This window comes from Allofournierella massiliensis (assembly GCF_004345265.1).
In the GTDB taxonomy this organism is placed as follows: Bacteria; Bacillota; Clostridia; order Oscillospirales; family Ruminococcaceae; genus Allofournierella; species Allofournierella massiliensis.
In genome coordinates this window covers 1-86,992 of sequence record NZ_SLUM01000017.1, presented here as the reverse complement: position 1 = coordinate 86,992, position 86,992 = coordinate 1, and the positions used below count along the sequence as shown (strand labels likewise).

Here is an 86,992-nt window from a genome sequence, read left to right as displayed (position 1 = left end):
GCACGGGATGCGTTACACACAGTACAGAGGCTTGGCTCAGGTAACAAACTGGGTGAAGCTTAAATTTGCTGCCATGAATCTGAAAAAGCTGGCCATCTGGAAATGGAACGCCACCCATCCAGGGTCGGATGTCCGCAAACCAACAAGATGGAGAGGAAATCTTCTTCCTTTTTCTCTGTTCTTTTACTTTTCATGCAAAAAACCTGCTCTGGCTTGATTGTCACAGCAGGTTTTTCTACAAGCTGAAACTCCCCGCACGGGTTACCGTGCGGGGAGTTTTTTTGCAAATGAAAAGCAGAAAAGAGGTCAGGCTCAGGCCTTGTTTACACTGCCGAACAGCTCCATCTTTTCCTTAACGGTGGCCTTGATGGCCTCGAAGCCGGGGGCCAGCAGCTTGCGGGGGTCGAAGCCCTTGCCTTCCAGATCCTTGCCGGCCTCGATGTACTTACGGGTAGCATCGGCGAAGGACAGCTGGCACTCGGTGTTCACGTTGATCTTGGAAACACCCAGGCTGATGGCCTTCTTGATCATGTCGGCGGGGATGCCGGTGCCGCCATGCAGAACCAGAGGAATGCCGTTGGTGGCCTCGTGGATCTTCTCCAGAGCCTCGAAATCCAGGCCCTTCCAGTTGGCGGGGTACTTGCCGTGGATGTTGCCGATGCCGGCAGCCAGGAAGTCAACGCCCAGATCAGCGATCTTCTTGCACTCAGCGGGATCAGCGATCTCGCCGGCGCCGATCACGCCGTCCTCTTCGCCGCCGATGGAACCAACCTCAGCCTCGATGGACAGGCCCTTGGAGTGAGCCAGCTCAACCAGCTCGGTGGTCTTGGCAACGTTCTCGTCGATGGCGTAGTGGCTGCCGTCGAACATGATGCTGGAGAAGCCAGCCTCGATGCAGGCCTTGGCGCCCTCGTAGCTGCCGTGGTCCAGATGCAGAGCAACGGGAACGGTGATGTTCAGGGTCTCGATCATGGCCTTAACCATGGCGGCCACGGTCTTGTAACCGGTCATGTACTTGCCGGCGCCCTCAGATACACCCAGAATAACGGGGCTGTTCAGCTCCTGCGCAGTGAGCAGGATGGCCTTGGTCCACTCCAGGTTGTTGATGTTGAACTGGCCAACGGCATAGTGGCCGTCGCGGGCTTTGTTGAGCATTTCGGTTGCGCTTACCAGCATGATGATGATACCTCCATTTTCTCTCTTGAAAAACCGCGCTCAGAAGGGCGCGGGGGAATAAAAACATGATGTTAAGTTTTTATCCTGCCAACAGTATAACCCAACTTGGCGGCAAAATCAATTCCCGCTTGCTTCTTTGACCTGCATTTTTCGTGCGGATTTTTGATTTTGACCACTGGGCAGATGGTGGCGTGCGTAATCGAAGATGAACTGCTGGGCAATGCCCGCATGGCTGCGGCAGCACACCGGCACCCCCCGGGGAAACAGCTGGCACATGGCTTTTTTCATCCACACATCCATGGGCACCGCCTTCCAGAAGGAAAGGCTGTACAAAAGCACGCAGTCCGCCACCTTTGGCCCCACCCCCCTGATGGTCATCAAAACGGCCCGGGCATTTTCCATGGGCATGGCGCGCAGGGCGTTCTCGTCGATCTGGCCGCAGGCCACCCGGCGGGCGGCGTCGATCAGATATTCCGCCCGCCAGCCCGCCCGCAGAAAGGCCAGGTCCTCCGGCTCCAGCGCCGCCAGCGTCTGCGCAGAGGGAAAGCCGAACCCGCCGCCCTCCAGCGGCTGGCCCAGCCCGGTGCACAGCCGCTCCACAATGGCCCTGATGCGGGGAATGTTGTTGTTCTGGCTGATGATGAAGGTGCACAGCGTTTCAAAAAAGGGCTGGCGCAGCACCCGGATGCCCGGCTTATGGCGCACGTATTCCGCCAGCCGTTTGTTGCCGGAGGAGAATTTTGCCAGCAGGGCGGGGTAGTCCATGTCCAGCGCAAAATAGTGCACCCAGAAGTCCCGGTCGGTCTCCGACGCGCCCTCCAGAATCAGGGTGTCGCCCTCCATCCGGGCGGTGACGGACCGGTTTTCCACAATGCCCTGCCAGCCGTGCGGACCGGCCTGCCATCGGAAGGCCTGGCCGCAGTCCAGGGTGGCGGCCAGATCCATGCCGCCGCAGTTTTCCACAACGATCAAAGCGTTTCCTCCCCGTGGGTAAAAATTCTGCGGCTTTCGGCCGCATTCTGGTAAAAAAAGAGAAAAAATCCGCCTGCATCCACCGGGTTTTGTCGAAAAAGAGAAGGACAAATTTCATGTTCAACAGCCTGTTAAGAAGAAAACTTTCCACTGTGATGTTGAAAACCCGTTGGGAATTGTGAGAAAATGGCTCAAAACAGCCACTTGTCAACACTTTCAACAGGGTTTTCAACATGTGGAAATCTCTTTTCGGTTTACAACTGGTATAACCGGCTGCCGGCGGCAGGAGAAAAAATTCCTCTTGCATTTTACATCGTTTTGTGCGTTTGGAAAAGTCCCCGTCTGCCAAAACTCCAGCGGTGGGCAGCTGGTCCGGCGGCAAAAACTTGGCTTCAAACAGTGGCAAAACGCGGCGTATGGTGTTATACTTTAATTTACATGCGGGAAAAACCGCAGAATACAGCGAAAACAGCTCCCCCGAACGGGGGTTCGAAAAAAGGAGACGGCCCATGCCTCAGAAGTTTGATAAAAAGTTCAGCCCCAACGCCCAGCGCCCCGCCCGGCGGCCCGGTTCTGCCCGCCCCGAAGGCGAGCGGCGTGCTGCCCGCGGCCCGGAGACGGAGGAGCCCTCCAGCAGCCTGGTTTACGGCAAAAACCCGGTGACCGAGCTGCTGAAAAGCGGCGCGGGTGTGGATACAGTGCTGCTGGCTGACACGCTGCCCGAGGCGGTGGCCGCCTACTACACCGCCCTTGCAAAAGAGGCGGGAGCTGTGGCCAAGCGGGTGCATGCCAACAAGCTGCGCCTGACCTGCGGTACCGACAGCCACCAGGGTGTGGCCGCCTTTGCCAGCGCGGTGGAATATGCCAGCCTGGAGCAGCTGCTGGAGCTGGCGAAGGAAAAGAACGAGCCTCCCTTCCTGGTGCTGTGCGACGGTGTGGAGGATCCCCATAATCTGGGTGCGATCATCCGTTCGGCGCTGCTGTGCGGGGCCCACGGCGTGGTAATCCCCAAGCGGGGCGGCGCGGCCATTACCCCCACCGTGCTGAAGAGCAGCGCCGGTGCGGCGGCCCGGTTGCCGGTGGCTCGGGTGGCCAACATCGGCGAGAGCATTCGCCGGCTGAAGGAGCAGGGGGTTTTCGTTTACTGCGCGGATATGGACGGCGCACCCCTGCACAAAAATGACCTGTCCGGCCCGGTGGCGCTGGTGATGGGCAGCGAGGGCCGGGGCGTGAGCCCGCTGGTGAAGAAGCTGTGCGACGGTGTGGTGAGCCTTTCCATGGCTGCCCGCGGTACCGGTGTGGACAGCTTCAACGTGAGCGTGGCGGCGGGAATCATCCTGTATGAGATTGCCCGCCAGCGCGGCCAGGGCTGAACAGTGAGCCCGGCCAGCAACTAGCATACGGAGGAACAAAGAGCATGGCGGATCAGAGAAATTCCAGCTCGGTGGATGATATTCTGGAGGCACTGAAGCAGGGGCAGAACACCCCCGCTGCACCCGGCTCCGTGGATGATATTCTGGCGGATCTGGGCCTGGAGCAGGAGAAGGCGCAGCCGGCACAGCAGCCGGCCGTGCATACTCCCAGAACCACCCAGAGCTTCTGGCAGGAGCCGGAGCCGGAACCGGAACCGGCGTCCCGGAAAAAGCGCGAGACAAAGCAGCGCACTCCGGCCGCAAACCGGCCGGCCAGACAGGCGGCCGCCAAAGCAGCGCCCCCGCCCCAACAGGAGGAGCCGGTGGCTCCGCGCCTGTCCGATACGATTCAGATGGACAGTGATTTCCAGAAGTTCTTCAGCGAGAGCGTGGCGGTGATTCCGGATCTGGAGCAGGAACAGCATCCCGGCTTTTTTGCCCGTTTTGTGGGGCGCAAAAAGAACGCGCAGACCCAGGAGGACGAGGAGAGCCAGGAGGACTACGCCACCGCACTGGATGCGGAAGAGGACGAAGAGGAAGAAGAGCCGGAGCGGGAAGAAGCGAAGCCCCGCCGCCGGTTCGGTTTCTGGCATAAATGGAACTCCGACGAGGCGGACGAGGAAGAAGAGGTGCAGGAGGACGAGGAGCCGGAGCAGGAGCCGGACGAAGCGCCCGCACCTGCCCGTGGAGCGGCCCGGCTGTTCCACCGCCAGCGCCCCGTTCAGCCTCCGGAGGAAGAAGCTTCCGGCACCGTGGAGCTTCCGGCTCTGGATGCTGCTTCACACCGGAGCGCCCCCACGGTGGATCGGGCGCCTACCCGCCCGATGTCTCAGCCCGCGGTACCCGTCCGGCAGCAGCCGGTGGGTACGGTGAAGCTGGAAGTGAACGAAACCCCCGCGGCGGAGAAAAAGCCCGCGGCACCCGTCCGGCAGCAGCCGGAGGGAGCGGTGAAGCTGGAAGTGAACGAAGCCCCCGCGGTGGAGGAAGAGCCCGCGGCACCCACCCGGCAGCAGCCGGTGGGCACGGTGGAGCTGGAAGGGAACGAAGCCCCCGCGGTGGAGCTGCCGCTGAGTGAAAGCCCCACCGTGGAAAACGAGCCGGTAAAACAGGCGGTAAAACAGCCGGCAGCAGGCCCTGCGGTGGACGACGCACCCACAAAAACCGCGCCGGAGCCTGCCGGCCGAAAGGCTGCCGCCGCACCGGAGCAGCGGGACGAGGGGGCCACCCAGCGCACCGTGGTGCTGCGGCCCGAGGAGCTGGAGCTGGAGGAGCATCCCACCGGTTCGGTGCAGCTGGATGTGGACTGGGGCGACGAGCCCGGCCCGGATGCCACCCGGGTGATCGAAAAGGACGAAGCGGGCGGCGCACCCCGCCTGCTGGGAGACGAAGCTCCCGGTGCGCCCTTTGAGGAAGAACCGGCTCCGGAATATGTGGAGGATTACGAAAACCCGGCGGACGCACCGCTGGTTCAGCAGGATCTGGACCGGCTGCGCCTGACCACCGCCATCCGCACCGGCGTTTCGGCCGTGGCGGGTCTGGTGCTGCTGTATCTGGGCCTTGCGGTGGGTGACAGCCCGCTGCCCGCCATTGCGGCTGTGGACCCGGCGGTGGCGCCTCTGGCCTATCTGGCGGTAAATCTGGTTCTGCTGGTGGTTGCCTGCGCCGTGAACTGGCGGGTGTTCTGGAACGGCATTCGCGGTCTGTGGGGAGCACCCACGCCGGACAGCGTGCTGGCCTTGGCCGGTGTGGGTGCACTGGCCCAGCTGCTGGTGCTGATGATGAATGCAGAGGCATTCGAGGCCGATAAAATTACCCTGTTTGCCGCCCCGGCGGCGCTGCTGCTCTGCTTCGGCGCGCTGGGCAAGTATCTGATGAGCGGCGTGATCAGCCGGAACTTTGCGCTGGTCAGCACCGGCAGTGAGCATGTGGCTGCCTTCCGGCTGGAGGACGAGGAGCTCTGCACCCGTCTGGCCGAAGGTCTGGGCGAGCCGGAGCCCTGCCTGGTGGCAAGCCGGCCTACCACTCTGGTGGAGGGCTTTTTGCGCCGCAGCTTCTCGGTGCGTGCCAGCGACCGGACGCTCCAGCGCATGAGCTGGGTGCTGGCAGGCGCGGCACTGTTCACCGCCCTGATTGCCCTGTTCTCCAAACAGGGGCTGGCCATGGCCTTTACCGCCTTTGCGGGCACCCTGTGCCTGGGCGGCCCGGCCAGTGCCACCCTGCTGGCAGCGGTGCCCGGCATGCTGATGCAGAAGAGCGCCGCCCGGGTGGGCGCCGTGGTGCCCGGCTGGAGCTCCATCGAGGAGCTGAGCGGCGCCAACATGATCGTGGTGGGGGCGAAGGATCTGTTCCCCGCCAAGAGCGTACGGCTGCACGGCATCAAGACCTTTGAAAAGGAGCGCATCGATCTGGCCATCCTGTATGCCGCGTCGGTGCTCATCGCCGGCTGCGATACCCTGCGGGATGTGTTCATGAACATCATTCAGGGCAAGACAAACATTCTGTTCCCGGTGGAAAGCCTGGAAAATGACCCCGGCTTCGGGTTCACCGCCTGGGTGAAGGACAAGCGGGTGATCATCGGCAACCGGGCCATGATGGAAAAGCAGGGGGTGGAGATCCCCTCGCTGGACTACGAAAACCGCTATACCAAGGGAAAAAAGCAGCCCATCTATCTGGCGGTGAGCGGTCGGCTGTTCGGTATGTTCCTGGTCAGCTACAAGGCGGACGAACAGGCAGCGCATGTGCTGGAATCCCTGAACCGTCAGGGTGTGTCGGTGCTGGTGAAAAGCGACGATTTCTCGCTGACCACCAGCCTGATCAGCCAGATCTACGGTCTGGAGGAGGGCAGCGTGAAGGTGCTCAGCGGCGCCGAGCGCCACGCCCTTGCCCCGGTCACCGAATATCAGCAGTACAGCCCCGGCTGCATGGCCCACATCGGCAGCTTTGCCTCCTTCGTGGGCGGTCTGCTGGCGGCGGCGGGCGCGGCTTCGGCTGAGCGCACCTCCTCGCTGGTGCAGGCGGCGGGCATTCTGGTGAGCGTTGTGCTGGCGGTGCTGCTGGCCTTTACCGGCGGCATGGCGGCGCTGGCTCTGCCTGCGCTGGTGCTCTATCAGGCGGCGTGGGCGGTGCTTACCCTCATGATTCCCATGCTCAAGCGATACGAGTAATAGAACATGTTTTAAAACTATCCAAAAGGCGTGCCCGTTTCGGGCGCGCCTTTTGTGCGTTCTGGCGGTAAAACAGGAACCTTCTTTTCGTCAATAGGCAATCTGCACAAAGCGGTGAGTGGATTTTGTGCAGGGAAACCAGTCTTTTTCTAGAACATTATCTTTAAAAAATTCTTTGTTTGTGATAAGATTTTTGTATAGATTGCTGCCGCTGCAATTTCTCGTGGCAAAACAGGCGGCAGAAGAGAGGGTATTAACTTATGAATTACGCCAACAAAGACATCCGAAACATCCTGGTAGCCGGCCATGCCGGCTGCGGCAAGACCACCCTGATCGAAGCACTGCTGTTCAGCACCGACCCTGAAATGCAGCGTGCCGGCACCGTACAGGACGGCAACACCGTGTGCGACTTTGATCCCGAGGAGCAGAAGCGTCACGCCAGCCTGGCGGCTGCTGTGGCCCCCGTGGAGTACGACGGTGTGAAGCTGAATTTCATCGACGCCCCCGGCCTGTTTGATTTTGAGCTGGGCATGTACGAGGGCATCCATGCAGCAGAGAGTGTGCTGATCACCGTGTCGGCCCGTTCGGGTGTGACCGTTGGCGCGGAAAAGGCGTTCCATCTGGCCGAGAAAAACGGCAAGAGCAAGATCATCTTCGTGAACAAGACCGATCTGGAAAACGCCAACTACTACAAGATTCTGGAAAACCTGAAAACCAAGTTCGGCCCCAGCATCTGCCCCTGCGTTGTGCCCGTGCGGCAGGACGACGGCACCATCCTGTATGTGAACCTGTTCAGCCAGAAGGCCTTCAAGTATGAGAGCGGCAAGCAGGTGCAGGTGGAGCTGCCCGAGATGGGCCACCGTCTGGAGGGCCTGGTCGCCGCCATGAGCGAGGCCGTGGCCGAGACCGACGACGAACTGATGGAGAAGTTCTTCTCCGGCGAGCCCTTCACCACCGAGGAGATCGTGAACGGCCTGGCCAAGGGCTGCCGCAGCGGCGCCATCACCCCCGTGTTCTGCGGCAGCGCCGTGAACCAGCAGGGCCTGGACATGCTGCTGTACAACCTGAAGGTCCTGCTGCCCAGCCCGGCGGATGTACCCGCTGTTCTGGCTGAGGATGCCGCCGGTGAGCCTGTGGAGGTCACCTGTGATCCCGCCGGTCCTCTGGCTGCCTATGTATTCAAGACCGTGGCCGATCCCTTCGTGGGCAAGCTGTCCTATGTGAAGGTGGCCAGCGGCACCCTGAAGAGCGACAGTGCTCTGGTAAATGCCCGTACCGGCGAGGCCGAGCGCATGGGCAAGCTGCTCTACGTCAAGGGCAAAAAGCAGACCGACACCACCGCCATCGGCGCGGGCGACATCGGCGCAGTGACCAAGCTGCCCGCCGCCCAGACCGGCGATACCCTGTGTGAGGCCGGCCGTGTGGTCAAGCTGCCTGCTCCCGCATTCCCCACGCCCACATTGTCCATGGCCATCCGTGTGGCCAAGAAGGGCGACGAGGGCAAGATCGGCAGCGCGCTGGCCCGCCTGATGGAAGAGGATCCCACCCTGACCTACCGCATGGATACCGAGACCGGCCAGCAGATCATCAGCGGCCTGGGCGAGCAGCATCTGGATGTGGTGGTTGCCAAGCTGAAGGCGAAGTTCGGCGTGGATGTGGATCTGACCGTGCCCAGAGTGGCTTACCGGGAATCCGTTCGCAAGAAGTGCAAGGCGCAGGGCCGCCACAAGAAGCAGACCGGCGGCCACGGCCAGTTCGGTGACGTGTGGATCGAGTTCGAGCCCTGCGACAGCGAAGAGCTGGTATTCGAGGAGAAGGTATTCGGCGGCAGCGTGCCCAAGAACTACTTCCCCGCAGTGGAAAAGGGTCTGCGCCAGGCGGCCGAGCACGGTGTGCTGGCAGGCTACCCGGTGGTTGGCCTGAAGGCCACCCTGCTGGACGGCAGCTACCACCCCGTAGATTCCAGCGAAATGGCCTTCATCATGGCCGCCAAGCTGGCCTATAAGGCCGCTCTGCCCGAGGCAGGCCCCATGATTCTGGAGCCGGTGGGCACCCTGAAGGCCCATGTTCCCGCCGACAACACCGGCGACGTGATGGGCGACGTGACCAAACGGCGCGGTCGTGTTCTGGGCATGAACCCGGACGAGGACGGCCTGCAGGTTGTGGAGGCCGAGGTTCCCATGGCCGAAATGCAGGATTTCACCACCTTCATGCGCCAGCTGACCCAGGGCCGCGGCCACTTCACACTGGAGTTTGCCCGCTATGAGCCCCTGCCCTCCAACCTGGAAGGCAAGGTCATCGAGGAGGCCAAAAAGCTGCGCGGCAATACCGACGACGAGGAATAATTCCGCCGCACAGTGCATAGAATCTGAATGAATACGGGACCCGCGGACAAAGGGCAGACCCTTTTCCGCGGGCCCCGTTCCGTTTGCCAAAAAGAAGAACGTATTTTTGGTGATTCAGCCAAAAAAAGGGGGTTCGGTTGACAAATCCCCCAGAACTCGTTATACTATCAAAATTAAATGGAAGCAAACCGTGGCCCATTGTGATTTGTGACCAAGCATACCCCCCTTGTGCACCACCGGTTCCACAGGGCCGGCAGGGCATTGGCGGCCGCGGGCTTCCCACAGAATTAAGGAGTAAACAGAACCATGAGCAATGCAAAAGAAGTTGTTGTGACCGTCGCCGGCCTGAAGGCCCTGGAGGACGAGCTGGAGGAACTGAAAACCGTTCGCCGCAAGGACGTTGCCGAGAAGATCAAGGTGGCCCGCGGCTTCGGCGATCTGTCTGAGAACAGCGAGTACGACGAGGCGAAGAACGAGCAGGCTTTCATCGAGAGCCGTATCGCCCAGCTGGAAGCCATGCTGAAGAACGCCCGCGTAATCGATAACGATGAGCTGAATCTGGATACCGTTTCCGTTGGCACCCATGTGAAGATCGAGGACGAGGACGGCGAAGTGGAGGAGTACGATATCACCGGCTCCACCGAGGCGGACCCCCTGAACGGCAAAATCAGCGACGAGAGCCCCGTGGGTGCTGCTCTGCTGGGCCAGAAGGCCGGCCAGACCGTGACCGTGTCCCTGCCCAACGGCGGCACCATCGACTACAAGATCCTGGAGATCAGCCGCGCTGCCATCTGATTGGGCAGAAAACACAAAAAAGAAGATCGTTTTTCCGCAAAAAGAGGTGCCACGGCGCCTCTTTTTGTGCTATAATAAGGCAGTATGCCCGCACTGTGCGGGCCAAACTATCATATCCGCGCCAACCGGCGCGTTTTTTGGAGGGAATAGCATGGAGCTGAACGAGAATAAGAACCCCAACCCCCAGCAGGATCAGGAGCTCAGCGAAAAGGCTTACAACGAGCTGGTCGCTGTGCGCCGCGACAAGCTGAAAGCCCTGCAGGAAGCGGGCAACGACCCCTTCCAAAAAACCAAATATCCGCAGGACGCTTTCGCCGCGGACATCAAGAAGGAATACGATCATCTGGCTGCTGAGGAAGAGACCGACCGCACCGTGTGCATGGCCGGCCGCATGATGAGCAAGCGCGTGATGGGCAAGGCCAGCTTTGCCGACCTGCGTGACGCTTCCGGCAACATCCAGCTGTATGTGCGCCGTGACGTGATCGGTGAAGAGGAGTACGCCGGCTTCAAGAAGTTCGACATTGGCGACGTGATCGGCATCAAGGGTCAGGTGTTCCGCACCAAGATGGGCGAGATCAGCATCCGCTGCACCGAGGTGGTGCTGCTGGCCAAGAGCCTGCTGCCCCTGCCCGAGAAGTTCCACGGCCTGAAGGATCAGGAGCTGCGTTACCGTCAGCGCTATGTGGATCTGATCATGAATCCCGAGGTGCGCCGCACCTTCGAGATCCGCTCCCGCTTCATCCGCTTCATGCGCTCCTACCTGGATCAGCGCAACTACATGGAAGTGGAGACCCCGGTGCTGAACACCATCGCCGGCGGCGCGGCTGCCCGCCCCTTCATCACCCATCACAACACCCTGGATCTGGACATGTACATGCGCATCGCCACCGAGCTGCCCCTGAAGCGGCTGATCGTGGGCGGTATCGACCGGGTGTATGAGATCGGCCGCATCTTCCGCAACGAAGGCATGGACCCCAAGCACAACCCTGAGTTCACCACTGTGGAGCTGTATCAGGCTTATGCTGATTTCCACGACATGATGGACATTGCCGAGGGCATCCTGTCCGGCGCTGCCAGGGAGATTCTGGGCAGCTATCAGGTGAAGTGGCAGGGCGAGGACATCGACCTGACCCCCGGCTGGCGCCGCCTGACCATGGTGGAGGCCGTGAAGGAGTACACCGGCGTGGACTTCGGTGCCATCACCGATGATGCCGAGGCCGTGGCTGCTGCCAAGGCCATCGGCGTGGAGCTGGCCGACACCGCCGACAAGAGCTGGGGCAACGCCCTGTATGCCTGCTTCGACCAGAAGGTTGAGGAGCAGCTGATCCAGCCCACCTTCATCACCATGTACCCGGTGGAGGTTTCCCCGCTGACCAAGCGCAGCCCCGAAGATCCCCGCCTGACCGAGCGCTTCGAGCTGTTCATCTGCCACAGCGAGCTGGCCAACGCCTACTCCGAGCTGAACGATCCCATCGATCAGCGCGCCCGCTTTGAAAAGCAGCTGGAGCTGCGTGACCGCGGCGACGACGAGACCGAGATGATGGACGAGGACTTCCTCACCGCTCTGGAATACGGCATGCCTCCCACGGGCGGCATGGGCATGGGCATCGACCGCTGCGTCATGATGCTCACCGGCTCCGACACCATCCGTGAGGTCATCCTGTTCCCCACGATGAAGCCTTTGGACAAAAATTCCACAATATATAGCGTCTGACGAAACGGGACGGCACAAGATGTAGTAAAAAGGGCTTACAACTACAACTTTTCTACAACTTTTGCTTGAAATCAGACGGCATCAGACGGGCCAAAATGAAGGGCAAATCCGTGTTTTTTATGCGGATTTGCCCTTTTTTGCAATTTTCACATTAGCACCAAATTACCCTTGATTGCCTCTGCTTTTTCCCTCATGTTTTCTTGCGTAATATGCGTATAAATATCCATAGTTGTGGAAAAATCAGCGTGGCCCATCACCTGCTGGATAAACTTGATATCGTTCGTGCTTTCGCAGAGCCGCGTGCAGAATGTGTGTCTCATGTTATGTACGCTAAAATGCGGCAGCAGTTCCGGCTCACGATCTTCCAGTTCAGCCTGATCCATTTCTTCGGCGTTGTAGGCGATGGAGATACGCTGGATGGCCCGATTGATATTATGGGCACTGAGAAAGTAACCTTCCCGATTCCTAAAAAGGAAACCGTGATACCCATTCATCACAAGGTCTTCTGGATAGAGGGTGTCCATGACTTCAATCAATGTGCGGAGCTGTTCAGCAACCTGCGGATACAGGATAGGGATGGTGCGGGTGCCGCTGGCCGTTTTAGGGGTGGTGATATGAAAACCTGCTTTCCCATCGATCACACGATAGATCAAGTTGTGATTGACAGAGATGGTGTTGTTCTCCAGGTCCACATCATTTTTAGTTAAGCCAGTACATTCCGCAACACGCATTCCCGTACCGAGCAGCACGACCATGACAGGCAGCCAGTGGCTATACATCGGTGACTTGGAAATGAACCGAAGGAAGTTCTTCTGCTGTGTCATAGTCAGCGCGATTCTTTTCTTCGGGGGCGCCCCGGCTCCCTCTGTTTTGAGAGAGCGGTAGACGCCTTTGCTTGGATTTTTTCGGATGTAGTCATCATCGACCGCCAATTCAAGCGTGGGGTGAATCAGGTTATTGATGCTTTCCAAGGAATTGATCGCAAAGCCTTTTTTCAAAAGCTTCGTGTAAAATGTCAGGATGTCGCTCTTTCGGATGTTGGGCAGGGGAATGTTGGCAAACGGCTCATCCTTCACATAGTTGCTCCAAAGATATTCGTAATTCGCCCGTGTAGAAGCCTTTAACTGGATTTTCGTATCCATGAGGACTTTGAACATATCATTTAGGGTGATTTTCATAGCCTCCTGGGTGCGAATACCGTCTTCGCTGTCACGGTTGAGAACTTTTTCTTTGGCCCGCAGGCTGGCAAGGTCAAAATCATAAATGTACTTTTTCTTCTTACCCAGCTTATAGACAAACATATAGCTGCCGTCTGAGCGTTGTGTTTCTCCTGGCCGCAGGTTGCGGCCTTTGTTGTCTTTTCTAACTTTTGGCATAGGCTGATACCTCCCGATGTTTTGTGTGTTGCTGCGCCCGGAATGGGCAAGGTTCTGTTAGCATGAGATCTCGTACAAATATTCCTTCACTCGCTGAACGCTCCAAAGGACACGAGAATTCATGGTGATGCGGGCGTGGGCCAGGTCGCCGATCTGAACGGCCGTATGCCGCCCGCAGTCGAGCAGTTTGCAAAGCGATTCCGTATCGACCGCCAAGCACTGATCCGGTGAAAGGTCATTGGGTTTTCTTTTTTCCATAATTGCCCTCCTTTATTTGCAATTACATATATCCCCTACGATTTGTAGTGGAAGGTTTTCAACAAAAACAATGAAGTCATTCAAATTCATCGGGAAGTGTAGGGTCTCTTCCAAAGGCCATTTCCTGCGCCGGGGCTTTCCGCCGCGTATTGCCAGGGCCCGCTGTGCGGTATTTCAATCGTGGGCGGGCTCCATGTGGTCATCGCACACTGTCCGCGATCCCTGTATAACTCCAATGGAAAAGGTTATGGGGCTTGTCAAGGTATAAAAAGAGCGTGCAGACCGGCTACGGAGTCCCATGCCATGTCTGTACGCCCTATAAATAGTGAACCATCAATATTTTTCTGCACATTCAAATCATTTGGCAGATTTTTTCGTGGAATGGGTGTAGTTAAGAATAAAGCACAATATATAGTTATTGCACCTTGACTATCTCAATATATTGTGTTACACTGTTTCTGTAATTGATTTTTGTGCGTTTTCCCCTTGTGGGATACAGACTTAGTTTCTGTACCGCGGATTGAAAAATCTGCATTGCACACGCAGTCAAGATTGTACTTGTGCCAGTAGTATTACTGCGCCCCTCTGGGCCGGTATATTACTGGCTTTTTTTGTTTTTTCGGGACTTCAGTTCCGCCAGCGAGGATGACTTTGGTTCATAGGTAACTATGGACATCAGGCGTTGCGCCCTTTGTCACCCTCGCTTTTTTTCTGCCCAAATGCCGGAACGCGGCTTTGAGGATATATCTAAATTACAGAAAGGCAGGTATGCACACATGAATGTGAAACAGAAAAGTCAGGAGCGCCTGACAACTAAGAAAAAGCCGGCTGAGAACTGGCGACAGTATCAGAAACTGAATCAGACCGCGCGGAAACGCTGCCCGGTGATTCGAGCCCCTGTTATTCCCCGCAGGACCCGGAGGGGGTGTTGAGTATGCCGGCAGGCAGCTTGGCGGTCAAAGAGCGGTATCAGCCTCTGGTGCTGGTGGAAACGGCAGGCTTATCCGAAGAGGAATGGCTTGCCTACCGCCGGAAAGGTATTGGAGGCAGCGATGTTGCAGCTCTGCTGGGCATTTCACCGTGGCGGACGGCCCGGGATCTGTTTTATGACAAGCTGAACATTGCCGTGGTCGAGGACCATGAGGACAACTGGGTGGCCCTGGAGATGGGGCACCTGTTGGAACCGCTGGTGGCGAAGATCTTCCAGCACCGGACCGGCTACAAGGTCTATCAGATCAAAAAGATGTTCCAGCACCCGAAGTATCCCTGGATGCTGGCGGATGTGGACTACTTTGTAGAACTGCCGGACGGCACCACCGCTATTCTGGAGATCAAGACCACAAACTACAACGCCAAAGACAACTGGTGGCTGGATGGTGAGGAAACCATTCCGGCCTACTATGAGTCCCAGGGGCGGCATTACATGGCCGTCATGGATGTGGACCGCTGTTTCTTCTGCTGCCTGTATGGCAACAACGAGCAGGAAAGTATTATCCGTGATATGCAGAGGGATCTGGCCTATGAGGATGAGATGATTTTCCTGGAGCAGAATTTCTGGGAAAATCATGTGCTTACCAGAACGCCGCCGCCTTACACCGAAGATGGAGACCTCGTGATCGAGAGCGTGCGCCGGTACACTGGCCCCGCTGACAAGGAGGCCCCCGCTGTATCACTCGACCTGCCCCTGACGGCCAAGCTGATGCGTTTTCTCCAGCTCCAAGAGCAGAAAAAAGGCGCAGAAGCAGGCAAAAAGGAAATCGAGGAAGATATGAAGCGGCTGAAGGCTGCCATCATTGCCAAAATGGGGAAAAGCTGCAAAGCCATCTGCCAGCAGGATGGGGTGAACTATACCGTCACCTACAATCCGGTGCGGACCCCCGGTATTGACAAGGATAATCTGAACAGGCTGAAGCTGGAACATCCGGACATCTATGAGCAGTATGTGACTGTTTCCGTGCACCGCCGCTTCACGGTCAAGAGTGACGCCGAGGCGGCATAAAAGGAGGGAAAAAAGAAGTGATCCATAGAGGAACTTATGACGGGACGATCTACCACAACCCGGTGAACAAGTTCTGCATCATCAGCGTAAAGACCGCTGATAAGGAGGTGCCCCAGGAGGCCCGTTCCACCCGCCGGTACAGAGATCATCTGATCCGCTTTGTTGCGACGGGCTATGAACTGCCCCGCACGGACGCGGTAGAGCTGGAACTGGACGGCGAATGGACAAAGGGCAAATATGGTGTGCAGCTTCAGGTGGAACAGTGGCGCGAGATCGTTCCCAAGACCAAGGACGGCGTGGAAGGCTATCTGGCCTCCGGCCTCATCAAAGGTATTGGGCCGGCGACTGCCGCGCAGATCGTCTCCCGGTTTGGCGTGGAAACGCTGGATATTCTGCAAAACCATCCCGAGCGGCTGCTGGAGGTCAAGGGCATTACGGAAAGCAAGCTGGAGGATATCAAAACCTCGTATGCGGAGAGCCGGATGCTCCAAGACCTGATGACGCTGCTCTCCCCATTCAAGATCACGCCGAAAACGGCCCTGAAGATCTACCAGCACTTCGGGCCCGCCAGCGTGGACATCTTGAAAAGGAGTCCCTTTGAACTGTGCCAGGTGTCCGGTTTTGGATTTCTCCGGGTAGATGCCATCGTTCAGAAAAACGGCGGCGACCTGCATGACCCCATGCGGGTCAAAGGCGCGCTGTTCTGGGCGCTGGAGGACAGCAAGGGCGGCAAAGGACATTTGTTCCTGCCTGGTGAAACTTTGCGGAAGGAGGCTCTTCGGCTTCTCAACACAAAGATCCCCGTCCCGTCTCTCCGGCTTCATGAACAGGAGGTCGCGGATGTGCTTCAGGACATGATCCTTCATGGCGAGGTGGTATCCGTCAAAGATAACATCTACCTGCCCCGCACATTCGCACAGGAAGATGAAACGGCCCGGCGTATTGCCATGCGGCTGATAGAGCCGTCTGCGCCGGAGCGCATTGAGCAGGCGCTGGAGCAGGTCAAGCGTGAAATGGGGCTGGTGCTGTCTTCCAAACAGGAGGCAGCGGTCTACGCGGCTTACCGCCACAGCCTGTCCATTATCACTGGTTCTCCCGGCACCGGCAAGACAACGGTGCTCAAGACCATTTTGGAAGTTTATCGCCGCCTGCACCCGAAAGGTGAAATCGTTCTGATGGCGCCGACCGGCCGTGCCAGCCGTCGTATGGCGGAAAGCACTGGCTTTGACAAGGCGCGGACGCTCCACAGCGGCCTGGGCCTCGGCAGTGAAGAAGATGACGCCAACCGCAGCAGACAGCAGGAGCCGTTGTCGGCGGACCTGATCATTGTGGACGAGTTTTCTATGGTGGATATGTGGTTGGCAGACAAATTTTTCTCCCGCATCAAGGATGGGGCCCGTGTCGTTCTCGTGGGCGACCCCGACCAGCTCCCCAGTGTGGGCGCCGGGACTGTGTTCCGCGAACTGATCGACTGTGGCTTGATTCCCGTCACGGTGCTGGACCAGATCTTCCGTCAGTCCAAGGACAGCCTGATCGCTTATAACGCCAAGTTTATCAACGAGGGCAACACCAAGCTGTACTTTGGGCCGGACTTTGTATTTATGGCAAGCGATAACCAGGCGGAGGCTGCGGAGCGGATCATCGCCCGTTACTGCCGGGAAATCGCGGAAAGCGGCATCGACCGGGTGCAGATTTTGTCTCCCTTCCGTTCGGAAGGCGCTGCGTCGGCGGAACAACTCAACGAGGCCATCCGCGAGGTGGTCAACCCGTTCCGCTCTGCCGAGGAAGAAATCAAGATCGGCGTCAAAGTGTTCCGGGTCAACGACCGGATCATGCAGACCAAAAACACCGCCAAGGTGTCCAACGGCGACCTGGGATTTATCCGCTATATCAAAGACGATGAAGATGGCAAGCGCGTCGGCCTGGATTTCGGTGTGGGCCGAGAGCTGGAATACAGCGTAGAGGATATGGTCAATCTGGACCTAGCCTACGCCACCACCATCCACAAGGCAATGGGCTCTGAGTATGAAACGGTCATCATGCCGCTTTTGAAAGCGCACACCGTCATGCTCTACCGCAACCTGCTCTATACCGGCATCACCCGGGCCAAAAAGCGCGTGGTGCTGATCGGCCAAAAGCAGGTGCTGTTTATGGCGATCCACCGGAATGAAATCGTCAAGAGGAATACGCTTCTGGGCAAGCGCATCGGCATGTACTATAAGGCCTATGCCAAGCGGGCCGGAATCCCGGTCCCGGCGGCTCTGGAAGAAGAACTGAAATACGCTGGTTAAAAAAGAGGCGCAAGGTGCAGAAAATTGCCCCGCGTCTCCTATTTATTACACAGGAAGGAGTATATGACATGAACGACAGCAATGCGAAAACGATGTACGAAACTGTGCCTGCGGCCGCTGAACTGAACAAGGTGCCGGGCTTTGACCCGCTCAAGTTCCTCCGCCGCACCAAGGACACCCTGAAGCTGGACCTGCCTTACCAGAAACTCTGGTTCCGCATGGCCCATCCCAACGGCCGTATGCGTCTGACGGCGCTGCGGATCACGGAGCAGATGGCGATTTTTGAGGCCAAGGTATTCCTGGACCGCAGTGACGCGGAGCCGTTCAGTATGAGCACGGCCCAGCAGACTACCCAGGACAGCCGCGACTTCGTGAAAGCCGCCCAAAATGAGGCGCTGAGCCAGGCCCTTACGGACGCCGGTTTTGGCATCCAGCTGATCAGCGCCGGCGCCCAGGCCGATCTGATGGAGAAAAGCGCCGGAGCGTCTGTCAAAAAGGCCGCAGAACCGCCTGCCGGGCCGGCGGAATGCACGGCACCGCCGCAGGAGCCCCACAGCGCCCCTCAGAGGGCCGATGAGCCTGCCGAGGGGAAATCCCCTGCCAGCCCCGTTGAAACGCCGCAGAGGGCGTTTGAGGGCGAAAAGGCGGCAACAGCGACAACGGCCCCGTCGAAGGAAAACACTGCTTCGGAACCGGTGAAACAGCACCTGCCGGTGGAGCCGGCGAAGAAATTCGATACGCTCCCGGTTGACGCTTCGCCAAAGACGGAACAGCCGGCGGCTGAAAATGAGCAGGCGGATGAATTGCCCGTCCGCGGCAATGTAACGGAGCTGCCGGTCCAGCACACGGAGGAATCCGAACCCGCCGCCGAGCCGCTGCAGCCCGAAGATGGCGCTGCCGGAGCGGTGGATACTGCGGTGGATACCCCCTCTTATACGAAGGACACGCCTATGGAGGATATTCTGCAGGTCATGACGCTGGAACAGGCCCAGCAGGTCATCGTAGACGATGGCATCTGCAAGGGTATGACGATTGCCCAGGTGGCCGAGAAGCGGCCTGTCAATCTGCGGTACTACCTGATCCCGGGCAAAAGCAAGAACAACATGGTCCGCGCCGCCGCCCAGCTGGTTTTGGATTCACTTCAAAAGGCCGGCTGATATGGCCCCCGGCGAGGGCATGAAGGGAGGAATGACAGATGGGCTCGTACCCGGATGAATTTCCCTTCGGTATCATGGAAGTTGTGGAACTGCTGCACCTGCGGGTCAGGCGCCAGCAGGCAAACAGCGTCTATGTGGACTGCCCGTTCTGCGGTGACCGCCGCGGGCGGATGAATGTCAATTTCGTCAAAAATGTCTGGCGGTGCAATCACTGCGACGAACATGGCGGAATGCTGGCGCTATATGCAAAATTGAATCACACGACGACCTCTGACGCTTATTGGGAAATTGCAGAAGCTCTGTGTGACAATACCCACGAGGAACACGCACGCTCCGGGAATGAAGCCCAACAGCAGCCGGTCAGCACCGGGTCCCCATCTTCGGGGGCCCGGGCGGCCGCTGCAGGTTATTCTTCTTCCGAGCGAAAAACTGTGCCGCAGTCGGATAAAGCCAGCCCGGCCGAGATCCATCAGACACTATCCCTGCTTCTGGCCCAGCTTACGCTGCGGCTGGCACATCGGGAACATCTGCGCTCACCAAAGCGCGGGCTGTCTGATGAACAAATCGAGTCGCTGGGCTTTAAGAGTACCCCGCCGCCCTTCTTATGCCGCTCTATCACGGATCGGCTGATCAAACAGGGATGCAGGGTACAGGGCGTACCCGGATTTTACCGGGACGACAGCGGCCACTGGACAATGGCATTTTATAAGAAGACCTCCGGCATCCTGATCCCCGCCATCGGCTTTGACGGCCGGCTTCAGGGATTTCAGATCATGCTGGATGTACCGCTGAAACACAAGGATGACCCGCCGGAGAAACCGGGGGCCAAGTACATCTGGTTTTCCTCTTCCTCAAAGACAGACGGGACAGGCTCCGGCAGTCCGGTACACCTGATCGGTGACCCATCCGCCCGGGTGGTCTATGTGATCGAGGGGCTGCTGAAAGCAGATATTTCCCATTGCCTGACCGGGCGCACCTTTGCCGCGATTGCCGGGGCCAACAACACCAGCCCGCTGGACCCGTTGTTTGCCCTTCTGGCGCAGAACGGTACGGAGGAAATCATTGAAGCCCACGATATGGACAAGTACAACAATCAAATGACGATGGCCGGGGCGTCGAAAATTTACCTGACGGCCCGGAAGTATGGCATGAACTGCCGGAGGCTGACCTGGAATCCCAACTATAAGGGATTTGACGATTGGCAGCTGGCGCTTCGCCGGGAAAATCAACGGAGAAAGGAGATCGATAGACTTAGTTTTAAGGCGCAGTACCTCCGCGGCTTGTGTGAACTGGCGCATATTGAGGACTGCATCGAACTATGGCAGCACCTGGCTGAAAACAAGACCTGCCTGACGGAGTATCTTGGCTTGACCAGAGAGGAACATGAAACCTTCCTGCGGCAAGGCAGGGATGCCCTCGGCGCCCTGCTGGAACCCCAGCGGCGGAAACAGAGATTTGTGCTCTATCAGTTGGAACTGGACGAGCAAAAAGCGATCCCATTTGCTTTCAAGGAACTTGCGGCGCTGCAAAAGGCCGGCTATGAACAGCCGCCCGCCGCCATGTACCGCATGGCCGGGTCTGGCGAAGTCTACTGCCCGGTGGAACAGAGCGACGCAGAGATTTTGAAGCGCCTGTTTGCTGACTGCCGGGAGGAACTGCCGGAGGGCTGCCACGGGCGGCCAATGGCGCTCTCTGATGTGGTAGAACTGGACCATTCTCCACGAAGGATCTACTACTATGTCAATGGGGAGCATGAATTTCCGCAGGTCAAGTTTTCCCCCATGCTTGCCAAAAAGGACATCAAAGAAGGGACATAAAGAGGCTTCAATGGTTGTTGTGAATGAGACGAAGAGAGGGCAACTTCTGGCGCTTCTGGAGCAATGCGCCCATCTGAACGCTGATGTGCGGCCCCGCACGGATAAGGGATATTTTACGGTGACGGTCCCGCCGCCGTGGAATGGCCCGGCCCAGCGGAAAGCCCAGGAGGTGCAGGACAGGATCAAAAAGTGGTCGGAGCAGTATCCCAATGTGATATGTTACTGTTTCGACAGCTTCAGCACACTACTCTATGTGCTGTGACACAGGTAAACGATGGCATGGAACAGGTTTTATCCTGATCCATGCCATTTTTGTCAACGGAAAGGAGTTTATTATGGGATATTTTTCGGAAATGTCGCTGGATATGCAGGAAGGCCGCAAACCGTCTGCCGCCTCGCTCACCCGCGAGTGCGCTTTTGAGGACGGGGAGAACTTTGACGAGCTGCCGGTGCCGCCGGCTGACCGTCAGCCCGTACCGCCTGCCGCAGAGCCGGCGCCGCAGCCTGCTTTTGAGGACGATGAAGATTTGAGCGAGGTCCCGGAAAAGCAGGGACAGCCTGACGAGGCAGGGCCCCCCGCTGAAGAAACCGATGACGGGGACAATGCCGATGAGGGGCAGGCGGAGCCTGCCAAGGCCGATACCTCCAATGCGGACGCTGACGAGGAACAGCGACGTGCCGAGCATGAGGCCGCCGAAGCCAAACGGAAGGCTGAGTGGGAGGCGAAACAGGCGGAAAAGAAGAAGGCCCTGCAGGAGCAGATGGACCGCTTGGCCGCCATGAGTGACGATGAGGTGGTGGCTGCCTCCATGCAGCGGGTCAGCGGCGATGTGGAAAAGCTGACCCGGCGCAATATGAAGGAGTGCGTGTCGGAGTATATCCAGACCAAGTGCCTGGAAGACCCGGCATTTGCCCGTCTCACCATGCACCCGAAGAAAACGATGGTCCATTGTTTCCAATACATCAGCCGCAAGGCATGGGAGTACATCCAGGACGAATTGAAAGCAAACGGCATCCAGCCGGGCCAGGGCAGCCAGGGGTATGGCTGCGATATTCCGGATGACCTGTGCTATCAGTGGTCGGAGGACTATTTCCGCGATCCGGACGCCAAAGAGGACCAGGAGCAGGAAGAAAAATTTGTCCCCCGCCCCTACTATGGCAAGTCTTCCGTGAAGTCCTCCAAGAAAAAGAAAACCGAGAAAAAACCTGCTGAGAAGAAAAAGCCGGAGCCTAAGCCGGCGCCGGAGAAAAAGCCTTCTGCTGACGGGCAGATGTCTCTGATGGATTTTGGCATGGCAAAAGCAGGCTGAGGAGGCAGAGCATGATTGCATATAAAGGGTTTCGTCCCGGCATGATCTGCATTGATTACCAGTTTCAGATGGGCCTCAATGTGACTGATAAGGCCAACTGCCGGCAAAATGGCTTCCACTGTGCGGAGAACCCGCTGGATTGCCTGAACTATTACGGAGATATCGACCATTCGGAATATTATATCGTCAATGCCGGCGGGGACATTGACGAGGACGAGGTAGATTCCAAAATCTCCTGCACTGAGCTGACGGTCCTCAAACGGCTGACGAAAGAGGAACTGCTTCTCCATGGCCTCGCTTTTATGGCAGACCATCCCAAGCGGGAATGGAACAGCCATGTGCGCAAAGACCAGGCAGAGGCGTGTGACGGTTATGCGGCCGTCCGCGGCGCTGATCCCATAGCCAAGGGCCGCCGGAAAGGCGATGTGTTGGCGTTTGCCAAGGAAGACCCGGCCACCGGCTGCATCCAGCAGATCGTGGTGGCTACCATTGATGGAAAGACACTTCTGCCCAATGTCTGGTATGGGGTGGATCTTGAGAAAAGGATGGTGAGTTAATTTGAAGAAATCCATGCTTCAAGCGATGCCGGCGCTGACGGCATCGCAGGAGATGAAAGAAGTGGCGATGGCGGATGAGCCAAAAAAGGAGACGACTTATTATGGCCACACCTATACTACCCGCACCTATTTCGCGTTTATGAACTGTCTGGTGCAGGATGGTGTTCTGAAAGCCGCCTTTTTTCTGCCGGATCATCTGCGGCTGGATGATAATAATCCTGCTTATGAGGTATTTATCGACAAGGAAAACCGCCAGTTTTTGACCTACGATCACTTGGAGAAAAAGTGGCGGGATGCAAAACTGGACCGTTTGGAATGGCCTGGCAGGAACTACTACGCTACCTGCTGGGTCAGCGAGGAAGATGCGGCCTTGGTTCAAGACTATTTTTCCGGCGAGCGCGGTGGCGATCTCGGCATTCTCGACTTTCAAAGGAATGTGAGGGACGAACAGCTGGAACGGCGCCACAAACGGATCACTGCCCCGTGGGACAAGGATCTGGCGCAGGTGCCGAAATTGCCAAAAGATTGGAAGCGGTGGACCGACAAGGTGGCCGTGCGGGAAAATTTTATATTTTACCATTACAAGCGCGGCGGAGCCAAAACCGGTTACTGCACCTTCTGCGGGAAGGAGGTGCCCATTTTCGGGCACCCCTACCACAACAAAGAGGGACGCTGTATCCGCTGCCGCCATCCTGTGGTGTTCAAGGCTTTGGGGCGCGCAGGCTATTTTCAAACAGATAAGTATTATGCTTATCTGGTCCAGCGGTGCAGGGATGGATTTGTCGTTCGGGAATTCCGGGCGGACAGGACCTACCGAAAGGATACCCTGCCGCACAGCGAGTCCTATTGGCATGAGTTCCGGCGTTCGATTTATGACCGCACCGGCGAAATCCGTTCCTATTACTGGGGGATGTACTGCCAGCGGGAAACACGCTGGATCGCGGGAAGCCCCTGCTATTACGCTTATTATGGTGATCAATCCGGCCGGGTATATGGAAAGACTTTGCCCAGCCTGGAGAAAAAAGAACTTCGTCAAACCGGCTTGGCCGAGTGGATACGAAGCCATCCGATCACTGATCCTGAAAAATACCTGGCAGTCTGGAAAAGGCTTCCCCAGATGGAGCAGATCTGGAAGGCTGGACTGCAGCGGCTGACAAAGGAGTGTTTCCATAACTGCGACAACGTGCGGAAGCTGGTGCTGAACCCCAGTGAGCCCGGGCTGATCCGCGCTCTGGGTCTGGATGCCTCAAAATTCCGCCGCCTGCGGCAGATGGATGGAGACACAGAAACTTTGGCCTGGCTGCAGCTTGAGAAGCGGACCGGACAGCGTATCACGGACGACATGCTGCGCTGGAGCAAAAAGGAACAGATCAGCGCCAAGGATCTGGTGTTTATCGCAGACCGAATGAGCCTGGTGCAGATCAAAAATTATCTGGAGCGACAAAAAGAGTATTTTGATGGCAGCTGCCAGCAGGCGCTGACCACCTGGCAGGACTATCTTGCTATGGCGGAACGGCTGCACTATGACACCAGCGATGAGATCGTCTACCGTGTGCGCAAACTGCGCCAGCGGCACGATGAACTGGTCCTTCAGAGTGAAGCCGGGAGTCTGGAAGAGCAGGCGTCAAAAATGGCGGCGAAATATCCCCATGTTAATGCCATCTGTGCGGAACTGCAGGAAAAATATGCCTACAGCGATGACGACTACACGGTGCTTGCGCCCCAAGACATCTTTGAAATCATCAAGGAGGGGCGCATGCTTCATCACTGTGTCGGCAATGATGGCGCCGGCGAGCGGTACTATGACCGCATGGAACGCCGGGAAAGCTTCATCATGTTCCTGCGCCGGACGGAGGAACCTAACGATCCCTACTATACTCTGGAGATTGAACCAGATGGAACAGTTCGTCAGAAGCGCACTTTGTTTGACCGGCAGTATGAAGATATTGAACAGGCAACAGAATTCCTGATCAAATGGCAGAAGGTCATTGCGGCCCGCCTTACCGGCCGCGACCTGAAGCTGGCCGAACGGAGCCGTGAGCTGCGGAAAGAGGAATTTATCCAGATGCGAAAAGACCGTGTGATTATCCACACCGGGCATCTGGCTGGCCGTCTGCTGGCAGATGTGCTGCTGGCCGACTTAATGGAAAATACGGAAGTCATGCAGCCGCAGGCGTTACCTGCCGCCGCGTGAGGCAGGTTCAATGGCCGGGCGTCCTTTGGGACGTCCGGCCCACTTTTATAGAATGGAGGTCCCTGATGGGGAAAAAAGGATTTGAGTATGAGATACGCGGTTACAGATATGCGCCTGAGAGTTTCCGTGCTTTTAAAGGGCTGCCGGGACAGAAAATGGAGCAGATCCCACTGTCAGGTGAACAGCGCCGGAAAATGGGCTATCTCTGTATGACCCAAGGCGGTAAGGCTGGTGTAGCTTATGTAAAACATATCGAACGGGAGCGGGAACGCAAGTGCCGTCTGTATATGACCTATGGCTTTCTGATCAAGGGAAATCCACACAGATATGTGTACTGTGCGGAGCTGCGATGCAGGGAAAGCGACCCGCTGGCGGTGCGTCTGGATACCCTGCGTGCGTTCCGGGAATGTTTGGCCCAGCACGGAGGCCGTATTGAACAGAGTGTGGAATGCGAACTGGATGGGAATTACCGCCCCGTCAAAGTGCGAAAGAATTATGAGACTGCCGATTTGAGCCGGCCGGTAGTGGTCTGGCTTTATACGGCATGAAAGGAGAACTCCATGAAACAGCTTGGAAATCTGGCCGTGGTCTGCGCCCAGCGCCCCGATGTGCTGATGCAGATTTATGGCAGCGAGGTAAGCGTACACACAGGAGAGGGGCCGGAACGGGCCGTCCTCACAGCAAAATGGGATGATGATGAGACGATCCAGAGCATCATCCGGGAATTGAATTTTGGCCGGTATGCCCCGGACAGGGAAAGGATGGTGCGGCATGATTAAAAACCTGAACCAGCTCAAACGCGCTCTTCGGCCTGGTATGCGTCTGGAAGTCATTGGCCACTGCCGGCCGGGGTGCATTGGGCAGCTGCGGGAGGTCACTTGGGTCAATACCCAGGGCTTTTATACCAAAACGCTCAATCCGCCCGATCCGAAGCTCAATGCGGCAAACGAGGGGCGCGGCGCCATCCTCTGGTGGGGAGCCGCGCGCACCTGGGAATTTGAAGATGGGGTGTGTAAGTCGTACACCCGTAGCGAACATACGGCGGAGACGCTGATTATGGCGTTCCGTGTTTTAGAAAAGGAGGCGGTCTGATGGACCAGAATTTGTTGATGAAGCAGCGGGAGCTGAACGACCGGCTCAACCGCTACCGGAATGAGTATTACAATCTCAACAGCCCAAGCGTCAGCGATGCGGTCTATGACCGATTGTTTGAGGAACTGCAGGACCTGGAAAGTGCAACGGGCGTCCAGATGTCAAATTCGCCCACCAATACCGTAGGATACCCGGCGGTCAGCAAACTGGAAAAAACAAATCACTCGATTCCGCTGCTGTCTCTGGAAAAAGTGAAGAATGCGGAGGATTTGTGCCGCTTTATGGGAGAGCATCAGGTGATGTTCATGCTCAAGTTGGACGGCCTTACCATCAAGCTGACCTATGAAGGGGGCAAATTGGTGGAGGCAGCTACCCGGGGCGACGGTGATGTGGGCGAAATCGTGACCCACAACACCCGCGCTATTGGCGGCATCCCCGAGAATATCCAATATGAAGACCGCCTGGTGGTCACCGGCGAGGCGTTCATCCGTCCCAGCGATTTTGAACAGCTGAAGACCACTCTGGTGGACAGCGATGGGAAACCCTACAAGAACGGCCGCAATCTGGCGGCCGGCTCGGTGCGCCTGTTTGACGCCGGGACCTGTCTGGGACGGCGACTGATGTTCATGCCGTTCAATGTGCTGGAGGGCATGGAGGAATTGCCTCGCAAGTCGGAGCGCCTCAAGGCGCTGCGGCCGCTGGGCTTTCTGCCCTGCAAGTACATGGTCACCAAGCGCCCTTTGACGCAGAAGGAAACCGAGGACGGTATCCGTCAGCTCAAGGAGTATGCGGCGGACGCTGATATTCCCATTGACGGTATCGTTATTACTTACAACGACATCGCGCTGTCCAAAAGCTGCGGGCGCACGGGCCATCACTACAAGGACGGCCTTGCCTTCAAATTTGAGGATGATTTGTTCCAGACAAAGCTCCAGACGATTGAATGGACGCCCGGCCGCACCGGCGAGATTGCCCCGGTTGCCATTTTTGAGCCGGTGGAGATCGACGGATGCGAAGTGTCCAGAGCCAGCCTGCACAACCTGTCCTTCATTGAGGATCTGGAATTGGCGCCGGGCTGCCGTATCCTGGTGAGCAAGCGAAACATGATCATTCCCCATGTGGAGGAAAACCTGGATCGGGGCAATTTTTCTATGGATGCCGTAATCCCGCACCAGTGCCCCTGCTGCGGAGAGCCGACCAGAATCCACGAAACCAGTGGCCGCGGTGAAAACGGCGAGGAACGGGTCATCAAGACCTTGTTCTGCGACAACGCCGCCTGCGAGACCCGGCGCCTTAAACAGTTCGTCCATTTTGTGAGCAAAAAGGCCATGAACATTGAGGGACTGTCGGAAGGAACGCTGGAAAAGCTGATTGGCCGCGGCTGGATACACAGCTATCTGGACATTTACCGCCTGGATCAACATAGGAATGAGATCATCCGGATGGACGGTTTCGGTGAAAAGTCCTGGCAGCGTCTTTGGGACGCCATCCAGCAGAGCCGCAGCACGACATTCGAGCGGTATGTTATCGCCATGGACATCCCGATGGTCGGCAATACCGCCAGCAAGGTCCTTTGCCGGGAATTTCACGGCAGTCTGGACGAATTCCGGGATGCCGTCTATGGGGGCTATGACTTCCGACAGCTTCCGGACTTTGGAGAGACGCTGCACAACAACATTCAAGAGTGGTTTAACAAGGAAGAAAATTTCTGTATTTGGGAGGAATTGCAGATGATGATGAACATTCAGAAACCGGTGGAGGCCGACAACCAGACCATCAACAGGGACAATTCTTTTTCCGGAAAGACCATTGTGGTCACGGGAAAGGTCGAGCCTTACACCCGCGACGAAATGAACAGCCTGATCGCCTCATTGGGGGCAGTGGCCGGCAGTTCGGTGACCCGCAAGACCGATTATCTGGTCTGCGGCGAGAAAGCCGGCAGCAAGCTGTCCAAGGCGCGGGAACTGGATATCCCGGTGCTGACGCCGGAGGAATTTTTCCGCATGGCCGGTGTGGCTTAACCAGTCGGTTCATCAGAGTTTGACAATGGGGAGAGGGCGGTCTGCGCCCTCTCCCTATATTTTTATGGAGGAACACCATATGGAAAGAAAGTATTTCATCCCTGTTGTCAATCGCGTTTATACCAACCGCAATAATAAACAGTACCGCTGTACCGGCTTCGTGGAGGGCAGCTGCCCGTGGGAAACGGTAGCCTATTTCACAAGGCTGTCCGACGGCTGGAGCCTGACTGCGCATGGACCGCAAATTTACGAAGATGGGACGATTGAATGGAACTATTCTACCGGCGGGCATTGGCCGCAGTGAAAAGGAGGGAAATATTGTGACCCAAGAAATTATACCTGCATACAGCACCTTCCAGAAGGACATAGATCTTACGCTGTATCACGCCTTTGCTGAATTGGTCGTACAGACAGCCCAGGACGGTGAGGCGAGAATCCTTTACCGTCAGCTGGAAGCGAGACAAATCTGGCAGGAAGATCAGAATGTTTCCAGCTATTTTGAAGCTTACAGCCTGCGCTATCCCGGCGAAGTGCTGGAACGCTTCGAGGAAAAACTGGGGACAGACATACGCATCCTGCGCGCGCTGGCGCTGGCCCTGGGCTACACCCGCCGGTGCCAGGCCGACACAATGTTTGTGGGCAATCAGCGGAACGATTTTATTCAAAAACTCCGCAGGACCGCCGGGACGGATGTTTACCTGCAAGGTGCGCTCTATCTGCTGGAAACCGACGCTCTCCGGCGCCGCACGCGGCTGGATGAACTGGCCGCCAGGGAATACGCCAGGACGGAGGAGGCTCTGTTTGTGCTCTCCCTGTTTGATGATCCGGAGACCGGCTATCAGGCCATGCGGCCGCAGCTGACGCGGCTGTTTGGACCAGAAAGGACGATTTCTATGGCACGGGATTTTGGCGTGCTGGAATGGTTCATCCGTTTCTACGCTGAAGAGGCAAAACGCTATCGGGGAAAAAACGATCTGGTATTGCGGACGCTGATGAAGCTGCCCTACATGAACATGAAGCCGGACAGCCGGGAATTTTCGGTTTTGCATACTGCCGGGTACAGCATGGAAGAGATCACAATGGCAAATTCCCTGGCGGTGTGGGCCGACCGGATACCGGACCGGCTCTCATCCAAAGGCATTGTGGCGGAAAAGATCGCGGTGGCCTGCGTCCGAATGCTGCTGAACGGCCCGGATGGACAGCCGGAAGATATCTATGCGTACATCAGCTGGCTGTTCCAGGTTTACAAGAAATTTGAGGTCAGGTACGAGGGATATCAGGATCTCTGGGCAGCCATCCAGACGGGGCTTGCACCCACAGCACCCCAGACTATCCTCTGGATGAATCAAACAATTAAAAGACAGTTCCCTTATCGCTTCGATGTATTCGACCCGCGATACGACATTCTGGCAAACGAGCTGAGCAATGAGGAATATGCGGAACTGTTTACCGTGCAGATGCTCCGTTCCCGTGCGGCGATCCCGCTGCGGCGCTGGCTTACGCGGTATCAGGCCCTGACTGGTGTGGAGTATATTGAGTATTTTAACAAGCGCCATTGGCTTACGCTTCGCAGCTTTGTTTTGCTGGTGGAGCGAAAGGAGATCAATTTGTGGCAGTTTTTTGAGCAGCACAAGGGGGACGGGGCTCGTGCCCATCCTCTGGAGCTTTTAGAGGAATATGCGCTGAAAATCTCCAGCTGGCGGTGCTTTCGGTTCGCACAAAAGCTGTTCAGTCAGTACACCTTCTCCCAGCTACAGGAAATTTTCGGAGAAAACTTTTATTTCCACCAGAAGTTTGTCAAGAAGGAAAGCTATTATAACAAAAAAGTCCAATCGTTCTCTATGGTCCGGCCGTTCCTGACAGCGGAGCAGCACCGCCAGCTTTATGACTGGATCGATGCCTCGCTCTTTCAGACAGAGCCGGAATACTATGATTCGTTTGTTCTCTGTGCCCTGAAGGCCCCGGTGATCCAGCGCATCTATGACAAATCGCTGCTGGCGTCTGTGCTGCGGCAGCTTCTGACACTCGATGCCTGCAATGGCTACGAAGTAAATCAGTTAAAGGAGCGGTTCTATTCCAAGGAAGAAATGGAGGCCGACCGAAAAGCCACCGCCGAACAGGAAGAACAGGAAAAGGAACGCCGGTGGCAGCAGCAGGTCATGAAGTGTCAGGAGAAACTGGCAAGTTGCTATAATGGCAGCGCGGAATCCCTGATCCAGTTCATGCACGGATATCATTTTGGTGAGATCAGGAAAGCTGCGCTGGGTATGGTCTATGAAAAATTGCTGGAATGGCCGGCAGGCTGCGCTCAGACCCTTGAGGCGGCGGAAATGTGGAAATTTTTTGAGCTGTGCGGGAGTCTTGTGATGTATGAGCCTCGGCCGCGCAGAGAGATATTGACAATGGTGCAAACCATCGTAGGAGGTGAAGCAGCATGACAAACACATTGAAACATTTAGCCCTGCTCGCCCGCATGGAGAGCAGCGGCCTGAAACTGGGATTGACGGGAAAATTCCCGGAGGATGCCCTGGACCAGACCTGCGAGCGGGTGGAGTCTTTTCAATTACAGAACAGGCTCCGCACCGGAAATGACAATACGCAAATTCAGAAGGAACTTGTACGGACGCCGGAATTTGCGGCGCTCTACCATGCGTTGTGCAATGATGGGGTGGATGACCGGTCGATCACAAGTATGCTCCAGTCGGCTGTAGCCTGCGATGAGCAGTTGACGCAGTATCCCAAAGAACAGGTGCTGGCGGCAGCGGGAACGGATATCCCTTTGTCCCTGCGATTTTATTACATGAAATTCTACCTGCCGTTTATCAAGTATGAGGAAGAAGGAGAGGCCATCATTGACAACATCAATGCCTTCCCGGCCACAGAACGGGAGGAATTATCCGCATTGACGGACGCACAGAAGAACATGATGCGGCAGCCGTTTCTCGGCCCGTACCTGTTCAACTGGAACAACAATACGCGCGAGGCGCTGGAGCTGCTGGAACAGAACCAGCCCCTTCAGCGGGTCCTGACACTGCTCTACCGGCAGGGGGTGGCGCTTGATCTGAACGCGGCACGGCTCAAAGACCTTTGCTGGGTAGAGACGGCCGATGTGATGAAATTCCGCCGCCTGCTGGCCGCCTTTGAATATGATACCGAAGACCTCAATGCCTTCTTTGAGCGGTGGCTGGAAAATCACGCGGGGCAGTATGACCTTAACTGGTTTATCTCGCACACAGCGCCGCTGGACAAAGGACAGCGGCAGGAGATCCTGCGAAATGACCTGAGTTATCTCAATGCCCTGTACTCCGGGAGGCTCCATCTGGATTTCAGCTCTATCCGACACCATCAATTCCCCATCCTCACTTATGCAGTGCGGCATGGGAAGAAGCATTTTCTGGATCTGGTGAGCGAGCACAGCGAGCTGTTCCTTTCGCTGGGACGGTATGCGCTGCTGTTTGAGGATAAGTTCTGTGAACACTGCAACCTCAACAGCCTCACAGCCAGGAACCTGCAGGCGTGCGATACAGTAGAACGCGGCAGCAGCCATTTTGACCTGCTGGAAGACGGCAGGCAGTACACCTTTGAAGAGATGTGGCTGCTGTGGCAGCAGGATGAAATCTATGTCCAGCTCTACGCCATGCTGACGCCCCTTTCCGTGGACAGACGGCTGCTCACTTTGCGCCAGCTATTGAAGCATGGGCTGGTCAGCCACCACATGGAAGACCAGGAACTGGAACAGCTTGCCCGGTGTCTGCTGGAAAAGCCGTTCAGTGAGTGGTATCGAGGCGCTTTTGGACACATCCGCGGCCTGACCAGGAGGACGGCCATGTGGCTGCTGCGGAAATATGAGCAGCTGCAGGTATTTATCCCGGAGATGCAGTCCGAGGCGGACGCGATCTTTGCGCTCAACAACGGGGCGGTGATTGCCGGACAGAAAAACTGGACGCAGGTTCGTGCCGCTGTTTTGACGATGGATCGGGACTGGCTTGACCTGAAAGAAAGGTTTTCCATTACCGATGAATTTGTGGAGCAGCACAGGGAGCCGGTCACCAATTTCCTGCTGCGCGGCGGCAGTGCGATGGTGCGTGCTCTGTACGGCTACCTGCAGGGTGACGATAAGGCTATCGAGGCCCTGAGAAGGATCGTACAGGCCGAACTGATGGGCCAATTCTATGCGTTGAAATATTTTGCCGATGACCTGCGGCGGGAGATCCGTTATCCCATCAGCGAGGTGCAGGAGGCAACATGGAAACCCAATCTCACACTGAAGCGGGGAGCATTTTCCGCGGAAGAAGCGGATGATTTCTACTTTACGATGAGGCTGGGAGAATTGCCCCGCACCACATGCCTTTCCTGCTGGGACGGAAACCAGAGGGACTGCCTGCTGGCAGCCTTTGATTCCAACAAGAAGATGATCTTGATTCGGAAAGGTGAAGACATTGTGGGCCGCGCCTGCATCCGGCTGACAAAAGGGGCGTTCCAACGACCTGCGGACTTTAATTTTTCTTTTGCTGATCTGGCTCAAGTGCAGTCGGCGGATAAAAAGCGCGCTGCTGACGAAATGCTGGTTCTGTTTTTGGAGCGCATCTATACTTCCAGATTGAACGATGAAGAAGTGAAAACCGCAATGAAGCTGGCCGTTTCCCTGGTGACGCAGAAAGCGGCGGCCATCGGCGCCGTCGCTGTGCTGGCGCGGCGCTATCTGGGCTGCTATGACCGCGATCAGTATGTTGGCAGCCACTTCTATGTGTATATCTCAAAATCCAAAAACGGACAGCAGTATCTGGATTCAATGGGAGGCGCCGCGGTGACTTCCCACAAAGAGCAATATACGGGGGCTGTTTTTCTCGTAGAACAGGCGGCGATGCGCACGGCAGCGCCGCAGAAGGAGGATGAATTATATGAATGACCGCACTCTGGTAAAATTACGATGCAATAAGGAAATGTTGGATATTCGGACTGTATCCTGGACCCGGAAATCCCCCTACAGTTTTTCCATTTTGAGAAGCGAACTCCAGCAACTGGAGCAACGGCCACAAAACCGGCTGATTTCCGGTGACTGCGGTTCCTTTGCCGTCCTGCGGCTGACGCAGAGGCCAGGTGACATGAAGATGCTGGAGATCCGGTTCACCTGGCTTCAGGAGATCGGCGCCGGTAAAGTACACGGCTGGCAGGAGAATATTCGGCTACCCTATGAGCCGTTCCATGTTTTTGTGGAAAATGGAGAGGATATGGATGGCGCAGAGTGGCGCCACCTTTCCGTTCCGGAAATGCTCATGCCTCGTTATGAGTTCCACAGCCGGAAAAATCTCCATGAGGTTGCCCGGCGGCCCGTTCTCCGGCGCAAGCTGGGACGAGTCCTGGGGCGGCATTTCCAGTGGCGCGGCACAGAAAAGATCGTCATTTATGATGACGGCCAGCCTTACAGCTTCTTTTTTGAAGAATACACGCCTTATGGCAGAGGAATTTGCGGCGGCATTATCCTGAATAGCGCCGAGGACTTGGCAAAGGCCCAGTACAGCGTACATACCTAAACAGTACGCTGATTTCGTGTAACAAACGCAACGCCGCCGGGCAGAGGGATTTTCCTTCTGCCCGGCGGTATTTTTTGTTTCCAATGGAAAAGTTCATATTCCTATGATATACTCATATCAGCTTCAAATTCAAATCACGATATAAGGGGGCGAAACTCTTGGATAATAACAGCAACAAAAAGCGGGAAAAAATAATCACATTCATTTTTGGGGCGCTTCTAATCATCATCGTCCTGGCCATAATCGCCATATTCAGCGGTGCAATTATGCGTCTGCTCGGCTTTGAATATGAGAGCGTCGGCGGCTTTATCCTCTATTTTATAATCGCATCGGTTGTTTCGTATCCCATAAATTTAATAGCGGGCGCACTACCAAAAGCTTTGCTTAATCTTGACAGAATAACAAGGGAAATAGCTGTCTGTATGTATGTGTTGTTAGATACTATCGCTACATTTTACGGTTTCTATATCGTCGATTATTTCATGCCCTCTGTATCTGCAAATACTATTTCGCTGATTGTTTTGGCTCTGGTGTTTGCGCTCTTTGGGATTAGCGATATCAAGAAAAAAGAGTGCTAAGTTCACTTTTTTCACATTTTCCATTATGATACTTTGTATAGTCGCCGTATTTATCTGCACTTGCAGTTATGGCAGCTTCGTTCCGCTCCCAATACAATCCGATGATTTCATTGTCCTTCATTGCGTCCTCCTTTCCTGTTGCGTAAAGGCCTTTCACCTATATACACAACAAAATTTGTTATTCATTGCATGAAAAATGAAAAAAGGTTAAAAAATTTGGGGGACTCAAAAGTATAATTTCAACCGCGAACTCTCAGTGCAATTTAGCTTTTCAAAAAATTATACCACAGTGCTTCGGAAATCTGTACTGAACTGTGAAAAGTAGCGCCGCCTCGATTCTAACGAGGCGGCGCTGTTCTTCTATTTTGTTGTGAAGCGGTAGCCGTGGCCCCGCACTGTTTCGATGATGCCAGTCCCCAACTTGCGCCGGAGCTTATAGACCATGCTGGAGATCCCCGTCCAGCCGGCGTCAAAGGAGTCCGTGGCGACAGCTTCATAGATCTGGCGGGCAGTGAACACCTGCCCCGGCCGGCGGGCCAGCAGGAGCAGAATATCAAACTCCATCGGCGTCAGGTCTACCATTTGGCCGGACTGCCACACAAGCCTGCGCTGCGGGTCGATTTGCAGAGAGCCAAAGAGCAGCGGGGCATCTGCGGAGGCGGTCACTGTGGAGAAGTTCGCAACAGAAGCAAGAGCCGTCACAGTGTTTGCAAAGATGGCGTCCTCGTCGTCGCTGAAGGATAGAATTATAAATTTCCCAATTTTCCCCCACCTCCTAATTTTTGCTCGAATAATTTACAATCACTTATTTGACTTAGCATTATATAGACCCATTAGCCACAGATACACTTCATCCAATGCGCCGCGATTGATGCTATATATCCTCTGTTTTTCTACTTGACGACAGCAAATTAAGCCACTCCTTTGCAACAGAGAAAGATGATAAGAAATCGAGGCAGGTGTTATCTGAAAATATCCTGCAATCTCTCCGGCAGAGTGTGGTTTTTTGCTTAGCCGCGTTAGAATTTCTCGTCTGGTTGAATTTGATAACGCATGGAATTTTTTGTCCAGTGCATTTTCGCGCCCATTTCTCATAATGTATCTCCATTGTTCCCGATAACAAAATATTACCATTATGGGAATATTAAGTCAAGAGAAAACGCCCTGTGCATATAGGGCGTTTTTCTCTATTCGTCCGCTTTATGCTCCGGGGAGATAATCAATCCAACCGTTCTTAATCTGCGACCCGGCTCTGGTTTATTATCTTGAAGTGGATATAAGATTTGAGCAATATCCGATACCACTTTTTCCAGTTCCTCATCTGTCAAATAAACATGAGAAAGGCTAAGACCAGACCGATCCCTTTTTATGTCAATTCCCGGTGTGTCGCAGTATTCTTGAAAAATCTTGGCGAAGGTCAAAAAATACTGAAAGAACATCTGCATATAAATGGCACCAGAATTTTCTCCGAGAACTGATGGAGGATCAGACGGGTCAAAAGTTAATGCGTAAGTCTTTTCAACTGTTCCGCGTATTGGTGTTTCATTAACGATTTTCAATAGTCCATCATCGGTCATTCGTTTCAAATTACGATATAGTGTAGTTTGAGGAATATCTGAGCATTTTTCAGCCAAATACTTTGCGGTAACTTCCCCTCGACGCATTATTTCTATCAGCAGGCGGCTCTTGGCCGGATTTGAAATACATTCCATAATCTTTTCATTCAAATTCTTACTGCCCATGTTCAACCTCCTTTTTGAAAATATTATCATTTCGGAAATAAAAAGTCAAGGGAGGGTATTGCTTTTTTGTTTCCATAGTGGTAATATAACCTGTGCGGGAATATTAAGGCGAAAATGTCGAACCCCCGCAAATATCGATACGAATTATAACAATAGGAGGTAAATTGGTATGTCTTTGTTGCAGGAAATATTTCCGCTTCTTATTCCCATCTTTGTGATTGATGTGATCCTTGCCGTGGCCGCTGTCCGGCATATTCTCCGGCATCCGCATTATCGCTTTGGGAACAGGGCTATGTGGCTTGTAATCTCTCTGGTTATCCTTATGTTTGGCCCGATTATCTATTTTGTTTTTGGGAGAGGTGAGGAAAAATGAATGTGCTTTCTATCCGCAATCTATCTAAAAGTTTTGGACAGCAGCAAATTATAAAAGATCTGAATATGTCTGTTCCAGAGGGGAGCGTTTTTGGCTTCATTGGACAAAACGGTGCAGGAAAAACAACAACAATGAAAATGGTTTTGGGGCTTTTGCAGCCCGATCAGGGAGAAATCCTTGTGTGTAATGAACCGGTTCGCTTTGGGCAGACCAAAACAAATCAGTATATTGGATATTTGCCGGATGTGCCGGAATTTTATAACTATATGACTGCAATGCAGTATCTTACACTGTGCGGAGAAATTGTTGGCCTTCCCAAAGAAAGCATTTCTCAAAAGGGAAAAAAGCTACTTTCCCTTGTCGGTCTTGATGGCGTAGAAAAGCGTGTTGGCGGTTATTCGCGTGGTATGAAACAGCGCCTTGGAATTGCACAGGCGTTATTGGCTGATCCTAAACTGCTGATTTGTGATGAACCTACCAGCGCCCTTGACCCGGTGGGAAGAAAAGAAATCTTGGACATTCTTTATAAAATCCGTGGGACAACAACGGTTTTGTTTTCAACGCATATTTTATCCGATGTGGAGCGCATTTGCGATCATGTGGCACTCTTGAATGACGGTAATATTGCTGTTGGCGGAACGCTTTCGGAAATCAAAGCGTTGCATAGCCATGACAGCCTGTTAATTGAATTTTCAACCGAGGCCGATTTACAGCATTTCAAAGAATGTATGACAGGACAATCGCTCCTGAACGGATCAGAAGAAAAGGGGCGGGAAATTGTAATACACAGCCGGGAGATGAAAAAGGCCCAGCATACCATCTTCTCCACTTTAGCCGAAGCAGACCTTGTGCCGGTCAAGGTGGAACTTATGGAGCCGTCGCTTGAAAGCCTATTTTTGGAGGTGATAAAATGAAAGGCTATATTGCATTTGTAAAAAAAGAGTTTGTAGAAAATCTAAAAAACTACCGCTTTTTAATCCTGTTTGCAATCTTTGCGGTTTTCGGAATGTCCAGTGCTTTTCTGGCAAAATTCACGCCGGAAATTATAGCTGCATTTGGAGCCGGATTAGAAATCACCGAGGAACCTGTCGCCCTTGACGCATGGCAGCAATTCTTTAAAAACATATCCGGCATTGGATTTAGCGCATTTATCATTCTGTTTGGAAGCTGTATGTCCAGTGAGTATTCCAAAGGGACATTGCTACTGCTGGTGACAAAGGGATTGGCAAGGCCATCTGTGATTATGGCAAAGTACACCGTAGCAGCAGTATCTATGACGGTTAGCTTTTGGGTGAGCTTTGTAGGTGCCTATGGATATACATATTACCTTTGGCCAGATGCTTCACTTTCAAATGTTGTACCGTCTGCGTTTTTTATGTGGATGATTGGATTTCTCTATCTTAGCATCCTCATACTCGGTTGTGTTCTATTCAAGCAGACTTTTACAAGTATCCTGTTTACTGGCGGGATTGTAGCCCTGTTCTCTGTTTTAAGTGTTGTAAAACCGTTATCTGCCTTTAACCCGGTTGTCCTCACTTCACGAAATGTTGACCTGATTTCAGGTGAGATTTCAATGACGGAGTTTCTTATTCCATTTATTGTTTCAGTGGTTTTATCTGTGGTATTTTTAGCGGCAGCAATCCGGGCATTTAATAAAAAGCAGTTATAAAGCCCGAAATTTTACTCCCTCATTCCCCAAAATAAAGAAAGGTTGCTGTCGATTACACTATCGAGCCAAATTGTTGAACATACCGATATAACAGCAGCGCCGCCCCGGTAGAGCCGAGGCGGCGCTGTTCTGCTATTCTGGTGTGAAGCGGTAGCCGTGGCCCCGCACTGTCTCAATGATGCTGGCGCCCAGCTTGCGCCGGAGCTTATAGACCATGCTGGATATCCCCGTCCAGCTGGCGTCAAAGGAGTCCGCAGCAACAGCTTCATAGATTTGGCGGGCGGAGAACACCTGTCCCGGTCGGCGGGCCAGCAGGAGAAGAATATCAAACTCCATCGGCGTCAGGGTCACCATCTGGCCGGACTGCCACACAAGCCTGCGCTGCGGGTCGATTTGCAGAGAGCCAAAGAGCAGTGGTGCATCTGCGGAGGCGGCCACCGTGGAAAAGTCTGCGACTGAAGCAAGGGCTGTCACGGTATTTGCAAAGATGGCGTCCTCGCCATCGCTGAAGGATAAAATTATAAACTTCCCATGTGGACCACCTCCCTTGATCAACTAGCACATATCATGTTTCAATAGAACGATGGAACAGTATCCATGTGCTTACAAAATAGCCAACCAGCAGCAGCAACAGAATACTCACCGTTGTTCCAATTTGCAGCAATAAAGTGCCGATTCCAATATACGCGGAGATCTCGACGGATATGGTCTGCAAAAAATAAACAATTACGACAGTGGAAACACCAATAGCCACGACGATAGGGAGTCCAAACCATACCCCAAGTTGTTTGAGCACCAGTTTTCTAATGTTCCGCTCCTCCACTCCTAATTTACGCAGAACAGAGAACCGGTATCGGTATTGGCCTGCGTCCAGGAGCTGCTGCAGGGACAGCACAGTGAGGCAAATGACCATCAGCACCACGGCCCCGTAGAGCATGGCAGCCTGCAGGACGAAGTTTCCGGCCCGGGTGCTGTTGATCTGCAGGGTACTCAGCCGGATCGAGTAGGCCACGCCGGTATCTGCCAATTCGGGGTACTGCTCTGTAAAGACCTGTTCCAGTTCGCGGGCATTGTCATAGGAGATAGCATCGGTCGTAGTAATATAGCGGTTGCGCATTACCGGGAGCAGTTGCGCACACACGCTGTCAGGGAAGACAAAGAGAACATTCGTGTAGGAGTTATAAGCCGTCTGCCCGATAGCTTCCTCATAGTACGACTGCTCTGCAAGCGTCAGTGTGCCGGCATCGGTCTGTACCTGTGTGTGATCCCTCAAAAAGCTGTCCCGCTCGTCAGTTGTGGCGATGGTCTGCCAGTGGGTCGTAAACTCGCCGTCCGCAAGAAAGATTGGCTCATAGCCAAGCATTTCTCGAATGGTGTTGTAGTCGCTCAGGGCGATGGCCACAACAGGGAAATCGTATTTGACCCTGTTATGAAAGTCTGCCCGGTTTGGCAGATATAGACTGAAGGTACAATCGTAAGCTGTTTCAATGCTGTGATCTGTGAGGTAATCTGTTACTGTGTCATAATCGTCCTGTGGAAGATTTGCCTCCTCATACACATCGTTATATCGGGAATATATCTGCACATCGTACATAGAGCGTGCATCCAGATACCCGGAGGCCCATTCTACCAGAACCGGTGCGGCGATAAACAGGAAGATTGCCAGAACCAAGGTTACGCAGGTCAGAGACATCGTTTTGCTGGTGGTGCTCAATTTGGAGATGATCTGCCCAAAGAAGAACAGGTTTTCACCCTTGTATCGATGTTCCGGTTTCCCCTCTTTCCATGCAACGATGAAGCTGCTGACGAGATAGATCAGGACGCAGATAAGAAAAATGAGATCCACCAAGACGAAGAGCAGGTATTGATTGATCGCTCCGCCTCCCAGCGCCAGTAAATATCGACTGTTCAGCATCGGCACGCTGGCTGCGGCCAATGTGTTCAGAAAGGCACTGAACAAGAGCCCGGAGAAAAGTGCCGTGAACCCGCCTTTTTTCCGGCGGAGTGCCCAGAGGACGGGCCACAGCAGACTCATGGCTGGGAATAGGATATTCCCCCAGAACATGAACTGCACGGGTAGCGCAAAACGACTGTCCCAATAGAACAGGACCTTCTGCACCCCAGTTACGCACATCCAGACCGAAAACACTTCAAAGAGAACCATCAGCACCCAGATCCAGCGACTCTTGCGAAGTTCCGGCCCATTCTCTCGGTTTGCTGTTAGCATATCAATAATCTTCAACTTTCGGATTGCGCGGGTGTTTGAAAGCCCCACTACAAGAAAGCTGAGGACAAAGAAGGCAACCGTCAGCAGCACGGTGTCTGGAAACAGCGTCCAGGTGATCTCATACTGCTTTCCATAAGAGGTCAGCAACATCGCTGTAATGAATTGGGAGCAAAACACGCCGAAGAAAATCCCTGCGACAATAGACACCAACCCCATGAGGAAGGTCTCAGCAAAGAAAAGCCGGCCAATAGTTCGCTGCTCCATGCCCATAATGGATTGAAGTGCAAACTCACGTTGTTTCCGCCGGAGCATATAGTTGTTGACGAAGCGAATCAGAAACAAGAGAAACAGCGTAATGGCGCAGATAGCCAACTTCATACCGTCACTGAGCATTGTGAAATCATATTCTGTCCCTATATCCGGATCATAGTTACTGCTGGAGATGGAGAGGAAGGAATAAAATAGGGTGACGCAGATAGTCATGGTCAAGATGTAGACCAGATAATCCTGGATAGACCGCCTGGCGTTCCGAAAGACAAGTTTAGCATACATGGCTATCACCTCCTCCCAGTTGAGTTAGGACATGCAGGATCTTATCAAAGAAGACCCTTCTGCTGTCGCCGCCTTTGTTCAGCTCAGTGAAAATTCTACCATCTTGAAGGAAGAGAATCCGGTTGGCGTAGCTGGCCGTAAAGGCATCGTGAGTCACCATAAGGATTGTGGCACCAAGCTGCTCGTTGATGCTCTGGATGGTAGAGAGCAACATTTGCGCCGAATGGCTGTCCAGTGCGCCGGTGGGCTCATCGGCCAGTAAGAGCTTGGGGTGGTTGATGATAGCCCGGGCGCAGGCACATCGCTGTTTTTGTCCCCCGGAGACTTGGTAGGGGTATTTGTCCAGAATATCCCGGATGTTCAGCTTATCAGCCATTTCTCGGATGCGAGGCTCCACATCGTTGGCTGGCGCCCCGTTGATGGCGAGGGCCAGAGCGATGTTCTCGGAAATCGTCAATGTATCCAGCAGATTGAAGTCCTGGAAGACAAAGCCCAGGTTTTCCCGTCGAAATCGAGCAAGGGATTTGGGGCGTAGTTCCGTCACATCTGTCCCTTCCAGGTAAATATGGCCGGCGCTGACGGTATCAATGGTGGAGATACAGTTGAGCAGGGTGGTCTTGCCGGAGCCAGAGGCCCCCATGATTCCCAAAAATTCGCCCTCCGAGACGGAAAAGCTGATGTCCTGAATGGCTTTTGTAATATTGCCTTCATTGCCATAGTATTTTTGTATGTGATCTAATTTCAAGATGGATTCCATGTATCTTGCCTCCCAAGGTATTTTTCTTATCTCTATTGTACCTACTGTGCAGTCACTTTTGTATCAACTTTTCTTTCGCAGTTCTTACAAAAATGTAAGAAGTGCAGAGCTGATCAGCTCTGCACCCCTGTTATAAAGTCATTGATATGGAAAGAAAGTGTCATGGTGGTTCCTTTGCCTGACGAGGACGCAGACAGCCCAATCCCCAGTTTGTCGCACAGACGCTTGCAGAGATATAGGCCGATCCCTGTGGAGCTGTGAATGATCCGTCCATTCCGGCCAGTAAAGCCTTTCTCAAAGATCCGCGGAAGGTCGCTCTCCGGTATGCCAACTCCATTATCAGCAATAGATAAAAGTATCTGATCTCCTGACCGCTCTGTGAAGATGTGCAGAGAGGGCTTCTGCTGGACACGGTACTTAACGGCGTTGCTGATGATTTGATTGAGAATAAAACGCACCCATTTGTCATCTGCATAGACAACAGGCCCCAGTTCATCCACAGTAATTGTCATGTTGCTTTGTCGCAGAAGATACTTATTGTCAGCGATGGCACCATGCACTACATCTGATAGACTCATTTCCTGAATGGAATAGTCCTTCTCCGTATGTTCACTGCGGGCGTAGTAGAGTGCCTGTTCTGTGTAACGATTGATGTTCTCCAGCTCTGCCAGTACCTCCCGGGAAAAGGGGGAACGGTTGTTCTCACACAGTAACTTTAGCGCGGTGATGGGCGTCTTGACCTCATGAACCCACTGTTCGATATAAGCATGATATTCGCCCCGTTCCCGCTCCACCTCGCTGATTCGCTCCAGCATAGATTTCTCGGCCATCTTCAGGAGCTGATAAAATGCCTGCTCCTCCGCCCGGTTCGGCTCCGGCATGACTTCAGGGATCAGATACTTTTCCTTCAACTGCTCAGCCATATCCAGTAATTTGCTGAGCCTCTTTTTCCGGGAAAGGTAGCAGAGGCTCAGGCAAAGGATCAAGACAAGTATCCAGATAATAAGGATAAACAGGACTGTCTGAATCGCGTTTCCCGTCGCCAGCAGGAACAACGACAGGGCCAAAGCGCCCAGTAGGTTCAGTAAGATGACGGGCAAATGATTTTTGGAATACGCCCAGCCGGATTAAAAACTGAATAACCGGGTGTAGCGCAGTTGGTAGCGCGCCTGCTTTGGGAGCAGGATGCCGCAGGTTCGAATCCTGTCACTCGGACCAACTTTCTTGGAAAAACCGCCTTTTTGGGCGGTTTTTCTGCGTTAAAAGTTCGTTTTTCAGAGTGCGCTTGACCACATTTTAACTGTGGTCAGAGAGGTAAAAATGGCGGTGGAAGTCGGGACAAGGACGAGCACCGAAAAACGCAAAATCCCTAACCCATCCCTAACGGGTGTAACTCGGGTATTTCGCCACAGCCACGACGGAAACTTGAGTTTTTCCCTTTTAGCGCCTATAATGTTTATAGTAGTTTTTGTATTGTCAGGTACAGTTAATAAAAGTCACCAACCAATCACATTGTGATAGTGTTTTATCAGGAGGATTTTCATGTCTGATGTAGAGAACGCCTATAAGCAAATTGCAAGCTTCCTAAATAATGAGACAGAGAAAACGTTATTGATCTGCGGCATAGCCGATGAAGAAAAGCACCGGGCACTTCTAAAAGCACTGAATGCCCGAGGGAGGTCTAAAGGTCTAATCTTTCTTATTCATACCACAAAGGATGGGATGGAGAATTTCTTCCGTTGGGCAGGTCTTTACAAAGTAAAAGTTCCTAAAAAATATGGCCAGTCCATGCAATTGTCGAACCTTACTATCTATTTCGATAATCTATCCACCAAGAGCAGTAGCAATAAATACGACAATTATGCGTTTGACTTCATGATTGTATGGCCGATGCAAAGTGTTACGAAAAATCCAAAAGAGATTCAAATGCTGCATGAAATGGCAGAACGGCAGAAGACGAAAAAAATCATTTATCTCACAATAAAAGAACCTTGGTACAGCCCCGAACCATTAAAGCCGTACGTTGACCGAATTGTTACACTGGACTGTGAAAATGATAATCCGAAGGAATATCAGCGAATCATGGCCGCCTACGAAGAAGACCATATACATCAAGAGCAGAGAAACAGATTCTATTAATCTTGATATGCAATAATGTGAACAGCCACAGATAGAAGCTACTCTATCTGTGGCTGTTTTACATTACTTACCCAACCTTCTCAAACGGTATCACCTTGCACCGGCTTTCTTCCGGTGGGTCAGGAGGCTCTGGGGTAGGTGTTGCCGTAGCCGATTCCATGAAGCCGCCGATCTTCTCAGCCGCACCTCGCTGCATATCGTTGGTGATATGCGTGTAGGTGTCAAGAGTGAAGCCTGCGCTGTAGTGGCCCAGCATGCTGGACAGGGTCTTCACATCCACACCGCTGGAGATTGCCATCGTGGCGAATGTGTGTCTGAGGTCGTGGAAACGTACATGCTCCTCGATGCCTGCGTTTTTCAGCAGCTTCCGGTTGATCCTCGACACGGCGTCCGGACTCCAGTAGCCGCCTGTCCGGGGCGATGGGAACAGGATGGGGTTGTCCGGGTGCAGTTCGTGTTCCTGCACCAGAAGGTCTACCGCCTGCTGTGACAGCGCCACCTTGCGGACGGAATTTTTCGTTTTCGGCTCTGTTACATCCAGCTCCCCCTCCATGCGGGTGACCTGCTTGTTTACCGTCAGGATTCGCTCCTTCACATTCAAGTCCTCCCACTGGAGTGCCAGCAGTTCGCCCCGGCGCAGTCCGCTGGACAGCTCCAGGAAGAACATAGGCAGGACGCCGTACTTCTCCGCTTCCTGGAGGTATCTGCCGATCTTCTCCGGCGGGAGGATGGTCATCTCTTTCTTGTCCTTAGGCGGGATACGGCAGTTCTCGCAGGGATTGTACGGGATGAGCCGCTCTTTCACCGCCTGCTTCAGCGCCGCCTGCAGCACCGCATGGACGCGCCGCACGAAGGTGTTGGACAAGGCTTTGTCGTTATGCTTCGACCCGCGCTGCATCCGGCCGTTCTCCTTTAAGTCGTTATACATTCTCTGAATGTGAATGGACGAGAGCTGCTTGAGCTTGATCGCGCCGATGGCCGGAATGATGTGGTGTTCAATGATTCCCTCATAGCCCTTGGCGGTGTTGTAGCGGATGTTGGGCTTGCTGTAGGTTTCAAACCACAGCCTGCACCACTCTGCTACGGTGTAGTCGCCCGTGTGATTGAGGGGCACGCCCCGGTTTTCCCGAATGGCTTTCGCCAGCTTTTCTTTGCACTCCGCCTGGGTCTTGGCGGACACGCTTTTCTGGATGGCCCGGCCGGTGACCGGGTCGATGCCCTGGGTATATCTGCCCTCCCAGCGGCCACTGGGCTTTTTACGGATGCTGCCCTCGCCGTTGGCTCGTTTCTTTGCCATTATGATCCCTCCTTTGGTAACACAAACAAATACCACAGAATCTCTGAAATAGCTATCACAATATTTCAGATTTTTTCGCAGCCTGTTCGTCGATCCATTCCATGAATTTATCACGGGGAACGATGATGCGGCTGCCCAGAGTGATGGTGGGAAAATCCCTGCGGTGAGCCACCTCGTAGGCGTGGGCCAGGCCGATTCCCAGCACATGGGACACATCCTCCACGGTCAGCATCAGAGGGAGTTCGTCAAAAGAGTTGTATTTGGATTTTCTCATTCAGTTCCTTTCTACCTTCCGGGCGGAAGGATTTTTTCTTTGTTTTGCGGCGCAGTTTCTGCGCCTCTTACATGGTCAGATCGGGCCACTGCTGTTCGTGGTCATCCGGCTTGTGACCCAGGGCGATGCGCTTTTCCTGCAGCTTCTTTAGCCGCTTCCGGTCGATCTGAATACCTCCGGGGCGGGACTTAGGTACGGAGTTGTCCTGGAACACCCGGCTCATGTGATGGAGCAGTCGGGTCACTGCCAGCATCGCAGAGGGCGGACGGTTTTCCTCCAGATGGTCCAGGAGATACTGGGCATACTGGTTGTCCTGTTCGGCGGACCGGGTCAGCCAGTGGATGGCTCGTTCCTCATCGTAGGGGATTTCCTTTCCGTTGAGGTACAGCTTGCCCAGCATGTACTGGGCGTAGGGATTTCCTCTTTCTGCCGACCTGGTGAACCACTCTATGGCGTATTCAGTATCCTTTTCGATTAGTTCGCCTTTGAGACACTCCTTGGCCAGCCGATACATGGCGTAGTGGCTGCCGTTGACCGCGGCAGTGTACAGCCAATTCAATCCCAAGCGGATATCCCGTACCTCAACATCATCGGAGAGGTACAGCTTGGCCAGGGAGTACTGCGCCACCAGATGGCCTTGCTCCGCCGCCTGCTCGAACCAGTACCGGGCGTTAACCGCGTTGGGTATCAGCAGAGGCCCGTCCCGCCAGAGCTTTCCCATCAGGTATTGGGCGTACATATCGCCGCTCTCCGCCAGCTTGTCCATTTCAGAGACGGCATTGCTGCGCTCCTCCATAGTCAGGCTCTCGTCCCGGATGATATCCCGCAGCGTCCAGTAGTCGTAGGAGGAGTTTCGGTATTCTTCCGTCTCGTCCTGCTGATTGAGGCCTTTCTCCTCGTAGGTGATCTCACCTAACCGCAGGCGTTCCGCTTCCTGAATAACCGCGTTCTTGATCTGCCGGAACTCCTTTTGCTGTGAGAGCGGGATGTGCTCCTGGGGTTTGTCATGGTAGTAGCTGTCCACCTTGCCCTGGAGCATCAGCCACTGGTCATAGCACTTGCTCACAACAGGGAGCCGTTCCATCTCGTCCACGATCTCATCCACCAGATTCTTCAGCCGCTTTGGTAGATAGCCGTAGGACTTTTTGCCCTTGACTGTACCGAGCTGCACCGCCAGCTCCAGCATGAGCTGCTCGGCGTCCGGATGGTCGCACACGCCGTCCTGCATAGCACGCACCAGCTCCAGCATGGCCCGCCGTGCTTGGCGCACCAGCTCATCTCTGGACTCAGACTTCTGTTCGTAGAGGTGCAGCATCTCGTTGCGGAAGATATCATTGGTCAGCTTGGACTTGATCTGGCGGATACCTTCCCTGGAGAGATAGGCGTAGCCCGCTTTGGCGGACCAGGCCATCATGTGGATGTGCGGGTGCTCGCCCTCGTCGTGGAAAGCGGCGTACCATCGGAAGTCGCGGGGCGGGATCTTCATCGCCGCCGCGATGTCGTTGCGGTGGGCACGTATGAGGTTTCGCCATGCGGCGGCGTTGTCGAAGCCGAGCCGCTCAGCATCTTCACGCTTGAGGGAGATGATGTGCGTCCACACATTTCCGGTGTAGCTCTCTAACTCTGCCATGGCTTTCTCCAGCGAGACGGAATCACCATCACTGAACAGGCCGTGGGTGCCGATGCGCTCGGCACGAGGACGAGTCGCGATGTACTTCATGTACTGCTCCGACTCGTGAATGGAATCCCAGTTGGCTTCCAGCGCCAGCGTGATGAACGCAGAGGCGCTGACCTTAGTGGGCTTTGTCAGGTAGTCCTCGTACTCGTAGAGCGTCTTGCTGTCCGGGAAGTCCTTGACCAGCTTGGCGATGAGCTGTTCCTGCTTTCGTGTGGGCGGACGGTCATCCGGGATAAGCTCCACCCGCTCCCGCGTTGCGATGTAGCGCAGGTATCCGGAGGCTCCGCCGGTGCTTTTGATATAGGGGCTCTTGAGGATCAGTCTTGCCATTCGTCATCATCCCAGTCCTGCTCCTGACGGGAGCGTGCGTATTTCTCCAGCGAGATGAGACCGTTGGTCGCTTTCACATTCCGAACACTCTGCGCGCGTATGCGCTTCAGGGCATCCTCGTCCATCTGGAACGCCTCCGCAATAATTCCGTTCGTCATATCCTGCTCTACGCATCTGGTGAAATCTCTGCGGGCGATATAGTCCTCCAGTCTGCTCAGCCTACCGTCGATGGCAGACATGATCGCCATGGGCAAGAGCGATTTGTTGTCCTTAATTTCCAGGTGATCAATATAGAAATTCATCGCCTTCAAGATGAACTCGTTTTTGCTTTTGCAGTTGTCGGCAAGATACCATTGCTCCAGCCGTCGACTGGTTTCCTGGTCCATTCTGACTGCGATGCGATCTCTGGTTTCTGTACTCATAAATTCCTCCATTTCTCTGTAAGACATCCTTGAAAAGCCCTGTAACATGGGGCTTTTGGGGAAAGCTGACGCCATCGGTGCTTTTTCCGCCTCTCAAAGACGCCAGCTTCAAACTCCCGAAACTGCCCGCACTGCGGGCAGAAGTGGCGGCTGTGGCGGCGCTTGCGACGCCATGCCTTTATCCTGCTTTTTCTTTCGTCCTGCAAAAGTCTGCCGAAAACGGCTCAAGTCCGGCTTCAACCCCCTGGTTGGGACTGGGACTCGCTTCTTCCCGGAAAGACGCACACAGGGCGTTCTGGCGGCCCTGGGCGCTGGCCTTAGCGAGTTGTTCCTCTACCCGCTGACGGGCGATGTCCTCCTCCATCTGCTGGAACTGCCGCTCATAGAACGCTTCGAGTACACCTGGGATAGGACGGATGGTGTAGAGTAGATTTCCATTCAGCGGTTTTCCATCTTTGCTCTGCATGATGGTCGGCTCCGTGTAGATGAGGCCTTTCTCCTCCAACTGCCGCACGTACTTGGCTACCGTGTTTTCACTCATGCCAATCGCCTTGCCAATGGTTTTGTAGCTGGGATAGCACTGATAGGTTTCACGGTTCTCACACCGGAGCAGATAGGCGTAGAGGGAGATCTCCCGGTAATCCAGACCAATGCTGAATATCTCGTTGGGCACCATAAAATAGTTTTTCTCTGCGCTACGCTTGGGCCATTTATTGTAACTCAATTCATACCTCCTGTGTTGTTGTAGAGTTCGATGGCGCGCACACAGGGAGCGTGCGGAAAATTTTCATTGCTTTTCCGCCGCCTGCTTGCTATACTTTAGTCAGAAGATTTGTGCGTGCCTGTGTGTGCGCCGAGCCGCCGGACTGTTGCCGCAGTCACGGCGGTTTTTGTTTTGTGGTCGTACTGGTGTGCATCCCTCCTCTGCTTTGTAGCTGAGTCTTTTGCTTTCATCTGTGAGCTATCTTTTTCGCCTCCTCCGTGTTAGAATAAAAAGAGACCGTGCTCCCGGGAGCACGGCCAGAGATGGAATGACCTTCCGAGCGGATTGCCGTATGGCGGAGAGCGCACATGCTCTCAGGGGGTGCTCTGTCAAAGGCCATGTGGGTTCGTCAGCGCGGAAACCGTGCCGTACCGAACCGAAGGAAACTCCACCCGGGTGAAATTGTCCTTCTACTATTACTTAGAGAAAAATCGCAAAATCGGAAGGTCGGAAATTGTAAACTTTTTGTGAACGCAGAAAGGGCGGTGAGTTCATGTCCTTCAAGGATACCCAATCTTATAAAGAACTGCAGTCCGACTGGCGCTGGATACACTCTATGGACCCGGAAGCTGCCGCTGCCGCAGACCAGTGGGTGAAGGAGCATCCGGAGGAGTGGAAGGAGCTGGAGCATATGCTCTACTACAGCGAGGCCAACTTCCACAAGCGTGTTGCGCCGGACACTCTGGAAGATGTGGATATCAAACAGCCCATCTCTTACAATCCGGAGGCGTTTCTTCCGGAGGAAGTGCGCAACGCAATCTATGATGATATGCGCTGGTTCGACCGGGCGAAGTATCTGCCGGAGGGATCTGATGAAAACCCCTTCATGTATGTGCGCAAAGAGCTTGACGAGGGCCTGCGTGAGCTGACCGAATTGCAGAGGGAGATTCTGTTTCGCACCGTCATCAACGGCGAGTCCACCGAATCCGTCGCACGGGACAAGCAGTGCTCGTCCAGAAATATCCGGGATATCCGCACCCGTGCGTTGAAGCATCTGCGGAGCAAAATCACCAAACGCGAGGGTTCCGGTTCTCCTGTTGTTCTCATCTTTGTCCTGCTTTGGTTGCTTGCGTGCTATTTCGGAATCGAGATCATCGTGGAGCGACTCCTGCCGTTGTATCCCTGGCTGGAATATGTTGGTTATGCAATCGCGGCAGCGGTTGCCATCCCTGTAGTCTACCGATTCAAGGACAGAGAGATTGAAGGCCTGCTGCGCAACCACTGGGCCAGCCGGAACGGATCACAGAGAAAAGAATAGGCGTTACAAAAGAAGGAGCTGAGACTTTTGGTGGTCTCAGCTCCTTCTGATTGTATGGTGTTATCGTTGGTTTTACCGTCACTTTTCTGGTGATTTTTGTATCACTGTTTATTGCCGCCCGCTTTGGTTACATCGGATTTCACATAAAGTAGCGATAATCGTAAAGTGTTCCCTCAAATTGAGACAGCAACCATCCGATTCGTGCAATTTCATTCGAAGATTCTATCGTACAGGGCAGTTTTGAATACAGTCCAAAACTGTTCCAGTTCATTTTCGACAATCCAAGAATTTCCGTCGCAATCTGTGCCATATCCCCAGAACCATAGTGTTTAACCACTTTTAGTGGTAGCGGGACACTTTTACCGCCCTGGAAATATCTCCTGTTCGGAGAAATTACAGATGGTGCAATTCCATGGGTAAAAAGATACATGGTGTTTTTGTCAATTGGGAAGCACATCCCTCGGCGCACAGGATATCCGTCCACCTGCGTGCAACGCTCATTTAACGCAAAGCATTTCAGGTTATCCTCGTATGTTATCTCAAGAAGCTCTATATTCTTAACTCCCGCAGATGACAGGCTTTCCACCAATCCTTTGACTTCCTCTTTTCGGAAAGGTGTACGTTTGTGAATAACGACCCGCTTCGGTAGTTCAGAAAAAGATTTGTAGAACAATTCTTTGATATTGAGACCGATCCTATATGCTTCTTCTTCGGATAAATACGGATTTTTCTTTCTGTCGAACGAATAATCTTGAATTTTGGAAAGCTTGTACTTCATTCCACGACCATCAGAAGAGTATATATGGCTACAACCAACAACCACATTGCTTTCCGACGGTCCATTCATAACACTGTATCCAATTCCAGCAAAAGCCGTATCTGGCTGTATTCCGTTCACCACCCAAGGAGTCCGCCCGGACTTTACATACAGCGCCAAAGAAAGAGCCCACATAATTTGGCAATGCAGATCGCTCTCGATCGTTTTTTCTCGAACAAATTGTGTTGCTACCTGTTTTTGCGCAGCGTAAGCTTTAATGTAATCATGTAAATCATAATTTACCGTTCCATCGGTATATGATGTGAATACTTCGTACTCCTTGGGAATGTAAATCAGTATAACATCAATAGAGTTTGCGCTAAGCTGGTCAATTTTTCTAATTATTGAATCACCAAACTCAACAGCGGCTTTATGGACATCCCACTCACTTGAAGCGGTAATTTGCTTCCACTTGCTGCTGTTGGGATCCGGTAAATCAAGACCTGTCTTGAAGGCCTGATAGAAACCTGGGAAGGAAATTAGATAATCAGTATTGTGCTTCGCTTGCGACTGGCGATTCAAACCGGAAATGAACTGAGCAAACTTTTGGTTATGCTCATCTGGACAAACAACCCCTACCGAGATTGCAGAATGTAATACGCCGCTATTCATGGCATAATCTACAGGGGCATTCGAAATCAACCCGCGCATTGGATGGAAATCTTCAGCCACACCGCGCATAGATGTGCCGCAGAATCGAAGTGTTGGATCTCGATATTCTATTCCAGAAAAAATAATCCGTTTGGGCGAAATGGTATCGGGCAATTGTATAGAAGCTTGTTTTCCGAAGTTCACGCCAACCAACGCGCTGCTATTTACAACCGAAAATGTAAAGTTCGTTGTACTCCCTAAAGGATAATTGGCTGAAAACCTTTTGTTGCCGATTACTTTTCTGACCCATTTTCTAATGTGCTCATTTGCGTTTTGGTTTGGCCGACCATTATTGACTTTCGCATTGAACCAGTCCGCAAATTGCTTTTTTTCTTCCCTGGTTAGTACTGCGTCATCAGCGTACATGAAACTCGGAACAAGTGTGAGATAACTGTATTTGTTATCAAATAACAACGCAAGCCGAACTCCAGAATATGCTGTAACAGTTTTGGCTCCAACACGGTACTTCAACACTTCTTTTGTATCCCAGATTTTGTCCTTTGAATGTCCCAGACCATGGCTTGCGGCAAGAATGTGAACAAGTGTTTTGAGCAATAACTCCCGAAATGTACCATTTCCAGCGATTGTCGCTCTGCTTAACGGGCATAACTCAATATTGGTTTTTAGCTTGCCTTTGCATGCTTCCTCGATGACGGATTTCGACCCCCACGCATACACAAGATTCTTGTAGGGCACAGCCATAACATCATCTCTACCCAGCATTTTGCAAAAATCCCACTGTTTTTCGCCAGGAGCAAGCAAAACCTCAAACTGGTAGCACTGATTTGGGAATGCGATTGGGAACGCATTGGTGCTTACCACTTTGTTTATAGTTAGATTAGGTTGCAGGAACCCACTATGCTGTGGCTCAAGTGTAATAGACAGCTTCTTTTTGATATCGTCCACTTTCCCCAAAAACTCTCTATTTTCACTCATGCAGTGGCGGGCGATTGCATACATTGTACTGTCAAAGCCTTCAGTTGGAATATAGAAAGCGGCTCTGCCATTTTTGTTGGCCATCTCAACCAACGCTTTAACTTCTGATGAAACCCTCGTTCCGTAACCACACCAAAAAAGTTTGCCCGCACCTTTCGTCGAATAAACTTGCTGCAAAGCATTCATAAGTGACTGGTCTCGCCCGCTGTATCCCATAACAATTAAATCTCGGTTGGTCAGTTCATGCAGCAATGCCTTTACCAGTTCACCGTCTTGCGAATCAAGTTCTTTCTCTGTATTTTTTAGCGCCCCATATTTATAGTCACCATGTAAAGCGATGCATAGGAGCTCCTTGTCAACATCTCCACGGTATATCCTGCCCGAGGTTTCTGCGGTTATTTCTATGGGAACGAGCGGGCTGTATTGATGTGCACACTTCAGTGTCATACCATCAAAATTTGTTGTCCACACACTTTTTATTATATTTTCTAACGCGAGCAAAGAAATCAGATGATATCCCAAGCTTGGATCATGGTTTGACACCAAGTGCTGAAAGTATTTTCGGCGATCATCCGCTATTGGGTATGCCTTTTCCGCAAAATACGAGTACTCCTCTGCGCTATTCTCTGCCGGGTATATATTTTGTGAATCGATCCACCGCTGAATAACTCTGCGGACACCCTCAGACTTGGAATTGTCAAAGTTTCCAATTGCACCTGGGTTTTGCGATAAATAGATTTCACGTTTCCAATCCCAAATGCAGTCTGCTGCCGATGGGATTCCCGACTCAATAGATGCACCTGCACCGAGTAGCAAAGAATGTGGAGTATCTATATTTTGTTTTATTGACCTTAAAAACTCATCTAATTGAAGTATCTGCATATCCATACCCCCATTCTTTGCTCTAAAATTTTGCTTTATATCCTGGCTTCAACAGCAGGCAATGATGCAAGTAAAAAATACATCGTGTTATTCTTTTCTCAATGCCTTGTACAATTCCTGGGCCATTGCTTCCTGAACCTTCTGATAGAAATCCGGGTCGTTAAACAATTTTGCAAAGGAGTCGTTGTTATCAAGGAAACACTGGGTCACAATATCGCGGAACTTATCAGGGAACAGAGACCGCACGAACATTTCGGTACTGTTGTCCTTGGCATATTTTCTGAACTTCTTAACCTCGGAGTCCTTCATGAACATCTGATAGATCCCCTCGATGATGACGCGGTCGGCATCGGTGAAGTTTCCACTGAAGCGTTCGTTCACCTTGTCGATGATGCTCTGGAGGGTATCTTTCTTCTTGTTAGGTACCTTCGGTGCGGTGCTGCCACCGGGCACAAATACGGGCGGCTTCTCATCCAGGACGATTGCCCCACGGAAGGTCTCGGTGAGGGATGCGTACTCCAGCTTGATTTTGTCCTCAATATCCACAAATTCATCGCCGCCGCTTCTCGGAAGAAGTCGAACGAGATGCAGGGTATACTGATATTCGTTAAACAAATCCCTGTCATGGAGCCGCACCAACTGCGTAACAAAAGCATACGCCTTATTGAACTTTCGCACATAGTCCCGAACGGAATAGCGGTCATCTTCGCTCAGATCCATGTACCGAGCAATTACGGGACGGAACATACCTGCCAGTCTGCCAAGGGCAGCGGCATCCTGGTCTTTGCCTGCCTGGGTTGCCATGAATTTGTTGAAGGTCTCCACATCATCGAAATTGTACAGCATGAAATCCCGAATCTTATTACGGAGGTCATAGACCTGATTCAAATCAGTGCTACCTTCAAGTGTCGTGGTTTCATAGTACGGCAGGAAGGCACCTTTGATATCCTCCTCGGTGTTCTCGAAATCCAGAACAAAGGTGCTGTTCTTTCCGAAAGCAGTACGATTAAGACGCGAGAGAGTCTGAACTGCGGTAACATCACGCAGTTTCTTATCCACATACATGGTGTGGAGCAGCGGCTCATCAAAGCCCGTTTGATACTTGTTCGCAACGACCAGAATGTTGTACTGGCTGCTGTGGAACGCCTTACGGAACTTTTTGTCGGTGGTGATATACTTGCCGTTTTCATCCAGGTTCATGGTTGCCTCGGTGAAAGGCTTTTCACTCGGATAGTCATCCAGGGTAACTTCGCCAGAAAAAGCAACCATCACATCGCAGCCTACGCATTGATCGGCATGGTCGGCCAGATACTTCTTGATAGCGAGATAATAACGGACTGCGTTTGCACGGCTGTCTGCCACGACCATAGCCTTGCCCTTACCGCCAATCTGATAACGGCAGTTTTCCAGGAAATTGGTCATAATCATTTCAGTTTTCTGGGCAATGGTATAACCGTGCTGTTTGTAATACTTGAACAGCGCACGGGATGCCTGACCCTCAATGAGTTCCGGGTTATCCTCGGACACACGGATTAGCCTGAACGCCTCTTTGACTGTGGTGTAGTTCGCCAGCACATCCAGTATATAACCTTCCTCTATAGCCTGCCGCATAGAGTACACATGGAACGGAGCCTTGATGGGTTCGCCTTCCGGGGTCATTCCCACTACGGTACCAAAGGATTCCAGAGTCTGCCCCTTGGGGGTGGCAGTGAAAGCAAAGAAGGACTGATTGTCATGTCTGCCCTGGCCGATGACTGCATTGATGTACTCGTCGGTCAGATCCACTTCTTCCTCTTCGATTCCCGCTTCTTCGGCATACTCTTTGATAGCAACGCCAATATCAATTAGGCTGCGGCGGAGGGATTTTGCGCTTTCACCATTCTGCCCCTGGTGGGCCTCGTCGATGATGATGGCGAACTTACGGCCACGGAACTTCTCCATATCCTTCTTTGCAAAGAGGAACTTCTGGATGGTGCAGATGATGATACGCTTTTTATCGTTGATGGCTTCCGCAAGGCTGCGGGAGTTCTTCTTATCATCAATAGCTTCCACCAAACCAACCTGGTGTTCAAAGCTGTTGATGGTGTCCTGCAACTGGCTGTCCAGTACCACGCGGTTGGTGACCACAATAACGGAATCGAACAGGCCATTGTTCTCCACATCGTGAACGGAGGCAAGACGGTAAGCAATCCACGCAATGGAGTTGGACTTGCCTGAGCCTGCGGAGTGCTGAATCAGATAGTTGGTACCGACACCGTTTTCTCGCACATCAGCCATGATCTTACGTACCACATCGTACTGGTGGTAGCGCGGGAAGATCATCTTTTCCTTGGTGACAGTTTTTGTAACACCGTTCTTGACTACTTCCTCTTTTTCCTTCACAAAGGAAATGAAACGGTGGATGAGGTCGAGCAGGCTGTCACGCTGCAGCACTTCCTCCCAGAGGTAGCTTGTGGCATAGCCGTTGGGATTCTGGGGATTGCCTGCACCGCCAGTAACACCAGCACCATTGGAGCCTTGGTTGAAAGGCAGAAAGCGAGTACCTCCGTCTGCAAGCCGGGTAGTCATCCATGCTTCGTAAAGGTCGACGGCAAAGTAGACCAGGAAACGGTGGTTCAGGCGGAACGCGAACTCCTTGGAGCTGCGGTCATGCTTGAACTGGTTGATGGCGCAGACATAGTCCTGCCCGGTCAGTTGGTTCTTCAGTTCCAGAGCAACCACAGGAATGCCGTTCACAGACAGCACCATGTCGATGGTATTGGTATTGGCGGTGGTGTAGCGGAACTGACGGGCGCAGCCAAGGATGTTAGCCTCGTAGAGCTCAATAGCAAGCGGGTTCAGGTTGGACTCTGGCTTGAAGAAGCAGACCTTCAGCTTGCAGCCCATATCCTCGATACCGTTGCGGAGGACATATAGTAAACCTTGGTTAGAGATGGTGGTTTCCAGGCGGTGATACAGCTTGTCCGCAGCGCTGGCACCATAATACTTGGTATACTTGGCCCATTCCTTGGGCTGGGTCTTGGCGATGAATTCACAGAGCACATCCATATAGATGCACTTGGAAACATCATGTTGACGAGTATGTACCCAATTGCCCTCGGCATCCTGTCCGCAAAACTGAGTGTAACCACCTTCTGGGGAAATCAGGAAGGATTCTATATCTCGCTCAAATCGTTTCTCGCTTTTATCCACGATATAACACCCCCTTACATCTTAGTGACTTTGCCTGCAAGTTTAATGGCACTCTTACCAAGGGTTTTCAGATTGTCCTTGTTTTTTACTATCAAGACTAAGGAACCAAGCAGTCCAAGGCCACCCTTCAGAGCTTTTGCACCCTGTTCCATGCCCTTGTAATCTTCACTCTTCAGTTCCTGCTTCTTGAACCGCTTCTGCTTGTCCATTTCCCAGTACCTCCAACAATTTCTCTCCGCTGACCTCAAGGGCCACATAATCGTAATGCTTTGCCGCCTCCAGACATACATCTCGCTCTGTGGCAATATACCCGGCAGGAGCCGAATAGAACATATCCGTCAATCCCTTGTGCTGATAGCGTATGGTTTCAACTTTGCTGAAATCGATAGACCGAATAGTGGATTCACTCAATCGGAAAGTTTGTTCTGCTGTTTCCAAATTTCCGCATAGGGCATAGGAAGCTGCAAGCAGCTTGGTTGCCTGTAAATACAGGTCATAATAGTCTTGCATTTCCTGTACATCTCTGCGTTTTTCTGCCAGGTAGCCACTGTGGATGACCTCACGCATGAATCGAGCGGGGGCTGCCTTTGGCAGAGGTTCGAATTCTCCAGCACGGCGTTCAAGCGTTTTTTCGATCTGCGCCTGAGCAACAAGTAGGTTCTGTCTGCTGGAGTCTATCTGGCGGTTACGTTCCTCACCTTCCGGCATTGACATAGCCAGAATCAAACCGTTCTTACCAGCTTCCAGTAGCCCAATGCGGTCATCCATTTGCCCATGTTTGATTTGCTCAACCACACGATATGTACGCTCTACCATCTCAGTCAGACGCGCCACCTGTTGTTGCATCAACATATTGTGGTGGCTATTTGCAAGCTCCTGTACCGGATTACCTTGAACAATTGCCTGCTCCGCAATAGGGAGAGGTGTCACAACTTGATGCTTTCCATCTTCGGCAATCTTCATCAGGCTTGGCCACTTTCTGCCGGTCTTCATGTTTTCCATGATGAACATCTCGCCGGATTCATACGCCGCCTGGAACTCTGCGGGGATTTGAACCACATACTGGGTTCCGGCTTTAATCTCAGCCAGAATCTCGCTCATATTTACGCACTGCACGATTTGTCCCAGAAGTGCATGGAAGTCAACACCTTTGGTATCTTGCGTAATGTATAGGCGCTTACCCTCTGCAGGAATGGGCATAGTACCCTGCTTAACTTCTATGGGCAGGTTGTCTGCTTCGATGGGAAACAATTCTTTCATGGGATACCTCCATCAGATATTTTTTCATAGTATACCTTGTTTTTTCGCGAAAAGGTCAACCCTTAGGCGACATATGAAGGAATCCCTGAATTGCTCATGCTTAGATTCCAGTCTTTTCGATTAAAAGCTGCCGCCAGCAATCTCATCATAGAGAGGCTGGGGAATAAACGAATGGTGATATGCCTGTGCCATGATCTTTACGTTCTTATTCATGATGTATTTCAACTCACCAAGCATAATCTTTCTTCCGTCATACTCATCGGAAACTACCCCCACTATTCCTTGTCTGGAGTAAATTGCCACCGCAATCCCAGGACTTAAAGGATAGAAAATACAAGTTGCAGGATTCGCAAGACCGTTGCGGAACAGACCTGTTTCCGTTTTTCCAATTCCTTCAACAAGCACCGGATTGTCGCTTGTGAGAAATGGCATTGTATCTCGGTGCATATTGGCATACACTACCCAAACACCGTCCTGCAACACTTTGCAATAGCGGTCGAAGTTAGCTGGCTCAAAAGAATGATTAAGCACCAACTCTTTTTGGTATTGTTCGGGAAACTCCGTATTCATTATCTGCTCCCTGTGCTTTTCAACGAAAGCAGGAGGTAATGTGGAAACCAGATCTTCCTTGACCTGTGCTGAGACTTTTGGATAAAGCACAGTTTTCACATAGTCAATGCTTTCAGGAATGCGCATCAGCTGTGCAATAATCAGTTTCGACAGAACTTGCTTGTCGTGTGCAGACAGAACAATTGTATCGGGGCGAGATAATGTAACCTTCGCGATGATATTCTCCGTATCCTGTCCACACAGGGTATCAATCTCTCTTGCGAAATAATGCTCCCAATACTTTGGATTGTTCTTGTCCGTCACATCATAGTAATTCTTTATGTAGCCGACATTTACTGTTGAATCGGTGAAGAACCTCACATTGCCTTTATTGACAATGCGGGTTCCGATGATGGTTCGCTTGCCATCTTTCATCCCGAATCTATCCAGATATCGCTTGGGAACAATGTGCTGATTGGTATAGTCCTTCGCCATTACATCACTTCCCGCTTGCCGGTGACATATTCATAAATGAGGGATCGCTTATATTGTTCCAGTTTTTCGATTTTTGCCTGCTTGATGGCAATTAATTGCTCTATTTGAGCACATTTTCTGTCAAGATATTCAGCGATTTCATCTTGTTCATCTCTCGGAGGAATTGCGATGCCAAATACACCTAAGCGATCAAAATTTCGGTAATCACTTGAACGGATACGAACACCATTTGACAAGTCCATCAATATGTTTCCATAGGCCATAGCTCGCAAATAGTACATAAAATAGCGATTATTACCTACTGTGTTGCAGACATGAACAACCGGTGTTGTTTTTCCCCTACTATCTGAGCAACCTATCGCTCCCGCAAAAGCATCCATACCATGAATAACCAAGTCACCGATATCTACACCATGATAACCATGCTCAGTAAATGACACTGTAAAACCATCTTCACGGCGTTTGCTTCTCAAAGTCACTTCTCCATCTCGGAAACAAGTTATAATTTGATCAGTGGGCAAGATTTCTTTCTCTTGAGGAAAAATTGCATTCTTTATTCTACACTCGATCCAATGAGCCGGAATTTCGGACAGCCATTCTATTTTTTCAGTACTCTTCATATTGCATGGACATAATCCGCGAGTAACGGCTTCCACAACCAAGCTGGTTCGATATTCTTTTAGTTTTTCAATCTGCGTCTGAACATTCGTTATTAACTGCTCAACATGAGATAATTTAGCATTTAGAAAAGATACAATTTGCATCTGTTCTGCATACGGAGGAAATGCCATCTCACGCTTTAAGATGCCATCAGAAGAAACTCTAAGACGGATTTCCAAAATTCCATTTGCATAACGACGCAATTCTTTCTGAAACTGCTCCATCTGGAACAAATAATTAATAAACTCAAGGTTTTCACCGTCTTTGGGCTTATATACATAGTAAACAGGACTAACACAGCCAAAATAATCGCATCGTCCCACTGAGCCAATCAAAATATTCATGCTATTAGCAACAATGGTTCCCGGATAGGCTAACTTATATTGGGAATAGTCCTCTTTAGATACATTGCCCTGGGCACCTTTTTCTTCATAAGGGATAACGCCGCGTTTGTTTGTTAACGATAAAACCTGTCTGGATTTTTCCGGCTTGTTAGTTTCTTTGATTTCAGTAATATGCCACTGTAAGCGCTCTGTTTTCCAGTGTGTAGGAATCGATCCAATCCACTCAATTCCGCTATCTTTCATCTCACGCATGGCCAAACAACTCCTTCATCAGGATTGTTTCTTCTGCCTCCAGAGCCTTAATCTCCTCGAAAATGGAATCAGAGGATGCCGGTGCCTCAAACTTATAGAACAATCGGGTAAAGGGTACCTCATAGCCGATTTTATCCTTTGCCGGGTCGATGTAGGCCAGAGGGTTATACGGCAGGACGTTCTTTTTCATGTATGCTTCGCTATCTTCGGACAAGGGGATGATCTCCGTATCGGATGCACCCTTGACCGGCTGTTTCTTGCCTTTCTTCAGGATGAACTTGCCGTCCTTGTCTGCCTGGGCGGTCTCCACGGTTACCTTGGTAAAACCGAAGAAGCTGTTGTCAAACACCTTGGACTCCACAACCAGACCGTTCTCCTCATAGGTTTCATTGCTGAACTTCTCATATGCGCGGAGAATGAGGTCGATACAGGCATCATCCAGGTCGACACGCTTGGAGCCGATATTCTTGCGGCGCTTCACAAAGCACTTGCTGGCATCGATCAGTTGTACCTTGCCGCTGCGGTACATGGCCTTACCCTTGGTCAGTACCCAAATGTATGTAGAAATCCCCGTATTGTAAAAGAGATCGGTAGGCAGCTGAATGATGGCTTCCACCAGATCGCCCTCGATGACATAGCGGCGGATCTCGGATGCACCGGACCCAGCATCACCCGTGAACAAGGAAGAGCCGTTCTGAATGATCGCCATTCTGCCGGAGCCTTCCTTCAGCTTCTTCACGCCATTCAGCATGAACAGCATCTGACCATCGGAGATGGCAGGCAGGCCGGGGCCGAAACGACCGTCGAAGCCACGCTTAGCTTCGTTTTCAACCTGGGCCTTTTCGCGCTTCCAGTCAATGCCGAAGGGCGGATTGGAAATGATGTAGTCGAACTCATAACCGGAGAAGGCATCGTCACTCAGGGTGTCACCGAACTTCATGCCGGATGCGTTGCCGCCCTTAATAAGCATATCAGCCTTTGCGATGGCGTAAGTTTCCGGGTTGAACTCCTGACCGAAGCAGGTCAAGGCTGCATCCTCACTGATCTCTTGGAGGCGCTCGGTCAGACAGCCAAGCATCTGGGAAGTACCCATTGCCATGTCATAGGCGGTCTTGGTGCAACCCTCTGCCATAATTTCAGCCTTTTCGGGTGCAACGAGAAGCTCAGTCATCAGATAGATGATGTCACGGCTGGTGAAGTGAGCACCGGCCTGTTCGTCATAAGACTCGGAGAACTTCCGGATCAGTTCTTCAAAGATATAGCCCATGTCAGCGGAGGTGATTTTCTCCGGGGACATATCAGCTTTGGAGGAATTAAACTCCTGCAGGGTCACGAACAGAACGCCACCCTTTACCATCAGCTTCACGGTGTTGGTAAAGTCAAAGTTATCGATGATATCCTTGATATTGGCGGAGAAGCCCTGCAGATAGGCTTCAAAGTTGATTTCCGCATTGTCCGGGTCAGCGATCAGCTTTGCAAAATCGTAGTTGCTGGTATTATAGAAATCAAAGCCGGAGATACGGCACAGAATTCCATCCCGGGCCGCGCCCTCAACATGCTGTGCGTCGAGTTTCTTTGCCATCTCCACAACGGCTGCCTTGGTGGGCTTCAGAGCGTCATCAAAACGCTTCAGCACGGTCATAGGCAGAATCACTTTGCCGTACTCATGTGGTTTGAACAGGCCCACAAGGTGGGTGGCGATTTCCCAGATCAGATTGGCTTTCGCCTGTATATTTGCATTTGTCTGCTTTTGCAGCTCAGTCATAGACATAACAGGTGTTCCTCCTTACTTGATTTCCCATATGAATGTTGCCGTGTCACTCACGTCAATATCATCGGGGTCGATATCGATGGATTTTGCCATCAAAGGCATAGCGTCCTCGCAACAGTCATAACGGGTATGGGAGTAGATATCCAGCTCCCCCCAATTGTAATCAATGGCAATGAGGTCACCCATTGTAACGCCGGATGCTTCGCATAGAATTTCGGCTTTTTTCTTTGCATTGGCGGCGGCGGAGCGGAGCATTGCCTCATTGATCGCAGTCGCATCCTTCACGGTAAAGGCCACCGAAAGCTGCGGGTGAGACAGACAACCTGCAATAGCGGAAAGCGCCAAGGACAGTCTGCCCATATCAAAACCAAAAGCGAGTTTCAGATTGTGGGTCACTTCATATCCGCAGAATACGTTCTGATAATTACCGTTGCGGTCTTTTACACGGTCATAGTCCGTGCGGACACTAAAGTTCGTAGTCTTAACAGAGCCCTTTTCAAAGCCGATACCACACAGTGTTTCATTGAGTTGCTGGATATGGTCGGCAGCCATATCCATTGCCTTATCGTAATCCTTATGCTTGGATTCCAAAGTCATGGAAAACACCACATAATCGGGCTTTGCGGATGCTTTTCCAATGCCCTTTACCGTAATCGTTCTTGCCATTTATCGCTACCTCCGTTTTCTGGAGACTTTTACAATCTCCCATATTAGCATTTTACAGGCTTACGTGTCCCAAAAAACGGACTTAATCCTGAGTGGGCTCTTTTATATGCTCAACAATATCTCTATAAGAACTGTTACGCTTTCAACCGATAGGTTCTGTTACGGTTACTGCCTTCAGCGACAACGATTCCTTCCACAATCAATTCATTCAGATAGTCTCTTGTGCGAGACGGCTTCAGGCCGATATACTCAGCAATCGAGGAAGCTTTTGCTTCGGGGTTATCGGTAAGATACGCAATAATGGTTTCCTTCATTTTTGCGTTTATCGCCGATTTTTTATCGCCGATTTTTATCGCCGATTTTTTATCGCCGATTTTTTCGAATGTGAGCGTCAGTATTGTTCTCTCCGGCTCAAGTTGTTCTGTAACAGCAGGCATTGCCCACCCCTGCTCCCGCCAAGCGCTGAAAACAAGGGGAATGCCTCTGCCGGAACGTTCGCCAATATCAATCAGGTTGAACAATTTCAGCATAGTTCCGTTCCGGGGATCGGACACACCACCGCTTTTAGCTGCGTCTATCTCAATACGGAAACCGCCGGGATTAGCCATGGTGATGGAATCACGCTTTTTGATGATGACCAGGCCTTGTCTGCCGTAATAATCGGCATGAACCAGGCAGTTCGCCAATGCTTCGCGCAGGGCTTTATGCACATTGGTATCGTCCACTCTGGTACCGCCCTCCATCTTGAAGGGCACCTTGATGTCCTGGATCAGCTTGTTGTAGACTCGGAAATAGAAGTCATACACATTGCCGCTCCAGTCGCCGGAAGAGGAGATGATTCGGTCGGTCCAGCGGGTGTCGGCATCATACTGCTCCTGATAATCCAGGAAGTAGGAGTTAAATTCACGGACGATATCGTATTCGTTACCAAACATGAGAAGTCCTGCCGAGGTTGGATGTTTCTTTCCATCAGATCCAATACCAACGGCACCCAGCCGCAGAAGGAAATCTTCATCCTCCAAAGATTCCCACACATGACCGGGGCGAGAGAGACGCATTCTCTGGCGATAGCTGCGAACACTTTCCTTGTTGAACACGGACATATCCATCTCTTCCAGAATGAGCATATCCTGTGTTTTCACGGAGGCATCCCGCACCATGGCCTGGTACTCTTCTTTGGTGCAGCGGTAGTCACCCTCACCATTTCGGCGATAGGTGCAGAGGGGATTTCCGTCCACATACACCGGCTTATAGGAACGTTCTGCACGGGGGACGTTGATGACCACGATATGATTGCCATCGACCTCCTGGACGAACAAATCTTTGGAGGACAGTATATTTACGCTGGTCTTGTTGGGATTGTTGACGATGTCCCAGAACTCTTTGATGAGTTTCTCCGGGTCGGGCAGATCCACCGTGCGGAAGGACTTATCAGCCAACTCCTCCACGCCCAGCAAGATAATACCGCCGTGAGTGTTAGCAAAGGCAGAATAGGTTTCCCAAATGCTCTTGGGCAGGCCGCCGAGGGCTTTCTTGGCCTCAATGCGGTTATTCTCCCGATACTGCTCTATCTTGGAAAAATCAATCATGCTGCTCCTCCTTCACCAGTTCGATGATGTCGCAGAAGTCGCAGTCCAGCGCCTTGCAGATTTTGGTGAGGATCTCCGTGCTGACATGCTCGTTCTTGCCCAGCTTGGCAAGGGCAGTGGTAGACATGCCGGTGGCCAACCGCAGATCTTTCTTTTTCATATTCTTATCAATCAGTAGCTTCCACAATTTATTATAGCAAACAGTCATTTTTTCACCTCTGATTCTTCATATGCACGAACAATTGATGCAGCCAAAAGTTTCGGCGTAAGACATGAAGTTAATCCTTACATATCCATTGGACACGCTCGGAAAAGTACGTCGGATAGGCCGATAGGATATCCAAGATGTCCTCTTTATGCGACTTCATAACACCTACGATGCTGTTAGCCTCGATTGCATCATGGCCTATTTTGTCTGCCAGAAGATTTGCAAGGAATCGGTCATTAAAGATTTTCTCGCATACCGAAACTGCGGTTTCTGTTTTGACTCCGTATTTCAATCTTCTTTGTAGGAGGAGCAAATTGGGCAAGGGATTTACTATGTCTTCGTCATTGATCTCAATGATATCAATGATGTTCCCCACAAAGAAACTCAATTCGTAAGAAATGGACTTACTGCAGATATCTTCAAGATCCGCTATCGGCAAGGATGTACACTCATGCATTTCAACAAATGAACAGCCATCAAGCCACATTTGGCAAATATCCGCAAAGCAGCCTATTTCTTTCTTGAGTGTATGGGTTTCCAGGAAAAAGGATATGAGTATCTTAACCAGTTGTTCATTCGTATAATTCTGCTGGGTAAGGTGGTTTTCGGCTATCCATTTTTCAATCTGTAACGAAAGGTCAATACCAATCATAGTTCTGGCATAATTCTTAAGCTGAGAATGGTCAAACTCACTTATCTTCAATGCGATGATGTCAAAGATTCTTTCTAACAAGGCTTTTTCATCATCATTGGCCATAAAATATGCCAACGTCTCTTTGCAAATCTCAGATGCTATTGCTTGCCTATCTGTATTTTCGTCGTTTGAAAAAACGAAACACAGATGATTTTCGATAGCTTCCATGGTATGCTTCCGAAAACTAACTAATTCTGCAATATTATTGTTGGTCTTGCTCGGATACCTTTCAAGAAGTGCCGAAGAAAGCTCTGATATAAGTTGATTGAAGCAATCATTTTTACCGTAGTTTTCAATAATAAACTTTGCTACTTCTGAACCAATAAATCCCGCTTGGTAGTCAATAACAATATCTTGAACTAATGACAGAATAGAACTTCCACATGGTTCCGAAGCGCTGCTATCGAACATTTTTGTACAGTCATTCCATCTCAAGTTGCCACCATTGATCCGGTTATTTCTATTGTCAAACAACCGCGGATCTGTAACAATAACACTTCCTTCAGTGTACATTCCAGAGCGTGCAGTTCGTCCCATCAAATTCTGAAAACTGCGGATCTGCATGCTATTTCTCGCAACCATAAAACTGGTCATAAAAAGATACTTTATTGGAATGTTTACTCCTTGTGCAAGGGTAGACGTACAGACAATCAGACGCAGCGCTTTGTTTCTACAGGCATGCTCTACAGCAAGGCGCAGTCCATTAGGCAAGTTAGAATAATGCGGGACAACTCCTAAATAGCAGGCAATCGTATATGGATGCTGTTCCCCATAATAGTCGGACATTAATTGTGCCAGTCGATTCATTTCCTCGCCATCGCTGTTTCCTTTAATCTCAGCGAGGTCGTGCCCCCGATCCCTTAATTCAATAATTCTGTTGATTACGGTCAGCACGGTGCTGGTTCGATTAGCAAAAATGGCGGCTCCACCATTTTTGCATAGCTTATTTGCGTAATATATCGCAATGTCTTTGGCGTCTGTTAGCTCCGGGAAATAGCGTTGCTTTTTCTCGCGGGGACGCTTTTGTAATGCAATAACCTCTATACTGCGGGGAACATAAAAATCTTCTTGTGCTGAATCATTAGAATAATAGTGGATATCTTTTGTTTGCGAGGCAAACCCAATCATTTTGGGTGTTGCCTTGATTTTAGGATCTGACGCTAAAACACCTGCTTCACCCAAGAGCCATTTTTGAATCTGCTCGGCATTAGAAAGTACCGCAGAAAGAAGGATGATTTGTTCTCCCCACGAGATGTGACCCCGGATTTCGGAAATCAACAATTCGTAAATGGCCCCTCGACTTCCGTCATCAAACATGTGACCTTCATCAAATATGTACAGACCAATTTCATCCAGGAAATCAGCTTGGTGATGAATGATATAGCTGAGTTTCTCAGGGGTACAAATCAGTATTTTCGATTTAAGGGACAAGAATAAATCAAGAGAAAAGTCTTCCTCGAGAACATCAGAAAACTGGTTGACTAAAACCTCATCCCCGAATGCCGAAATCATATCATTTGCTATTTCATTGCACAGAGCACGGAGCGGAGCAACTATTATTGCTGTAGTCGCTCTGTCTGAGGCAAAAGACGAACGAATAATCAGCTCAATGCTTTTAGTTTTTCCTACTCCAGTTGGCAACTGTACTATCGCACTCTGCCCCCTTAAAACTCCCTTTTCGCCAATAAGCTGTTGCGCTGGCCACAGCATTCTTGGAGCCTTTGGGCTTTTAAGGTAATCTGACCACAGGGACTGATCTAACTCGGAATACCTGGGTAGAAGGCTCCACGATGACTTGGACAAAGCTACCGTGACAATGGCGCACAATATATCGACATAGTATATTTCCATCGGAGCATCATTTTCATAAATCACTTTTCTATACTCCGATAATAGATTCTGTATTTCCTCCGCCCCTTTTCCGGTGTTGTAATAGGCCAGCAATGAACGGCAGACTTTTTCTCCATAAGGAGTATCTTCACTTATATGAAAGTCTCGATTCAGTAGAAGATACCCAAGTAAGTTACCCATGATTTTTTGAGGAACATTGGTTTCCGGATTTATTCGCGCAAAATACTCGGAGCATAAAACTTTTGCACTTCCGAAGTCATCAGAAAGGAAGTAGGACGCAGCTCCAGACAGCAAAAAATCAACATCATACTCTGCACGATCATTGGCCCCTACAGCCGCATCAAAGTATTGTGAAGCAGCCACTAAATGTGGTGAAAATTCTTCCATGTCAGCTATGTTGTTTTCAATGACACTTTCGGCGTATCGAGAAAGTATGTAAACAACAGGATAGGATAGTTCATTCGAATTTAATGGAAACTTAGGATAATCCTTTTGCGGAATGTCATACTCTACAAGTTTTGCTTTGGCCTTTTGGTATTTGAGCATATAATTTGAAGTATTTGAGAAAATCATTTAATGCACCTCTCGAATACTTGATGTGTCAGGGACATCAAATCTGCTCCGTGGACATAAAAAACGGACTGATCTGTTTTCAGTTCCAAATCTGCTCCCTTAATACCGACAATGACTTTCTTTTCGACAGCTGGCAAGCTTGAAATGGCAGCCCCTACAAAGGATGTTCTATAAGGGTATTCGGTTTTTTGTTGAAATCTTGCTACATCCGCTGCTTCTGCTGACTTTCCCATAAAGCGGAGCTTTTTTCGGTAGTAATTCAAAGTATGAGAAACTCGATCCTCGTCCTTTTTTGAATCGGTGACTGCATCTTTAATTACTTTATCGGCCTCATTTGAAGAAAGAAGTGCTTTTACCTCTATTGCCACAAGCTCATCGTTTTTATGCGGAGCCTTTCCTTCAGCGAAGAACCTGTATGCAATTATATCTGTGCCATGCTCAGATTCATTTTTACCGGAACGGTTGTGCTGCTTACACCGGGGAACTTCATAGTTTAGGATGAATTCAAATAAATCTGCAAACAGAATTTCGCTAATATCATTTGACCGTGCCGTCGGTCCAAATGGTTCTCCTTTTTGCGGGATAACATATTGGCGCAAGTATTCCTCTACCGTCAACTTGTTCAACGCGGCATCTTCTTCCAATTCACCATCTGGAACATAATGCTTTCTAATGTGAAGTGCCCAGTCATCGAGGATGGCGTCATCTATGACATAGGATAGCCTGTAACAGTTCAATGGCTGCTGGTCTTCAAAAACCACTCCGTCCTCTCGAACAATCCAATTTACATATTGAGGTCTATCCATACTAAGCATCCTCTCGTTATTTTCCCGGCATACGATGGCACTCGTCTAAATACTTATGTGCAAACGATATTAATGTAAGTATATCAAGTGCCTTCGTTTCATCAGTCTTCCAATTAACTTTGGGTGTGTGCGCTGCTGGATTTCTAACCAAGTGGAAGATTGCCTCAAGCAGCTCCTTCAAGCCTATAAATTCGCTGCGCTCGCTATCGGTCTTCATTGCGTTAAAGAAGATATAAGGATCGTTCTTGGAAAACGCAGTTTGAAAAAGTGTTCCACCATCTGTAGTCAAGCCGGAAATCTGCCGGACACGTTCAGCCAATCCTTTTGCCGCTTCAAACACAGCATCATAATAGTCTGCTCTCAAATAGTCTTCAACACAGTACTTCTGTACCTCAGAATGTATGGCACGGTCATATAGAGCTTTTTTCAAGTGGTTGACTCGCTGGTCAACTTCAGAAAGTGTTTCAGCTTGCGAAACCGCTACCAATCGCCCACTTTGGTCAATTGATAACCCGGCAAAGAGAAGGACTTTGTTTGTTTCCTCGAATAAGTACCTGTATTTTTGCCTGCTATCAGCACTCGTGTATGAGGCAGGATTCAGCACTGCCTGCAAAAACGAAAAGACCTTACTAAACGATTGGCTCCTGTTTATCTCTGTTACCAGACAATTGTAAAGCCAGTCTCTTTTGTTTAAGCCTATGGTATATCCCAACTGATTACGGGAGGAGCCGTCATCAACAGCACAAATTCCGCATTGACCTAAAAGTGTTGTTAATTCGCTTTTAGTCAATCCTTCAGAAGTATGAGCCACAACACCACAAAGGGATTTCAATTGCTGCTGATCTAATCTTTGGATAATTTGACTCATATAAACACCTCATACACTGAGTTTACACTAACACAAAATAATGTTAACACAGAAATACCGTTTTGTCTATTGAAAATCCAGTTTTCAGATTTGTGATTTCTTTTCCAGACAGGAGATTTTGAATTACCAACTGGAAAAGGGTAACCGCAGGAGTGTTTTTAGCTCTCCTGCGGTTATTTCATTGTTTATGCGGCGCAATTTTTGAGGTCAGCCCATGATGCCGATTTTGTTGCCGTTTTCGTAAATGTCCGCGCCGTATTCGCAGTGATTTGGCCCTTGGTATTCCAGCCAACCGAAGCCCTCCACATAAACCATATCGCCGGGCTGTAGGTCAGTGATCGCCTGCGCCGAGGCGGGTACGGGAGTAGGTTCCGGAACATGCTCCGATTCAGACATTGGTCGTGCGTTGGGAGCTGCAGACGCTTCCACTGGTGCAGGCTCCCGTTCATTGGTGGTTTCATGGGGAGGCTCCGACTGTGGAGTCGCAGTCTTTTCTTTCTCTGTTGGCAAATCGCTTTCTGTTTCTAATTTGACCTCTGCGACAATCGGCTCTGGGGCGCTTGCGGCGGGTGTTTGGGGCGGTGCAGGTGTTTCCCCGACCGTTTCGGCTTGCGGCCACACAGCGGCCCACAGGGCCAGACAGACGGTAAATGCTGCGGCGATGATGATACGCCTTTTCATTTCGGCTCCTCCTTCTCAGATGTGAAACGAGCGCCCAGCCTCCCAGTTCGGCAGGAGGCCAAGCGCTCGTTTTTATAGTTGTTCAGTTCCATAGAGAGCTGCCACGCCAGTTCGAATCCGGAGATGAAACTGTCGATGGAAGTGTCTTCAACAATGCGGTCCTTGGCGTCAATGATCTGAAGTACCAGCCTGCGTTCGGGTTTCTCCAGCACCTCGATCAAAGCCTTGTGGCACTTCTCTATTTCTTGCCGGGGGGCCGAAAGCTCCGGCGGAGTGTAGAAGCATTCATATAGTTCTTTGATCAGCTTGTATTTCATGGGCTTCGCCTCCTTGTGACACAAACATATACCACACCTTTTCCGGAATAGCTATCAGAATTTCAGAAGATTATCCAGAATATTTGCGGCTTGCTTCAGCTCGGCTTGAGATGCTTCGCTTGGAGACTCTCCGTCTTTTTTCTTCTTATGGGGCAGGTACGGCGTATAGTTCTGCCGGGTCATGCTGGTTCGGGCGTGCCCCAGCATCTGCGCCAGCTCCTTGGCTTCCATCCCATTTCGCAGGGAGGCGATGGCGCATGTGTGCCGCAGGTCCGTAAACCGGATATGGTCGAGTCCAGCTTCTATGATAATCTCCTTGTGCATCCGGCGCACCATCTGCGGCGAGTAAGGTTTCAGCGTGGCCGGGTGCATAAACATGAGCGGGCTGCTGGGGTGCTTGCTGTGCTCCATGATGAGAAGGTCGACCACCTCCGGGGTCAGCCTTATTGACCTCGTCTGGCTACCGTACTCCACCAGCTCACGCCGTTCCACGGCACGTTTTTCTGCGATGGTCAGCGTCCGTTTTTTCATATTCAGGTCACTCCATTTCAGGGCGATTAGCTCGCCTTGGCGTAGGCCTGCCGTCAGCGCCAGCATGAACATGGGCAGATAGCCCAGACGCTCGGCGGCATCCAGATAGTCCTCCATTTCCAGAGGCGTCATGATATTCGCTTTCACCGTCGTGGACTTGCGGTAGCGGAATGCCTTGGCAGGATTCTCTGTCAGGAGACCGTCCCGGATGGCCTGATTCAGACACTGCTGGAGCAGGCGGTGGATGTGCCGCATGGTTTCCTCACCCAATCCAAAACCGCTTCTTCTGTGATTACCGAAGCGCTTCCGTTCCTCCAGAAATTCTCCGACCATCTCCGATGTCAATTCAGAGATTTGTGTGTCTCCCAGGCCGGGAAGGATATGGTTTTTGAATACATAGTTGTGCGCCGCATAGGTGGTCGGCCTGCTTTGGTGCTTGTCGTAGGTTTCCTGCCAGAAGTTGATGTATTCCCGAAGTGTCATATTTCCACCTCCATGCACTGACGCTGCAAATCCCGGAAGGCTACCCACGGGAGTCTGGCTTGTTTCAATATCTTCTTGTGCAGATAGTAGAACTCGTGGAGCTTATACGGCACTCCGGTTCTGGGGTTGAGGAACACATAGATTGAGTCTGTTTCAGGGATTCGCTTCAGGAGATACGCCGCTTTCTCATTGAGCGTAAGCAGGCGCCGGCCTTTGAGAATGTACTTGTAGCGAACATGAAAATCGGCCCACGACAAGGTGATCAGTTCACATTGCCGCAGACCGCTTGATAGTCCTGTATAGATGAGCGGGAGTACGCCGAGCTGTTCCGCTGCGTTCAGGTAACGCTGGAGCTGCCCCAATCGCAGAGGGGCTGTTTTGTATTCCTCTTCCTTGGGTTCCTGGCAGAGCCGCACCGGGTTGTAGGGAATGAGTTGGTCCTGTGCCGCTTCGTCCATACACCGGCGCAGGAGCAGGTGGACACACCAGACGCTTCTGGCACTGAGTCCCTGGCTTCGCAGGCTGTCGTAAAAATCGGTGATTGTCTGCTTTGTAAGGTCAGAGAGCGCCACACTTCCGATGCTGGGGATGATGTGGCTGTAAATCAGATTGCGGTACCCGCCCTCGGTGTTGCCATTCCATTTGTGCCGGTTGCTGGTGAACCACTGGTCGCACCACTGATCAACCGTGAGATAATTTTCTTTCTGCATATCATCGCCTCCTTTTGGCAAACGAACAATATCACAGAAAGCAGGAAATAGCTACTGGAAAGAACGAAATTTTTTGAGAAGAATGACTGTTCCAGGCGATGCCGCATGTGGCCGTTCTTGTCATTCTTGTCAGTTGCTGATTACTTGACAAGAATCCGGTTTTACATCTTCAAAACAACTCCCAAGCCGAGGCTTATTTCATTGTTTATGTGGCGCAATTTCTGAGGCGTTTTCTGCGACAGAATCGTCTGATGCAGGGGTAAACCCGGTCGGAAGCACTTTTAATATACAGAATTCCATCCCACACAAATCCCAAAAGACGAAAGCGGTGTCTGAAACAAACAGGGCAAAAGAGTTTCAAAGAGGAACCGCAGGAGTGCTGGAAAGCACCAAAGAGGACGCAACAGGGCTTCCTGAAGGTTCAGACATAGGTTTTTGACATACAATTTCCCACTCATATCATGTACCCCTGACGGTGTTTGGTTTTGATGAAATCCGTCAGGCCAATGCTGACCAATTTCTCTCGTATGCGGGTGATGTGGACACTCAACGCATTGTCATCCACATAGAGCTGGTTATCCCAAAGGAAATCTACAATGTCGCTACGAGGACAGATTTTTCCAGCGTTCTTAAAAAGGTAGTAAAGAATCTTTGCCTCATTTTTGGTCAATTCAATCGTTTGCCCACCGTATTCAATGACACCGCTCTCCAGATGCAAAGTGGCACCATTCCAGACAAGTACCTCGGATGTTTGCGCAATAGCATTTGCCTTTCGCAGAAGAGAGGCGATTTTGGCAAGAAGAATTGCTGTATTATATGGCTTTGAGATGAAAGCATCCCCACCCAGCATAATGCTGTTGAGTTCATCCATGTCCGTGTTGCTGCTGGTGACAAAAATAATTGGGATTTCCGAGAATGTGCGGACCTGTGAGCAAATATCGAAGCCGCTGTTTCCTGGGAGCTTTATATCCAGCAGAACCAAATGGGGGGCAAAAGTTTTTACCTGCTCGATCACTTTGGAAAAGTCTGAAACCACATCAACCTCATAACCGTTGCCGGATAGCAGATTTTTTAATTGTGTTTGTATGGTAAGATCATCTTCGACAATGAGTATTCTTTGTTTCACAAGGCCACCTCCATATTTTTTTATTATACAAGATAAAGACGGGTTTCTCAATCCAAATTGCAGGCACAAGAAGTGCAAAAAAGTTTCTTAATTAGTTAAAATGATGACGAGAAAAGAAAACACAGCAGCGCCGCCCACAGTAGAGCCGAGGTGGCGCTGTTCTTCTATTTTGGTGTGAAGCGGTAGCCGTGCCGCACAAAAACATAGGTTTCAAAAAATTTGCCTTCGCCTGTTGAGAAAGGCGTCATCCAGGCGTAAAGGATATGTATAAAGCAAAAAAGGAGGCATTCACCTATGTTAATTGGTGTCGATCATGGCAATAAACAAATCAAGACGGTTCACTGCGCCCCGTTCGTTTCCGGCCTGCAGCAGAGCATGACCCGGCCGTTCGGGCCGAGCCTGCAATACGGCGGCAACTACTATACGCTCTCCAACGAGCGCATTCCTTACCGCAAGGACAAGACTGGGGATGACCGCTTCTTTATCCTTACCCTGATTGCGATTGCGGAGGAATTGACGGCCCGCGGCGTTGACGAGAAAGAACTGTACCGTATCCAGCTGCCGGTGGGGCTGCCGCCGGCCCACTTCGGCGCCCAGGCGGAAAAGTTCACTGCCTATTTCCATAAGAAAGGGATCGTAGAATTCCAGTACCGGGACAAGCACTACGCCATCAGCATTGATGATGTGGCCTGCTATCCCCAGGCCTATGCGGCGGCAGCCACCATGCTCCACACACTGATGAATGAGGCCAAGGCGGTAGTGGTGGACATTGGCGGATTCACGGCAGACTATCTGCTGATGAAAAACGGAAAAGCTGACCTCAGCTCCTGTGATTCGCTGGAAAACGGCGTGATCCTGCTTTACAATAAGATCAGGTCCAGGGGCAACGCGGAATTGGATCTGCTGCTGGATGAGGGGGATGTGGACGCTATCCTCACCGGCAAGCAGACGCAGTACCCGCCGTCGGCAGTCCGATTGGTGGAGCAGCTGGCACAGGAGTTCGTCAACGACCTGTTCAGCACCCTGCGGGAGCGGATGCTGGACTTGCGCTACTGCACGGTGGTCTTTGTGGGCGGCGGCGCTATTCTATTGCGCCGGCAGATTGAGGCATCCGGAAAAGTGGGTAAGCCGTTGTTCGTCTCCAATATCAACGCCAATGCAGCCGGATATGAGTATCTGTACCGCCTTGAAGCTGCGGGCAGGTGACAGCTATGGCGGCCAAGAAAGAACGGGGGCGTTTTTCCCTGCGGTTCAATATCAGCGACCCGATCCATTTGGCAACGGTCGAACTGCTGGAAAAACAGCCTGACCACGGGAAAGCACAGTATATCGCCAATGCAGTTGTTTTCTACGATACCCACTTTGCAGATGATCCACAACCGTTAAGAGCAGCGGCGCCGGCCCCGGCCATAGACCGGGCCGCCATTGAAGCCATTGTGCGGGAGATCTTACGCCAAGAGGCAAGGGACTCTGAAAAGCCTGCCGGCACCCCCGCCGCCTGCCCGGATGAAGAAACAACAACGGCCCCGGCGCCGCAGGAACGGACGCCGGAGCCGGAATATGTGCCAGAGCTGGGAGAGGCAGTGGAGGCAGATGATGCAATCCTCGGCCTGATCTCCAGCACAATGGAGGCTTTTCGCCAGGGGAGATGATATAAAAAGAGGTATGAGAGCTGCATTGCCGCTGGCGCTCATACCTCTTTTTCTTCCTGTATAGCCGCGATGAAGTTGTCGATAATATTTTCCAGGTGTCGGTATTGGCAGGGAGTCAACGACGAGACCTTTTGATTGAGCAGGCGTGTGTCGCCTTCCATGACCTGACCGCGCAGGAGATAGTCTGTGCTGATATCAAGCGCATCACAGATCTTCAGCATCGTTTCAGGCCGCATGGCTTTTGTGCCCAGCTCCGCAGTGGAAACGGTCTGGGGCGTGACATGTGCCATCTTGGCCAGAGCCTCTTGTGTCAGTTTTAGTTGTTTGCGCCGGTCCAGCATCCGCTGGCCCATTTCTTTCAAAAGTTCGCCCATTCGTAACCCTCCATGCTATAGCTATATTTTATCCGCTATAACATAAAAAATTAAGCGGCCATGGTTGAACTTCATCAGCCATAGCAAGTATAATGGGCTATATTGAGAAAAAAGTTTCTGGAGGAGATGAGATGTCCCAGTTTTACTCGTGTGCAATTACCAGTCAGCGGCCTACACGGTTCAAATTCAAGTATCAGGAATATATGACCTCGTGCAAGCGCCTGAAGAAACGGCTGCACGATGTTTTTACCGAACTGTACCGGCGCGGTGTGCGCCGGTTCTATGTTGGTGGAGCCCTTGGCGTTGATCTATGGGCCGGCGAGATCCTGCTGGAAATGCGCCGGCAGGAAGAGTACCAGGAGCTGGAGATCGTGCTGGTCTACCCGTTTCCGGGCCATGACGAGCGATGGGACCCGAAGAGCCGGGAGCGTCTGCGCCATCTGAAGGAAAACTGCGACCAGTTTGTAATGGGTAGCAAAATCGTGGGGGCCCAAGGGTATCGGGAGCGCACTGCCTACATGGTAGAACACGCTGATTGCATAGTGGCCGTGTGTGATGATGAGACTGCTGGCCCGAGCGGCGTGGAGGCGGTGTTACGGATGGCAAAGGCGAGGGAATTGCCGGTGGTGTTGATCCATCCAGATACAGGGAAAATCAAAATGAAACTATAATCAAATTTTGAAATTGCATTTTTCAAGAATTGATTTACGCATGAAATTTTAAGCATAAGTAAAGCCGGGATTTGGCTGACAAGCGGCAAATCCCGGCTTTAGTCTTACCTGTTTTCTAAATTCTTTGAACGCCTGTATTCCAGTGGCGATAGTCCAAACTGTTTTTTGAACACGGCTGCAAATTTCCCTTGATTGGAGTAGCCAACCTGCTCTGATATTTCGGCAATCGGGCGCTTTGTGGCAGAGAGAAGTCTGGCGGCTTCATTCATGCGGATTTCTCGCAGCCAAGTAGATATATTTTGACCATATACGCCTCTAAAATAATTTTTCAGGCTGGTTTCACTGACCGAAAAGCGTTCTGCAATCTGCCGTACAGGAATGTGCTGGCGAAGATCATCGGAAAGGATTTGTGCTGCCCTTTTTGCAATTTCAACCTGCGTTTCCGTGTAGAAGCCGCAGGTTTTAGGAGGCCGGATTTCCATGTTGAGAAGCCGGTGGAGAAGTTCAAGCGTATAGATTTGCAAATGGAAGATAGAAGGCCTTTCAGAAAGCCGCCAGAGGTTTTGAAATATATTTTCCAGTTCGCTATCCGCTTCGCCTAAATATGTCTTATGATTGCCGCAATAACTTTCTTCCAAATTGGGGAGGTCAAGCGAAAAAGATTTCAAAAGCTCACCACAGGACTGAAAAAGAAGTGACAGATCAAAGTATATTTTTATCCCCTGGTACTGCTTCGTAGGAAAGATATATTCTTTTTGTGCGGTCTGCTCACTGATACAAAAATCATTTTCCTTCAGGTAAATGTAGGAGCCGTCATCCAGAAGCAATTCGCTTCTGCCTGAAACGCAATAGTTAATCAGCAAGGGCTTTAGATTTGAATTTTCATCCGACTCCGGCCATACGGGAGCATTTACAAAAATAAAAGCTAAAGTCAGGCCCGGAAAGAGTGTATAGAATGTCATGCGTCCCTTGCCATCTGCCTGCTCCAAAAGTAATGTGCTGCTATTTGGGCTGTTTTTCAAAGTCACACCGGAAACAGCATCGCTGTTTTCTAAAATGTTGTATATCATGTCACGCAACTGCTTCGCCCCTTTCATCACGCAAAATCGTTGATATTATTATACCGGCGAGAAAATTCCCGGTCAATGGATATTCTGGCAAAGCGAAAAAACTCCTTGCTATACGGGCCTAAAATACTGATATGTGCATAGAAGCATAATTGGATATGTGCTACCATTAGATTTGGTTAGCGAGGTCTAACTAAGAAAGCAATCATGTTAGGAGGTTTTGCAATGAACAACAAATTGCAAGGAAAGGATCTCATCAACATCGGTATTTTCACGGCGATTTATTTTATCGTCATTTTCGCGGCGGCATCCATCGGTTTTATTCCGATTTTCATTCCGCTTATCAGCGTGATCGTGCCGCTTGTGGGCGGTATTCCGATGATGTTGTTCTTCTCCAAAATCAAAAAATTCGGTATGCTTACCATCTGCGGAGTGTTGCTCGGCATCATTATGCTGCTGACCGGCATGGGCTGGTGGTGCATCCCTACCGGGCTGATCTTCGGGCTGATTTCCGATTTTATGATGAAAGCCTGTGACTACAAGAACGCCAAGCGTGAAGTGCTGATCCACGGCGTTTTTTCCATGTGGGTCATCGGGGCGTTTATTCCCATCGTTGTGACGCGTGACGCTTACTACCAGAACCTGCTCCCCGGTTACGGCCAGGAATATGCCGACACGCTCATGGCTTATATGCCCGACTGGATTTTGCCGGTACTGCTTATTGCTGCTTTCGTCAGTGGTCTTGTCGGCGGCCTGATTGGACGAAAGATTTTCAAAAAGCACTTTGAGCGGGCGGGAATTGTGTAATGAGCCGCGAACTTCTTGCAAGTCAAAAAAATAACAGTGGAATATTATTAGACCCCCGGACAAAATTGGCGGTACTGATTACCATAGCCGTCTTTATTTTAGGCGGTTCGTATGAAGGCGTCATGCAGTATTACATCATCGCGCTGGCGGCCATCCCTCTGCTGCTTTTGTTGGCGGCCAGAAAATGGAAAGGCGCTGTTCTCTATATCCTGATTTTCGGGGGAAGCCTGTGTTTGGAAATGTTCGGCCTATCCCGACTGACCGGCGTAGCAAACTACATCGCGGTAGCCGTCGTGGGTATCCTGCTACGGTTCACCCCCAGCGTGGTTATGGGCTATTTCGTGGTGACAACAACGACAGTCAGTGAATTTGTTGCGGCGATGGAACGGCTCCACCTGCCGCAGCAGATCACCATTCCCATGTCTGTGATGTTTCGCTTCTTTCCCACGGTTGCAGAAGAATGGAGCGCCATTGGGGACGCCATGCGGATGCGTGGCGTCCGCTTTGGCGGTGGAAAAGCCAGTGCGATTTTAGAGTATCGGATTGTTCCTATGATGATCTGTTCCGTCAAAATCGGAGAAGAACTGTCCCAGGCAGCCCTTACGCGGGGATTGGGTGGCCCTGTGAAGCGGACAAATATCTGTAAGCTGGGCTTTCATGTGCAGGATGTTATTTTTCTGCTGATCTGTCTGGGAGCATTTGCAGCGCAAATCTATGTGCTTGCCGCAAGGGGGTGAAGGAAGTGATTGAATGTCAAGATGTGTCCTTTTCCTATCCGGCCAGCGCCCTTCCTGACAGCGAGAGGCAAACCGGGGGCGCTTTGAAACACATTTCCTGCACCATTGAGGATGGTTCTTTTGTCCTGCTCTGTGGGACTTCCGGCTGCGGGAAAACAACGATGACCCGTCTGTTCAACGGCCTTATTCCTCATTACCATGAGGGGACTTATACCGGCTCCGTCTATCTGGATGGAAAGGATACCCGCGACCTGTCACTGTTTGATATTTCTCTAAAAGTCGGTTCTGTATTTCAAAATCCGCGTTCTCAGTTTTTTAATGTGGACACGACCAGCGAACTGGCTTTCGGCCCGGAGAACCACGGCATGGCTGAAGATATTGTGCGCGAACGGGTAAAGCGTGTAGCTGCACAGCTAAAGCTGGAGCCGCTGCTTGATAGAAGTATTTTTTCTTTGTCCGGGGGTGAAAAACAAAAAATCGCCTGCGGATCGGCAGCAGCGATTGACCCGGATGTTTATGTGCTGGATGAACCATCATCCAACCTTGACACATACGCTATCGCTGATTTTCGGCAGCTTCTCTTTGCTTTGAAATCGCAAGGAAAGACCATCATCATCTCTGAACACCGGCTGTACTATCTGTCTGGCCTCTTTGACCGCGTTCTGTATCTGAAAGACGGAGAAATTGAAGGAGATTATACAGCGGAGGAGTTTTGCCGCCTGTCAGCAAAACAGCGAGAGGAAATGGGGCTTCGGCCTCTTGAACTTGCAGGGCTTTCAGGAGTTGAAGGGCCGCCGCAGCGAATAAATGAGGCGGTTTGGACGATAAAGAATGTGTCCTTTGCCTATAAGCATGAGCCGGAAACCTTGCATATAACGGAAACTACTTTCCCATCCGGCAGCGCCACGGCTATTATCGGACATAACGGTGCGGGAAAATCCACCTTTGCCCGGTGCCTCTGCGGATTGGAAAAGCACTTCAAGGGGACAGTGCAGGATCGGAGCAAGATTTATTCCAGGAAAGAACGATTGAAACTCTGCTATATGGTTATGCAGGATGTAAACCATCAGCTTTTTACCGAAAGTGTTCTGGATGAAATTCTGCTCAGTATGGGAACCGAGGATAAGCAAAGGGCAAGAGAAATCTTAAAGGAGATGGACTTGCTGCCTTATGAGGACTGCCACCCGATGGGGCTGTCCGGCGGCCAAAAGCAGCGTGTGGCAGTTGCCTCTGCGATTGCTTCGGAGCGCCCTCTGATTTTATTCGATGAGCCAACAAGTGGCCTTGACCTTTTTCACATGAGGCAGGTTGCTAGTGTTGTCAATCAAGTGGCAGATACCGGGAGAACTGCGCTTGTAGTGACCCATGACCCGGAATTTATTTTACGGTGCTGTAATTATGTCCTTCACTTAGAAAACGGGCAAATTCAGGAAAGTTATTCCATAGAGAACAACGATGGCCGAAACCGGCTGCTAAAGTTTTTCCTGAATGATATGGAGAAGGAGGTGTCCACAGAATGAAGGAGGAAAAGAAAGAATCACCCATAGGTGTCTTATGGGGATGGGGCAAACCCTATCACGGGAAATTCATCGGCAGTGTTATCCTTGCGGTATTAGGCGTGGCCTGCCAGATGATGCCCTATTTCTGCGTGGCGCATATTGTCACAATGATGTTGTCTGGGGAGCAGAACTTTTCCCGATATGTGACCGCTGGCATTATTGCATTGTGCGGTTACTTTGGGAAGGTGCTGTTTTCCTGTCTTTCTACAACGATTTCCCACACAGCGACCTATTACACACTGCGCGATCTACGGGAGAATATCACCGCTAAACTGGCCCGCGTCCCGATGGGGACGATTTTAGATACTCCGTCCGGTCAGTATAAAACGACGATTGTTGACCGGGTAGAAGGCATGGAATCGACCTTCGCGCACCTGATCCCGGAAATGACTGCAAATGTGCTGGTGCCTTTGGTAATTGTCGTGTATCTATTCGTCATGGACTGGCGCATGGCTCTCCTGTCCCTTGTCACGCTGGTGGTGGGCCTTGCTGTTATGTCTGCTGGCATGAAGAATTATCCCGTCAAATGGGAGGGCGCGGTCAAAGCAGGAAAGCAGATGGCAAACGCCATTGTAGAGTACATTGGTGGGATTGAGGTAGTCAAAGCGTTTAGTCAATCCGCCGGTTCCTACAAAAAATATTCTGACGCAGTAAACTATAACGCTAACTACTATGTGGACTGGATGAGAGAAAACCAGAAAACCATGAGCGCCTACAACGCCATTCTGCCCTCGGTGCTGATTTGTGTGCTGCCCTGCGGCTTCGCGTTCTGGCTCTCCGGCAGCCTGGAACTTTCCACCTTCCTGTCTATCGTAATTTTTTCGCTGGGACTGATTGGGCCGATTATCGCGGCCTTTACCTTTACGGACGATTTGGCCGTATTGGGGACAAATGTAGAAGAAATCAGCCAGCTTTTGAACGCTGAAGAACTGAACCATAAGGATACGCCGGTCAAGCTGGCAGACACCGGCATTTCTCTTAGGTCTGTGTCTTTTTCCTATGACGGGACAACAGAGGTTTTGCATGATGTGAACCTTGCCATCCGACCCGGAACCATGACCGCCCTTGTGGGGCCGTCCGGCTCTGGTAAATCCACGGTGGCAAAACTGATTGCCGGATATTGGGATGTTACATCCGGCAGCATTACCCTCGGCGGTTATGAACTGAAAGATATTCCGCTGTCCGAAATTTCAGACCAGATTTCCTATGTGTCCCAGGACAACTATCTTTTTAACCGCAGTATCAGGGAAAACATCCGCATGGGAAGGCCCAGCGCCACAGACGCGGAGGTTGAACAGGCCGCCAAACAAAGCGGCTGCGACGCTTTTATCCGCAGGCTGGACAATGGCTACGATACGATTGTCGGCAGCGCCGGTTCCCACCTTTCCGGCGGGGAGCGCCAGCGTATTGCCATCGCCCGCGCCATGCTGAAAAATGCGCCTGTTGTCATTTTAGACGAGGCAACAGCCTACATTGACCCCGAGAACGAGGCACTGGTACAGAAAGCCATTTCCGCTTTAACTGTCGGCAAGACCCTGATTGTGATCGCACACCGGCTGTCTACCATTGTTGGCGCGGACAACATCGTTGTTGTGAAGGATGGAACCGTCCACGCACAGGGTACGCATGAGAAACTGTTGGAAACCTGCCCTCTCTACCGGGATATGTGGCAGGCGCATATCGGAGCGAAAGACCAGATGTAAGGGGGTGTTGTCAGATGTATGGAACATTGAAAAAAATCTTTGCTTTTGCAGGCAGCAAAAAAGGGCTTTTGAAAAAATCCCTGTTGTTTGCGTTTCTGTCCGGGCTGTTTTCAGCCATGCAGTTTGCCGCCCTCTTTGTAGTGATCGGTGCGCTGGTATCTGACAACCGGGACGGAAGCATTGTCTGGATTTCGTTGGGAATTATGGCGGTATCCCTCATCGGGCGTATCATCACGACCTACTTTTCCACGATGGAGCAAACGGAAACTGGCTATTGCATGGTGGCGGAAAAGCGTATCCACATCGGAGATCGGCTGCGCTATATCCCGATGGGCTACTTCAACAAGAATAGTATCGGGAATATTACCGCCATTGTCACAACGACTCTGGGCGATGTAGAGAACTCGGCGGCTCGTGTCCTGGTGTCTGTATTGGGTGGATTTTTCAACTCGGTGGCTCTTGTCATTGTCCTGCTGATATTCGACTGGCGGATCGGGCTTGTGGCTGCTGTCGGTGTCCTTCTTTATCTTGCAGCGGCGGAACTGGCCCTCCGCAAGTCTGCGGCCCTAAGCTCGGTGCGCCAGCACACGCAGGAGTCCCTTGTGGAGTCCGTGTTGGAGTACATTCAGGGCATGGGGATTGTCAAAGCATTTGGCCTTGAACGGGACAGCACACAATTCATTGGAAACGCTATTCAGGCAAGTTGCCGGGATAACCTGAAACTGACAAAAGCCAGCGTTCCCTATGACGCTATCAAGCAAGTGGTTGTCCGGGTGTTCAGCGCCCTGCTGTTGCTGGCCTCGGTTTGGTTCTGGCTGGATGGCTCTCTGCCGCTGGCCTACGGCCTGATTTTGGTAATCGCTTCTTTCATGGTGTTCAACGATTTGGAAAACGCCGGGAATATGGCCTCTCTGCTGCAAATGCTGGCGGCCTCGATGGATACGGCAAACTCCATTGATGACACGCCGGTGATGGACGAGAAAGGCACTGACATTACGCCGAAGTCCAGCGAGATCGTGTTTGACAAGGTGGATTTTTCCTACGCAGACCGCAAGATATTGGATCAGGTCAGCTTTACCATTCCCGAAAAAACGACTACGGCCATTGTAGGCCCTTCCGGGGCAGGTAAGACAACGATGTGCAACCTGATTGCCCGCTTTTGGGATGTGAACGCCGGGAAGATTACCATAGGCGGTACGGATGTACGGGATTTCAAACTGGACAGCCTGATGAAGAATATCTCGATGGTGTTTCAGAGCGTGTACCTCTTTGCTGATACGATTGAGAACAATATCAAGTTTGGATGCCCGGATGCCACCCATGAGCAGGTGGTTGAGGCGGCGAAAAAGGCTTGCTGCCATGACTTTATTTCCGCTCTGCCGGAGGGTTATGATACTGTGATTGGCGAGGGCGGCGGCACTCTGTCCGGCGGCGAGAAACAGCGGATTTCCATCGCCCGCGCCATGCTGAAGGACGCACCCATCATCATTTTGGATGAGGCGACAAGCAGCGTTGACCCGGAAAATGAGGATGAATTGCAGCGGGCTATTGAGGCGCTAACCCATGACAAGACCATCATCATGATTGCCCACCGGCTAAAAACCGTCCGCAACGCCGACCAGATCCTTGTGCTGGACAACGCTCATATCGTCCAGCGCGGCACCCATGCGGAGCTGATCCAGCAAAAGGGCCTGTATGCCGACTTCGTATCGGCCAGACAGGAGGCCATAGGCTGGAAACTGGCTCAATAAAGGTTCAGATGAAACTTCATGCGTCGGGAGAAGATTACCTGGAGGCTATCCTTGTTCTCCAAAAGAAAATGGGCATGGTGCGTCCAGTTGATATTGCCCGGCACATGGGATTCACCAAACCGAGCATCACCCATGCCATTACAACGCTGCAGGCCGGCGGATTTGTTGAACGGGATGAGGACGGCTTCATTCGTCTGACCGATGTGGGCCGCGAGGTGGCTGAGCGAACCTATGAGAAACACTGCTTTTTTACGGAAATGCTCATAGAAGCCGGCATGGATCAGGAGACAGCAGAGGCCGACGCCTGCCGGATGGAGCACGCTATCAGTGAGGACAGTTTTCAGCACCTGAAGGTCAAGCATCAGGGATAAATCTTGTTTAGAAGGAGCGGGCAGAGAAAACAGATCTTTGCCCGCCCTTTTTTTCTGTGTTGAAGCTGCAAGATTTTGATGAAAATAACCGCCTGATGGGAAAAATTGTCGTTCGGTCAAAATCCAGCGATCTTTGACATTTACACTTAATATGGCATTTTGAAACCATAAATAGATAGAAAGAACGGGAGGGATGTCTATGAGACGGAAAAATCAAAACAGCAGAGGTAATTTCAAGTTACAACAGGCGGTCTTATTCTAAAGAGAATGAGGCTGCCTTTTCTTTTATAATCCGACAAAAATCAACAAAGTTTTCGGAACAACACTGCACCTAAGATAATTGGCAGGCCCGCCGCCTGTTCATAACAGCGGCGGGTTCGTGTGCAAAGTGTGGTTCAGATGGCAGGGAGCCAGAAGTGCATGATGGAAAGATGGATCATGCACATAAAGAGGTTCGTCCATCTGCTTACATTTCGACACACAGCTTACTTTGCAATACGGTTCTTCCGCCGCCCTTTTCCTTTTCACAGGAGCAGGCGGGAACATCGCAAATCGAGCGATAAGCCTCCTCCTGCGGGCGCCGGAAGTCATGACGGACTTCTTTATGTGTATCACATGGCCGGCAGCCCACCTTTGCGGTGTGCGGCCGGCCGCGTTTCTTTATATAGCAGGCAAAGACGCCCGTTAGCTCGGTGCCGGTCTCCGCCAGAGGTTCAAGAATCCCATTAAAATTCTTGAACTATTTGGAGGATAAGGCCATGTGGCAACGAAATAATGGACGAGCAGAGGAAGAACTGCAAATCAAGTTTACAGGCTATTTAATCCAGGCGATCAGGCGCACCCAGCGGGATTATCTGAAGGCTCTTTATGCGTACAGCAATCAGGAGACCTTGACGGATACGATCTTTGCCGTGAGCCAAACGCTGGAGCAGGAAGTGATGGAGCGGCTGCCCCTCTGGGAGAAAATCGAGAGCAGCGCGCTCCTGTATGCCTTGAAACAGCTGGACGAGCGGGAACGGTATGTGTTCCTGGCCCGCGTGCTGGACAAGCGCCCATTCGATGTGATCGGTGTGCAGCTGGGATTGTCGTATAAGGGTACGGCCGCGGTGTATTACCGGGCTATTCGGAAGTTGAAGAAGAGCATCGAGGGGGTGAACGGATATGACATTTGAACAGATGCTGCGGCGAGCCAAGGCCGGTGACCATGAGGCCATCACAAGCATTTTGCTCATGTATCGGCCACTGCTGCTCAAGTACGCCGTGATCAACGGCAGACTGGACGAGGATCTGTACCAGGAGCTGTGCATCACGCTGATGCGGGCGATTGACCTGTTCCGGATTTAAGTCTATGAGAAAGGCCCTGAGATCACCGTCTCAGGGTCTTTCCCGTGGGCTTAAAATGTATTTGCCACCTGAGAATACCTTGCGTTGCAAGCTTTTCCCGTTCAGCAAGTTTACAATTCATCTATTCCCAAAGGTAGCCGGTCATAGTATAATGAAGCCAACGACAAAGCTCAATTTAGGGGGATATAGCAATATGAAAAACAATAGATACTTAACTATTGGCTTATTAACAGGATTTATTGTCGGTGGTTGCATGGGTGTATTGGGATGGGCGTTTCTGCAAAATCTTTTTGCTATTCCTATTTGTGCGGGTATTGGAATGTTGATTGGAATTGCTATAGGTACATTGATTGATTATGGAAAAAATCATCAAGAGAAATAGCAAAAAAGCGTTATACTTTTATACTCGTCGAGCCACCCTGATCCAAACTTTCAAAATTGAGTACCAACCGTCCACCGGTGGCACCACTGAACAGGAAATCATTGAGGCCCGTTGCTAATTCAGCAAGATTCGCATTGGCCTGGCCTGTTGGAAACAGGCCTGTTCTGTGTTATACTAAAATCAATAGGAGGTGAAGGCGCGATGAGTCCATTGGAAAAGAAACGGATTGCAGCAGTCAAGACGGCCGACGCCATCAACGCCATTGAGGGCGCACCGATTTCCAGCTATGCACGGTCACTGTCTGCAAGCTGGGCTCGCGGTGAGCTGACGGGCGAACAGATGAAGCAGGCATTGCTGGCACATCATCGCCGGATCGCGGAGCAGGAGCGCCAGAGCCGTGTCTGATCCGTACCTGTATGAAGAGGTGCCTGTCTTGAAAAACAAGCTGGGCATCAAAAATGAGCAAACACTGGATCGCATCGAAGCCGAGCAATCCAGAGCCAATATGATGCTGTTATACGAACAGGGCTTTCAGGACTTTTCTCCGGATGGTCTGCGGGAGATTCACCGGACCCTGTTTGGTGACATTTACGAGTGGGCCGGCCAGTACCGCATCATCAATATTGAAAAACGGGAGAAGCTGCTGGCAGGCCGAAGCGTTTGGTACAGCAATGAGGACAGGATAGAGGAAGATCTCGACGAGGCGTTTGGGCGGCTGAGAAATGCTCACTGGAACGGCATCAGCCGGGAACAATTTGTTCATCAGCTTACCAGTCTCTTTCCGCCAATCTGGCAGGTGCATCCCTTCCGGGAGGGCAATACCCGAACGGTTGTAATGATGATGACCTTTTTTGTGGAGCATCATGGATACTTTATGGATCAGGAGCTGATGGCTGCCAGTGCCGGCTATGTCCGCGACTCTTTTGTGATGGCCTCCCTGGATCAGTTTTCAGAATTTGAGCATTTGGAGCGCATTTTGCTGGACGCTGTTTGTGATGAACCGATTGATTACAGCGAGGAAAGCCTGGAGGAGCCTGCCGAAGTACCGGAAAAATATCGCAAATACCAGAAGGAGCCTTATGTACCGGAACCGCATTACCGGCGTGAGGAATGAAAGAAGCGCACGGCGGAGAAAAATCCGTTGTGCGCTTGCTTCATTTTGGTGAGGTGCCTGGGGCAACGAATTTGTAGCCGTGGCCCCGCACCGTCTCAATGATCCCGGCCCCCAGTTTGCGCCGGAGCTTGTAGATCATGCTGGAGATCCCCGTCCAACTGGCGTCAAAGGAGTCTGTGGCAACAGCCTCATAGATTTGGCGGGCGGAGAACACCTGCCCTGGCCGGCGGGCCAGCAGAAGCAGAATATCAAACTCCATCGGCGTCAGCTCCACCGCCTGGCCGGACTTCCATACCAGCCTGCGATGCGGGTCGATTTGCAACGAGCCAAAGAGCAGCAGTGCGTCTGCGGAGGCGGCCACTGTGGACAAGTCTGCGACTGAAGCAAAGGCCGATATTGCTTTGCTAAAAAGGGCTTCTTCATCGTCCCTAAACGATAGAATTATAAACTTCCCAAGCAGCTCACCTCCAGTCATTCAAACTTCGCCCGCTTATTATCTTTTGGATCGTGCGGGGCGAACCATCAACAGGACGATGCCCGCGGCCAACAGTATGCACTGAACGATCAGAACTGCGGCCGGCATAAAGAAGGCGGGGTCCAAAGTACCAAGTGCTAGAGGGTACCTGCTGAAAAAATGTCCGTTCCAGATTCCCAGGGCGTCGGGCAACGGCAAGGCCATACACAGGAAGGGTACCGCCATCCACACATACACCAGCCAGGGCCGGATCTGCCCCAGTAGCCAGCCGCTCCCCAGTGCGAACACAAGGGCGGGCAGAAGGGTCGCCAGAGCCGGGAGCAGAAGACTCCCCCAGCCGTACCAGTGGAACATACGGCCGTAGAACACCGCCGCCTCGCCCATGCACAGCAGACTCAGCAACACGCCCCCCGTCAGGGCCGCGGCGCACCGGACCAAAGCATATTGCCTGGACGGCATCGGCGTAGCGTCCATGAGAACCGCCGCCCGCCGGGCCTTGGGCGAGGTATAAAAGGTCAGAAAGAACAGCATCCCGATCCACAGCAAAGGCAGCATGCGGGAGAGATAATCCCCAAAGCTCCAGGGGGAGAAGGGGGCGGTGTGGGATACCCCCAGGATGGTCACGGCATGGAGCACCAGCGCCCCGTAGAGAAGCAGCACAACCGCCAGCCCGATAAAAAACTTGTTCCACAGCAGCCTGCGGCATTCATATCGAAAAATCTTACGCAAGGTTCAAATCCTCCTATTACAATATATTTACGGTTTAAGGCACGGCAGCCAGCCGTGTCTTTTCCGTATCGTTGCCTAAGCTGTTAGAATGAGAGTGTCTT

The 86,992-nt window shown here is 51.8% G+C and carries 80 protein-coding genes, 1 tRNA gene and 1 pseudogene; 43 read left to right on the top strand and 39 right to left on the bottom strand.

Annotated elements, in window-relative coordinates:
• Positions 1–217, top strand: a pseudogene (locus tag EDD77_RS18515) (hypothetical protein); the annotation flags it as partial.
• Between the two features lie 95 nt (positions 218–312).
• Here EDD77_RS18515 and fba read toward each other — a convergent pair.
• On the bottom strand, positions 313–1,176 hold the full coding sequence (gene fba / locus EDD77_RS10980; protein WP_058963812.1) for a class II fructose-1,6-bisphosphate aldolase: 864 nt from the start codon (positions 1,174–1,176) through the stop codon (positions 313–315).
• A 117-nt stretch (positions 1,177–1,293) separates the two neighbouring features.
• Positions 1,294–2,139, bottom strand: a complete 846-nt coding sequence (locus EDD77_RS10975) for a DNA-3-methyladenine glycosylase family protein (protein WP_242868343.1) — start codon at positions 2,137–2,139, stop codon at positions 1,294–1,296.
• A gap of 518 nt (positions 2,140–2,657) precedes the next feature.
• Between EDD77_RS10975 and rlmB the strand changes: the two genes are divergently transcribed.
• The 5 genes from rlmB to lysS all read left to right on the top strand — a co-directional run bounded on the left by rlmB (position 2,658) and on the right by lysS (position 11,578).
• The gene (gene rlmB / locus EDD77_RS10970; protein ID WP_082669550.1) at positions 2,658–3,521 is read left to right on the top strand and encodes a 23S rRNA (guanosine(2251)-2'-O)-methyltransferase RlmB; all 864 of its coding nucleotides are present in this window, start codon (positions 2,658–2,660) and stop codon (positions 3,519–3,521) included.
• Between the two features lie 44 nt (positions 3,522–3,565).
• Positions 3,566–6,724 carry a hypothetical protein gene (locus EDD77_RS10965; protein ID WP_058963811.1) on the top strand — a complete coding sequence of 1,053 codons (3,159 nt, stop codon included), beginning with the start codon at positions 3,566–3,568 and terminating at the stop codon, positions 6,722–6,724.
• Positions 6,725–6,984: 260 nt separating this feature from the next.
• On the top strand, positions 6,985–9,069 hold the full coding sequence (gene fusA / locus EDD77_RS10960; protein ID WP_058963810.1) for an elongation factor G: 2,085 nt from the start codon (positions 6,985–6,987) through the stop codon (positions 9,067–9,069).
• Between the two features lie 306 nt (positions 9,070–9,375).
• Positions 9,376–9,864 carry a transcription elongation factor GreA gene (gene greA / locus EDD77_RS10955; RefSeq protein ID WP_058963809.1) on the top strand — a complete coding sequence of 163 codons (489 nt, stop codon included), beginning with the start codon at positions 9,376–9,378 and terminating at the stop codon, positions 9,862–9,864.
• 151 nt (positions 9,865–10,015) lie between these two features.
• Positions 10,016–11,578 (top strand): lysine--tRNA ligase, encoded by a 1,563-nt coding sequence (gene lysS, locus EDD77_RS10950; protein ID WP_058963808.1) that lies wholly within the window; start codon positions 10,016–10,018, stop codon positions 11,576–11,578.
• Between the two features lie 146 nt (positions 11,579–11,724).
• On the opposite strand, the gene EDD77_RS10945 is transcribed toward lysS, so the two are convergent.
• Positions 11,725–12,954, bottom strand: a complete 1,230-nt coding sequence (locus tag EDD77_RS10945) for a site-specific integrase (protein WP_058963807.1) — start codon at positions 12,952–12,954, stop codon at positions 11,725–11,727.
• Between the two features lie 57 nt (positions 12,955–13,011).
• Complete coding sequence (locus EDD77_RS10940) at positions 13,012–13,212, bottom strand: hypothetical protein (RefSeq protein WP_006573960.1); 201 nt, start codon at positions 13,210–13,212, stop codon at positions 13,012–13,014.
• Between the two features lie 934 nt (positions 13,213–14,146).
• Here EDD77_RS10940 and EDD77_RS10935 point away from each other — a divergent pair.
• The 17 genes from EDD77_RS10935 (at position 14,147) to EDD77_RS10855 (ending at position 33,762) form a co-directional block, all read left to right on the top strand.
• Complete coding sequence (locus EDD77_RS10935; RefSeq protein WP_058963806.1) at positions 14,147–15,211, top strand: YqaJ viral recombinase family nuclease; 1,065 nt, start codon at positions 14,147–14,149, stop codon at positions 15,209–15,211.
• A gap of 17 nt (positions 15,212–15,228) precedes the next feature.
• On the top strand, positions 15,229–17,502 hold the full coding sequence (gene recD2 / locus EDD77_RS10930) for an SF1B family DNA helicase RecD2 (RefSeq protein WP_058963805.1): 2,274 nt from the start codon (positions 15,229–15,231) through the stop codon (positions 17,500–17,502).
• Positions 17,503–17,570: 68 nt separating this feature from the next.
• Positions 17,571–18,659 (top strand): prolipoprotein diacylglyceryl transferase, encoded by a 1,089-nt coding sequence (locus EDD77_RS10925; protein WP_058963804.1) that lies wholly within the window; start codon positions 17,571–17,573, stop codon positions 18,657–18,659.
• Between the two features lie 38 nt (positions 18,660–18,697).
• A complete protein-coding gene (locus tag EDD77_RS10920) occupies positions 18,698–20,476 on the top strand; it encodes a YodL domain-containing protein (protein WP_058963803.1) in 1,779 nt (592 codons plus the stop codon).
• A gap of 10 nt (positions 20,477–20,486) precedes the next feature.
• Positions 20,487–20,738, top strand: coding sequence for a hypothetical protein (locus tag EDD77_RS10915; RefSeq protein WP_058963802.1), 252 nt, complete (start codon positions 20,487–20,489; stop codon positions 20,736–20,738).
• A 73-nt stretch (positions 20,739–20,811) separates the two neighbouring features.
• Positions 20,812–21,786 (top strand): Cas9 inhibitor AcrIIA9 family protein, encoded by a 975-nt coding sequence (locus EDD77_RS10910; RefSeq protein WP_058963801.1) that lies wholly within the window; start codon positions 20,812–20,814, stop codon positions 21,784–21,786.
• Between the two features lie 11 nt (positions 21,787–21,797).
• Positions 21,798–22,343 (top strand): DUF7666 domain-containing protein, encoded by a 546-nt coding sequence (locus EDD77_RS10905; RefSeq protein WP_058963800.1) that lies wholly within the window; start codon positions 21,798–21,800, stop codon positions 22,341–22,343.
• A gap of 1 nt (position 22,344) precedes the next feature.
• Positions 22,345–24,537 (top strand): PcfJ domain-containing protein, encoded by a 2,193-nt coding sequence (locus tag EDD77_RS10900; protein WP_058963799.1) that lies wholly within the window; start codon positions 22,345–22,347, stop codon positions 24,535–24,537.
• Positions 24,538–24,692: 155 nt separating this feature from the next.
• Entirely contained in the window at positions 24,693–25,085 is a 393-nt protein-coding gene (locus EDD77_RS10895; protein ID WP_243117494.1) for a hypothetical protein, read from the top strand.
• Between the two features lie 12 nt (positions 25,086–25,097).
• The gene (locus EDD77_RS10890) at positions 25,098–25,316 is read left to right on the top strand and encodes a hypothetical protein (protein WP_006573947.1); all 219 of its coding nucleotides are present in this window, start codon (positions 25,098–25,100) and stop codon (positions 25,314–25,316) included.
• Positions 25,309–25,629: a hypothetical protein gene (locus EDD77_RS10885; protein ID WP_058963798.1), complete on the top strand. Its 321-nt coding sequence runs from the start codon at positions 25,309–25,311 to the stop codon at positions 25,627–25,629. The genes EDD77_RS10890 and EDD77_RS10885 overlap by 8 nt, the downstream gene beginning before the upstream one ends.
• Positions 25,629–27,650: an NAD-dependent DNA ligase LigA gene (gene ligA, locus EDD77_RS10880; RefSeq protein ID WP_058963797.1), complete on the top strand. Its 2,022-nt coding sequence runs from the start codon at positions 25,629–25,631 to the stop codon at positions 27,648–27,650. Before EDD77_RS10885 ends, ligA begins: the two co-directional genes overlap by 1 nt.
• A gap of 79 nt (positions 27,651–27,729) precedes the next feature.
• Positions 27,730–27,954: a hypothetical protein gene (locus EDD77_RS10875; protein ID WP_040647389.1), complete on the top strand. Its 225-nt coding sequence runs from the start codon at positions 27,730–27,732 to the stop codon at positions 27,952–27,954.
• Between the two features lie 16 nt (positions 27,955–27,970).
• Positions 27,971–30,088 carry a hypothetical protein gene (locus EDD77_RS10870; protein WP_058963796.1) on the top strand — a complete coding sequence of 706 codons (2,118 nt, stop codon included), beginning with the start codon at positions 27,971–27,973 and terminating at the stop codon, positions 30,086–30,088.
• Positions 30,085–32,559, top strand: a complete 2,475-nt coding sequence (locus tag EDD77_RS10865; protein WP_058963795.1) for a hypothetical protein — start codon at positions 30,085–30,087, stop codon at positions 32,557–32,559. The genes EDD77_RS10870 and EDD77_RS10865 overlap by 4 nt, the downstream gene beginning before the upstream one ends.
• A 196-nt stretch (positions 32,560–32,755) precedes the next feature.
• Entirely contained in the window at positions 32,756–33,184 is a 429-nt protein-coding gene (locus EDD77_RS10860) for a hypothetical protein (protein WP_242868336.1), read from the top strand.
• A gap of 158 nt (positions 33,185–33,342) precedes the next feature.
• Entirely contained in the window at positions 33,343–33,762 is a 420-nt protein-coding gene (locus EDD77_RS10855; RefSeq protein WP_058963793.1) for a regulatory YrvL family protein, read from the top strand.
• On the opposite strand, the gene EDD77_RS18510 is transcribed toward EDD77_RS10855, so the two are convergent.
• The 4 genes from EDD77_RS18510 to EDD77_RS10835 all read right to left on the bottom strand — a co-directional run bounded on the left by EDD77_RS18510 (position 33,743) and on the right by EDD77_RS10835 (position 35,504).
• A complete protein-coding gene (locus EDD77_RS18510; RefSeq protein WP_242868335.1) occupies positions 33,743–33,883 on the bottom strand; it encodes a hypothetical protein in 141 nt (46 codons plus the stop codon). The genes EDD77_RS10855 and EDD77_RS18510 overlap by 20 nt on opposite strands.
• Before the next feature lie 239 nt (positions 33,884–34,122).
• Positions 34,123–34,428, bottom strand: a complete 306-nt coding sequence (locus tag EDD77_RS10845) for a winged helix-turn-helix domain-containing protein (protein ID WP_242868333.1) — start codon at positions 34,426–34,428, stop codon at positions 34,123–34,125.
• 135 nt (positions 34,429–34,563) lie between these two features.
• The gene (locus EDD77_RS18835; RefSeq protein ID WP_077138516.1) at positions 34,564–34,857 is read right to left on the bottom strand and encodes a metalloregulator ArsR/SmtB family transcription factor; all 294 of its coding nucleotides are present in this window, start codon (positions 34,855–34,857) and stop codon (positions 34,564–34,566) included.
• Between the two features lie 92 nt (positions 34,858–34,949).
• Entirely contained in the window at positions 34,950–35,504 is a 555-nt protein-coding gene (locus EDD77_RS10835) for a helix-turn-helix domain-containing protein (protein WP_227604675.1), read from the bottom strand.
• A 169-nt stretch (positions 35,505–35,673) separates the two neighbouring features.
• Between EDD77_RS10835 and EDD77_RS10830 the strand changes: the two genes are divergently transcribed.
• From EDD77_RS10830 to EDD77_RS10820, 3 genes are read left to right on the top strand one after another with little or no spacing between them, the layout of a single operon-like run.
• Complete coding sequence (locus EDD77_RS10830; protein ID WP_058963791.1) at positions 35,674–35,877, top strand: PLDc N-terminal domain-containing protein; 204 nt, start codon at positions 35,674–35,676, stop codon at positions 35,875–35,877.
• Complete coding sequence (locus EDD77_RS10825; RefSeq protein WP_058963790.1) at positions 35,874–36,791, top strand: ABC transporter ATP-binding protein; 918 nt, start codon at positions 35,874–35,876, stop codon at positions 36,789–36,791. The genes EDD77_RS10830 and EDD77_RS10825 overlap by 4 nt, the downstream gene beginning before the upstream one ends.
• Positions 36,788–37,546, top strand: a complete 759-nt coding sequence (locus tag EDD77_RS10820; RefSeq protein ID WP_058963789.1) for an ABC transporter permease — start codon at positions 36,788–36,790, stop codon at positions 37,544–37,546. Before EDD77_RS10825 ends, EDD77_RS10820 begins: the two co-directional genes overlap by 4 nt.
• A 132-nt stretch (positions 37,547–37,678) precedes the next feature.
• Here EDD77_RS10820 and EDD77_RS10815 read toward each other — a convergent pair whose 3' ends face one another.
• The 4 genes from EDD77_RS10815 to EDD77_RS10800 all read right to left on the bottom strand — a co-directional run bounded on the left by EDD77_RS10815 (position 37,679) and on the right by EDD77_RS10800 (position 42,005).
• Positions 37,679–38,101 carry a winged helix-turn-helix domain-containing protein gene (locus EDD77_RS10815; RefSeq protein WP_058963788.1) on the bottom strand — a complete coding sequence of 141 codons (423 nt, stop codon included), beginning with the start codon at positions 38,099–38,101 and terminating at the stop codon, positions 37,679–37,681.
• A 10-nt stretch (positions 38,102–38,111) separates the two neighbouring features.
• The gene (locus EDD77_RS10810; RefSeq protein WP_058963787.1) at positions 38,112–40,325 is read right to left on the bottom strand and encodes an FtsX-like permease family protein; all 2,214 of its coding nucleotides are present in this window, start codon (positions 40,323–40,325) and stop codon (positions 38,112–38,114) included.
• A complete protein-coding gene (locus tag EDD77_RS10805; RefSeq protein ID WP_058963786.1) occupies positions 40,315–41,082 on the bottom strand; it encodes an ABC transporter ATP-binding protein in 768 nt (255 codons plus the stop codon). The genes EDD77_RS10810 and EDD77_RS10805 overlap by 11 nt, the downstream gene beginning before the upstream one ends.
• A 113-nt stretch (positions 41,083–41,195) precedes the next feature.
• Positions 41,196–42,005 carry a sensor histidine kinase gene (locus EDD77_RS10800; protein WP_455577858.1) on the bottom strand — a complete coding sequence of 270 codons (810 nt, stop codon included), beginning with the start codon at positions 42,003–42,005 and terminating at the stop codon, positions 41,196–41,198.
• A 219-nt stretch (positions 42,006–42,224) separates the two neighbouring features.
• Here EDD77_RS10800 and EDD77_RS10795 point away from each other — a divergent pair.
• Together EDD77_RS10795 and EDD77_RS10790 are read left to right on the top strand one after the other, a co-directional pair.
• A tRNA-Pro gene (locus EDD77_RS10795) sits at positions 42,225–42,300 on the top strand.
• A gap of 324 nt (positions 42,301–42,624) precedes the next feature.
• Entirely contained in the window at positions 42,625–43,221 is a 597-nt protein-coding gene (locus EDD77_RS10790) for a hypothetical protein (RefSeq protein ID WP_058963784.1), read from the top strand.
• 67 nt (positions 43,222–43,288) lie between these two features.
• Here EDD77_RS10790 and EDD77_RS10785 read toward each other — a convergent pair whose 3' ends face one another.
• The 5 genes from EDD77_RS10785 to EDD77_RS10765 all read right to left on the bottom strand — a co-directional run bounded on the left by EDD77_RS10785 (position 43,289) and on the right by EDD77_RS10765 (position 47,946).
• Positions 43,289–44,518, bottom strand: coding sequence for a tyrosine-type recombinase/integrase (locus EDD77_RS10785; protein ID WP_058963783.1), 1,230 nt, complete (start codon positions 44,516–44,518; stop codon positions 43,289–43,291).
• Between the two features lie 55 nt (positions 44,519–44,573).
• On the bottom strand, positions 44,574–44,792 hold the full coding sequence (locus EDD77_RS10780; protein ID WP_058963782.1) for a helix-turn-helix domain-containing protein: 219 nt from the start codon (positions 44,790–44,792) through the stop codon (positions 44,574–44,576).
• Between the two features lie 67 nt (positions 44,793–44,859).
• On the bottom strand, positions 44,860–46,800 hold the full coding sequence (mobP3, locus tag EDD77_RS10775; protein WP_058963781.1) for a MobP3 family relaxase: 1,941 nt from the start codon (positions 46,798–46,800) through the stop codon (positions 44,860–44,862).
• Positions 46,788–47,222, bottom strand: a complete 435-nt coding sequence (locus EDD77_RS10770) for a hypothetical protein (protein WP_077138523.1) — start codon at positions 47,220–47,222, stop codon at positions 46,788–46,790. The genes mobP3 and EDD77_RS10770 overlap by 13 nt, the downstream gene beginning before the upstream one ends.
• A gap of 178 nt (positions 47,223–47,400) precedes the next feature.
• The gene (locus tag EDD77_RS10765) at positions 47,401–47,946 is read right to left on the bottom strand and encodes a helix-turn-helix domain-containing protein (RefSeq protein ID WP_058963779.1); all 546 of its coding nucleotides are present in this window, start codon (positions 47,944–47,946) and stop codon (positions 47,401–47,403) included.
• Positions 47,947–48,478: 532 nt separating this feature from the next.
• Between EDD77_RS10765 and EDD77_RS10760 the strand changes: the two genes are divergently transcribed.
• On the top strand, positions 48,479–49,243 hold the full coding sequence (locus tag EDD77_RS10760) for a sigma factor-like helix-turn-helix DNA-binding protein (RefSeq protein ID WP_087292481.1): 765 nt from the start codon (positions 48,479–48,481) through the stop codon (positions 49,241–49,243).
• A gap of 139 nt (positions 49,244–49,382) precedes the next feature.
• Here EDD77_RS10760 and EDD77_RS10755 read toward each other — a convergent pair whose 3' ends face one another.
• From EDD77_RS10755 to EDD77_RS10670, 18 genes are all read right to left on the bottom strand, one after another.
• The gene (locus EDD77_RS10755) at positions 49,383–52,529 is read right to left on the bottom strand and encodes an SIR2 family protein (protein ID WP_242868331.1); all 3,147 of its coding nucleotides are present in this window, start codon (positions 52,527–52,529) and stop codon (positions 49,383–49,385) included.
• A gap of 87 nt (positions 52,530–52,616) precedes the next feature.
• Positions 52,617–55,721, bottom strand: a complete 3,105-nt coding sequence (locus EDD77_RS10750) for a type I restriction endonuclease subunit R (RefSeq protein ID WP_077138515.1) — start codon at positions 55,719–55,721, stop codon at positions 52,617–52,619.
• A 14-nt stretch (positions 55,722–55,735) separates the two neighbouring features.
• On the bottom strand, positions 55,736–55,930 hold the full coding sequence (locus tag EDD77_RS10745) for a hypothetical protein (RefSeq protein WP_058963775.1): 195 nt from the start codon (positions 55,928–55,930) through the stop codon (positions 55,736–55,738).
• The gene (locus EDD77_RS10740; RefSeq protein ID WP_058963774.1) at positions 55,887–56,981 is read right to left on the bottom strand and encodes a hypothetical protein; all 1,095 of its coding nucleotides are present in this window, start codon (positions 56,979–56,981) and stop codon (positions 55,887–55,889) included. Before EDD77_RS10740 ends, EDD77_RS10745 begins: the two co-directional genes overlap by 44 nt.
• A 120-nt stretch (positions 56,982–57,101) precedes the next feature.
• Positions 57,102–58,025: a DUF4238 domain-containing protein gene (locus EDD77_RS10735; protein WP_058963773.1), complete on the bottom strand. Its 924-nt coding sequence runs from the start codon at positions 58,023–58,025 to the stop codon at positions 57,102–57,104.
• Positions 58,025–59,281 (bottom strand): restriction endonuclease subunit S domain-containing protein, encoded by a 1,257-nt coding sequence (locus EDD77_RS10730; RefSeq protein ID WP_058963772.1) that lies wholly within the window; start codon positions 59,279–59,281, stop codon positions 58,025–58,027. The genes EDD77_RS10735 and EDD77_RS10730 overlap by 1 nt, the downstream gene beginning before the upstream one ends.
• Positions 59,274–61,052 (bottom strand): type I restriction-modification system subunit M, encoded by a 1,779-nt coding sequence (locus EDD77_RS10725; protein WP_058963771.1) that lies wholly within the window; start codon positions 61,050–61,052, stop codon positions 59,274–59,276. Before EDD77_RS10725 ends, EDD77_RS10730 begins: the two co-directional genes overlap by 8 nt.
• Positions 61,053–61,067: 15 nt before the next feature.
• Positions 61,068–61,718, bottom strand: a complete 651-nt coding sequence (locus EDD77_RS10720) for an SIMPL domain-containing protein (protein WP_058963770.1) — start codon at positions 61,716–61,718, stop codon at positions 61,068–61,070.
• A 134-nt stretch (positions 61,719–61,852) separates the two neighbouring features.
• The gene (locus EDD77_RS10715; RefSeq protein WP_058963769.1) at positions 61,853–63,307 is read right to left on the bottom strand and encodes an RNA-binding domain-containing protein; all 1,455 of its coding nucleotides are present in this window, start codon (positions 63,305–63,307) and stop codon (positions 61,853–61,855) included.
• Positions 63,300–63,515 (bottom strand): helix-turn-helix domain-containing protein, encoded by a 216-nt coding sequence (locus EDD77_RS10710; RefSeq protein ID WP_050617973.1) that lies wholly within the window; start codon positions 63,513–63,515, stop codon positions 63,300–63,302. Before EDD77_RS10710 ends, EDD77_RS10715 begins: the two co-directional genes overlap by 8 nt.
• 70 nt (positions 63,516–63,585) lie before the next feature.
• Positions 63,586–66,633 (bottom strand): DEAD/DEAH box helicase, encoded by a 3,048-nt coding sequence (locus EDD77_RS10705; RefSeq protein ID WP_058963768.1) that lies wholly within the window; start codon positions 66,631–66,633, stop codon positions 63,586–63,588.
• Complete coding sequence (locus EDD77_RS10700) at positions 66,630–67,439, bottom strand: Hachiman antiphage defense system protein HamA (RefSeq protein WP_058963767.1); 810 nt, start codon at positions 67,437–67,439, stop codon at positions 66,630–66,632. The genes EDD77_RS10705 and EDD77_RS10700 overlap by 4 nt, the downstream gene beginning before the upstream one ends.
• A gap of 16 nt (positions 67,440–67,455) precedes the next feature.
• Positions 67,456–68,307, bottom strand: coding sequence for a TIGR02391 family protein (locus tag EDD77_RS10695; RefSeq protein ID WP_082669547.1), 852 nt, complete (start codon positions 68,305–68,307; stop codon positions 67,456–67,458).
• Positions 68,308–68,514: 207 nt separating this feature from the next.
• Complete coding sequence (locus tag EDD77_RS10690) at positions 68,515–68,988, bottom strand: DUF6550 family protein (RefSeq protein ID WP_058963765.1); 474 nt, start codon at positions 68,986–68,988, stop codon at positions 68,515–68,517.
• Positions 68,985–69,305, bottom strand: a complete 321-nt coding sequence (locus EDD77_RS10685; RefSeq protein ID WP_058963764.1) for a DUF6809 family protein — start codon at positions 69,303–69,305, stop codon at positions 68,985–68,987. The genes EDD77_RS10690 and EDD77_RS10685 overlap by 4 nt, the downstream gene beginning before the upstream one ends.
• A gap of 54 nt (positions 69,306–69,359) precedes the next feature.
• On the bottom strand, positions 69,360–70,319 hold the full coding sequence (locus EDD77_RS10680) for a tyrosine-type recombinase/integrase (RefSeq protein WP_058963763.1): 960 nt from the start codon (positions 70,317–70,319) through the stop codon (positions 69,360–69,362).
• The gene (locus EDD77_RS10675) at positions 70,316–71,029 is read right to left on the bottom strand and encodes a tyrosine-type recombinase/integrase (RefSeq protein ID WP_058963762.1); all 714 of its coding nucleotides are present in this window, start codon (positions 71,027–71,029) and stop codon (positions 70,316–70,318) included. Before EDD77_RS10675 ends, EDD77_RS10680 begins: the two co-directional genes overlap by 4 nt.
• 454 nt (positions 71,030–71,483) lie before the next feature.
• Positions 71,484–72,155, bottom strand: a complete 672-nt coding sequence (locus EDD77_RS10670) for a response regulator transcription factor (RefSeq protein ID WP_058963761.1) — start codon at positions 72,153–72,155, stop codon at positions 71,484–71,486.
• Positions 72,156–72,449: 294 nt separating this feature from the next.
• On the opposite strand from EDD77_RS10670, the gene EDD77_RS10665 reads away from it, so the two are divergent.
• Both EDD77_RS10665 and EDD77_RS10660 read left to right on the top strand, forming a co-directional pair.
• Positions 72,450–73,361: a ParM/StbA family protein gene (locus tag EDD77_RS10665; RefSeq protein WP_058963760.1), complete on the top strand. Its 912-nt coding sequence runs from the start codon at positions 72,450–72,452 to the stop codon at positions 73,359–73,361.
• 5 nt (positions 73,362–73,366) lie between these two features.
• On the top strand, positions 73,367–73,807 hold the full coding sequence (locus EDD77_RS10660; protein WP_058963759.1) for a hypothetical protein: 441 nt from the start codon (positions 73,367–73,369) through the stop codon (positions 73,805–73,807).
• 38 nt (positions 73,808–73,845) lie between these two features.
• Here the strand turns inward: EDD77_RS10660 and EDD77_RS10655 are convergent, their stop codons facing one another.
• On the bottom strand, positions 73,846–74,181 hold the full coding sequence (locus EDD77_RS10655) for a helix-turn-helix domain-containing protein (RefSeq protein WP_058963758.1): 336 nt from the start codon (positions 74,179–74,181) through the stop codon (positions 73,846–73,848).
• A gap of 131 nt (positions 74,182–74,312) precedes the next feature.
• Between EDD77_RS10655 and EDD77_RS10650 the strand changes: the two genes are divergently transcribed.
• Entirely contained in the window at positions 74,313–74,852 is a 540-nt protein-coding gene (locus EDD77_RS10650; protein ID WP_077138514.1) for an SLOG family protein, read from the top strand.
• A gap of 104 nt (positions 74,853–74,956) precedes the next feature.
• Here the strand turns inward: EDD77_RS10650 and EDD77_RS10645 are convergent, their stop codons facing one another.
• Complete coding sequence (locus tag EDD77_RS10645) at positions 74,957–75,922, bottom strand: helix-turn-helix domain-containing protein (RefSeq protein WP_058963756.1); 966 nt, start codon at positions 75,920–75,922, stop codon at positions 74,957–74,959.
• 222 nt (positions 75,923–76,144) lie between these two features.
• Between EDD77_RS10645 and EDD77_RS10640 the strand changes: the two genes are divergently transcribed.
• From EDD77_RS10640 to EDD77_RS10590, 11 genes are all read left to right on the top strand, one after another.
• The gene (locus EDD77_RS10640) at positions 76,145–76,726 is read left to right on the top strand and encodes an MptD family putative ECF transporter S component (RefSeq protein WP_044930260.1); all 582 of its coding nucleotides are present in this window, start codon (positions 76,145–76,147) and stop codon (positions 76,724–76,726) included.
• A complete protein-coding gene (locus EDD77_RS10635) occupies positions 76,726–77,463 on the top strand; it encodes an energy-coupling factor transporter transmembrane component T (RefSeq protein ID WP_058963755.1) in 738 nt (245 codons plus the stop codon). Before EDD77_RS10640 ends, EDD77_RS10635 begins: the two co-directional genes overlap by 1 nt.
• A gap of 5 nt (positions 77,464–77,468) precedes the next feature.
• On the top strand, positions 77,469–78,983 hold the full coding sequence (locus EDD77_RS10630; protein ID WP_058963754.1) for an ABC transporter ATP-binding protein: 1,515 nt from the start codon (positions 77,469–77,471) through the stop codon (positions 78,981–78,983).
• On the top strand, positions 78,980–80,725 hold the full coding sequence (locus EDD77_RS10625; RefSeq protein ID WP_058963753.1) for an ABC transporter ATP-binding protein: 1,746 nt from the start codon (positions 78,980–78,982) through the stop codon (positions 80,723–80,725). The genes EDD77_RS10630 and EDD77_RS10625 overlap by 4 nt, the downstream gene beginning before the upstream one ends.
• A 14-nt stretch (positions 80,726–80,739) precedes the next feature.
• Positions 80,740–82,476: an ABC transporter ATP-binding protein gene (locus EDD77_RS10620; RefSeq protein ID WP_058963752.1), complete on the top strand. Its 1,737-nt coding sequence runs from the start codon at positions 80,740–80,742 to the stop codon at positions 82,474–82,476.
• A gap of 8 nt (positions 82,477–82,484) precedes the next feature.
• Positions 82,485–82,847 (top strand): metal-dependent transcriptional regulator, encoded by a 363-nt coding sequence (locus EDD77_RS10615; RefSeq protein WP_058963751.1) that lies wholly within the window; start codon positions 82,485–82,487, stop codon positions 82,845–82,847.
• Positions 82,848–83,605: 758 nt separating this feature from the next.
• On the top strand, positions 83,606–84,019 hold the full coding sequence (locus EDD77_RS10610; protein WP_242868330.1) for a sigma-70 family RNA polymerase sigma factor: 414 nt from the start codon (positions 83,606–83,608) through the stop codon (positions 84,017–84,019).
• On the top strand, positions 84,009–84,191 hold the full coding sequence (locus EDD77_RS10605) for a helix-turn-helix domain-containing protein (protein WP_058963749.1): 183 nt from the start codon (positions 84,009–84,011) through the stop codon (positions 84,189–84,191). The genes EDD77_RS10610 and EDD77_RS10605 overlap by 11 nt, the downstream gene beginning before the upstream one ends.
• Before the next feature lie 193 nt (positions 84,192–84,384).
• Entirely contained in the window at positions 84,385–84,573 is a 189-nt protein-coding gene (locus EDD77_RS10600; RefSeq protein WP_077138513.1) for a hypothetical protein, read from the top strand.
• 201 nt (positions 84,574–84,774) lie between these two features.
• Complete coding sequence (locus EDD77_RS10595; protein ID WP_006573901.1) at positions 84,775–84,978, top strand: antitoxin VbhA family protein; 204 nt, start codon at positions 84,775–84,777, stop codon at positions 84,976–84,978.
• Entirely contained in the window at positions 84,971–85,687 is a 717-nt protein-coding gene (locus EDD77_RS10590) for a Fic/DOC family protein (RefSeq protein WP_058963748.1), read from the top strand. The genes EDD77_RS10595 and EDD77_RS10590 overlap by 8 nt, the downstream gene beginning before the upstream one ends.
• Positions 85,688–85,727: 40 nt before the next feature.
• Here the strand turns inward: EDD77_RS10590 and EDD77_RS10585 are convergent, their stop codons facing one another.
• Both EDD77_RS10585 and EDD77_RS10580 read right to left on the bottom strand, forming a co-directional pair.
• Positions 85,728–86,048: a winged helix-turn-helix domain-containing protein gene (locus EDD77_RS10585; RefSeq protein WP_242868329.1), complete on the bottom strand. Its 321-nt coding sequence runs from the start codon at positions 86,046–86,048 to the stop codon at positions 85,728–85,730.
• Between the two features lie 132 nt (positions 86,049–86,180).
• The gene (locus tag EDD77_RS10580; RefSeq protein WP_058963746.1) at positions 86,181–86,891 is read right to left on the bottom strand and encodes a hypothetical protein; all 711 of its coding nucleotides are present in this window, start codon (positions 86,889–86,891) and stop codon (positions 86,181–86,183) included.
• Between the last annotated feature and the right edge of the window lie 101 nt (positions 86,892–86,992).

What these genes read in the sequence shown, in the direction of transcription:
- fba (WP_058963812.1), bottom strand. Translation starts at nt 1,176, where the DNA reads ATGCTGGTAAGCGCAACCGAAATGCTCAACAAAGCCCGCGACGGCCAC.
- rlmB (WP_082669550.1), top strand. Translation starts at nt 2,658, where the DNA reads ATGCCTCAGAAGTTTGATAAAAAGTTCAGCCCCAACGCCCAGCGCCCC.
- EDD77_RS10965 (WP_058963811.1), top strand. Translation starts at nt 3,566, where the DNA reads ATGGCGGATCAGAGAAATTCCAGCTCGGTGGATGATATTCTGGAGGCA.
- fusA (WP_058963810.1), top strand. Translation starts at nt 6,985, where the DNA reads ATGAATTACGCCAACAAAGACATCCGAAACATCCTGGTAGCCGGCCAT.
- greA (WP_058963809.1), top strand. Translation starts at nt 9,376, where the DNA reads ATGAGCAATGCAAAAGAAGTTGTTGTGACCGTCGCCGGCCTGAAGGCC.
- lysS (WP_058963808.1), top strand. Translation starts at nt 10,016, where the DNA reads ATGGAGCTGAACGAGAATAAGAACCCCAACCCCCAGCAGGATCAGGAG.
- EDD77_RS10945 (WP_058963807.1), bottom strand. Translation starts at nt 12,954, where the DNA reads ATGCCAAAAGTTAGAAAAGACAACAAAGGCCGCAACCTGCGGCCAGGA.
- EDD77_RS10940 (WP_006573960.1), bottom strand. Translation starts at nt 13,212, where the DNA reads ATGGAAAAAAGAAAACCCAATGACCTTTCACCGGATCAGTGCTTGGCG.
- EDD77_RS10935 (WP_058963806.1), top strand. Translation starts at nt 14,147, where the DNA reads ATGCCGGCAGGCAGCTTGGCGGTCAAAGAGCGGTATCAGCCTCTGGTG.
- EDD77_RS10925 (WP_058963804.1), top strand. Translation starts at nt 17,571, where the DNA reads ATGAACGACAGCAATGCGAAAACGATGTACGAAACTGTGCCTGCGGCC.
- EDD77_RS10920 (WP_058963803.1), top strand. Translation starts at nt 18,698, where the DNA reads ATGGGCTCGTACCCGGATGAATTTCCCTTCGGTATCATGGAAGTTGTG.
- EDD77_RS10915 (WP_058963802.1), top strand. Translation starts at nt 20,487, where the DNA reads ATGGTTGTTGTGAATGAGACGAAGAGAGGGCAACTTCTGGCGCTTCTG.
- EDD77_RS10910 (WP_058963801.1), top strand. Translation starts at nt 20,812, where the DNA reads ATGGGATATTTTTCGGAAATGTCGCTGGATATGCAGGAAGGCCGCAAA.
- EDD77_RS10905 (WP_058963800.1), top strand. Translation starts at nt 21,798, where the DNA reads ATGATTGCATATAAAGGGTTTCGTCCCGGCATGATCTGCATTGATTAC.
- EDD77_RS10895 (WP_243117494.1), top strand. Translation starts at nt 24,693, where the DNA reads ATGGAGCAGATCCCACTGTCAGGTGAACAGCGCCGGAAAATGGGCTAT.
- EDD77_RS10890 (WP_006573947.1), top strand. Translation starts at nt 25,098, where the DNA reads ATGAAACAGCTTGGAAATCTGGCCGTGGTCTGCGCCCAGCGCCCCGAT.
- EDD77_RS10885 (WP_058963798.1), top strand. Translation starts at nt 25,309, where the DNA reads ATGATTAAAAACCTGAACCAGCTCAAACGCGCTCTTCGGCCTGGTATG.
- ligA (WP_058963797.1), top strand. Translation starts at nt 25,629, where the DNA reads ATGGACCAGAATTTGTTGATGAAGCAGCGGGAGCTGAACGACCGGCTC.
- EDD77_RS10875 (WP_040647389.1), top strand. Translation starts at nt 27,730, where the DNA reads ATGGAAAGAAAGTATTTCATCCCTGTTGTCAATCGCGTTTATACCAAC.
- EDD77_RS10865 (WP_058963795.1), top strand. Translation starts at nt 30,085, where the DNA reads ATGACAAACACATTGAAACATTTAGCCCTGCTCGCCCGCATGGAGAGC.
- EDD77_RS10860 (WP_242868336.1), top strand. Translation starts at nt 32,756, where the DNA reads ATGAAGATGCTGGAGATCCGGTTCACCTGGCTTCAGGAGATCGGCGCC.
- EDD77_RS18510 (WP_242868335.1), bottom strand. Translation starts at nt 33,883, where the DNA reads ATGAAGGACAATGAAATCATCGGATTGTATTGGGAGCGGAACGAAGCT.
- EDD77_RS18835 (WP_077138516.1), bottom strand. Translation starts at nt 34,857, where the DNA reads ATGAGAAATGGGCGCGAAAATGCACTGGACAAAAAATTCCATGCGTTA.
- EDD77_RS10835 (WP_227604675.1), bottom strand. Translation starts at nt 35,504, where the DNA reads ATGGGCAGTAAGAATTTGAATGAAAAGATTATGGAATGTATTTCAAAT.
- EDD77_RS10830 (WP_058963791.1), top strand. Translation starts at nt 35,674, where the DNA reads ATGTCTTTGTTGCAGGAAATATTTCCGCTTCTTATTCCCATCTTTGTG.
- EDD77_RS10825 (WP_058963790.1), top strand. Translation starts at nt 35,874, where the DNA reads ATGAATGTGCTTTCTATCCGCAATCTATCTAAAAGTTTTGGACAGCAG.
- EDD77_RS10820 (WP_058963789.1), top strand. Translation starts at nt 36,788, where the DNA reads ATGAAAGGCTATATTGCATTTGTAAAAAAAGAGTTTGTAGAAAATCTA.
- EDD77_RS10810 (WP_058963787.1), bottom strand. Translation starts at nt 40,325, where the DNA reads ATGTATGCTAAACTTGTCTTTCGGAACGCCAGGCGGTCTATCCAGGAT.
- EDD77_RS10805 (WP_058963786.1), bottom strand. Translation starts at nt 41,082, where the DNA reads ATGGAATCCATCTTGAAATTAGATCACATACAAAAATACTATGGCAAT.
- EDD77_RS10800 (WP_455577858.1), bottom strand. Translation starts at nt 42,005, where the DNA reads ATGGCTGAGCAGTTGAAGGAAAAGTATCTGATCCCTGAAGTCATGCCG.
- EDD77_RS10790 (WP_058963784.1), top strand. Translation starts at nt 42,625, where the DNA reads ATGTCTGATGTAGAGAACGCCTATAAGCAAATTGCAAGCTTCCTAAAT.
- EDD77_RS10785 (WP_058963783.1), bottom strand. Translation starts at nt 44,518, where the DNA reads ATGGCAAAGAAACGAGCCAACGGCGAGGGCAGCATCCGTAAAAAGCCC.
- EDD77_RS10780 (WP_058963782.1), bottom strand. Translation starts at nt 44,792, where the DNA reads ATGAGAAAATCCAAATACAACTCTTTTGACGAACTCCCTCTGATGCTG.
- mobP3 (WP_058963781.1), bottom strand. Translation starts at nt 46,800, where the DNA reads ATGGCAAGACTGATCCTCAAGAGCCCCTATATCAAAAGCACCGGCGGA.
- EDD77_RS10770 (WP_077138523.1), bottom strand. Translation starts at nt 47,222, where the DNA reads ATGAGTACAGAAACCAGAGATCGCATCGCAGTCAGAATGGACCAGGAA.
- EDD77_RS10760 (WP_087292481.1), top strand. Translation starts at nt 48,479, where the DNA reads ATGTCCTTCAAGGATACCCAATCTTATAAAGAACTGCAGTCCGACTGG.
- EDD77_RS10755 (WP_242868331.1), bottom strand. Translation starts at nt 52,529, where the DNA reads ATGCAGATACTTCAATTAGATGAGTTTTTAAGGTCAATAAAACAAAAT.
- EDD77_RS10745 (WP_058963775.1), bottom strand. Translation starts at nt 55,930, where the DNA reads ATGGACAAGCAGAAGCGGTTCAAGAAGCAGGAACTGAAGAGTGAAGAT.
- EDD77_RS10740 (WP_058963774.1), bottom strand. Translation starts at nt 56,981, where the DNA reads ATGAAAGAATTGTTTCCCATCGAAGCAGACAACCTGCCCATAGAAGTT.
- EDD77_RS10735 (WP_058963773.1), bottom strand. Translation starts at nt 58,025, where the DNA reads ATGGCGAAGGACTATACCAATCAGCACATTGTTCCCAAGCGATATCTG.
- EDD77_RS10730 (WP_058963772.1), bottom strand. Translation starts at nt 59,281, where the DNA reads ATGCGTGAGATGAAAGATAGCGGAATTGAGTGGATTGGATCGATTCCT.
- EDD77_RS10725 (WP_058963771.1), bottom strand. Translation starts at nt 61,052, where the DNA reads ATGTCTATGACTGAGCTGCAAAAGCAGACAAATGCAAATATACAGGCG.
- EDD77_RS10720 (WP_058963770.1), bottom strand. Translation starts at nt 61,718, where the DNA reads ATGGCAAGAACGATTACGGTAAAGGGCATTGGAAAAGCATCCGCAAAG.
- EDD77_RS10715 (WP_058963769.1), bottom strand. Translation starts at nt 63,307, where the DNA reads ATGATTGATTTTTCCAAGATAGAGCAGTATCGGGAGAATAACCGCATT.
- EDD77_RS10710 (WP_050617973.1), bottom strand. Translation starts at nt 63,515, where the DNA reads ATGACTGTTTGCTATAATAAATTGTGGAAGCTACTGATTGATAAGAAT.
- EDD77_RS10705 (WP_058963768.1), bottom strand. Translation starts at nt 66,633, where the DNA reads ATGATTTTCTCAAATACTTCAAATTATATGCTCAAATACCAAAAGGCC.
- EDD77_RS10700 (WP_058963767.1), bottom strand. Translation starts at nt 67,439, where the DNA reads ATGGATAGACCTCAATATGTAAATTGGATTGTTCGAGAGGACGGAGTG.
- EDD77_RS10695 (WP_082669547.1), bottom strand. Translation starts at nt 68,307, where the DNA reads ATGAGTCAAATTATCCAAAGATTAGATCAGCAGCAATTGAAATCCCTT.
- EDD77_RS10690 (WP_058963765.1), bottom strand. Translation starts at nt 68,988, where the DNA reads ATGAAAAGGCGTATCATCATCGCCGCAGCATTTACCGTCTGTCTGGCC.
- EDD77_RS10685 (WP_058963764.1), bottom strand. Translation starts at nt 69,305, where the DNA reads ATGAAATACAAGCTGATCAAAGAACTATATGAATGCTTCTACACTCCG.
- EDD77_RS10680 (WP_058963763.1), bottom strand. Translation starts at nt 70,319, where the DNA reads ATGACACTTCGGGAATACATCAACTTCTGGCAGGAAACCTACGACAAG.
- EDD77_RS10675 (WP_058963762.1), bottom strand. Translation starts at nt 71,029, where the DNA reads ATGCAGAAAGAAAATTATCTCACGGTTGATCAGTGGTGCGACCAGTGG.
- EDD77_RS10665 (WP_058963760.1), top strand. Translation starts at nt 72,450, where the DNA reads ATGTTAATTGGTGTCGATCATGGCAATAAACAAATCAAGACGGTTCAC.
- EDD77_RS10660 (WP_058963759.1), top strand. Translation starts at nt 73,367, where the DNA reads ATGGCGGCCAAGAAAGAACGGGGGCGTTTTTCCCTGCGGTTCAATATC.
- EDD77_RS10655 (WP_058963758.1), bottom strand. Translation starts at nt 74,181, where the DNA reads ATGGGCGAACTTTTGAAAGAAATGGGCCAGCGGATGCTGGACCGGCGC.
- EDD77_RS10650 (WP_077138514.1), top strand. Translation starts at nt 74,313, where the DNA reads ATGTCCCAGTTTTACTCGTGTGCAATTACCAGTCAGCGGCCTACACGG.
- EDD77_RS10645 (WP_058963756.1), bottom strand. Translation starts at nt 75,922, where the DNA reads ATGATATACAACATTTTAGAAAACAGCGATGCTGTTTCCGGTGTGACT.
- EDD77_RS10640 (WP_044930260.1), top strand. Translation starts at nt 76,145, where the DNA reads ATGAACAACAAATTGCAAGGAAAGGATCTCATCAACATCGGTATTTTC.
- EDD77_RS10635 (WP_058963755.1), top strand. Translation starts at nt 76,726, where the DNA reads ATGAGCCGCGAACTTCTTGCAAGTCAAAAAAATAACAGTGGAATATTA.
- EDD77_RS10625 (WP_058963753.1), top strand. Translation starts at nt 78,980, where the DNA reads ATGAAGGAGGAAAAGAAAGAATCACCCATAGGTGTCTTATGGGGATGG.
- EDD77_RS10620 (WP_058963752.1), top strand. Translation starts at nt 80,740, where the DNA reads ATGTATGGAACATTGAAAAAAATCTTTGCTTTTGCAGGCAGCAAAAAA.
- EDD77_RS10615 (WP_058963751.1), top strand. Translation starts at nt 82,485, where the DNA reads ATGAAACTTCATGCGTCGGGAGAAGATTACCTGGAGGCTATCCTTGTT.
- EDD77_RS10610 (WP_242868330.1), top strand. Translation starts at nt 83,606, where the DNA reads ATGTGGCAACGAAATAATGGACGAGCAGAGGAAGAACTGCAAATCAAG.
- EDD77_RS10605 (WP_058963749.1), top strand. Translation starts at nt 84,009, where the DNA reads ATGACATTTGAACAGATGCTGCGGCGAGCCAAGGCCGGTGACCATGAG.
- EDD77_RS10600 (WP_077138513.1), top strand. Translation starts at nt 84,385, where the DNA reads ATGAAAAACAATAGATACTTAACTATTGGCTTATTAACAGGATTTATT.
- EDD77_RS10595 (WP_006573901.1), top strand. Translation starts at nt 84,775, where the DNA reads ATGAGTCCATTGGAAAAGAAACGGATTGCAGCAGTCAAGACGGCCGAC.